75 protein-coding genes (2 of these 75 running past the window's edge) are annotated in these 115,343 nt (G+C 45.6%); 16 read left to right on the forward strand and 59 right to left on the reverse strand.

Annotated elements, in window-relative coordinates:
- The 15 genes from sov to WAE59_RS18840 form a co-directional block, all read right to left on the reverse strand.
- Window positions 1-2,815 carry the 5' portion of a T9SS outer membrane translocon Sov/SprA gene (gene sov, locus WAE59_RS18770; RefSeq protein WP_337857513.1) on the reverse strand. It extends 4,394 nt beyond the left edge of the window, so only the first 2,815 of its 7,209 coding nucleotides appear in the window; the start codon lies at window positions 2,813-2,815; the stop codon falls past the left edge of the window.
- A gap of 13 nt (window positions 2,816-2,828) precedes the next feature.
- Window positions 2,829-3,413: a Holliday junction branch migration protein RuvA gene (ruvA, locus tag WAE59_RS18775; RefSeq protein ID WP_337857514.1), complete on the reverse strand. Its 585-nt coding sequence runs from the start codon at window positions 3,411-3,413 to the stop codon at window positions 2,829-2,831.
- A gap of 3 nt (window positions 3,414-3,416) precedes the next feature.
- Window positions 3,417-5,732 carry an NADP-dependent malic enzyme gene (locus WAE59_RS18780; protein ID WP_337857515.1) on the reverse strand — a complete coding sequence of 772 codons (2,316 nt, stop codon included), beginning with the start codon at window positions 5,730-5,732 and terminating at the stop codon, window positions 3,417-3,419.
- A 137-nt stretch (window positions 5,733-5,869) separates the two neighbouring features.
- Window positions 5,870-7,090, reverse strand: coding sequence for a lytic transglycosylase domain-containing protein (locus WAE59_RS18785; RefSeq protein WP_337857516.1), 1,221 nt, complete (start codon window positions 7,088-7,090; stop codon window positions 5,870-5,872).
- 26 nt (window positions 7,091-7,116) lie between these two features.
- The gene (gatA, locus tag WAE59_RS18790) at window positions 7,117-8,541 is read right to left on the reverse strand and encodes an Asp-tRNA(Asn)/Glu-tRNA(Gln) amidotransferase subunit GatA (RefSeq protein ID WP_337857517.1); all 1,425 of its coding nucleotides are present in this window, start codon (window positions 8,539-8,541) and stop codon (window positions 7,117-7,119) included.
- Between the two features lie 42 nt (window positions 8,542-8,583).
- Window positions 8,584-8,793 carry a Sec-independent protein translocase subunit TatA/TatB gene (locus WAE59_RS18795; protein ID WP_337857518.1) on the reverse strand — a complete coding sequence of 70 codons (210 nt, stop codon included), beginning with the start codon at window positions 8,791-8,793 and terminating at the stop codon, window positions 8,584-8,586.
- A 10-nt stretch (window positions 8,794-8,803) separates the two neighbouring features.
- Window positions 8,804-9,247, reverse strand: coding sequence for a Sec-independent protein translocase subunit TatA/TatB (locus tag WAE59_RS18800; RefSeq protein WP_337857519.1), 444 nt, complete (start codon window positions 9,245-9,247; stop codon window positions 8,804-8,806).
- Between the two features lie 55 nt (window positions 9,248-9,302).
- Window positions 9,303-10,565, reverse strand: a complete 1,263-nt coding sequence (locus WAE59_RS18805; protein WP_337857520.1) for a murein hydrolase activator EnvC family protein — start codon at window positions 10,563-10,565, stop codon at window positions 9,303-9,305.
- Between the two features lie 23 nt (window positions 10,566-10,588).
- On the reverse strand, window positions 10,589-11,377 hold the full coding sequence (locus WAE59_RS18810) for a DUF4292 domain-containing protein (RefSeq protein WP_337857521.1): 789 nt from the start codon (window positions 11,375-11,377) through the stop codon (window positions 10,589-10,591).
- Window positions 11,355-12,434 carry a tetratricopeptide repeat protein gene (locus WAE59_RS18815; RefSeq protein WP_337857522.1) on the reverse strand — a complete coding sequence of 360 codons (1,080 nt, stop codon included), beginning with the start codon at window positions 12,432-12,434 and terminating at the stop codon, window positions 11,355-11,357. Before WAE59_RS18815 ends, WAE59_RS18810 begins: the two co-directional genes overlap by 23 nt.
- Before the next feature lie 4 nt (window positions 12,435-12,438).
- Window positions 12,439-12,870 carry a dUTP diphosphatase gene (gene dut / locus WAE59_RS18820; RefSeq protein WP_337857523.1) on the reverse strand — a complete coding sequence of 144 codons (432 nt, stop codon included), beginning with the start codon at window positions 12,868-12,870 and terminating at the stop codon, window positions 12,439-12,441.
- Between the two features lie 219 nt (window positions 12,871-13,089).
- Complete coding sequence (locus WAE59_RS18825; protein WP_337857524.1) at window positions 13,090-14,562, reverse strand: oligosaccharide flippase family protein; 1,473 nt, start codon at window positions 14,560-14,562, stop codon at window positions 13,090-13,092.
- Window position 14,563: 1 nt separating this feature from the next.
- Window positions 14,564-14,845 carry an acylphosphatase gene (locus WAE59_RS18830; RefSeq protein ID WP_337857525.1) on the reverse strand — a complete coding sequence of 94 codons (282 nt, stop codon included), beginning with the start codon at window positions 14,843-14,845 and terminating at the stop codon, window positions 14,564-14,566.
- 61 nt (window positions 14,846-14,906) lie between these two features.
- Complete coding sequence (locus WAE59_RS18835; RefSeq protein WP_337857526.1) at window positions 14,907-15,848, reverse strand: NAD(P)H-dependent flavin oxidoreductase; 942 nt, start codon at window positions 15,846-15,848, stop codon at window positions 14,907-14,909.
- A gap of 28 nt (window positions 15,849-15,876) precedes the next feature.
- Window positions 15,877-17,055 carry an amidohydrolase family protein gene (locus tag WAE59_RS18840; protein WP_337857527.1) on the reverse strand — a complete coding sequence of 393 codons (1,179 nt, stop codon included), beginning with the start codon at window positions 17,053-17,055 and terminating at the stop codon, window positions 15,877-15,879.
- Between the two features lie 46 nt (window positions 17,056-17,101).
- Between WAE59_RS18840 and WAE59_RS18845 the strand changes: the two genes are divergently transcribed.
- The 5 genes from WAE59_RS18845 (at window position 17,102) to WAE59_RS18865 (ending at window position 22,388) form a co-directional block, all read left to right on the forward strand.
- On the forward strand, window positions 17,102-17,794 hold the full coding sequence (locus WAE59_RS18845; protein WP_337857528.1) for a helix-turn-helix transcriptional regulator: 693 nt from the start codon (window positions 17,102-17,104) through the stop codon (window positions 17,792-17,794).
- A gap of 280 nt (window positions 17,795-18,074) precedes the next feature.
- Window positions 18,075-19,160, forward strand: coding sequence for a 23S rRNA pseudouridine(2604) synthase RluF (rluF, locus tag WAE59_RS18850; protein ID WP_337857529.1), 1,086 nt, complete (start codon window positions 18,075-18,077; stop codon window positions 19,158-19,160).
- Between the two features lie 25 nt (window positions 19,161-19,185).
- Complete coding sequence (gene rlmN / locus WAE59_RS18855; RefSeq protein ID WP_337857530.1) at window positions 19,186-20,235, forward strand: 23S rRNA (adenine(2503)-C(2))-methyltransferase RlmN; 1,050 nt, start codon at window positions 19,186-19,188, stop codon at window positions 20,233-20,235.
- Between the two features lie 47 nt (window positions 20,236-20,282).
- Window positions 20,283-20,990, forward strand: a complete 708-nt coding sequence (locus tag WAE59_RS18860; protein WP_337857531.1) for a ComF family protein — start codon at window positions 20,283-20,285, stop codon at window positions 20,988-20,990.
- Between the two features lie 45 nt (window positions 20,991-21,035).
- Window positions 21,036-22,388 carry a hypothetical protein gene (locus WAE59_RS18865; protein WP_337857532.1) on the forward strand — a complete coding sequence of 451 codons (1,353 nt, stop codon included), beginning with the start codon at window positions 21,036-21,038 and terminating at the stop codon, window positions 22,386-22,388.
- A gap of 371 nt (window positions 22,389-22,759) precedes the next feature.
- Here WAE59_RS18865 and WAE59_RS18870 read toward each other — a convergent pair whose 3' ends face one another.
- Together WAE59_RS18870 and glyA are read right to left on the reverse strand one after the other, a co-directional pair.
- Window positions 22,760-25,519: a PAS domain S-box protein gene (locus WAE59_RS18870; protein WP_337857533.1), complete on the reverse strand. Its 2,760-nt coding sequence runs from the start codon at window positions 25,517-25,519 to the stop codon at window positions 22,760-22,762.
- 21 nt (window positions 25,520-25,540) lie between these two features.
- Complete coding sequence (gene glyA / locus WAE59_RS18875; RefSeq protein ID WP_337857534.1) at window positions 25,541-26,812, reverse strand: serine hydroxymethyltransferase; 1,272 nt, start codon at window positions 26,810-26,812, stop codon at window positions 25,541-25,543.
- A 93-nt stretch (window positions 26,813-26,905) separates the two neighbouring features.
- Between glyA and dxs the strand changes: the two genes are divergently transcribed.
- Together dxs and WAE59_RS18885 are read left to right on the forward strand one after the other, a co-directional pair.
- Window positions 26,906-28,834 (forward strand): 1-deoxy-D-xylulose-5-phosphate synthase, encoded by a 1,929-nt coding sequence (gene dxs / locus WAE59_RS18880; protein WP_337857535.1) that lies wholly within the window; start codon window positions 26,906-26,908, stop codon window positions 28,832-28,834.
- Between the two features lie 15 nt (window positions 28,835-28,849).
- Window positions 28,850-29,944: an acyloxyacyl hydrolase gene (locus tag WAE59_RS18885; protein ID WP_337857536.1), complete on the forward strand. Its 1,095-nt coding sequence runs from the start codon at window positions 28,850-28,852 to the stop codon at window positions 29,942-29,944.
- Here the strand turns inward: WAE59_RS18885 and WAE59_RS18890 are convergent.
- Together WAE59_RS18890 and WAE59_RS18895 are read right to left on the reverse strand one after the other, a co-directional pair.
- Window positions 29,941-31,200 carry a prephenate dehydrogenase gene (locus WAE59_RS18890; RefSeq protein WP_337857537.1) on the reverse strand — a complete coding sequence of 420 codons (1,260 nt, stop codon included), beginning with the start codon at window positions 31,198-31,200 and terminating at the stop codon, window positions 29,941-29,943. The genes WAE59_RS18885 and WAE59_RS18890 overlap by 4 nt on opposite strands.
- Window positions 31,201-31,268: 68 nt before the next feature.
- Window positions 31,269-33,788: a beta-L-arabinofuranosidase domain-containing protein gene (locus tag WAE59_RS18895; RefSeq protein WP_337857538.1), complete on the reverse strand. Its 2,520-nt coding sequence runs from the start codon at window positions 33,786-33,788 to the stop codon at window positions 31,269-31,271.
- Window positions 33,789-34,016: 228 nt separating this feature from the next.
- Between WAE59_RS18895 and glmS the strand changes: the two genes are divergently transcribed.
- Window positions 34,017-35,855, forward strand: coding sequence for a glutamine--fructose-6-phosphate transaminase (isomerizing) (gene glmS / locus WAE59_RS18900; protein WP_337857539.1), 1,839 nt, complete (start codon window positions 34,017-34,019; stop codon window positions 35,853-35,855).
- 73 nt (window positions 35,856-35,928) lie between these two features.
- Here the strand turns inward: glmS and WAE59_RS18905 are convergent, their stop codons facing one another.
- The 6 genes from WAE59_RS18905 to WAE59_RS18930 all read right to left on the reverse strand — a co-directional run bounded on the left by WAE59_RS18905 (window position 35,929) and on the right by WAE59_RS18930 (window position 45,864).
- Window positions 35,929-36,084 carry a hypothetical protein gene (locus WAE59_RS18905; RefSeq protein WP_337857540.1) on the reverse strand — a complete coding sequence of 52 codons (156 nt, stop codon included), beginning with the start codon at window positions 36,082-36,084 and terminating at the stop codon, window positions 35,929-35,931.
- 46 nt (window positions 36,085-36,130) lie between these two features.
- Window positions 36,131-39,994, reverse strand: a complete 3,864-nt coding sequence (gene treY, locus WAE59_RS18910) for a malto-oligosyltrehalose synthase (RefSeq protein WP_337857541.1) — start codon at window positions 39,992-39,994, stop codon at window positions 36,131-36,133.
- Window positions 39,987-41,783, reverse strand: coding sequence for a malto-oligosyltrehalose trehalohydrolase (treZ, locus tag WAE59_RS18915; RefSeq protein ID WP_337857542.1), 1,797 nt, complete (start codon window positions 41,781-41,783; stop codon window positions 39,987-39,989). Before treZ ends, treY begins: the two co-directional genes overlap by 8 nt.
- A 2-nt stretch (window positions 41,784-41,785) precedes the next feature.
- Complete coding sequence (gene glgX / locus WAE59_RS18920; protein ID WP_337857543.1) at window positions 41,786-43,903, reverse strand: glycogen debranching protein GlgX; 2,118 nt, start codon at window positions 43,901-43,903, stop codon at window positions 41,786-41,788.
- Between the two features lie 7 nt (window positions 43,904-43,910).
- Window positions 43,911-44,309: a response regulator gene (locus WAE59_RS18925; RefSeq protein WP_337857544.1), complete on the reverse strand. Its 399-nt coding sequence runs from the start codon at window positions 44,307-44,309 to the stop codon at window positions 43,911-43,913.
- Between the two features lie 64 nt (window positions 44,310-44,373).
- Window positions 44,374-45,864: an alpha-amylase gene (locus WAE59_RS18930; protein ID WP_337857545.1), complete on the reverse strand. Its 1,491-nt coding sequence runs from the start codon at window positions 45,862-45,864 to the stop codon at window positions 44,374-44,376.
- Window positions 45,865-46,013: 149 nt separating this feature from the next.
- On the opposite strand from WAE59_RS18930, the gene WAE59_RS18935 reads away from it, so the two are divergent.
- Both WAE59_RS18935 and WAE59_RS18940 read left to right on the forward strand, forming a co-directional pair.
- Complete coding sequence (locus WAE59_RS18935; RefSeq protein WP_337857546.1) at window positions 46,014-47,852, forward strand: sensor histidine kinase; 1,839 nt, start codon at window positions 46,014-46,016, stop codon at window positions 47,850-47,852.
- 3 nt (window positions 47,853-47,855) lie between these two features.
- On the forward strand, window positions 47,856-48,251 hold the full coding sequence (locus WAE59_RS18940; RefSeq protein WP_337857547.1) for a response regulator: 396 nt from the start codon (window positions 47,856-47,858) through the stop codon (window positions 48,249-48,251).
- Between the two features lie 15 nt (window positions 48,252-48,266).
- On the opposite strand, the gene WAE59_RS18945 is transcribed toward WAE59_RS18940, so the two are convergent.
- The 13 genes from WAE59_RS18945 to WAE59_RS19005 form a co-directional block, all read right to left on the reverse strand.
- Window positions 48,267-49,100, reverse strand: a complete 834-nt coding sequence (locus tag WAE59_RS18945) for a PAS domain-containing protein (RefSeq protein WP_337857548.1) — start codon at window positions 49,098-49,100, stop codon at window positions 48,267-48,269.
- A gap of 37 nt (window positions 49,101-49,137) precedes the next feature.
- Window positions 49,138-50,286: a dienelactone hydrolase family protein gene (locus tag WAE59_RS18950; RefSeq protein WP_337857549.1), complete on the reverse strand. Its 1,149-nt coding sequence runs from the start codon at window positions 50,284-50,286 to the stop codon at window positions 49,138-49,140.
- Between the two features lie 68 nt (window positions 50,287-50,354).
- A complete protein-coding gene (locus tag WAE59_RS18955) occupies window positions 50,355-50,798 on the reverse strand; it encodes a hypothetical protein (RefSeq protein WP_337857550.1) in 444 nt (147 codons plus the stop codon).
- A gap of 225 nt (window positions 50,799-51,023) precedes the next feature.
- The gene (locus tag WAE59_RS18960) at window positions 51,024-52,967 is read right to left on the reverse strand and encodes an OmpA family protein (protein ID WP_337857551.1); all 1,944 of its coding nucleotides are present in this window, start codon (window positions 52,965-52,967) and stop codon (window positions 51,024-51,026) included.
- 10 nt (window positions 52,968-52,977) lie between these two features.
- Window positions 52,978-53,973 (reverse strand): PorP/SprF family type IX secretion system membrane protein, encoded by a 996-nt coding sequence (locus tag WAE59_RS18965; protein WP_337857552.1) that lies wholly within the window; start codon window positions 53,971-53,973, stop codon window positions 52,978-52,980.
- Window positions 53,970-55,442 carry a gliding motility-associated C-terminal domain-containing protein gene (locus WAE59_RS18970; protein ID WP_337857553.1) on the reverse strand — a complete coding sequence of 491 codons (1,473 nt, stop codon included), beginning with the start codon at window positions 55,440-55,442 and terminating at the stop codon, window positions 53,970-53,972. Before WAE59_RS18970 ends, WAE59_RS18965 begins: the two co-directional genes overlap by 4 nt.
- 202 nt (window positions 55,443-55,644) lie before the next feature.
- The gene (locus tag WAE59_RS18975; RefSeq protein WP_337857554.1) at window positions 55,645-57,273 is read right to left on the reverse strand and encodes a hypothetical protein; all 1,629 of its coding nucleotides are present in this window, start codon (window positions 57,271-57,273) and stop codon (window positions 55,645-55,647) included.
- 19 nt (window positions 57,274-57,292) lie between these two features.
- Window positions 57,293-58,012 carry a hypothetical protein gene (locus WAE59_RS18980; protein ID WP_337857555.1) on the reverse strand — a complete coding sequence of 240 codons (720 nt, stop codon included), beginning with the start codon at window positions 58,010-58,012 and terminating at the stop codon, window positions 57,293-57,295.
- Window positions 58,013-58,196: 184 nt separating this feature from the next.
- Window positions 58,197-59,678, reverse strand: a complete 1,482-nt coding sequence (locus tag WAE59_RS18985; protein ID WP_337857556.1) for an undecaprenyl-phosphate glucose phosphotransferase — start codon at window positions 59,676-59,678, stop codon at window positions 58,197-58,199.
- A gap of 175 nt (window positions 59,679-59,853) precedes the next feature.
- Window positions 59,854-61,245 carry an undecaprenyl-phosphate glucose phosphotransferase gene (locus tag WAE59_RS18990; protein WP_337857557.1) on the reverse strand — a complete coding sequence of 464 codons (1,392 nt, stop codon included), beginning with the start codon at window positions 61,243-61,245 and terminating at the stop codon, window positions 59,854-59,856.
- A gap of 469 nt (window positions 61,246-61,714) precedes the next feature.
- Entirely contained in the window at window positions 61,715-63,364 is a 1,650-nt protein-coding gene (locus WAE59_RS18995) for a 2,6-beta-D-fructofuranosidase (protein ID WP_337857558.1), read from the reverse strand.
- A gap of 9 nt (window positions 63,365-63,373) precedes the next feature.
- Window positions 63,374-64,273: a carbohydrate kinase family protein gene (locus WAE59_RS19000; RefSeq protein WP_337857559.1), complete on the reverse strand. Its 900-nt coding sequence runs from the start codon at window positions 64,271-64,273 to the stop codon at window positions 63,374-63,376.
- Between the two features lie 9 nt (window positions 64,274-64,282).
- Entirely contained in the window at window positions 64,283-65,614 is a 1,332-nt protein-coding gene (locus WAE59_RS19005) for a sugar porter family MFS transporter (RefSeq protein WP_337857560.1), read from the reverse strand.
- 270 nt (window positions 65,615-65,884) lie between these two features.
- On the opposite strand from WAE59_RS19005, the gene WAE59_RS19010 reads away from it, so the two are divergent.
- Window positions 65,885-68,611: a hybrid sensor histidine kinase/response regulator transcription factor gene (locus tag WAE59_RS19010; RefSeq protein WP_337857561.1), complete on the forward strand. Its 2,727-nt coding sequence runs from the start codon at window positions 65,885-65,887 to the stop codon at window positions 68,609-68,611.
- A 4-nt stretch (window positions 68,612-68,615) separates the two neighbouring features.
- On the opposite strand, the gene WAE59_RS19015 is transcribed toward WAE59_RS19010, so the two are convergent.
- From WAE59_RS19015 to WAE59_RS19080, 14 genes are all read right to left on the reverse strand, one after another.
- Window positions 68,616-70,886: a TIM-barrel domain-containing protein gene (locus WAE59_RS19015; protein WP_337857562.1), complete on the reverse strand. Its 2,271-nt coding sequence runs from the start codon at window positions 70,884-70,886 to the stop codon at window positions 68,616-68,618.
- A 35-nt stretch (window positions 70,887-70,921) separates the two neighbouring features.
- Complete coding sequence (locus WAE59_RS19020; protein WP_337857563.1) at window positions 70,922-72,676, reverse strand: RagB/SusD family nutrient uptake outer membrane protein; 1,755 nt, start codon at window positions 72,674-72,676, stop codon at window positions 70,922-70,924.
- 11 nt (window positions 72,677-72,687) lie between these two features.
- The gene (locus tag WAE59_RS19025) at window positions 72,688-75,792 is read right to left on the reverse strand and encodes a SusC/RagA family TonB-linked outer membrane protein (RefSeq protein ID WP_337857564.1); all 3,105 of its coding nucleotides are present in this window, start codon (window positions 75,790-75,792) and stop codon (window positions 72,688-72,690) included.
- 10 nt (window positions 75,793-75,802) lie between these two features.
- Window positions 75,803-77,494, reverse strand: a complete 1,692-nt coding sequence (locus WAE59_RS19030; protein ID WP_337857565.1) for a RagB/SusD family nutrient uptake outer membrane protein — start codon at window positions 77,492-77,494, stop codon at window positions 75,803-75,805.
- Between the two features lie 17 nt (window positions 77,495-77,511).
- Entirely contained in the window at window positions 77,512-80,343 is a 2,832-nt protein-coding gene (locus tag WAE59_RS19035; RefSeq protein WP_337857566.1) for a SusC/RagA family TonB-linked outer membrane protein, read from the reverse strand.
- A gap of 319 nt (window positions 80,344-80,662) precedes the next feature.
- Window positions 80,663-82,066 carry a sialate O-acetylesterase gene (locus tag WAE59_RS19040; protein ID WP_337857567.1) on the reverse strand — a complete coding sequence of 468 codons (1,404 nt, stop codon included), beginning with the start codon at window positions 82,064-82,066 and terminating at the stop codon, window positions 80,663-80,665.
- A 1-nt stretch (window position 82,067) separates the two neighbouring features.
- Complete coding sequence (locus WAE59_RS19045; protein WP_337857568.1) at window positions 82,068-83,744, reverse strand: sodium:solute symporter family protein; 1,677 nt, start codon at window positions 83,742-83,744, stop codon at window positions 82,068-82,070.
- Between the two features lie 38 nt (window positions 83,745-83,782).
- Window positions 83,783-86,068 (reverse strand): FAD-dependent oxidoreductase, encoded by a 2,286-nt coding sequence (locus tag WAE59_RS19050; RefSeq protein WP_337857569.1) that lies wholly within the window; start codon window positions 86,066-86,068, stop codon window positions 83,783-83,785.
- A gap of 164 nt (window positions 86,069-86,232) precedes the next feature.
- Complete coding sequence (locus WAE59_RS19055; RefSeq protein ID WP_337857570.1) at window positions 86,233-87,261, reverse strand: LacI family DNA-binding transcriptional regulator; 1,029 nt, start codon at window positions 87,259-87,261, stop codon at window positions 86,233-86,235.
- A gap of 167 nt (window positions 87,262-87,428) precedes the next feature.
- The gene (locus WAE59_RS19060) at window positions 87,429-88,853 is read right to left on the reverse strand and encodes an alpha-L-fucosidase (protein ID WP_337857571.1); all 1,425 of its coding nucleotides are present in this window, start codon (window positions 88,851-88,853) and stop codon (window positions 87,429-87,431) included.
- 30 nt (window positions 88,854-88,883) lie between these two features.
- A complete protein-coding gene (locus WAE59_RS19065) occupies window positions 88,884-90,068 on the reverse strand; it encodes a DUF4998 domain-containing protein (RefSeq protein ID WP_337857572.1) in 1,185 nt (394 codons plus the stop codon).
- A 26-nt stretch (window positions 90,069-90,094) separates the two neighbouring features.
- Window positions 90,095-91,336 carry a DUF4959 domain-containing protein gene (locus tag WAE59_RS19070; RefSeq protein WP_337857573.1) on the reverse strand — a complete coding sequence of 414 codons (1,242 nt, stop codon included), beginning with the start codon at window positions 91,334-91,336 and terminating at the stop codon, window positions 90,095-90,097.
- A 24-nt stretch (window positions 91,337-91,360) separates the two neighbouring features.
- On the reverse strand, window positions 91,361-93,286 hold the full coding sequence (locus WAE59_RS19075) for a RagB/SusD family nutrient uptake outer membrane protein (protein WP_337857574.1): 1,926 nt from the start codon (window positions 93,284-93,286) through the stop codon (window positions 91,361-91,363).
- A gap of 12 nt (window positions 93,287-93,298) precedes the next feature.
- Window positions 93,299-96,511 (reverse strand): SusC/RagA family TonB-linked outer membrane protein, encoded by a 3,213-nt coding sequence (locus WAE59_RS19080; protein WP_337857575.1) that lies wholly within the window; start codon window positions 96,509-96,511, stop codon window positions 93,299-93,301.
- 392 nt (window positions 96,512-96,903) lie between these two features.
- On the opposite strand from WAE59_RS19080, the gene WAE59_RS19085 reads away from it, so the two are divergent.
- Window positions 96,904-98,022, forward strand: coding sequence for a glycoside hydrolase family 130 protein (locus WAE59_RS19085; RefSeq protein WP_337857576.1), 1,119 nt, complete (start codon window positions 96,904-96,906; stop codon window positions 98,020-98,022).
- A gap of 16 nt (window positions 98,023-98,038) precedes the next feature.
- Here WAE59_RS19085 and WAE59_RS19090 read toward each other — a convergent pair whose 3' ends face one another.
- On the reverse strand, window positions 98,039-98,605 hold the full coding sequence (locus tag WAE59_RS19090) for a hypothetical protein (RefSeq protein ID WP_337857577.1): 567 nt from the start codon (window positions 98,603-98,605) through the stop codon (window positions 98,039-98,041).
- A gap of 154 nt (window positions 98,606-98,759) precedes the next feature.
- Between WAE59_RS19090 and WAE59_RS19095 the strand changes: the two genes are divergently transcribed.
- Window positions 98,760-99,098, forward strand: coding sequence for a helix-turn-helix domain-containing protein (locus WAE59_RS19095; protein WP_337857578.1), 339 nt, complete (start codon window positions 98,760-98,762; stop codon window positions 99,096-99,098).
- A 65-nt stretch (window positions 99,099-99,163) separates the two neighbouring features.
- On the opposite strand, the gene WAE59_RS19100 is transcribed toward WAE59_RS19095, so the two are convergent.
- Window positions 99,164-101,563 (reverse strand): hypothetical protein, encoded by a 2,400-nt coding sequence (locus WAE59_RS19100; protein WP_337857579.1) that lies wholly within the window; start codon window positions 101,561-101,563, stop codon window positions 99,164-99,166.
- Between the two features lie 372 nt (window positions 101,564-101,935).
- Complete coding sequence (locus WAE59_RS19105) at window positions 101,936-102,328, reverse strand: hypothetical protein (RefSeq protein ID WP_337857580.1); 393 nt, start codon at window positions 102,326-102,328, stop codon at window positions 101,936-101,938.
- Between the two features lie 136 nt (window positions 102,329-102,464).
- On the opposite strand from WAE59_RS19105, the gene WAE59_RS19110 reads away from it, so the two are divergent.
- Complete coding sequence (locus WAE59_RS19110; RefSeq protein ID WP_337857581.1) at window positions 102,465-104,303, forward strand: sensor histidine kinase; 1,839 nt, start codon at window positions 102,465-102,467, stop codon at window positions 104,301-104,303.
- Between the two features lie 63 nt (window positions 104,304-104,366).
- Here the strand turns inward: WAE59_RS19110 and WAE59_RS19115 are convergent, their stop codons facing one another.
- From WAE59_RS19115 to WAE59_RS19130, 4 genes are all read right to left on the reverse strand, one after another.
- Window positions 104,367-105,989, reverse strand: a complete 1,623-nt coding sequence (locus WAE59_RS19115) for a hypothetical protein (protein ID WP_337857582.1) — start codon at window positions 105,987-105,989, stop codon at window positions 104,367-104,369.
- Window positions 105,990-105,993: 4 nt separating this feature from the next.
- Entirely contained in the window at window positions 105,994-106,701 is a 708-nt protein-coding gene (locus WAE59_RS19120) for a hypothetical protein (protein ID WP_337857583.1), read from the reverse strand.
- 637 nt (window positions 106,702-107,338) lie between these two features.
- Complete coding sequence (locus WAE59_RS19125; protein ID WP_337857584.1) at window positions 107,339-108,244, reverse strand: PorP/SprF family type IX secretion system membrane protein; 906 nt, start codon at window positions 108,242-108,244, stop codon at window positions 107,339-107,341.
- 25 nt (window positions 108,245-108,269) lie between these two features.
- Complete coding sequence (locus WAE59_RS19130; RefSeq protein WP_337857585.1) at window positions 108,270-113,459, reverse strand: MBG domain-containing protein; 5,190 nt, start codon at window positions 113,457-113,459, stop codon at window positions 108,270-108,272.
- 180 nt (window positions 113,460-113,639) lie between these two features.
- Between WAE59_RS19130 and WAE59_RS19135 the strand changes: the two genes are divergently transcribed.
- On the forward strand, window positions 113,640-114,602 hold the full coding sequence (locus WAE59_RS19135; RefSeq protein WP_337857586.1) for a cyclic nucleotide-binding domain-containing protein: 963 nt from the start codon (window positions 113,640-113,642) through the stop codon (window positions 114,600-114,602).
- Window positions 114,603-115,054: 452 nt separating this feature from the next.
- Window positions 115,055-115,343, forward strand: partial view of an REP-associated tyrosine transposase gene (locus tag WAE59_RS19140; RefSeq protein ID WP_337857587.1) — the 5' portion only. 266 nt of this gene lie beyond the right edge of the window; 289 of the gene's 555 nt are visible here — the first part of the coding sequence; the start codon lies at window positions 115,055-115,057; its stop codon lies beyond the right edge, outside the window.

Here is a 115,343-nt window from a genome sequence, read left to right on the forward strand (position 1 = left end):
AACTCGCAGGGATATTGCTGTTATTCCTATTGTAGAAAGTAGGGTCAATATTATAGAAGGCAATCCTCGCACGGTTATAGCCATAACTGAGGTCGTTGATGTTTTGGGATTCCGGGAACAATTGTGGGGTTCCCGACAACTGCCAGGCGATAGCGCTTTTCAGGTCAATAACCGATCTGGAAGCTTCGAAATCGTCCAGGTAACTTACTCCTCCAGTCTTACCGGCAAAGTTCAGGGCTTTCGGATGACCAGGCAGCAATTGGGCAAATTCCCCGGAAAAGGTAATGGTCGATGGTGCCTTAGTAGAGATCAATGGCAACTTGTCTACCAGCTTCGTGAGGAAGCGGGAAGGCGAACTGTAATTCAGATCGACACCCCATATCGTATTGGAGATCGGCTCTTCACCGATATTCACTTTCGGTGTCAGCGGTTTCTCACTCAGGTTCATGAAGGTACCGCCCAGGTTCAGTTTATTGTTTACCTTATAATCCAAACGTGTTCCAAACAAAGAGCGCTGCTGCAAGCCAAACAGCTCATTGTTTTCTGTAGAGATCCGGATTGGCTGACCAGAGATCAGAATCCCGGTATTTAAAATCTTTACCCTTCCGCCCTGGTAATCGACCGTAAAGTCCACCCCCTCCTGCAAAGGAATGGTACCAGCAAAAACCTTGACAGATCCTTCAGGTACATTGATAGAGTTCAGGCTAAATTCAGAGGCAATTTCGGACTGGTAATTACCTTTGATGATGTAACGGTTTTGCTTGGTAAACAACTGCTGTGCGATCACCTTCGTGGAATCGTACAATGCCGTATAAGTATATTTGTCTATAAAAGCTTGTTCGGATGGCAAAAACTGATCGGCCAGGTCTTTACCAAAAGGTTCTACCAATGGAAAAATGATCCGCCCGTTCAAGGGGTCTATCGTAATATAGCCATTGCGGGTATTGGTCAGCACCACCGCATTCGCTGAACTTGAATTCAGCGTACTGTTTCCCCCGTTATTGAACTGGTTGGAAGTATTGTTTCCTCCGATCCCATTAGAATTAAAGGGATTATTTTCGGTTTCAAAATCAAAGATCCCATCCGGTTTCTGCTCATCCTGCTGATTCAGGCGATCAAGCCCAACTACCTGGATCCAGAGCTTGTCTTTCAAAGGTTTATTGAAAGCATCCAGCTTTTCTCCTTCTGTGATTACAGGCCTTTCGATCCCGGTCTTTTCATCTATCCTAAAGATGTCCAGCTTAAAGTTCTGCGGACTGATCTGATAACCTCCGATGGAGTAGATATTTTTCATCATCAGGTCCCAGGTCGGCAGATTCGTCTTTGTCGTTTCGTTTTTCAACAACTTGGCAAACAACACTTTTGGGGTACCCTGGTCAAAAGGCACATCAGTAGAAAATTCCCCTACCTGATATTCCTGTCCGTTATAGGTATACCGGTAAGCTACTGCCAGCACCTCATCTGTATTCAGCGCATTGTTCAGTGAAAGGTATCCAAGTTTGGGATGGAAGGTAAATTCTTTGTCTGCCAGTTTCCGCGCATAGGTCAGCTTCGCGAAATTGTCTGTGCCTTTGTTGGCCTGAAAGAAACTGATGGCCGCATTGGAATTGGTTTCCCTGGCTCCGGCCGGCAATTGCTCCAAAAGGTTGTTGGACTGCCGGGGAAACTGTGGATTGGAAAATCCGGAAGGCAATGCCGAATAACCTGCGCCACCGGTTACCTGTACGGTGTTGAAGGGGCTGTTTTCCCCCAGATCGATCAGGGCCAGTACATCCCTGGAATCCTGGGTATTGGCGGCCTTATTCGTGATCCAGACTTCGATTTTCGTAATGATGATGCCCGTGGTGATCGTAGGCGGATTCATCAGGTTTTTATTGTAGTTCTCGCGGAAATACTGAGCCAGGAAATAGTGTTTGTTGGCTTCGTAATTATCGCCACTGATCCTGAATTCATTCTGCTGCGCACCATTGCTGATCTGGATTTCCCTGGACTGCGATTTTTGTTGAGTAAATACCGTATTTACATTCAGCTTCCCGAATTGCAACTGGGTCTTGATCCCGAAAAGCGCCTGTGTACCGTTGATCAAAGTAGTATTCAAGGGCAAACTCACATTACCGGCTTCTATTTTCTTGATGATGTCATCTTCACCTCCGGTATAATCCAGTTTGATCTGATTTTCAAAATCGAACTGGGCTTCCGTATTGTAATTCATGTTGATCTTCAGCTTGGTACCGATATTACCGATCACATCCATCTGGATCCGCTGATTGAAATCGAAATTCCCCTGTACCCGCTGACGTTCATTGAACAATGGGTTTTCGTTCTTATTGATTCTGCCCAGGAATGTCAGCTCAGCTTCCCCACGTGGTTGTATATCTATGGTCGTGCCACCAAAGATCTTTTCAAATGCCTTACTGTTTACCGTCAGACTGGGAATGATCCCCGTCCTGCGCACATCTTCAATCTCTTCATTGGAAAGTATCCGCCAGTTGTCGCGTTTGATCTCTGTACTCAACAGGCGCTGGTACTCTTCCACACTCAGGTACTGTGGCTGCCCAAATACCCGGTCACCGATCATCTGCCTGATGACATAGCGTTTGTTCAGTGCGTCATAAGTGACCTCGCGCCTCACATTGTCGGGCAAGGGATAAAAAGGATTATTCAGCGAGCGGATGCCCAGCCGTTGTTTTTCTTTGATGCCAAAATTGTTCCTGGCCGTATCAACCGATTTCCTTTCGGGTCTCACCTGCGAAAAAGCTGGTTGTACACCCAAAGACAGGAAGAATAAGAGAATTAGCGCTAACTGGTTTTTCAAGAGTAAGGTTTGGTTATAGGTTCTTCAAGGCTAATTTGATCATTTGTTCCACAGACAAATCCTGTCCACCATTCTTCACCGCATTGTCTATTGCTTTTTCAGAAGCAGCTTTGGCAAAACCCAGCATGGTCAGGGCCGACAAAGCTTCTTCTCTCACTGTATTGTTCAATGGTGCAGCAATCAATGATCCTGTACCTTCTTTTTTAAGTTTATCCTGCAGCTCCAGCACCAGGCGCTGGGCTGATTTTGCCCCTATTCCTTTGATGCGCTGGATCAGGTTGAGGTCGCCACTCACAATTGCGTTCTGGATTTCCATTGGCGTGATTGAAGACAGCATCATCCTTCCAGTATTGGGTCCTATGCCCGACACCGAAATGAGGTGCAGGAACAACCTGCGCTCTCCTTCATCGGCAAAGCCGTAAAGTGTATGCGCGTCTTCTTTTACATGAAGCCATGTATACACTTTACAGCGTTCGGCATCTGCCAGGCTACTATAAGTATTCAGCGATATATTGATGTGATAGCCAACGCCGCCGGCCTCTACTACTATATAAGCCGGACATTTAAAAGTTAACCTACCATCGATATATGCAAACATCTTCTATTTTTTAGCAATTCTTTTCAAAATACTGCCGCGTTTAGGATTGGCATCTTCCTCTTTACCCTGCACGTCTAAAACGGCAATCGTCACCATATTCACAATCTCCCTCACTGAACTGCCCAACTGTACAATGTGTACCGGCTTTTTCAAGCCCAAAAGGATTGGACCTACAGCTTCCGCTTCTCCAAGCTCCTGCAATAACTTGTAGGCAATATTGCCAGATTCAAGATTTGGAAATACCAGTGTGTTTGCCGGGGCATCTACCAATGTACTGAAAGGAAAATTGTCTCGCAACAAGGCATTGTTGATGGCAAAATTACCCTGCATCTCTCCGTCTACCACGATATCCGGATGTTTTTCATGCAATATTTTCACCGCCTTGCGTACTTTCTCCGGAACAATGCCTTCATTCGATCCAAAATTGGAATAAGAAAGCAGGGCAATTCTCGGATGGATATTAAACTTGCTTACTGCACGCTCCAGCAACAGGGTCAGGTCTACCAATTCTTCTACTGTAGGATCTACGGTCACTGTCGTATCTCCAAAGAACACAGGCCCTTTCTTGGTCATCATCATATACATACCCGCCACACGATTCACACCAGGCTCGGTTCCGATTACCTGCAATGCTGGTTTTATCGTAGATGCATAGTTCTTAGTCAGACCGGAGATCATGGCGTCCGCCTCTCCAAATTCGACCATCGAAGAACCGAAATAGTTGCGGTCACGAAGCAATTTTGTCGCCTCGATCATCGTTACCCCTTTTCTCTGACGCTTGTTGAATAATGAAGTTGCATATTTATTCATACGTTCCCGCTCTTCAAAAGGATCCATGATCTCTACACCTTCCAGATCCAATGCATTCTCTTCAATAATGCGGTTGATGATCTCCCGGTTTCCCAATAAGATCGGAATGGCAATATTTTCATCCTTCACGATCTGCGCCGCTTTCAGAATTTTGTAATTGTCTGCTTCAGCAAAGACCACACGCTTAGGATCAGATTTCGCCTTATTGGTAATGGCACGCATAATCGCGTCATCACCTCCAAGCCGGCCTTTCAATTCTTCTGCATATGCATCCCAATCGGTAATGACCTTACGTGCTACACCAGATTCAATGGCCGCTTTGGCCACCGCCATCGACACATTGGTCATCAAACGCATGTCCATCGGTTTCGGAATGATATAGGTTTTACCGAATTTGATGTTCTTTTCATTATAGGCCATGTTTACAGCCTCAGGAACAGATTTCTTGGCCAGTTCAGCAATTGCTTTCACTGCTGCAATCTTCATTTCTTCATTGATGCTTGTTGACCTTACATCCAGTGCACCACGGAAAATATAAGGGAAACCCAACACATTGTTCACCTGGTTCGGATAATCCGAACGGCCTGTAGCCATGATGATGTCCTTACGTGAACTGACTGCCAGTTCATAGGCGATCTCTGGATTCGGATTCGCCATCGCAAATACAATCGGGTTTTTCGCCATCGATTTCAGCATGTCTTCCGTCACACAGTCGGCAGAAGAAAGTCCGATAAATACATCTGAATCTTTCATCGCTTCTGCCAGGGTACTCAGGTTCCTGGAAGTGGCAAATTCTGCTTTGATCGCATCCAGATTCTCCCGGTTGTCCCTGATTACGCCCGAACGGTCGCACATCACAATATTTTCTTTCTTAGCTCCGAGGGATACGTACAAACGTGAACAGGAAATGGCTGCTGCCCCTGCACCGTTTACCACGATTTTAACCTTGTCAATTTTCTTTTTCTGTAGTTCACAGGCATTTAGCAAGGCCGCTGCAGAGATGATGGCCGTACCGTGCTGGTCATCGTGCATCACCGGAATGTTCATCTCTTCTTTTAGCCGGCGCTCGATCTCGAAACATTCAGGTGCCTTTATATCCTCCAGGTTTACACCACCGAAAGTTGGTTCCAGCGCCTTTACGATCTTCACGAAATCATCAACATTTTTGGTGTCCAGCTCTAAATCAAACACATCAATATCAGCAAAAATCTTGAAAAGCAAACCTTTACCTTCCATCACTGGTTTACCTGCTTCCGGACCAATGTCACCCAATCCTAAAACCGCGGTTCCATTACTGATGACTGCCACCAGATTGCCCTTGGCCGTATATTTATAAACGTCTTCTGTGTTTTCTGCTATTTTTAAGCATGGCTCAGCCACGCCTGGGGAGTAAGCAAGTGCCAGATCTCTCTGCGAGTTGGTCGGCTTCGTTGGAATCACCTGAATTTTACCCGGGCGCCCCTGCGAATGGTAATCTAAAGCATCTTGCTTCCTGTTTAATTTACTCATAACGATCAATTGTAAAGGGCCAAAGTTACAATTCTTTTATTGAGCCTTAAAATAAAAAAAGGCATTCAAACCAAGTAATAAACTCTTGAAAATCGGGAAAATGAACAAAGTGAACAGCTAAAAATGAATGGGAAAATTTAGCTTTTTGCAGCCCTGAGGCCATTTTTTTCTGCCTGACTGTGGTAAACTTTTAATTTCTGACCCGGAACAATCGTCGTCCCGTTCAGTTTATTCCAAACCTTCAGGTCCTGTACTTCGACATGATATTTGTCGGCAATGAGCCCGAGGTTCTGGCCGGGTGATACTTTATGATAAAAATAGGCAGGCTGGTCCTGTACTGCTTTTTTCTTCTTCAGCACAAGTTTCCCCTCGTTGGCAGCCAATACGATGTTCATATCCGTGTCCATGTCATTGTTTAGCAATTCATAAACCTTCGTAAAGTCCGCAAGACTAACCTTTGGCAGGACCACACGCTTCGGCGACAATTCTGTGCCATTTACAATCTTTTTCTTATAACTAGGATTCAGACTGCACAATTCTTCTTCGTTCATATTCAAGACCTGTGCAAGCGTTGGAATAGAAATGAACTTATTCACCTGTATGGTATCAGTGATCCGGGCATATGAAGCCCGTTGCGATTTAATGTCGTGCTTATCTGAGCACTTCATCACATACACCGCAGCAATAAATGCAGGAACATAATTCCGGGTTTCCAGAGGCAAAAACCTTCGAACTTCCCAAAAATCATTGGAATTAGATTTTTCTACCGCTCTTTTTACGGCTCCCATGCCGCAGTTGTAAGCAGCAATGGCCAGTAGCCAGTCACCCAGTTCTTCGTAGGCATCTCTGAAATATGCAGCCGCAGCATAACTGGCCTGGATCGGATCCTTACGTTCATCCACGAAGTTGTCCATGTTCAGTCCATATCCTTTGGCTGTACCAAACATAAACTGCCACAGTCCTGTAGCACCTACCCTGGACACCGCGTAAGGATTCATAGAGGACTCGATAATTGGCAGGTATTTGATCTCATCAGGAATATTGAGACTCTTCAATGCTTTCTCAAAAATGGGAAAATAATAATCAGACAGGCCAAGCATGCGGCCCATCATATCCTTCCTCCCGCTGTAGACTTCGATGTACTTTTGTACATACTCATTGTAAGGCATCGGCACTACTTTTTCGATGGAGTCGAGCCTGTTTTTATAGATGTAATTGTAATTGGTAAATAAGGGGCTCTCTGATACCAGCGGCACCGCTGTAGTATCATTCAGTGGAATGGCCTGCTGTTGGGCAGATACAGATAAGCCGAGAAAAGCCAGGATGCAATACGATACGAATAGTACTTTTTTGTTCATAGGCATTTTTTGGATAAAAGCGGCTTCTACCGCTCATTTAAAAAATCATGTGACAAAGCCAGCAGCGTTTCTTCAGCGAAGTGCCTGGCCATTAATTGCATACTTAACGGCAATCCATCTGAATTATTGCCCAAAGGCACCGCAACTGCCGGAATACCAGTGAGTGAGGCCAAAACAGTGAAGATATCTGCCATGTACATCACCAATGGATCTTCCATATTTTCACCGATCTTAAAAGCCGGTGTAGGCGCTACCGGACTCAGCACCACATCAAAATTCTTCAGCAACTCTTCCATTTTTTCCCGGATCAAACGCCTTACCTGCTGCGCCTTCTGGTAATAAGCATCGTAATAACCAGCGCTGAGTACAAAGGTCCCCAACAGGATACGCTTCTTCACTTCTTCTCCAAATCCTTCTGAACGCGAATGCTTATATAAATCATTCAGATTGGCAGCTTCCAGGTTTCTGTAACCGTAGTGCACACCATCATAGCGGGAAAGATTGGAAGAAGCCTCTGCTGTAGTTAGTACGTAATAGGCCGGAACCAGGTAGTCCAGCAGGTCAAACGACACATATTCTACCGTATGTCCATGACGTTTAAATTTGTCGATAGCATTTAATATAGATTCCCGGATTTCGGGATCAAGGGCTTCGCTTTCTAATGTTTCTCTTAAAACAGCAATTTTCTTTTTTGCCGGGTTAGCCAACCCTGCAGTGTAATGGGGAACCGGCAACCTGCTGACAGTACTATCGTATTCATCTGCACCAGCCAACACTTCCAGCAACAACGCGGCATCGCCCACAGAAGAAGTAATGGTACCTACCTGATCAAAAGAGGATGCATAAGCAATAACTCCATACCTGGAAATTCTTCCGTAAGTCGGTTTAAGCCCGATCGCTCCGCAAAAAGCTGCGGGCTGTCTCACAGAGCCGCCCGTATCGGTACCCAGGGCAGAAAGGCAAAGATCGGCTTGTACCGCAACCGCGGAACCGCCGGATGAACCACCGGCCACACGCGTATCGTCAGCAGCATTCTTCACCACCCCGTAGTAAGAGGTTTCGTTAGAGCCGCCCATAGCAAATTCATCGCAGTTCAGACGGCCAATGATTACTGCATCTTCTGCAAGCAAACGCTCAACAACGGTAGCTGAATAAGGGGAAATAAATCCCTCCAGCATTTTTGAAGAGGCAGTTACCTCATGGTCCTTGTAGGAAATATTGTCCTTAATACCAATGACCATTCCCGCAAGCTTTCCGGCACTGCCATTCTCTATTTTCTGTTGTACAAGTTTAGCCTGTTCAGCAGCAGAATAAAAAAACACCTCATTGAATGCATTGAGGTGTTTATGAATTTCTATCTGCTCAAAATAATATTCCAGTAAACCGGGTACACTGATTTTTTTCTGACCAATAAGGCTTTGTATCTCTGTTAAGGAGCTATACTTCTTCAAAATTCAAGAATACGTTAAAAGATTTATAAAATGGTACTAAACCTATAAAGGTTTGTTCGTCGTATTAGTACGGTTCTGATCTACAGGATCGCCGTCAACGCCATCTTTTCCATCTTTAAATTCCTTTACGCCTTTACCCAGACCTCTCATCAATTCAGGAATTTTCTTACCACCAAAAAGCAATAGTACAATAACTAATATGATGGCAATCTCTGGTCCGCCTAGCAAGGCACCTAATGTTGTATTTAACATGATCTTTTACTTAAAGTTGTGTTTTATCTGTTTCTATTCTGCTGTGTGCTGTCTCTTCTTTATGCTCTGCGATCAGTTGATCTGTCGCTGCTGCTGCCTGCTCGTCCGTTTTTTTCACAAAGCTGATTGGCTCTGTATTGGCCACTACCGGAGCTTCCGGCTGAGGATACATCTGCTCTTCCAATTGAGATTCTGAAGGATGGTGACGACTGTTGTCATTGATGTCATTCACCATATCATTCACATCATCAACAATACCTACGGAATTAATGTTGCGGTGGATCTCTCTTTTTACGCCTTCAGAGGCATCCTTAAAATCCCTGATTCCTTTTCCCAGTCCGCGGGCAAGTTCAGGCAATTTTTTACCTCCAAACAACAAAAGTATGACCACCATAATGAGCATGATCTCCGGACCACCCATCCCTAAAAAATCCGCTAACGTCCCTGTATACATCTTCTTGCGTGTTTTTGTTTATTTATATACAAATATAACTATTTTGTTTGCCTTTTTACTTAGCACCCAGCCAGGCTTCCGGATTCTGAGGTGTAGATCCGCGCCAGATCTGGAATTTCAATTGTGGCCGGCCATCATCTGTGCCTACCACTCCGATGTTCTGCCTGGTGGTCACCGTTTCACCAGATGACACACTTGCCGATTTGAGGTTACTGTACACTGTAAAATATCCACCGTGCATGATCAGCACATAATATTTCCCATACGACTCTCCTACCTTACTCACTTTCCCGTTAAATACGGCCCGCACACCGGCATCCTCCTGCGTTTCTATATCTATACCATCACTCATACCAGAGGCCTGGTCTACCATGTACCGCCCAAACTTCTGAGTTACCGTTGCCATTGTTACCGGCCATGGCAATGAACCCCTGTTCCCTTCAAACTGCGAAGACAACTTTGCCGATTCCGGTGTCGCTGTCAGATAACCTCCGCTGGTTTTCGGTTTGGAGGTCGTTGCAGGTGCAGGTTTGTTTTCTGCCTTCGCTTTAGCAGCAGCAAGGCGTTCTTCCTCTTCTGCCTTTCGTTTCGCAATCTCTATCTCCCGGGCAATCGCCGAACGGATACTCCTGTCCAGCTGTGCAGATTGTTTCCGCTTCGCAACAATGTCATTTTTCAATTGCTTTTCCTGTTTGCTGTATTTGTTCAGCACTGCAGATTGCTCAGATTTGTTTTTACCCAGTTTATTCTTCTCCTGCTCCTGCTCCTGTAACAAATGGCTTTTCTCTTTCAGGTTCTTGTCCAGTACCACGATCTTGTAGTTCAGGTCTTTTTGCTTACCCTGAATGTAGTCTGCCTGCTTCTTCCGGTATTGTCCGAACTGCTGCAGGTATTTGATCCGCTTATAAGCCTGATTAAAATCCGAAGCCGCAAAAATGAACATCATCTTGTCGTAGGCATTCTTGTTGCGCTGGGCAAAACGGATCATGCTGGCGTACTCTTTTTTCAACTGGCCCAACTGGCCTTTTAAATTATGTACGGTATTGGTGTTCTCATGGATCTGATTGTCGAGGTTTTTGATCTCCGAATTGATCACTGAGATTTTGCTTTGCATCAGTCCGATCTTCGCATTCAGCGCCTTGATCTCACCCAAGGTTAGTTTCTTGCTGTTGGCTGCTTTGTTGGCATTCTTTTGCAACAAGTCGATTTCACGCTGTAAGGCTTCTTTTTTTCTTTTCAGTTCTGCACTGCTTTGTGCTACAGCTACAGAGGCGGATAATACAAAAAACAGGAATAAAAGGAATTTGCTCAACTTCATTGCTCCAAAAGTATTAAAAAAAATCAGTTTATCACCTCATACTTAGCTGGAACATTAAACGGAAATTCCAGAGGAACATTGCGTTCTATCTTGGAAAAGTCCAATGTTAAATTCACTTTCTGAGTTCCTGCTATGGAGCTGATCCTGATATTGGAAGGTACAGGGATATTGTCTATTTTCTGGTATTCGCCATAGACTACTTTCAAAGCCCTGCCGGATTTCACATCGTTCAGGTTATTCTCACCTATTTTCAACAGGGTGTTGAATAGCACACGATAAGCCAGATCACCTTGGTTCCCCGTCAACAGCCATACCCCATTCTGCTGTTCAAGCCCCGATTGCTCCACCATAAAATCTTTGATCGTATTTCCGGAAAAGATCGATTGCAGCAGTGCAAAGTTCACCTGGGGATTCGTATAGCGGTGTATGTAGCTGAACGGCTTTTTTAGGTACACGCCCTGAAAACTGTTCTTCACCTTGATACTGTCTGGCGTAATTAAGGCTCTGGCTACTTCTATCCCCGCTATGGCAGTGATGCTGACCCAAATCTTTTCATCCTTAACCATCCTGATGTTCATCGTCACATTGTTGCCATTACCATTGATCTCCAGATTGGCCTTTGCTTTCATCGACAGACTGGTATACACCAGGTCTTTATCGGCCAGCGTTTTCAGGTTTTCTGCTTTTTTATTAACTACCGTAGTATTTACCCCGGTCTCAGGCACTTTTACAATCACCTTTTTTGTCTTACAGGCTCCCGCCAGCATGACCAGCAGCAACAATACCAGCTTATTTAATGTACTTGCGTTCATCGATCTTCTTCTTTAATTTATCTGAACCCCCACCTACTGCTTTTACTTTTTTCCATTGTACCAGGGCCTGCTCCACGTTTCCTTTTAAAAAGAGGATATCGCCATAGCATTCCTGATATACCGGATTTTCGGCATCCAGGCTTAGTGCAGTCTTGATATTACCCAGGGCTTCCTCATATTTTGTTTCCTGTTGCTGAGCAAAGGCAATGAAATAATACAGGATGGCCTGATTGGGATATACAGATAAAGCTTCATCAGCAGTTGTGATTACTTCCTTATACAACCCCAGGATCGTTTGAATGTTTAAGGTTTGTTCCCATACACCATACAATTGATCTGTTTGCTTCAAAACCTTTCTGTACTGCTCCAGCGCGGCATTCAGTTCTCCTTTCTTATAGAGTTCTTCAGCCATACCGGCCATTACTTTGGGGTCATTGGGATCCAATGCTGGCTTTTGCGCTTCAGTCGCATTGCTTACAGCTGCCTCCTTTTTCGCCGGTTTGGCTCCGGAACGCCCTTGTTCTACCCTGGCCCTGGCCTGGTTCAGTTCTTCTGAAGGCCCAAACTTCTGTTCCAGCTCCGCATAGCCTTTCATCGCCAGCTCCTCCTTACCACTGAGCAGCCAGGCATTGGAACGGTCAAAATAATACGCATCATTATCCGGGGACAACCTGATCAGTTGATTAAAAACGCCGATCAGGGCATCCATATTTCCACTTCGCTTATACAGCTCTCCCATCAGCTTCCAGTACCATACATTATTGGCATCAATGGAAGTAGCTTTCTTAACCGCTTGTTCTGCTTCCTGAATCTTATTCTGACGGTAATTGAGCACCGCGATCTCATAATGTACCGCTGCATTGTCGGCATCTATAGCCAGGATCTTGTTGAAGTTTTCAGCCGCACGTGGATAGTTTTCATTCAGTTTATCCCGCAGTCCGGCATAAAAAAGTGTCTTTATGACATTACTGTCCAGCTTGCTCACTACAGGCTGCTGTGCCTTTGCGGACGCAATCGACAGAAAAAACAAACATAAAAACCACTTCAATTGCTTCATCTTTTTATTTACCTGTATGTCCGTAACCACCAGCACCACGGGCCGTATCACTCAATTCTTCTACCAGTTCCCAGCTCACTGTCTCATGCTTTGCGATCACCATTTGTGCGATCCTTTCCCCGTCATTGACCACAAATTCAGTGTCCGACAGGTTCACCAGCAATACTTTGATCTCCCCTCTGTAATCAGCATCTATTGTACCCGGTGAGTTCACAATGCTGATCCCGTGTTTGTAAGCCAGTCCGCTTCTCGGTCTGATCTGCGCTTCGTAGCCTACAGGAAGTTCTATATATAAACCAGTTGGAATCAATACACGCTGTAAAGGTTTAATCCTGATCTCAGTTTCTATGTTCGCCCTCATATCCATTCCTGCCGCATGAGCCGTTTCGTATTGCGGCAATGCATGCCCTGATTTATTGATAATATTGATTTTCATCTGTTTAAAATTGTCTTTAACTTATTTTATCCTACCGGAAATCTTCATCCCGTAATTTTGAGCTAATTTATAATAATTTGATTTGTGCTTAATGATGCAGTTATTTGTGCCCCACTCACTCCCATTACCATAAAAAAGGGATGGAAATAATTCATATGTATAGATTTTTGAAAAACCTATACAAAGATAACACCTTAGGTAAAGAAAATGCCATTTTCTTTACCTTTTCAAAAGCTTCATCAGCTCGTTTTTCTCGAAATAATAAGCCCCGGAAATGAAAGCCAGCAATAACGCATTACCAATATATAAATTCCTGTCAAATATCCAGAATGACAACACGACCAGCACTAGAGAGGCCAGCATATACAACACAATACGCCTTAAATTATAAGGGATTGGGTAATTGCGTTGACCCAAAACATAGGAAATCACCATCATGGTGAAATAAGCCAGCAGAGAAACCCAGGCCGAGCCCATGAAACCATACCGTGGCACCAATACAATATTGAGCACGATAGTGATTACGGCCCCCACTACCGAAATATAAAGTCCGTACCGTGTTTGGTCTGATAAACGGTACCAGATTGACAAGTTGCTGTAAATTCCCAGGCATACATAACCGAACAACAGAACCGGCACAGCACCAAGACCCACCCAGTATTCTTTATTGTTGATGAAATACTTCAGCAATTCAATATTCGCAACCAAACCCACAAAAATGATAGACAGGGCTATTACAAAGTAATTCAAGATCGTCGCATAAGTCTGCCGGGCATTTGCGCTTTTGGCATGACTAAAGAAGAATGGCTCCGCACCCAGGCGGAATGCGGTAATGAAGAGGCTTAAAAACACCGCAATCTTACATACCGCTCCATATACCCCAAGGTTATAAGCAGACACCCCCAAAGGCTCTAAAATCATCTTATCCAGATTCTCATTGATCACGAAGGACAAATTGGCGACCAGAACGGGCCAGGAATAGGCCAGCATCTTCCGGAACAGTTCCCCATCAAATTTCAGCTTCAGTTTGAGCAGTTCGGGCAACAGCAGCAGAAGCGTAAGTATACTGGCGATCAGGTTAGAAATAAATACATAACCAATCCAGCCTTCGCGGTACCATGAAGCAAACCAACTGCCTGTTGCGCCACCTGATTCGATCAGCGCCGGAACAGCCAATAAAAAGAAAAGGTTGAAACCAATGAAAGTCCCAATATTCAAAAACTTGATCAGGCTGAAACGCATTGGCCGTTCATCTGCCCGAAGCTTGGCAAAAGGGATCACACAGATCGCATCTATAAACAAAATCCATACAAAGTAATGCACGTATTGCAGGTAATCGGCTACTTCTTCCGGACCATTGGCGAAATGCAGTGCAATCGGTCTCGCAAATACCAACGCGCTGATCAGGAAAAGCAACGACAAAAATCCAATACTGAAAAAGGAATTGTTGTAAACTTCCTGCTTCTTGTCTTCATGCTTGTTCAGGTACCTGAAAAAGGTACTCTCCATCCCAAAAGCCAATATCGCGTTGATCAACGAAGCAGAAGCATACATTTTCGTAAAGATGGAATAGACACCCGGTTGGAAAACCCCTGTAAAAAACGGGGTCAGGATGAAATTAAACATCCGGGAAACTACGGTAGTCAGTCCGTAAATCGCTGTCTGTCCCAGAAACTTTTTAATTGCCGACATCCTACTTTTTTAAGACTACAAAATCTTTGAAACCCTTCAGTTCCGCTCCTTCGGTAACTTCACAATGCTCAACTTTAGCCCTGTCAGGCCCATCATTGCACCATTCCAGGAAAGATTCCAGTTCCCATTGCTCGGCCTCTGCTTCGATGTAAACTGAGCCATCAGCTTCGTTACGTACAAAGCCTTTGATGCCCGACTGATCTGCTACGTATTTGGTAGTTTCCCTAAAACCAACTCCCTGAACCTTACCTGTGATCCTGATATTCTGATGTATGATTTTCATCTATTGATAGCTTCTTTTAACGGTGATGAAGAATAATTATAAGCCTGCAAATATAGGCATGTTAAAGTTCTAAAAGGCGTCCTTTTGCGGCCAAAAATCCAGACCAGATTTCTTCCAGAATCTCCGCCGCCGGCTTGATTTCCCCAAGCATGGCCGATACCTGACCGATCTCCAGTTCCCCTTCTTCCATATTCCCTTCAAACATACCCAGTTTCGCACGTGCCCGGCCCAGCAAATTCATCAGCGCTTCCGTACTCGCGCCGGATGCTTCTGCCTGGGCCACCAAATCGGCAAATTCATTCTTCAACAAACGTACCGGCACCAACTTTTTCATCCGCAGTTTGGTATCCCCTTCCACAGCTGCAATGATCTTTTCCTTAAAATTGGGATGCGCGGAAGATTCTGCTGCTACTGCAAAAGCAGACCCGACCTGTACTGCATCTGCACCCAATGCCATCGCTGCCAGCATTTGGGCGCCGTTCCCGATCCCCCCTGCGGCAATTACGGGAATCTGCACAGCAGCACAGACCATTGGGATCAGGCACATGGTTGTGGTCTCTTCCCTTCCATTGTGCCCGCCGGCCTCAAAACCTTCTGCCACTACCGCATCTGCTCCCTCAGCTTCAGCTTTCCTTGCAAATTTGGTATTGGCAATAACATGCACTACGGTAATGCCTTTTTCTTTCAGGTATTTGGTCCAGGTCGCAGGATTACCTGCGGAAGTAAAGACGATTTTCAGGCCTTCATCTACAATGATATCCATAATCTCCTGTACATTGGGATAGAGCAGTGGTACGTTCACGCCAAAAGGCTTATCTGTAGCCGATTTGCATTTTTGCACATGCTCACGGAAAACTTCCGGATACATGGAGCCCGCGCCGATGACGCCCAGTCCACCTGCATTAGATACCGCCGAAGCGAGCTTCCAGCCACTACACCAAACCATTCCAGCCTGTATGATGGGGTATTCAATACCAAAAAGTTTGCTGATCTTCGTCTTCATTGCCATCTAAAATTTCATTACCTGCTGCCTAAAATAAACGTTTTACCCAAGTACCAAGTACTGTCTTCCCAGCCATTTCTACCGTATTCAGCAAATTGACGCCAGGCTGCTTACCTGGCTCGAAACTTCCATAACGATCTGTAATACCCAGGAATTCAGCTCCGTTCCAAGTGCCCCAACGAATCAGATCTGCTATTGGAATCTCGAAATGCGACTGTAGCCGGTTCATCTCCCTCAGGATGCTCAGCCCATCATTGCTGGCCAGACTATCTGTACCGAGCGTGATGCGCAGCCCTGCCTCCATGAACATAGGTACATCTGGCAGGCATCCTTCTATATATTGATTGGCTCCGGGACAGAGACACCAATACAAATTTGGATGTATGGAAGTTGCAAAATCTACATCTGCTCTTTTTGTAAATGTGTTGTGTACCAATAAGGTCTTCAGGTCCGGAGGCAGTAAGGGCAGGTAACTCTGTAAAGAGCTCTTGCCTGTAGATTTGTAAAAATCAATATCCAACCCCAGAAACTCATACAATTTTAAAAAATCCCCGGTTTTATTTTTAAAGAAATCATCTTCCTGTGCCGTCTCCTGATTGTGAATGCTCAATATCGAAGATTTCGAAGTTGCATGCTCCGCGATCGCTTCAAACAAAACTCTGGAGACCGAATATGGTGCATGTGGGACCAGGGAAATTGGAACATCACCAAATTCAGCTTCAAAACTCCGTGCCCGTTCCATAGACAAGTCTACTGTAGCCGGATTGAAACCCATCACTTCAAGGAAGGTATGGTAATACAAAGGGCTACCAGATTTGATAGACCGGGAAATGACCTGATTGGAAATATCACCCACTGCCACAATACCATTCTCACACATTTCCAGATCCGCTTTAAGCATCGCCAGCTCAATGCTGTAATCATCAGCTGCCCGGGTTTTCATCACCTGCTGCACAAAATCGACCAGGCCCTTCTTACCTTTCAGCTCGCCCTTCATATGGGAAAGCTCCAGATGACAATGGGTATTTACAAAACCAGGAACCAAAATCCCTTCGTAAACAGTAATATCGGCAATTCCCTTCGCTTGTGCTTCTTCTGCTGTCATCACAGCTGTGATCTTACCTTCCGGGTCTACACCCAGCACCCCATTTTCGATAACCGGAGCATTAACCGGATAGACACCTGAAGCAGATATATAAGAAATCATGGATACAAAGAAAATGTATTTCCGGATAATATCTTAATTTAGTTCCATGAATCGCATCGACCGGCTTTTTGGAATCCTGATCCTGTTACAGAGTAGAAAATATACCAGCGCCGATAAAATTGCGGAGCAGTTTGGAATGAGCGTGCGGACTGTATACCGCGACATCAAAGCCTTGCTGGAACAGGGCGTACCGATTAGTTTTGAACAGCCTAAGGGCTATTTCATTGTACAGGGCTATTTCTTGCCACCGGTATCTTTCAGCTCAGATGAAGCAAACGCCTTGCTGATCATGGAACGCCTGGTCTCCAGTTTTGCAGACAAGTCGATTTTGACCAATTATACTACCGCATTGAACAAAGTCAAAGCAGTATTAAAGAACTCGCAAAAAGAAAAACTGGAACTGCTGAATGAAAGCATCAAATTCCAACTGCGTCATGAAATGCTGAACGATGAATTCGACCATTTGTCTGCACTGCAAAATGCCATATCAATCCAATGCATGATAGAAATCGACTATCAAAATCATAATAGTGAAAGCAGTAAACGCGAGGTGGAACCGATCGGTCTGATCTTTTATGCCTTTAATTGGCACCTCATTGGCTGGTGCCACCTGCGTAATGAATACCGCGACTTCCGCGTATCGCGCATTATCGCAGTAAGGTGCCTGGATACTCCCTTCCGGAAAAAAGACCACATGAAAATGAGCGAATACATGAAATTTCTTCCTGTTGATTACTGAGCCCTACTCCTAAGCGGGCATAGGGTGAGTCTTACCCGAATCCGTCTCCGCTCCGTCTTTTCTCCGTCTCCTGTCCGACTTTTTACAAGCAAAAGACGTTGAAAGCACGGTTGAAAAATGCTGAATGAAGACAGTGCACTACAGCTCCGGGGCTACCAGGCTCAAGACCCCAGGGGCATGGACTGAAACAGACAATGCAGCGCTGCAAAAAGATTTTGATAGCATATGTGATTATAAATTGATTTCTTTGTAAATAATTTCAATTCATAAGCACAGCCCAATGGCAGATTCTACCACAAGATTAAATAAATACATTAGTGAAAGCGGTTTATGCTCAAGAAGAGCGGCCGACAGGTATATTGAGCAGGGAAATGTGTACATCAATGGTAAGAAAGCTAAGGTGGGCGACAAAGTCTTTTTTGGTGATCTCGTGACGGTGAACGGACAGAACATTGAACCGCAACAAGCCGAAAATACAGTATTGATTGCTTACAACAAACCAGTGGGCATCACCAGCACCACTGAAGCGGGGGTAAAAAGCAATATTGTAGACCATGTAAACCATAGCGAAAGGGTATTCCCGATCGGCCGCCTCGATAAGGATTCACAGGGACTGATCTTCCTGACCAACAACGGAGATCTGGTGAATAAGATCCTGAGGGCAGGTAATAACCATGAAAAAGAATATGTGGTGACGGTCAATAAACCCGTTACAGAGTCTTTCATTACCAACATGGGCAAAGGTGTACCAGTATTGGGTGTCATGACCAAGAAATGCAAAGTGACAAAAGAAGGGCCTTCGACTTTTAAAATCACACTGATCCAGGGACTCAACAGGCAGATCCGCCGCATGTGCGAGTACTTCGGCTTTGAAGTGGTCAAACTGGAGCGGGTACGTATCATGAATGTAAGTATAAAAGGTATCCCTGTAGGGGAATGGCGTGAATTGACTCCTGAAGAACAAACCGAAATATACAATATGGTGGCCAAGTCGAGCTCTGAAGCAGCATCGGCAGCACCCAAAAGGGTCAATAAAAAACCTAAAATAGCTAAAGAAGAAGATTTCATGGAGAATGTCACTCCGGGAAGGTCTTCCGGCAAATCAGCTGGACCTAAAGGTGGCAGGTCGGCAGGGCCGCGTTCAGCGGGGAAAAGCGCTTCGTTGAGCCGTGCAGATCGGCCTGCAGGAGGCAAAGGTAAGGCAGCACCTAAATCAGCTACTGGCGGCAGAGCGGCCGGAGGCAGCAAATCAGCTGGCAATACCAACGACTGGTTCAAAGCAGGCGGTCCAAGCAAAAGACCGGTAAAGCCAGGCAACGGAAGATCCGGCGCGCCGGGAGCTAAAGTGAAGAGCCCAAAAAGGTAAGATTTTTTTGTAACTTTGCAGCGAAATGCTTCCTACAAAGAAAACTGATATACGTTCACTGGATCTGGCGCAACTGCAACAGCACTTTACGGCCATGAAAGAACCATCTTACCGGGCCAAACAGGTCTACCAATGGCTATGGGAAAAATCTGCCCGCAGTTTTGAGGAGATGAGTAACCTTTCCAAAGACCTGAGGGCAAAATTGAACGAGAACTATTCCATCAATGTAGTCGAAGTCAACAATTCCCAGTTCAGCAATGACCATACGATCAAAAATACTTTCAGACTTTATGATGGCAACATTGTAGAGGGTGTGCTGATCCCTATGGATGAGCGCATGACGGCCTGTGTAAGTTCACAGGTGGGTTGTAGCCTGACCTGTAAATTCTGCGCGACAGGTTATATGGACCGCAAGCGGAACCTCAATGCCGACGAAATCTATGACCAGGTGGTCCTGATAGATCAGCAGGCCAAGGAAAACTACAAAGCACCGCTAACAAATATCGTATACATGGGCATGGGTGAACCTTTGCTGAATTATGCCAACGTATTGAAATCCATCGAACGCATTACAGCTCCGGATGGCTTGAATATGTCATACAAACGCATCACGGTATCTACTGCAGGAATTGCAAAGATGATCAAGAAGCTGGGTGATGATGGCGTGAAGTTTAATCTGGCCGTTTCACTCCATGCGGCCAATGACAAGAAGCGCAACGAGATCATGCCGATCAACGAACAAAACTCGCTAAAGGCACTGTCTGAAGCACTGAAATATTATTTTTCAAAAACGAAAAACCCGATCACGTACGAATACATCGTATTCAATCATTTCAATGACGAAATTGAAGATGCGATGGAACTGGCCAAGTTTTGCAAGCACGTGCCTTGCAAAGTGAACCTGATTGAGTACAATCCGATCCAGTTTGCTGATTTCGTCAATGCAGAAGGTGATAAGATCGATGCATTCTCCAACTACCTGAAAAGTCAGGGCATCAATACCAATATCAGACGCAGTCGCGGTAAAGATATTGATGCGGCTTGCGGACAATTGGCGGTAAAAGACCAAAATTAAAAAAACTCTTTTTACCAGTTGATGTGCTAAAGCGGCTACTTTAGCGCATGAAACTCCATCATTTCTTTTACGCTGCTGCCAGGGACCTGTTCAATTTGCTGTTTCCCGACCTTTGCTGTGCCTGCGGTTGCCTGCTCTACCGGGCCGAAAAAGCGGTATGTACCTTCTGCCTGTATGACCTGCCCTATACCGACCATCACCTTTACGCAGACAATAAAACAGCCAGAAAGCTCTGGGGAAGGATTCCCTTTCATGCGGCTATGGCTTTCCTGCACTTCAGAAAAGCCGGTCCGGTACAGGAACTCATCCATCAGCTGAAATACCGGAACCGTCAGGACCTTGGTCTGCTACTGGGCAGAATGCTCGGGGAAAGGCTCCTTGAAGCGCCGCTTTACCATGGACTGGACTGTATCCTACCGGTGCCATTGCACCGTAAAAAAGAAAAACTAAGGGGATACAACCAGAGCCTATGTATTGCAAAAGGCATCGCAGAAGTCCTTGGCATTCCGGTGTTGGAAAAGGATTTGATCCGCAACACTGCCACCTCTTCACAAACGCAGAAAAGCAGGTATAAAAGATATGAGAACATGAAAGACGTATTTGAGGTAAAACAGGAAGCGCAATTGCTGGGCCTGCATGTATTGCTTGTGGATGATGTGATTACGACTGGCGCAACGATAGAAGCCTGTGCGATCGTGCTTCAACAAGCCGGAATCAGCAGGCTGAGTATCGCCACACTGGCCTTTGCAGATTGACGGGTTTTTCTCTAAGTTTGCTAAATGCGGTTATCCTTGTGTCTTATGCTGATCTGTATGATTGCGCTTGCGGCTTGTCGTAAGTCGGAGGGTATCAGTGCAGACAAAAACGCCAGGCTCAGTTTTTCTACAGACACCGTATTGTTCGACACTGTTTTCACTGCGATAGGTTCTACCAATAAACGCATTAAGATATACAATGTGCAGCAAAAGGCGATCAACATCAGCAATATTCAGCTCGCCGGAGGCAATACCTCGAATTTCAGCCTGATCATCAACGGACAATCCCTCAACGAAAAGTCCAATCTGAAGATCGATGCCAGGGATTCCATCAGCATATTTATTAAGGTGCTGATCAATCCCAACACCCAGAGCCTTCCTTTTATTGTGCAGGATTCCATCCTGTTTAGCACCAATGGGAATCCGCAATCGGTGCAACTGGTCGCTTATGGGCAAAATGCCGTATTTGTAAACGAACAGCTCATCAGCACTAACACGAACTGGACCAGTAAGCTTCCTTACATCATTTATAAATCCGTGACTGTAGCTCCAAATACCACACTACGCATTCAGGCGGGCACCAGGGTATTTTTCCACAACCAGGCCGGAATGAGGATCAGGGGCTCGCTGCAGGTAGAAGGCAATGCTGACCAGCAGGTCTTGTTTGCGGGCGACCGGATGGAGAATTTTTATGCTGAAGAACCCGGACAATGGAATGGCATACACCTTTACCCCAGTAGTCAGGCTTCATCAATACAGTATGCCATGATTAAGAATGCAATTATAGGGATCAGGGCAGACTCACTCAGTGCCAATGGAAGTCCGAAATTACTGTTGAATAACACCGCACTAAAAAACATGAGCATTACTGCCATAGCGGGATATGCTACAAGGCTTCATGCCTTCAACAACCTGTTTTACAATTGCGGGCAATACCTCTTCTATGGTGTTGGCGGTGGCAGCTATAACCTTAAGCAGAATACTTTTGCCGGATACAACTATAGCTTTAGCCGGAAAACGCCTGCGGTATACCTTAGCGATACGGGTCCTGGGCTAGTCTTAGGTAACTTAAAAACAGAATTGCTGAACAACATCATTTGGGGTACACAGACAGAGGAGCTCCTCATTGAGCAAAAAGGATTGGGAACAGCAGAAAGCACTGTGAAGAATAACCTCATCCGCACTGCGCTCCAAACCCATGCAGGCAATGGGAACCTGCTAAATACCGATCCAATGTTCGTGAACAGCAGCAGGTATGAATTTAGCCTGGCACCGGCTAGTCCCGCACATAAAAAGGGAGCAGACCTCAGCAACGACCCTTACTTCCAGTTGTTCCTGAACAAAGATTTCGAAGGGGGATTGCGGACATTCCCGAGTTCGCTTGGTTGCTTTCAATAATTTTTTTCAAAAAAATGAACGTTGACAAAACATTTATTCCTCTGTTGCGTTTATATATCCGAGAGCGTTAATTTAGATGGTAAGGGTCGATATTTTCTACAAAGAGATATCGGCCCTTTACTTTTTTTCTATGGTTCCTTTATTTTTTTCAGACACAAAACTGCGATTAAAAGCGTCAAATCAACATTTTTAAAAAACGGCTGTTTTCTACACTAAAATAAACCCTGAATATTTTGGCAAATCAAATTATTTTATCACCTTTGTGACGAGAGCGTTAATTTAAGGGTCGATACTTCCACGCCCGTGGAACATCGGCCCTTTATGTTTTACAGGAATTTTCCTTAATCCCCCAAACTACAATCGAGATATTTTTAAGAGAAATAGGCCAGGATGATGTTCCTGATCTCATCTGGTTTGAAAGGTTTTAAAACATGTCCGTTCATTCCGGATGCTTTAAACTTGCTATTCTCATTTTGAAGTGTAGAAGCGGTCAGTGCGATGATCGGTACAGATTTAAAGTAATGTCCGGGAATTTCCCTGATGATTGTCGTGGTTTCAAAGCCGTCGATACCCGGCATTTTGATGTCCATAAAGATCAGGTCATATACATTCTCTTTTACCTTTGCAATGGCTTCCAGTCCACTGCTGGCAAAATCGAGGTAAAAGCCCCATTTGTGCAATACTCTTTTCGCTACAAGAAGATTGACATCGTTGTCGTCTACTACAAGGATTTTTTTGCCGGTAAATACATCCGGCTGATCGACTGTGGCAGATACATCTGACCTGGCCATATCTTTAGAAAAGCGCAACAGGAAGGAGAAGGTTGTGCCTTTTCCCTCTTCGCTCTGTACCTCAATATCGGATTGGTGTAGCTGCAGTAACCTTTTGGTGATGGCCAATCCAAGACCTGTGCCACCATATTTCCTGGAAATATCGGATTTAGCCTGCGTAAAGGTTTCGAAGATATAAGACTGTTTATCTTTCGGAATACCGATCCCTGTGTCACTGACTTCGAAGAATAAAGATAGCTCTTGTTCCCCTTCAGATGCCAGGCTTATCCTGAGCTCAATCTTTCCATGATCGGTAAACTTGATGGCATTGCCCAACAAGTTCATGAGGATTTGATACAATCTGGTCTTATCGCCCATAATGGTCTCCGGAATCCGCTGATCCAAATTGAGCACCAACTGATTTTCTTTCGTGGCAGCATTGATCTGGAGGGAATTGATGATATCGCCTGCGAGCGCGCTGATGCTTAGAGGAATGGACTCCAGCTCCAGATTTCCGGTTTCTATCTTGGTGAAATCAAGAATGTCATTGATGATGTTCAGCAAGTTCTCGGCACTGAACTTCAAGATGTTCAGATCATCGAGTTGCGAAGCTTTGGGATCATTATCAATGAGCAAATGAGTCATTCCGATCACTGCATTCAGCGGTGTACGAATTTCATGGCTCATCACTGAGAGGAACATTTCCTTGGCCTCACTGAGTTGAAGGGCTTGCTCTTTGGACTCCACCAGTTCCTTTTCGATCTGCTTGCGCTGTGTAATGTCGGTAATCAGGTCGATCTGACGTTCCAGCTTGCCTTTATCATTGAAGATTGGGGTATTGGATACCTGCAACCAAATGGGTTCCCCCGCCTTGGTACTGGCCTGCACTTCTATGAAATAGGATTCGTTTTTCTGTGCTCTTGCCCTGGATTCAACGATCAGTTCCATTTGTGCTTCATCTTTGGAAAGGATATTGCCCAACTGGTAACCTTTGAGTTCTTCCAGCGTATATCCTGTCAGCCTTTCCAGCGATTGGTTTACCCAGGTTGTATTGCCATCTTTATCGGAAATATTGACACCTGTATTGGTTTTACTGGCGACCAGCGACAATACCTGTACCTGCTCTTCCGCCTGTTTTTTATCGGTGATATCGATGATGATCTCGACTTCCATCTCCACTTCAGCCTTCTCGTTCCAAACTACCGTGTTGTGTACAGAGAGCCAGATCGGCTTTTTGTCTTTCCTGTAGGCCAGCATATCTACGGTAAAGGACTGGTTCTGCTGGGAAAGTTTTCTGGCCCGTTCGAGGAGGTCGAAATCGGTATCTGGTCCTGCGATCAGATCGCCAAGCCGTCTGCCCTTGAGGTCTTCCAATGTAAATCCCGTAATGTTCTCAAATGCCGCATTTACCCAGGTTACATGGTTATTGGCATCGTTGATGACTACAGCATTGTTGACTTTACTCGCCACAAAAGAAAGCTTTTTGAGTTCTTCCTCTACCCTTTTGTTCTCGGTGATATCCCGTCCGTAAGCATACCAGCGAAGGTTTTTGGCCACCATATTCCAGCTGAGCCAGCGCACTGTCCCACTTTTACTGACGATACGGCACTCTACATGAAACTGCTTTTGGCGTTTTTTTAGCCCTTTTTCTACCTGTTCAACGAGCGTACTGATGTCTTCCTTATCGCAAAAAGTCCAAACGCTAAGGCCAATGGCCTCCTCCACACTGTATTCCAGGATTTGGGTAACGGCATCATTGATGAACAGGATCTTGCCCTGCGCATCGAGTATACAATGGATTTCCGGAGATACGGTGGAGATATTCAGCATGTCTTCGAAACGCTGCGTTTTGGCTTCCAATTCGGCTGATCTGTGTTTCAGTGAAATGTGGGTAATGATCTCCCGGGAGAGCGTTTTGAGTCCCTCCTTCTGTTCCTGACTCAGCTGACGGACTACGGTATCAAATACACCGATCACGCCAAGCTTATATCCTTGATCGTCGATCAGCGGTGCACCAGCATAGAAACGGGCATAAGGCGGGCCAATTACACCGGGGTGCTGACTGAACCTACCGTCCAGCAGCACATCCTGGATCTCCAGTACATCATCGCCTTCGATGGTCAGCGAACTGAAAGAAAGTTCGCGGGGAATGGGGATGGGTGCTGTGCCCGTTATGGATTTAAAAAAAAGCCGGTCCTCATCCACCATGGTAATTAATGCGATGGAGGTGTTGCAGATTAAGTTGGCCAGTTTGGTGATGTTATCGAACTCATGCTCTTTCGGTGTGTCCAATATCCCATACTGATGCAATGCTTTCAGGCGCTCATCTTCACTAGGGGGTGATTTCCGGCTTTTTGACATTTATCTTATTATAAATGTAAGTTATTTATATAAAGGGAAACGGCTTACCAGTTCAACAACTTGTTTTTTCACATTTTTTAAGTTTTCCTCATCTTCAGGATTGCTGATTACCTGATCGATCAAGTCAACAATCGTAGCCATTTCTGTCTCTTTAAAACCTCTTGAGGTAATGGCAGCTGTTCCAACGCGGATACCAGAAGTTACAAACGGCGATTTATCGTCGAAAGGCACCATATTCTTATTTACGGTAATATCTGCTTTTTCCAGTGCATTTTCAGCTAATTTACCAGTTATATTTTTGTTGCGCAGGTCGATCAGCATCAGGTGGTTGTCTGTACCACCGGAGATGATTCCATATCCTTTAGCTACAAAAGCTTTTGCCATTGCCTGCGCATTGATCTGCAGTTGTTTTGCATAAGCCAGGTATTCGTCACTCAGTGCCTCGCCAAAAGCAATCGCTTTGGCTGCAATGATGTGCTCCAATGGCCCGCCTTGTGTACCAGGGAATACGGCCATGTCCAACACTGAAGACATCATTCTGATTTCTCCTTTAGGGGTTTTCAAGCCGAAAGGATTCTCGAAATCCTTGCCCATCATGATCATACCACCCCGTGGACCGCGAAGCGTTTTGTGAGTAGTGGTTGTTACGATGTGGCAGTGTGGAAGTGGGTTGTTTAAAAGACCACGCGCGATCAGACCTGCAGGGTGCGAAATATCTGCCATGACCAGTGCACCGATTTTATCAGCTACACTGCGTACAAAAGCATAATCCCACTCACGTGAATAAGCAGATGCACCTACGATGATCAATTTAGGCTTTTCCGCAAGCGCCAGTTCTTCCAGCTTCTCATAATCGATCAGGCCGGTATCTTTTTTAACTCCGTAAAACAAAGGGTGGTATAATTTTCCAGAAAAGTTTACAGGTGAACCATGAGTCAGGTGACCACCATGCGAAAGGTCAAAACCCAGGATCTTATCGCCTGGCTGGATCACTGCCAGCATCACTGCGGCATTGGCCTGGGCACCTGAGTGCGGTTGTACGTTTACCCATTCAGCACCAAAAAGTTGTTTTGCACGCTCAATAGCAATGGTTTCAATTTCATCTACAACCTGGCATCCGCCATAGTAACGCTTGCCCGGAAGGCCTTCAGCGTATTTGTTTGTCAAACAAGAACCTGCAGCTTCCATAACCTGCTTGCTTACAAAATTTTCTGAAGCTATCAGTTCAAGTCCATTCTCCTGACGGTCCAATTCCCTGTCAATCAAATCAAAAATTAAAGTATCTCTGTTCATTTATCGAAGTATATTTTTGTAAAATTAACGTTTTTCCTTCTTAGTTTGGCAACAAAATACCTTACTTTGTACTTCTATTCTATAAAATGCTGCATGGAAGATATTAACGGTCCATTATTACCCAACATAAATTATCCTGCTGATTTAAAGCAGTATAAAGAACAAGATCTTGAACAAATCTGTAAGGAATTGCGCCAGTACATCATTGATGTAGTGAGTGTTAACGGTGGACACTTTGCTGCCAGCCTTGGTGTTGTGGAGCTGACCGTAGCACTGCATTATGCCTTAAATACCCCTTACGACAAACTGGTTTGGGACGTGGGGCACCAGGCTTACGGGCATAAAATACTGACCGGAAGAAAATCGGTTTTCCATACCAACAGGATCTTAAACGGCATCAGTGGGTTCCCGAAGATCAGCGAAAGTGAATACGATACTTTTGGCGTAGGCCATTCTTCCACCTCTATATCTGCCGCTTTAGGTATGGCTGTGGCTTCTCATTACAAAGGAGAAACCGACCGCCAGCATGTGGCAGTGATCGGCGATGGTGCCATGACTGCGGGATTGGCTTTTGAAGGGCTGAACCATGCGGGAATTGAAAATTCCAACCTGCTTGTGGTGCTCAACGACAATTGCATGTCGATAGATCCCAATGTAGGTGCGCTAAAGGAATACCTGACCAGCATTACCACTTCCAAATCCTACAACAGGTTCCGTGACGACATCTCCGGAGTGTTGATCAAGCTTTCTGAGCTGGGCCCAAATGCCCATAAATTCGTTAAGAAAATAGAAAAAAGCATTAAAGGCACTTTGCTCAAGCAAAGTAATCTTTTTGAAGCTTTAAACTTCAGGTATTTTGGTCCGGTAGATGGCCATGATGTGGTACGCCTCGCGCAGATCATCAAAGACCTGAAAGATATACCCGGTCCTAAACTGTTGCATTGCGTTACTGTAAAAGGCAAGGGCTTTGCACTTGCTGAGAAAGACCAGACCAAATGGCATGCACCGGGTCTTTTCGATAAGATCACAGGTGAGATCAAAAAATCACCGGTTGAAAAACCTCAGCCTCCAAAATACCAGGATGTGTTTGGCCATACGCTGGTAGAACTGGCCGAAGCCAATCAGAAAATTGTAGGGATCACCCCTGCCATGCCTTCCGGTTCATCGATGAACATCATGATGAAAGCCATGCCCAACAGGGCATTTGATGTGGGCATCGCAGAACAACACGCGGTGACCTTTTCGGCGGGACTCGCGACCCAGGGACTGGTTCCATTTTGTAACATCTATTCTAGCTTCATGCAGCGGGCATATGACCAGGTAATTCATGATGTGGCCATACAAAACCTGAACGTGGTATTTTGCCTCGACAGGGCCGGACTTGCCGGTAGCGACGGCGCCACGCATCACGGGGCATATGACATTGCTTACATGCGGAGTATCCCAAATATGAAGGTGGCCGCCCCTATGAATGAAGAAGAACTGAGGAACTTGATGTTTACTGCGCAGCAGGAAAATGCAGGTCCCTTCTCTATCCGCTATCCGCGTGGAGCAGGAGTCATGGTCGACTGGAAACGCCCATTGAAAGCTTTGGAGGTCGGCAAAGGCCGCAAGATCTGCGATGGTGAAGATGTAGCGATACTGACCATAGGCCATGTCGGAAATTTTGCGGTAGAAGCCTGTCAGGAATTGAATAGTGAGGGCATCCACCCTGCACATTACGACCTGAGGTTCATTAAGCCACTCGACGAAGCTCTGCTCCATGATGTATTCAGCCGTTATAAAAACATTGTCACCGTTGAAGACGGTTGTCTTCAGGGCGGGATGGGCAGTGCTGTGCTCGAGTTTATGGCGGACTATAAATACCAGGCACAGGTGATCCGCCTGGGTATTCCGGATGAATTTATAGAACATGGGGAACAGTCAGAATTGTGGCAGCTTTGTGGCTATGACAGAAATGCGATCATCGCAACCGTAAGAAAAATCGCGGTGAGCAGAACGACAGCGACCATTGCTTCATAATACTTCTATTACGGAATGCTGAGACGCTTTTTGTTATTAAGTGGATTCATCCTTACTTTCTCCCGGCTACAGGCACAGGAGGAAAGCAGGAACAGTATTGAATTTAGCCCACAGACTTCTATAGCTGTATTTACCGCCCAGCAAAAACTGAGCGGGACTGCGTATGGAGGCGAGTTACTCTATCATTTCAATACAGAAAAAAACGCCAGCACCTGGATGCGCGGTATGGGATTAAAAAGTATAGACCTCGTGTTCAATTACAAGAACATGAGCAAGATCAAACTTGTCAGCGACCCAAAACCAGGTACATTTGGTGATTCCTATGCCCTGCTTGCGGGGCTGAACATCTCTTTATTGAAGTTGAATAGAACTGAAGTGCTGTTCTCCCCTGCCTTTGGCCTGGGCTATCTCGGAGAAACCTTTTTCAGCAATGGCAATCCGCTGGTGGGCAGCCATATTAACTTTGGTTCCAGACTCTCCTTAAAAATAGCGAGCCAGGTTGGCCCCAGTACACAAATAGCCGCCGGACTGGATGTACTGCACTTTTCTAATGCTGCTTTTCGGGTACCCAATAATGGCATCAATTCTTCAAACGTCAGTCTTGGCATCATACAAGCATTAAAATCCATCACAAAAAAAAGAGATAGTCTAAGCTTGGCTGGTTATAAAAAGCACAGCGTAGATCTGGGCATCAATATCGGCCGCAGAGGTGTGTACCAAAGCAAGGAAGCACGCTTCCGGACCGGTCTGTATGCTGGCTATAACTATAGACTGGGTCCGATCCTGGGACTGAGTTCCGGGATCGATGCAGTTTATTACCATTCCGTATACGATCCGAATGATAATGCGGGTACTTATCAATCTTTTGCGACCTCCTACGACCATTGGCGTGTGGGTGCTGCCCTGGGCCCGGATATCTGGATGGGTGAACTTGCATTGATGATTAAATATGGTTACTACCTGCATTACAACAGTCTGCGTGACAACCATACATACTGGACTGCAGGAATGAAATACCGGATATGGGACTGGGCCGCGGTACAGGCCAAGATCTATGTGCATAAAACGGAAGCCGATTTTGTTGGCTTCGGATTCTTGTTTACACCTTAATCGACTTTCAGCCTCTTCATCATTTCTGAACTGTGGCTCCGCGCTTCCTCAAGCCGGTCTGCGAAAAACAATTTGGTTTCTTCAAACAAAGACTTATACCCTTGCATGTCGCCATAACCAATGATGGAGGCCCATTCCTGCACCGCAGAATGAAACTCCAGATCATCAGAACGGATATCCTTTTTGTATAATGCCGTCTCTATGGATTCTTCCAGCAGTTCTTCATTTCTAAAAAGGTACTCCACGATGCCCAACCTCAAACGGAAGGGAGGAGTCTGACAGATGAGGTTTTGATAGGGATTGGTCTGGAGCTGATGCCAGGAACAAGCCATACTAAGCAGACTGAGGTGCGAATTGGGCAAAGGGCTTACAGTTTTTGAAGCCAGCGAAAACTCCTGCATCACCTGATCGTCGAGCAAAAGGGCTTGTTGGCCCGGCTGGAAGACAAAATCCCGGGCTGCATAAATGCGTTTCCTAAAGTCCCCGGCTTCCTCCATGATCATCATTTTGAACAATTCAGATTCTGCTCTTGCGTAACATTTCACCTGTTCAGCGGCATATGGATTGAGGATAGCCAGTCCGCCATAAATATGTGCTTTATAGCTAAAGATCCTCAGCGTGGTCAGGATCTTTACATTGTCGATACCACCATAGTAAGCCGCATTTTCCCAGGGATAGAAGCCTGCATTTTTCCAGGCGGTGCCCATGCTTTCAAAACCCACATGTGTAGCCGCCTGGGTATCTGCTACAATGCGGTCATGCTCATGGTAGTCGGCCATTTCCACCAGATCAGCACCCAGGGTAGCGAGCAAATCGGTCATGCGCCGATAAGCTTCATTTGTACAACGATGTGGTATGACAATCAGCTTTTGACCTGCAGGATCAAATGCAGGGCCATGCAGGGAATGGCAGGTAATGATATTGACATCTGTAGGCAGGTATTGCTCAAAAGCAAGGATTTCCGGGCGCTTTACTGAAGTTTGTCCCGCCACAATTGCACCGAATTTGGTGGCACTTCCACATTGGGCCACCACTTTAGCCATATGCTCTGCTTCCACGGAATAGAAGATTACATCACAACGGCGGGAAACCTCTGAACCTTCGTTCAGCAGTTGAATACCTGTGCCTTGCAGCTCCTCTCTCAAACGTTCCATGTGCTGGGGCAGGTCGGCACCGTATACCTGGTAACCCGCCTTAGCAAAAGCTTTCGCATATAATTTCCCCATGTCGCCGAGACCAATGATTCCAATGTCCATTATTCCTTTTTTTGAAAGACTAATGTCGGTATTGGGCTCGACAATAAAACTGACGACAATCAGTATTTTTAAATTCCTTTCGCTTTGATGCTTCCAATGCTTACCAGGCAGTCATAAGCCCTTACGCCAATGGTACCTACCGAATGTGAGTTGTCCTTTACAGCAATCACAGGATTAGTGCTGTTTTCAAAGTAGACATTGATAGATGCTCCTTTGGCCAGTATCCGGACTTTATAGGCTTTTCCCATGTCCAGCTTTTGAGTATGGCTTGCCAGCACTTCCCATTTACTACCGGAAGATTTGCCCAGTTGGATCATTCCCTTTTCAGCATCCAGTCCGAGATAATAACCTTTATAGGCATCAGCACCCAATGCCTGATCGGTAACGCGGAAGAGTAGTCCGCCATTACCTTTAGAGTCGATCCTCACTGTAGCTTCATAATCCAGATCGCCAAAGCGCTTGCCCGCAGCAATGGCTTTCATACCATGGATGCCATAGCCCCAGGATCCTTTATTGGAGGCTGCATGAATAGCTCCATCTTTGATGAACCAGCCACCTCCGTAATTGATCCAGCTGTGCATGGTGCTTTTGGAAAAATCTTCCACAAAAGTTTTGCTCAAAGCTGCGGGTGTCCCGATAACCGGAAAATTACTAACCCGGATATTTTCCGAACCGAAGGGACTAAGTGTCACTTCCTCTACAGGCTCCTCGGAAGACACCGGACTGTCCGGTACCTCGAAGGCATGCATCTGGTTATAGGCCAATGTCCAGGAAGGGATTTTCTTCGCCTTTAGTTTCAGTTTTACCGGTGTTACCGCCTGCTCAAATGGATTCTCTGGCATGCTGGTCTTTACGATCTGGATACCTTTCGCAGGGTCTTTGCGGTCCAAAACCAATCCGTAGTTCCATGGCGAAGCGGGATAAACCTCATAATCAAAGAAGCCCCTGACCGGGTGTTCTTTGCGAATGGTATATTTTGCAGCAATCTGAAGACCATATACCATAGGGCCTCGCTCTACGGTAACGGAATTGTTTACCTGTTCCGAAACAGCAATCTCCATAGGGAAACTCAGCTGTACTTCGTCATCCGCCTTCCAAAGCCTGCTGATCTTGAAAAATGCGGCCGTCTTCACTCCTGCCTGCAGCTGTCCGTTGACTTTTACCACCGGCTTTTTACACCATGCAGGGATTCTCAGACTGAGCGGAAATGGGGTAGCTTTTGCAGGATTGACTTTTATTTTGATCTCTTCTTCAAAAGGATAATTGGTCAGAACATCCAGCTTTACCTGAACGCCATCGCCCACCAGGGCAGTCAACTCTACCGGTGCATAGGCCATTACGGCCAGTCCCTTATCGGGAGTGGCGGCCCAACTATTTTTAACAAAATAAGGCCAGCCCATGTGCATATTGTAGCGGCAGCAACCCATGCCTGAATAAGGACTCAATAAAACACCACCTTCATAATCTTCGTCGAAACCCGAATGCCCATGTTTACACTGAATCTGATTCGGCTGCGTATAGTACAAGTGAGATTTGATATCGCGGCTAAACTGGGCAGGCAAAGTGTTGAAAGCTATCTTTTCCAGTCGGTCACCTATGCTGACGTCCTGAATGATCCGTGAAGCTGTTTCCAGGCTCTGCATCCATTCTACCACAGTACAGGTTTCGGTTCCCTGAAAGGAACTCCGGCCCGACAAAAACTCAGATCCTGAAGCGATACCTGTGGATTGTCCATGATCACTGATCAGGTGTTCGATGCCTTTAAACCAGGCATTCCGATAAGTTGGCCCCTGATCCAATTGTGCGTATACCGCAGGGAATTTAAGTGCCTGACCTACACTCACACTGTGTTTGGTATGAAAATCATCGCCAAAATGGTAAAATTGGTTGTTGGTGAAGATCGCTCCCCAAGGGTAAGCCTGTGATTTTAATTTTTCAGCAAGTGTGATCAGGAAAGAATCGCCGGTGCGATTATATAACCAAAGTACCAGTTCAATGTTATCAGCTGTGCGCGATTTGCTCCATTCGAACAAGGGTTTCTGATCGAGGTTTGCCAATTGATATTTAAAATATCTGGTAAAAAAAGGGATTACTTTCTGGTCGCCAGTAGCTTCATAATAGCTTTGAATGGCATACATCATTGGCATCCTTGGCCACCAGTCGTTCATTTTGGCATGGCCAAAGCATCCATCAGCCTGCTGGTTGTCCAATGTCCAGTTGATCCATTTCAATGCTTTCGTTTTCAATGCCGCATCATCGAGTGTATAGGCCAAAGCCACCAGACCTTTGACATAGTATGGTGCCCGCTCCCATCCAGATCCTTTTCCCCCGAGCCAGTCGGAGCCCGACCCCAGATTGTCGGCTTCAGGATACAATTCCTCTGCATGCCCGGTTGCCCCATCCCGCTGGAGCTCGAGCTGTTTCAACAACCATCCCTTTGCTTTGATACTGCCCAGGGGCAGTTGGACGTAACTTCCTGACGCCAGCGGTGCACGGTTGAACACATAAGCGGCATTGGGCTGTGCCGCAGCATCGACAGCGAAGCAAATCATGAAAAGAGAAAGGAAAAAGGAAAAACGTGTGTGCATATATCTGGTACTTTAACCCAAACTTATAAAAAACTACTTGAATTAAAGGATAATATATCGATTTAGCATTGAATTACAATTCAATGCACGCTGAATCTCAAGCCGGATAAAATCAGGCCTTTAAACATATTTTAAAACGTTTGCGTGACTCAAATAAATTGGTCGGGATAGGTTGATATTTGCAAACATTACTTATTTTCGTTGATTAAAATTTTATCTATCTAAAATATGTGTGGAATAGTTGGTTACATCGGCCATAGGGAAGCCTGGCCTATCGTGGTAAAAGGATTAAAAAGACTCGAATACCGTGGTTACGACAGTGCAGGAGTTGCGCTGATCAATGACAAAGGACTCAATATTTATAAAAAAGCAGGTAAGGTTTCTGAACTGGAAAATTTCAGTGAGGGCAAAGACAAATCCGGGAGCATAGGTATGGGTCATACCCGCTGGGCGACCCATGGTGAACCCTCCGACAGAAACTCTCATCCACATACCTCCAATGACGGACGCCTCTCCATTATCCACAACGGAATTATTGAAAACTATGCCACCATCAAAGAGGAACTGATTAGCAGGGGACATTCTTTCAACAGTGATACTGATACAGAAGTGCTCATTCACCTCGTTGAAGAGATTTATAAGGCAGACAATGTAGACCTGTTTGAAGCAGTAAGACTTGCCCTTCAGGAAGTAAACGGGGCTTATGCCATCGTGATCATGGATGAAGAACATCCGGACCAGCTGATTGCAGCGAGAAAAGGCAGCCCAATGGTTATCGGGGTAGGCGAAGGCGAATACTTCATAGCTTCTGATGCCACCCCAATCATTGAATATACTAAAAACGTGGTTTACCTGAACGACAATGAGATCGCATTGGTGAGCCGTGAGGAACTTCTGATCAAACGCCTGGACAATGTAGTTCAGACCCCATATATCCAGGAACTGGAGCTCAAACTGGAAGCCCTGGAAAAAGGCGGCTATGAGCATTTTATGCTGAAGGAAATCTTCGAACAGACCCGCTCTATTCGTGATTGCCTGAGGGGCCGCATCTATCCCAATGAAGGCCGTGTACAATTGGGCGGTATCAAAGAATATGCAGATAAACTGAAAAACATAGACCGCATCATCATTGTGGCATGCGGAACTTCATGGCATGCCGGACTGGTAGGTGAATACCTGATCGAAGAATATGCACGCATCCCCGTTGAGGTAGAATACGCCTCTGAGTTCAGGTACCGGAACCCGATCATTACTGAAAAAGATGTGGTGATCGCGATTTCACAATCGGGGGAGACTGCAGATACGATGGCAGCCATAGAAATGGCAAAAGAAAGAGGCGCAACCATCTTTGGAGTTTGCAACGTGGTAGGGGCTTCTATCCCGCGCCTGACCCATGCAGGTGTATATACTCATGCCGGACCTGAGATAGGGGTGGCTTCCACAAAAGCCTTTACTGCCCAGGTGACCGTACTGACGCTGATGGCATTTTATATGGCACAGCAGAAAGGTACCCTAACCCAGGCTAAATTGGTTGAATTGCTGACTGAACTGGATCATATCCCGGAGAAAATACAGCGTGCGCTTGAATCTAATGACATCATCAAAGAGATTTCCCATAAGTTCAAAGATTCCAGGAATTGCTTGTTCCTTGGTAGAGGAAGCGGCTTCCCTGTAGCATTAGAAGGTGCATTGAAACTGAAAGAAATCTCTTATATCCATGCAGAAGGCTATCCGGCTGCAGAGATGAAGCACGGACCAATTGCCCTGATCGATGAAGAAATGCCGGTAGTGGTGATTGCAACAAAAAATTCATCTTATGAAAAAGTGATCAGCAATATTCAGGAAGTAAAAGCCAGAAAAGGTGTAGTACTAGCGATCGTCACTGAGGGAGATACTGAAGTGCGTAAAATGGTTGACTATTGCATTGAGATCCCGGATGCGAGTGAGGCTTTTCTGCCATTGCTGGCTACGATCCCGCTTCAGTTGCTGTCTTATCACATCGCTCTGTTGAGAGGCTGTAATGTAGATCAACCAAGGAATCTGGCCAAATCTGTTACCGTAGAATAACATTCATAATAAAAACAAGAAGGGGATGTACGATAACAGTACATCCCCTTCTTGTTTTTATTTCCTTTAAAAGCTACAACAGTTTATAAAGGTGGTTTACCCTCTTATACTTGGTCTGTGCAGGTTTCTTTTCGATAGAAGCTACAGGACGTTCCGTATTCATCATCTTCACCAGGCCAGATGGTTCTGAAGCCCTGTTCTCTTTTCTGTTTATATGTTGCTTTTCCATAAGTTAGTTGTTGTAATTAGATAACACTGTCAACGATTTTTTGTTTTTACCGTCCAAATAATTTCAACATATTTTTAAAACGTTTTTTGCGGAGGACCTGCATTTCTTCCGGCTTCATCCTCCAGGTCCAATTTCCTGATACTGATGCGGGTGTATTCATTCGTCCCTTCGCTCCCTTCTTCAACAGGTCCTGCATCGGAATAATGGCCATTTTAGCGGATGAAGAATAAGCGAGTCGCAACATGGTTTTCAGGATATTGCGTTCTGTCACGTGATGCCCTACATATGTTTCCAGACGCTTTTTACTTTTAGCATCAAGCTCCTGGCGGTACCAGCCTAAAAGGGTGTTGTTGTCGTGGGTTCCCGTATATACCACACTATTCGCATCCTCAAAATTGTGTGCTGCGTGAATGGATTCTGCGATGTCTTCCCCAAAAGCAAATTGCAGTACCCGCATTCCAGGAAGTGCGTACTGATCCCTGAGTGCGTAGACATTTTCATCGATCTCGCCCAGATCCTCAGCAATAAAAGGGAGCACATCGAAATGTTTTTTTAAGGCCTCGAAAAGGTCTGCTCCAGGGCCGGGCCGCCATGCTCCGTTCTTTGCGGTTTCTGTACCTGCGGGCACCTCCCAATATGCAGAGAAGGCCCTAAAGTGATCCAGTCGAACCTGATGATACATTTCCAGGTTTTTGGCGATCCGTTCAATCCACCATCGGTAACCTTTTTTTGCCATCACCTCCCAATTGTAGACCGGCATTCCCCAGAGCTGTCCTTCTTCATTGAAATAATCCGGCGGTACACCGGCCATCCCCTTCACACGCCCATCTTTAGCAATACTGAACAAGTCAGGATTAGACCAGACATCAGCAGAATCCAGGGCGGTGTAAAAAGGAAGGTCGCCGATGAGACCTATGCCCAGTATCTCAGCGCTTTGCTTCAATTCCCTCCATTGTTTAAAAAAGATAAACTGCTGCCATTTGACCATTTCCAACGAGCCCGATTTTTCTTTAACAAACTGCGTCAGTGCCTTTTTATCGCGGTTCCGATAGGCACTGGGCCACTTGAACCACTCCCTTCCGTCCTGTTCAGATTTGATGGCTTCATAGCTGGCATAGTCGCCAAGCCAGGCTGACTCCTGTTCACAGAAATCTTCAAATTCTATTTGTAAAGCAGGGTTCCTGTACATTTTATAATTTTCAAAAGCCAGATTCAACAGCGCTGTTTTACTTTGCAAAACTTTTTTATAATGCAGCTTCCTTCCAGATTTCATGGTATATTTTTCCAGATCATCCTGTGTCAATAAGCCCATGTGCTGAAGCCCCTCCGGACTGATCAGCATAATGTTACCCGCCATAACTGAGGTGGCACTATAAGGAGAAAAAGATTGGGTCGCTGTGATCGGATTAAGGGGAAGCATCTGCCAGTAACGTTGTCCGGATTCTGCAAGCAACTCCAGGAAATGCTGCGCTGAGGGTCCGAAATCGCCTATTCCAAAATTTGACGGCAATGAAGAAAGAGGCAGGAGTACCCCGGCAGTCCTCGAACTGTTTTCCTTTTCAAAATAATGTAAGAGATAGGGCTTATCAGCACAAAGTGACTGCAAGCTGACCTCTCTGTCCGGCAGGGAAATCAGGGTATCTCCCCATTCAACCCTATGCCCCTTATCAATGATTGAAGGATCCAGAGGTACCGCAACCAACAGCAGTTCCTTCCCGTATTTTCTGGCAAAGGCAATCAGCTTCGTTGCGTACTTTCCCCTGAGTTCCAGCGGAAGGTAGAGGCCTGAAGTAAAAAGTAGCGGATGTGCTTTCCTCAATTGCAGGAGCTCCTGCATTAACGACAATTTAGCAGGGACTTCCGAAGTTCCGGAAAGATAAGCGCTTCGTCGCTGGTAATCTACCGCTCTCCTATTGTCGGGATCTACCATGCTCAGGTCCCAAAGTTCAGTACCCTGGTACACATCCGGCAGCCCAGGCACGCACATTTTGAGGATAAGGGAAGATAGTGACAACAATCGACCCGCAGCGCTCACTTTACGCTGTAAAGGTTTGAATGCTGACTGAAAATTACCTTTAGGCGCCAATAAACCACGTATAAATTTCTGAGTCGCGGCCTCATATTCCTGATCGGGATTCTCCCATTCAGAATTGCGCTTGGATTCCCTTAAGGCTTTCTGAAGGTATTCCTGTAATCTATCCGGATAGCTTTCCATCTCTTCCTGATCATCCGGGAAACTGGCTACCAAACTCTGATAGATGAAGTACTCATCGTTGGCATCTGGCATCTCAGCTGTCTTGAGTCCGGCATTCAATTCCCTCCAGTGCCGCACGGCAGTCAGCCAGTCCTCCTGGAGATAGGTCAGGGCATTCAGGCGTGCCCTGGCATCTTCAGCCCTTTTGGTATCGTGAGTTGCCGTAGCGTTCATGGACAGGGGCCAATCCCGCTGACGTTCCTGTATGGCCTGATGGAAAGCCGATGCAGAAATTCCAAAAACTCCTGGAGAATCCCCTACTTCATTATTACCGATAAACCGGTTATAGGTATACATTAGGGTATCTTCTACCCCTTTGGCCATCAGAGGACCGGTAAATTGCATTAGTCGCTGAAAAAAACTGATATTCCCTTCCATCAACATCCACCTGAGCTGCTCCAGGGCCTCTTCATATTCTTTTCCCAATTCAAGCGAAGAAAGCAGTTGCTTCAAAGCTTCTTTTTCTTCTTCCTGCAATGGGAACTGGTTCCCATAGAACCGGTAAACGGGACAATGTACCATCACTTCGGCGATCAGTGTCTTAAATACACCCAGATCCATAGCTACGTTACGGACGCCCTTTTCTGCATTGAGACGGCAAAAAAGCCGATACAGGTTATCCAGTTCACCTTGCATAAAAGCCAGCAGAAAATCTCTTTTCTTTTTCCTGATCTGTTGCTCCAGCGGACTATGCTGATCCTGAAGCCCGCGATAAAAGCTATTGAACTGTTTCACCGCCTCCTCATTGGTAAAGAGCTGATTGACTAGTCCCAGGTAATCATAGCCCGTAGTACCCTGAATGGGCCAGGATTTTGGCAGCGTTTCCCCAGGTTCCAGAATTTTCTCTACGACAATGTATGTTTCTGTACCGCAGAGGCTGCGCAGCCTCTGCAGATAACCTGCCGGATCATACAGACCGTCTACATGGTCAATCCTTAAGCCCTGAAATACCTCTGCAACGATAAGTTCTTTGATCAGTGAATGATAGTCCTGAAACACCTCTTCATGCTGCATGTTGAGGCAGATCAGGTTATTTACCGTAAAGAAACGGCGGTAGTTGATGCGCTCGTTAGTTTCCCGATAGGAACAGGGACGGTAAAACTGTCGGGACAAAATATCACTCAGGCTAAGGCTGGCATCTGTGCCCTCGCTCAAGGGCCATTCCTGATCGTGGTATTTGAAAAAATATGTATCCGATATTTTATGTAACTGCAGTTCTCCACTGGCAATGACTTCGTCGAGATCGGCGCCTAAAAAAGGCAGCATCAGTGGTTCTTTTTCCAAATCCCCCGAAACGATGTCAAAGTACTGCCTGTAGTTTGATTTTTCTCCCTTCCGCAGCACATCCATCAGCCAGGCGTTGGACGGATGGAAGGCCATATGGTTGGGTACAATATCCTGGATCCAATACATACCCCTCTTTTTCAGGGCTCTGGCTATCTGTTTCAGTTCCTGGAGTGTGCCGATCTCCGGATTGATGCGGTGTGGATTGGTCCCATCGTAACCATGCATGCTGCCGGGTACAGCATCAAATATCGGAGAAGCATAAATGGTCTTTATGCCAAGTTCATCCAAATAAGGAATGATGGCTTGAAAGTTTTGAAAAGTAAAGCCGGCATGGAACTGAATGCGGTAAGTAGCGATCGGATTAAACATAATATGCGGAATAAGCTAGGAAAGATTCTGGCTGAAAGGAAGTAAGTGTATTTCCATTTCCAACAGCAGAGTCTGCTATTTTTTCAATTAAAGTCATATGAGCAGGAACGGCCAGTTGCTGCCGGGTATTGGAAAAGTTGAACAGGCAACAGATAAATGCTTTACTGCCCGACAGACCGCGTTCTATAAGCAGGCACTTTTGCTCTTCAAAGACCTGGCAGCGAACTGCACTAAGCTCAGGCCTGCGTAGCAATTCTTCATGCTTGCGCAGCGCGATTAGTTGCTTATACCACTTGAAGAGCTGCTGTTGCTGCTGCCCTTCCAGTTCTTCCCAGTTGAGTTTCGAATCCAGGAAAGTCTGTTCGTCCTGAGGATCCGGAGCAGTACCGTTCAGGTGCATGGCTGCAAATTCAGCCTTCCTCCCTTCCCTTACTTTTGCAATCAACTCCTCCTCTGTATGGCTCACAAAATAGAGAAATGGACTACCTGCGCCCCATTCTTCTCCCATGAACAGTAAAGGTATAAAGGGGGAAAGCAGTACCGCTGCTGCCAGCAACTTCTGCATTTCAAAACTATATAAGGCACTGCTGCGCTCAGCCAGCATGCGGTTACCTATTTGATCATGATTTTGGGAAAATACAACAAACTGCTTCGCGGGATGCGCTGTCGCCGCTCGGCCAAAACGCTTTTGGCGTTCTTCTGAATAAGCACCCGTGTATACATAAGCATCCTGAAAAGATTTGGCCAATTGAGCAAGGCCTGAGAAATCAGCATAATATCCTTTTCTGGGTTCACCTGCGCTCACACGCAGGGCGTGATGAAACTCATCCACCCATTGTGCATCCATGCCCATGCCATTTTTGCTGAGATCCGAGATGTATCTTGGATCATTCAGATCGCACTCTGCAATGAGGTAATATACACGTCCGGTCTGCTTCATCAGTTCATCTGTCTGCAACCTGATCTCCTGAAGAATATGTCGGGCACTAAAATCCCTGATGGCATGAACCGCGTCCAAGCGTAGCGCATCGATGTGAAAATCCCTGAACCACATCAGCACGTTCTCTACCACAAAATCCCTTACCCCATCGCAACCTGCATCGTCAAAATTGATGGCCTCACCCCAGGGCGTCTGGTATTTACTGGTAAAAAAGGGGCCAAACTCGTTTAAATAATTCCCTTCCGGTCCCATGTGGTTATAGACCACATCCAGGATCACCGCCAAGCCTTTGGCATGACAGAGGTCAACCAGTTGTTGCAGTCCTGCCGCTCCGCCGTAGCTATGCTGTACAGCAAAAGGGAATACCCCATCGTATCCCCAGTTCCTCTCGCCAGGAAAACTAGCAATAGGCATCACTTCAATGGCAGTGATCCCCAACTCCAGCAAATGATCGAGCCTTGCAGCAATACCATTAAAATCCCCTTCCGGAGAAAAAGTTCCGGTATGCAGTTCATAAATGAGGTAATCTTCCAGTGCCGGGTTGCACCAGTCCGCATCTGTCCAGGCGTACCCTAGGCTCAGCGCCATAGAGGGCCCATGTACGCCCCGAGGCTGGGAGAGGGCAGTGGGATCTGGAAGCAATTGCTCGTCCAGCAGCAACCAGTACTCTTCTCCTTCAGAGAGTTCATTGCTGGTCGCGCCCCAGTAACCATGAGGCTGCTGCTGCAATACGACAATCGATGAAGCTGTTTTTACACTTAATCGCTTTGCATTGGGCGCCCAGATATTGATGACCGCCTGCTGATGTTCGTTGAAATTTAAACCTATTGTTCTTCTTAAACCCTGCATATTTATTCGCTGTCCGTAGTCTTTAATAAAATCACTGTTCGCCCTTCGACTGCGATCTGTTCTCCCGGATTATACTTGCCGGTCGCTTTATCCGGATTTCCACTGTTGAGCATCACTTTCCATTCCCCACCATACTTTTCTGATGGAAGCTGATAACTCAGTCCCTCATGATAGGCATTAAAAATCAGGTAAAAACTATGATCTATCACTTTATTGCCTTGCTCATCTACACTCCTCAATCCCTTTCCGTTGAGAAAAACAGCCAGTGACTTTGCATAATCCTCCTCCCAGTTGTGTGCTTCCATTTGCTCCCCTTCGGGAAGGAACCATGCGATGTCTTCCAATCCGGAATCTTTAATTTTCAGTCCCTGGAACCAGCGCTTTCTGGAAAAAACCGGATGTTTCAGTTTAATCGCAATCAACTTTCTGGTGAAATCCAGGAGTTCTATATCCTGATCGGCCCAATTGAACCAGGAAATTTCATTATCTTGGCAATAGGCATTGTTATTCCCTTTCTGCGTACGTCCCGATTCATCACCAGCAAGCAACATCGGCACACCTTCTGAGAGAAACAGGGTAGCCAGCATGTTGCGTTTCTGTCGGGAACGTAAAGCCTGAATATTCTCATTATCGGTTTCTCCTTCTACTCCATAATTACAGGAGCGATTGTAGTCTTCGCCATCCTTATTGTCCTCGCCATTCGCTTCGTTGTGTTTCTGTTCATAACATACCAAATCCTGCAAAGTGAAACCATCGTGGGCGGTAATGAAGTTGATGCTTGCAGTTGGACTACGGTCGTCATTCTGATAAAGATCCGGGCTTCCCGTAAACCTTGATGCAAATTCTGCCAGCATACTGTCTTCCCCTCTCCAATAGTCACGGATGCAATCGCGGAATTTACCGTTCCACTCTGCCCATCCGGGAGGAAAGTTACCTACCTGATACCCCCCTTCTCCAATGTCCCAGGGTTCTGCAATGAGTTTGACCTGTGAGATTACAGGATCCTGATGGATGATGCTGAAAAAAGCACCCAGCATGTTTACTTCCTCCAGTTCACGGGCCAGGGCCGATGCAAGATCGAAACGGAATCCATCTACATGCATTTCGGTAATCCAATAGCGGAGGCTGTCCATCATCAACCGCAGGACACTGGGAAAATGCGCGTTTAGCGTATTCCCGGTCCCTGTATAGTCCATATAGTAACGCTTATCATCTGTGAGCCTGTAGTACTCCTCGTTATCGATTCCTTTAAAAGATAAAGTAGGCCCCATATGATTGCCTTCGGCAGTATGGTTGTACACCACATCCAGGATCAGCTCTATCCCCGCACGATGCAAGGCTTTCACCATGTCCTTGAATTCTTTTACCTGTCCACCCAATGTACCTTGAGAAGAATAACGGGTATCCGGCGCAAAAAAGCCAATTGTATTGTAGCCCCAGTAGTTATTGAGGCCGCGTTCTATCAGGTGCCTGTCGTTGATAAACTGGTGGACTGGCATCAGCTCCAGGGTAGTAATCCCTAACGATTTCAGGTAATCGATCATCACCGGATGAGCTATTGCCGAATAAGTGCCCCTGATTGCATCTGGAATTTCTGGATGCAATTGCGTCAGTCCCTTGACATGGGCTTCATAAATGATGCTTTTATGGTAACTGATCTTTGGCGGCTTTACACCTTCCCAATCGTAATGCTGGTCGACCACGACCGATTTGGGAATGAACTTAGCGCTATCGCTCTTGCTGAAACTGAGGTCGCCTTTACTCAGTTGATAACCAAATAAGGAATCATGCCAGTCAATTTTGCCAGAAATGGCCTTTGCGTATGGATCGATGAGCAATTTATGTGGATTGTAACGCTGCCCCTTCTCCGGCTTATAAGGTCCATTGACACGATACCCATAACATTGTCCCGGCATCAGACCTGGAATATAAATATGCCAGATGTGGCGGCTGCGTTCCTGCAGACGAACATCTACATGCATTTCCCCGCAATGCTCCTCAAACAGACAGAGCGTAACCTCGGTTGCATTCTTGGCAAAGAGGGCGAAATTCACACCTTTTCCATCCCAGGTTGCCCCAAGGGGATAGGGATTTCCGGGATAAACCTTTAAATCGCCCATGACCTGATCAGTGGATGGAAATTTTATGTCCCCGCAGTGCTTTTTCGATCAGCCTAACCAGTTCTTCCAATTCAAAAGGTTTCGAAAGAAAGGAATCACCGCCATAGTCTGCTACTGCAACCTGCTCACTGGAAAGCCCTGAGGAAATAATTACAGGAATGGACTGCAGTTGCTCGTTTTGTTTAATCTGACGACAAAGTTCACCGCCATTACTCTGTGGTAACAGATAATCCATAAGTACCACATTGGGCTGTACCTCCTTCACAAGTTTCACAATATCTTCCACTTCAGCCACTGTAATCACTTCATAGCCTACATCATTGAATACATCTTTAATGAGACTGGTGAGGTCCAAGTCATCCTCCACCACTAAAATTTTTGCTTTTTGCTGTATATTTGGTTTCATATTTTGTATAAAGGATTTAGGATTGATGCTTAAACAAAACAGGCAAAAGGAAGTTTTAGTTTTATCATTCAGCAAGTGGCACCCATACAGAGACTGAGCCACCTGAAACCTTGAAATTCCCCCAACCTTCCTCATTGATCTGTACCTGTTCCTGCACATGGCCCAATTTGTCGACAAAAAAACGTCCGGAAAATTGCTTACCCACTTCCATATTTTTTTCTCTTTCTGCAGTATTACTCAGCAACACCGCGATTCCGGAACCCGGATGTTCATCATCCCCTTCCCTAGTCCAGCCAATACAATTTGGGTCGTCAAAATAGTCCCGCTGCAAACCGTAAGCAGCATGTCTTCTCAATTCCAGTAAAGATTCGATGGATTCCAATTTCTCAAGGGTTACCTCATGTTCCAAACCGTCCTCCCCGCTATCGATGTAGCTGGCGCCATACAGGTCCGTGTAAAAGACACAGGGATAGCCGCTTTCGCGCAACAGGATCAGTGCATAGGCAAGCGGCCTGAACCAAGCCTCTACGGTTTGTTCCAGAGACTGTAAGGGTTGTGTATCATGGTTTTCTACCAGGGTCACTGCAAGTTCAGGACGCAGTTGTACCAATGTATTGTCGAATACTGTACGGAGGTCATAACCCTCTCCCTGTTTGGAGGCATTAAAAAAATTGGCTTGAAGTGGCGCGTCGAACAGAGACATCCTCCCTTCAGTGACCTCTATATATTTGAGCAAAGCCGCAAGATCCCCGGGAGCCCAATATTCTGCCACGGTATAAAATTCCTGTTTAAATTCCCCCCTCATATAATCCAGCCATTCGTTAAAGAACAAGGGATCCATGTGTTTTACGGCATCCAGCCGGAAGCCATTGAAGCCGGCAGTCTCATAAAACCATTTCCCCCAGCGCTTCAGTTCTTCCCGGACAAACGGATTCCGGCAATCGATATCGGAAAGCATCAGATAATCATAATTGCCATTTTCTTCATCCAGTACATCCTGCCAGCCTTCCCCATATTGGTTTTGAATACTAAAAATCGCCGTTTCTTCAGTTTTGGCATCAAAATCGACACCGGAAAAGCACTGGAAATCCCAGACAAATTCCGAGTGTTTTCCATTCCGTCCCGGGAAAGTAAATTTGGTATAAGCCTCTATCTCATAGGGCTCACTGATGAACTCATTTCTGTTTTCGGGATTTACCTTCCTGGCGAGTACTGTTTCTTTTTCCTCGGCTCCGCCCATGTGGTTCAGAACAATGTCCACATAAACCTGCAAACCTGCATCCCGTCCGGCTTTCACTGCATCAAGAAACTCCTGTTTCGTTCCATATTTGGTGGCAACCGTCCCCCGCTGATCAAATTCACCAAGATCGTAGATGTCGTAAACATCATAGCCTGTGGAGGCGGTCCCCTCCATCCCTTTATGGGCCGGAGGCAGCCACACCGAATCTATACCAATTTGTTTCAGCCTTTTTGCTTCGGCTTTAAAATGATTCCATAAACTTCCATCTGCAGGATAATACCATTCGAAGAACTGCAGCATCGTAAAATTTTCCAAGGTGTAGGGTTTTAGTGATCCGTATGAACAACATAACCGCAATTCAGCAGAGATGTTTTCCCTGACTTAAATAATCTTCATAAAAGATAGCTGAAACCAGGAATAAGCTTCGTATTTTGTTTGACATTTCAAAGCACCGGTAATTATACATGCAAAACAGACTTGAACTTTACCAAAAAGCTGTTCCTTTAGCCAAACTAGGAATTTGGGAGAGAAATTTGGTGACAGGAGACATCTATTGGAATAAAGTGATGAAGGAAATTTATGAGGTGTCTGATGACTTCCGCCCTGACCTGGACAAGTCGCTCTCATTTTATGTGGATGCAGAACGGATGGCAACAACTATGGACCGTGCCATCGAAACTGGCAAAGAAGAAAGCAGTAAATTCCGGATATTTACGGCTAAGGCAAAATTGAAATGGGTAAAAGTCAGGATCCAGGCCAACTTCGAGAATGGAATTTGTAATTCCCTGTTCGGTACCCTGGAAGACGTTACAGAAAAAGAAAACATGCAGAGCATACTGGAAGAACGCGAAAAGCGCTTTTTCCAAGCATTTGATCATGCTCCGATTGGAATGGCCCTGCTTTCTCTCAAAGGTGAATGGCTCAAAGTGAACAGCACATTATGCTTTTTGCTCGGTTATGAGGAACCTGAATTTTCACAATTCAATATTCAGGAATTGGCCCATACCGAAGACCTGGATCATGTGGTCGCGGCTATGGAAAAACTGCTCGCATCGGAAAGCAGCTCTTTTAATTTGGAATTGCGCTTGTTTCACAAAAACGGAACTTCAGTCTGGGTGATGCTCAGCCAGTCGCTTGTTCGCGGACAATACCAGGACGCCCGGTACTTCATCGCTCATATCAAGGACATTTCAGAAAGCCGGAAACATACGGAAATCCTGCTCAGAGAGCGGCTTAGGCTAGACAATATCATCAAAGCAACCGGTGTAGGAACCTGGGAATGGGATCTGAAGACAGATCAATTGCTGTCTAATCATCGAACTGCTAAATTATTGGGCTATGACCCCCATGAACTGAAAATAGACTACATGCGCGACTGGCAGTTGCTCATCCATCCTGATGACAGAGAAAACAACCTACTGATGTTGCAGGACTGCTTCCAGCGAAAGACAAAGTTTTACTGTTGTGAATGCAGGATGCAGCACAAAGACAGGGAATACATCTGGATGGAGATCAGAGGAAAAGTAATTGAATGGTCTGAAACGGGCGAACCGATGTTTATGCTAGGCACCTGCGCAAATATCCATGAACGAAAAAGCATGGTCGAGCGACAGAACAAAGCCATCCGGATCATTAGTGAGCAGAACCGCAGACTATTGGATTTTGCGCACATTGTTTCACATAACTTACGTTCTCATGCCGGCAATATCCAGATGCTGGTGGAAGTGATGGCCAACGAAAGCGACCCCAATGAACACCGCGAACTAATGGATATGCTCGGGATCAATGTGACTAACCTGCAACAAACCTTGTCGCACCTCAATGAAGCAGTAAAAGTACAAGACCGTGGAAAGACCAACAGCAAAAAGCTTAACTTGCTGAGTGAGATCCACAAAACACTGCACACCCTATCGGAATCGATTAAAAGATCCGCTGCCGTCATCCAGATTTTAGTGGATGAAAACACAAATATTACCTTCGATCCTGCATATTTGGAGAGTATTTTGTTAAATTTGCTGAGCAACTGCATCAAGTATCGTCATCCCGAACGACAGCTTAAAATTGATATCATTGCCCGGGGTGAAAATCCAACTGTATTGAAAGTGACCGACAATGGAATTGGCATAGACCTCAAAATGCATGGTCACAAGCTGTTCGGTATGTACAAGACCTTTCATGGAAATGCAGACGCGAGAGGTATAGGTTTGTTCCTGGTAAAAAACCAGGTAGAGGCTATGGAGGGAAATATAAAGGCGCAAAGTAAAGTTGGTGCAGGAACAACATTTACGTTAGAATTGAATTAGAAAATGAAGAAGCCGAACACTGTCTATGTTATTGATGATGATAAAATATATACCTACCTACTCTCCCGGCAAATAAAATCCGTAGATTTTTGCGACAACACGCTTATTTTCAATAATGGACAAGAAGCCATAAACCATCTAAGTCCTCTCCAGGACTCCCATGATGAACTTCCTGATGTAATTCTCCTGGACCTCAATATGCCTGTAATGGACGGATGGCAGTTCCTAGATGTTTTTGATACTTTCAAACTGGCAAAAAAGATAAAAGTCTATATCGTGAGTTCTTCTATCGATGAAGCGGACCATCAAAAGGCAGCAGGCTATGATATCTGCAACTTTTATGTAAAACCCATATCCAAAGAAAACCTTGCTGAAATCAAGAGAGATATTCTTTCCTGAACAAGTTTGCTGAGATCATGCTTCGGTCTGCTCATTGATCCGTTTTAATGCCTCATCCAATTCGGTTGAGGAGCTGGAGAGCATCTCGATCAACGATTGAAGCTCTGGGAATTGTCCGGCACTTTCATTAATTAGCGCAACCAGTCCAATGATGTTGGACAATGGCCGCCTGACCTCATGTGAGTTGATCCAGGCGATTTCCCTAAGTTGTTTATTTTGATTGAGCAATTGTTCCTCATATTTTCGCTGCTGATCTACGTCTTGCATGGCTCCGATCATACGAATGGGCTCCCCTTGTTCATTGAAAACAACGTGCCCACGGTCACGCACGTATTTCAATGTACCATTAGCACATATATACCGATATTCTATCAACCACGCTGGATGTCGTTCAGCAATCGTGCTTCTTAAGGTTTGCTGCACCTTTGGTCTATCTTCCTGGAAAACCTGGCTCATCGCCCAAAAATCGTCTGGATAATCTTCTCTACTATAACCATAGGTCTCCTCGAAACCAGGCATCCAGTTTAGCTTATTGGACTGAAGGTCGTAATCCCAGATGACATCATAAGTTGCCTTATTGACAAACTCATAGAGATAAATGAGTTCATCCAGTTTATTTTTATCCTCCAGTATCTTTTGGATATATCTGGACCGCTGGTTCCAAAGACGCTTCAGGTAAAACCGAACTGACAGGAGAATGAGTAAGAGGAAACCAATTATAAGTAACAATGTGCCTTCCGGGGAAATTACATGAAGAAACCCATAAGCCAAAATACTGAGCATGAGCAACACTCCTATAGTAAACAGGAAGATCATCTGATTAGAGATGGATTGTTTAGGGCTTAGCATTACCTAATTTACAAAAAACACTTGAAATCCCATGCTTTCAAAGAGAAGATACTTTTTCAGCAATCAGACTTAAGCCCGCAGAGAAAACAAGATCCCTGTCCATTCGCGAAGCGGTTGCTTTAATGATTGCTACATTTCGTTTAATTTTCGAATTAAAAAGCACCTTGCCTTTGTACACCACCCTTATTTTTCTATCCAGATCCATCATGTGATCATTTAAGTAGATATACAGCACAGGATGTTGATTTTCTTGAATGCTGATGGTATTTCCGGAGAACGAAGCCCTGACCTCTGCATGGGCAATGCGTCCTTCATCAGGCAATCCTAGCCAGTAGAATCGTGAACGCAGGCGATCGTCCTGATGCCAGGAGACCTGTTTTGGCAATGGATTTCTGATAAAAGATGCCATCCATGGCATAGCTATCGTATCCTTTCTGCCCATCCAATGCGGCATGCCGGGATAAATGTGCAGATCGTGAATGTAATGACCGGGAGCGTCAGCCTGAAGACTATCCAGTTTCCTGCCCCATACCGCAGCCAGTTGATTTCTATTATAAGCCGCGTCGGCTCCTCCCATGTAAATGGCAAAGGGAAGATTTTTCAGACTCAGGGCACTGGCATCACCCGGATGCCCCGCCATCATCGCAGCAGCAGCCCAATGATCGGCCATGCGCGGAGCCAGTTGGAAGGTGCCGTCACCACCAGCAGAATATCCCATAATATATACTTTATTGGGGTTCACACCTTCCATGATGATGGCGTCCTTTATCAATTGCTCCATCAGGTCGTCAATGTGGTCTTCATGCCATAGGTTCCAGGTATTTGTAGGTGCTCTGGGCGCTACATATACTCCTTCTTTGGGCGTATACAACTTGATCTGGTTACTCCATTGCTGATCATTCATTGCTGCCGGGCCATTTCCTCCACCATGCATAGAAATATAAAGACTTCTCCCTTCGGGGGGCATACTGCCACTAATCTTGTACATAAATTTCATGGTTTTGTCCTGAATAGTAATTTCCTTTTTCTCCCAGTCGGCAGCTGCCCTGGTATGCTGCAATTCTTTTTGCCTGGCAATTTCAGCCTCGGCCAACTTTTCAGCCCCAGCTTTGGTTAATCCGGATTGTGCATTCAAGGACCAGCTATTACTCATCAGCAATGTAAAAAGGAGGATAAATCTGTTCATGTATCAGCTATTTATAAGAATGGCGAGTATACATTTTATTTCAATACCAAGCAACATCCCATACCTAACTACTTTGAAGAGCCACCAACTGCGTGAAGCAAAGCTTCTACCTGATGTTTTTTCAGTATAAAACAAGCGCGGTCTTCATCAGCAGTCACATGCTTAAATTCTACGAAAGTCGCTTCTTTAAAACAATTGCAACTTAACAAAGTGCCATCATCCAGTTCAAATTCGATGTGTTCAATTACTTTTATTGGCAAGCCTTCGGGATCCAATTCACAAATTTCTGACCGCCTCATACTGCCTTCTGCGTATTCTGCTAACGTGTTTAAGGTGTACTTTGAAAAATGAAAGTTTAAGGAAGCAAATCCAAAAAACCTTTTCAGGGTGGTTATACTTACCGTTTTGCGAACTGCATGGTAAATGTCTTCGGACAGATGTTTACAATCGGCCGGATTAAGATGCGTTATACCTGCCCTTTTCAGGACATTGGTTTTTAACCTGTCATACATAGGGGATGCGTCTATTGTACAATTGATTATACTACTAAGATAACATTTTTTTTGAAATGCAGGTTCACAATTAAAGATCTGGACTGAAATCAAGATGTTGGTAGTCTGGATGCAAACCTAGATGAAAACGGAATGTGCGACAAACTCGAGAGCATTCTCAAATAAACAATAGCAAATCAGTGGTCAAGCCTGTCAAATAAAATTGACAGGCTTTTTGCATTGTACCTACTCAATACCGACCACTTTAAATTCAGTACGTCTGTTTAACCTGCGTCCTTCCTTGTTATCTCCACCTACGGCTAAACTATTTGGTGCTATTGGCCTCGATTCCCCATATCCTTTGGCAGTGATCCGACCCGGCGATATTCCTTTCAAAATAATATAATCTACGCAAGACTGAGCTCGCTGCTGGGAAAGTCTGTTGTTGTACCAATCAGGACCAATAGAATCGGTATGTGCGCTAAGTTCTATTCTGATCTTCGGATTGCTGGTCAATAATCCAACAAGCTCATCTAGAACGATTAGCGACTGCGGTTTTAAGATCGCTTTATTAAAATCATACAGAATGTTTTCTATCACTATAGGCTTATCTATTTCAAACATTTGCAGACAGAGTACATGATTTAAAGTATCCTTATCCAGCTTTGCCTGGGCAGGCAAACTGACCTGCCGCGCAAAATAATCCTTCTTTTCAAAACGCAGCTCATAAGCCTTTTTCCGTTCGATTTTGAAGTTATAATGCCCTCGTTCGTCTGTGAAATAAACTGTTGTGTTGTTTAATGCGCCTTCTCGAACTGAGACTTTTACCCCTGCCAAAGCTAAACCAGTCGCACAGTCATTGACGGTCCCGGCAAATAAAGTAAATTCCCGTTCTGTAGGTTGTGCTTTTACCTTGAATAAATTCAAACAGCATTCGGAATCCCTGTCGGAACTCAAAAAAGCTGTATAGGGTTCACCTTCACAATAATAGAGGTCATCCTTGGTCGAATTGTAAGGAGCACCCAGATTCCTCGGTTTTGTCCAGGATGCATTTTCCTCTGCATAGCTCTCATACAAATCGAAATTACCCATCCCTACAAAGCCTTTGGAACTGAAAACCAGCTTTCGCGTATGCGTATTAAAATATGGACAGCCTTCATCATCGGGGGTATTGATCACATTACCCAGGTTTTGTGCATTGACGGGCATGCCCTGAGCATCCAGTTCACTTCTCCAAATGTCATTTCCTCCTATCCCACCTCTTCTGTCGGATACAAAATATAAATGCCGCCCATCTGGCGTCACAAATGGTTGCATGGCATTATAGCCTCCTGAATTTACATAGCTGTTTAGTTTCTTAGGAATAGACCAGTGTCCCCCCTCGTACTTACTGAAGTAAACACTTGCAGCATTCTTTCCTTCATTTTTCACCCAGCCTGTGAGATACATCCTTAATCCACTGGAATCTAATGAGGGGGTACCAAAATGCATCGCTGATTTCAAGTCTGAATTGAAATCAATCGCTGTCTTTTTGGACAGACTATTCCTGTCACTAACAAAGATCTGATTTAGCTGACCATTGCCAAATATTTCGGAAGTTGCTGTAAACCAGTATTTTTCGCCGCTAATACTGAGAGAAAAATCGTTTTCCTCCGTACTGAAGCTACTTTCGAGTTTCACAATATCTGCAGATGGCTTCCGCTGATATTGCTCTGACGCAAATAAGGCATTTTTTAATTCCTTGGTTGCCAAAGCGTGATCGTCCTCATTGCCTATACTCGCTTCGCTGAATAAACTCAATTCCGCAACCGCCGCCTCCAGCTGATTATTACTGCGCAAACATATACCATACCAAAAGCGGACGTAACGAAAACTGGACTCATCGCTTTCCAATACCTCTTTGTACCACCCCTCTGCCTGTTGGTAATTGTTTGATAAGCGATAAGATTCAGCCAGCCGGTAGCTATCATAGGTGCGCTTACTCAAATCCCTCCGTTGCTTGATCGAAAAATAGGGTATCTTTTCCTCCAGAGCGGATTGTCCTTCTCCCATTAGTTTACCATAATAGTAAGCTGAAGTAGCATAATCTTTTTTATCAAAAGCCTGGTCTGCGCGTTTCCTCCAAGAACTATTTTGGGCATTTACATCCCTCACTAAAAAAATGAAGAGTATAAGTAGGTATTTTTTCATGAGCGGTGATTTAGAGCCTCGGACATTTTTCTTTTTTAGCAAATAAAGCGGGTTTGAATATATAGCTGATTGAGAACTCATATCCAGCCCCGGCACCGCCACTCCGTAACGGAGAGGTAGTATAATCATAGCTCAGTCCGACAACCAGATCCTTAATATATAAACCTACATTTGCTACAGCAGCATCATTTAAACGGTACATTCCCCCTATCATTAAACTATAATCTGCTTTTAGGTTAAGTTCAAAATTCAATCCGGCAGCCTGTACTTTGCTTTCGCGTTGTTTGATGTAGATGACATGCGGAGTAATATCGAGGAAATCCGCCGCATAGAGCCTGATCCCTCCATGGAGCGTATAACGTCTCGGAATCGTACTGTTGAGCTGCTGGTTCCCAAATGAATCTTCTCCAGAACTTAAGTGCGCAACGCTGAATCCAGCAAAAAGATTCGCTCTGGCATCAGGAGTTCCATCATAATAGAATATGCCAGAACTCGCATCAAAAACAGAAGCTGAGCTTTCTGTAAAATTATCAGCACTGACAATAGAAGGATCAAACCCTGTAGCTGGATTGTATTGATCGTCCATTTGTAGTCGGGATGCATCAAAACTACGGTTGATCAAACCTGCCTGTACACCCATACTCAACTTATGATAGCTGTCCGAAGAGAGGGACAACTTATAAGCGAAAGAGGCCTGGGCGCTAAGGTAGTTGTATCCTGCAGTGCCTACCTTTTGACTCAGCACGTTGAGGCCCAGCGCTACCTTATCTGAATGACGGAAATCGCCTGAAATTGCAACAGATTTAAATCCGTTGCCAATGCCCGTCCACTGGTCACGAAAATTTCCGGTTATCCTGGCATCAGCATCAATTACTCCTGTAAGTCCGGGATTAAGCCATAGCGGATAAGCATAGTATTGTGAAAAATGCGGGTCCATCTGTGCCTTCGCCACCTGCGCCATCAAGCATAAGACCGCGATTTTGATATATAACGATAGTACTTTCATCTGATTAAAGTGATTGTTCCTTTTCTTTTCAATTCTTCTCCGTTGTTCATCACAGCTTTTAAATAATAGACATATCCACCGACGGGAACCATTTTTCCTTTATAAGTGCCGTCCCAGCCCAGAGCTGGGTCGGCACTATAAAAGATTTGCTCGCCCCATTGGTTATAGATGTAAAAGCGGAGGGCCCTTATGGTCTCACCCCGCACGTAAATTATATCATTTTTCCCATCCTGATTAGGACTGAAAGCATTGGGTACATAAATGCCATCAAACTCCTTCAAAGTCATTGAAACAAAATCTTTTATTTCATCTTGTTCCTGACAGCTCAATTGACCCATCGCCTTCACCAATATCCTTACCTCCGCAGCAGCTTTAAGTCCGCTAATGGAATGGCTCAGTCCATTTGCACCGGAACTCGGAGCGGAATAGGTTCTTCCTGCATCGGTACTCACCATATAACCTCTCGCACCTGGAACAGCATCCCAGGAGAAAGTAATACCATCTCGGCCGATGCTTTCTGCACGAACCACAACTGCTGCCAGCTTTGGAAGTACTTCGAAACCTACAACATTACTTAGCGAAACGTCGCAGGAGCCGGATTTACTTAGCCTGCGGAAATGGGTGCTTACCAAAAGAACCGGTGGATCATAATCCTTCGCTGTTGCTCCCGGAATATCACTAAAGTTAACCCCATCTGTAGAGTGCTGCCAAGTGTAAGCATAACCTCCGTTACCTCCCGAGGGCAGACTTCCTGAAATCACTGACGGATCAGTGTCCTTACATATTTGACTGAGTAAAGCACCCGAAATCGAATTATTACTCAAAACCGGATAAACAGTAAGCTGTATGATGTTACTAAACGTCGCCAAACCACAGCCTCCGGTCATGGCCACACGCTGTAAATATACAGACTCCTGTTGCGGCCCAGGAGCGTAATCTTTGGAGTTGGCCCCCAAAATATTGCTAAAGCTTATTCCGTCACTGGATACCCTCCACTGATACAAAATTACGGCATTTCCAGCTAAGGCTACGCTCCCTGTTATCGTCCCCGGATTTCCGGAACCACAAAAATTGCTATTTACTGGTTCATTGATGGAATTATTTTGTATGGCCACAATCGGCTGTACAGTAACCAGATAATAAGAATCATAGACCGAAACACCTAGCACCGTTGTTTTTCGCCTAAGGGTAAAAACAACATCGCTTTCTCCCATATTCAAGAGTGACGCTGCCAGATAGTCCTGTTCTGTATATGTACCAGACGCAGGATGCCAGGAACCACTATAATAGAGTTCCCAAAGGTATGTGCTGGTTAATGCCGTCGGTTGGTCCCCCTTGATGATGATGCTTGCACCAGAACAAATGGTTACCGGACGGGGAACAGGATCAGCAATGGAAGCAGGTTTCGCTGAGAAACAAATAAAAAGCAACCCAAGAAAGGTTACTAAGAGGCGCAATTTTTTGTTCATTTTTGCTTTAGTCTACATTATGCTCCAAAAAAAATGTGGAGAAAAGATTGTATTCTATAATCTCTGGAATACAGACACAAACTTCTATAGAAAAACGAAAATAAAGCTGCCGTATCGATTAACAAAACTGCCATTATGAGCCACTGTTAACAAAAAAAAGGCGTCCGATTTGGACGCCTTTTGTATTATGATAAGTTTTTGATTAGAAACCTTTACAAGCTTCAATTAATAATGATTTATTGAATGCAGGACTCTTATCTCCTAAGAAGTCATTTTCACCTACCACAGTTGACATATCTGCGCTAGTAATCGTACGACCTTTAACTTCTTTAATCTGGTTATTCCATGTTGCACGGAAATCATAACTAGCACCAATGGTTAACAATGTTGTCCTCAATACACCCTGAGAAGTTGTACCCAACAATGTATAAGCAGATGCTGGTGCACCAGCTGGCTTATAGAACAAATCAAAGTTCGGAACTATGATGAACCCTTTGTTAGGACATTTCACGTTCAGGATCAATGAGATACTTTGAACATTAGAACCTGGATTATCTACCGTTACGTTGATGTTACCACCAGCACAAGGATCAGTGATGTTACCAGATGCCAATACTTTACCTGCATTGTTGATTAATTTGAACTTCACAGCGAATGAAGGAAGACCAGTTAATACTTCAACTTTACCATTAGAAACAATCGTCGGACCTGTAGCCAATAATTTATCAGAGGTATCGTAAATCTCTAACGTCATAGGCTCGGTAGCGCCATTAGTCATCCAAGGGGCTGAGAAAGTCAATGAAGGATCAAGGCAGCTTGCTGGTTTAACCACAACATCTCCAACAATGAACACAGTTAAGTGATTGGTACTAAATGTTACCGTTAATTTACCGTTTACCAATGCAACAGTACCTTCACCTTCATAAGTAAATTGTCCAACTTCAGTACGATAAGCATAAATACCTAATTTATCTCCAACTGCTAATGGAAGACCAGTTGCTTGTGGTCTAAAATCAGGATCTAAACCGATTGAAATGCTGATTGGGTTGGTAAAGTTTTTCACTTCAACACCGCCTACAAACATTTGGATATCAGTAAAACCAGCAGGCAGGAAGAAAGCCTCACCAGTCTGACCATTTGGCAATACTACATTTGAAGAACTCAATGAACCAGCGGGGAACAATTCAACCGACAGTGGGTCAGATGGATCAAAGTTAATTGCTTGGGCTGTAACTGCAGAACCTACAATTACATTACCTGCAGCATCCTTGAACTGAGTACCAGTAGGAACAGTGATTGAGGTAGATTGTTCAACATCTCCATTTACTGGAGTAACAATACTAATTGGAGCTGTAGTTGCTCCAGTTGGAGAAAGTGCAGCCTCTACGATTTTCACAACACTAGCTTCTGTCGGCAATACCGTCTTCAGCATAGTTACTTCAATTACCTGGCTGAATTGATTTTCAGCGATAGTCATCTCGATATTTTTGTCTTCGTAGCCAGGTGCAGTAATCTTGACATTAAAAGCTAAAGTCTTAGACGCAGTAGGAATGTCTTTAGGCGTTACTCCTAAAGTGATCACACCGGCAGGAGCATAGATTTTTTTAGTACCTGAAAAATCATAGATACTTGCAGCATCCTGACCTGCGGCCTCAACTGTAATGTTAGCAGGCAGAGTTTCTCCTGCCGCACCTTTAAGGATTAGCGTAGCTTTATATTTGATCACATCTGCGTCAAACAATACGTTCATTTCATACGCCGGGTTCCTGCAGCTATTTAGCAGTACTGTGGCAAACAGCATGAAAGTGAATAATGATAATAATTTCTTCATGATAAGTGTTATTTAAATGTTAAAGTCCAAAGTTAAAGTTAACCTGCAGCACAGGCAGGAAGCGGTAGTATGACATGTTTTTCTTTAATTGCGCTTCGTTGCTGGTGTTTGCACTCAGGAACTTTGTACCCACCAATGTTGCGTCTGGTGCTCCCATATAGTAAGTACCAACGGCAAAACCCAAATTGAACTTGTTGCGTGGAAATACGTTTTCAAATCCAAAACCCAGGTAAGGCGCTACTTTATGCCATTCAACATTACCAGTCAATTGACCAAGGTCTTCACTTGGAATCAGGATATCTCCATATTTGTAAGTTCCACGGTAAGAAACTACTACGTTACCTTCACGTTTCCAGAAATAACCAGCACCTGCGGTTACAACAACTTTAGGAGACAGACCTTTTTCTTTCAAAAATGGATGCCAGTCAAATAATAAATGTGCATTAGCGAAATCAACGTCAAAATCTACATCTGTAGGCTCCTGACGAATACTATATACAGATTGGCCACTGATTGGCAACACACTCGCACCAACACGTACACCAAATACCGGGGTAGGAGCATATTTAATATCAAGACCTACTCCCTGAGTAGATACATGAGCGCTAAGGATTACTTTGCTGCGAGCGGCGCTATCAACTGGAGCCTTAGTGGAAGTTGTGGCCACTTCCTGGGCATTCATCCGCGTAACAACCAGCATCAGCATACTTACGCATAAAATAGTAAGTTTTTTTTTCATAAGTTAATTTAAATAGAGGGTATATGTTTGTATTGTATTATTATTTCCATGTTTTGCTCAAAAATCACTTCGACTTATTGTATCAAATACACTAGCTAAATATGCCGCTAATGTAATCATTATCATCGTATTAGAGGGTAGAAATTTTCAAATAATTTATTTTTAGTCTCATTGTTCATAATAGTTAATATGCATTCTTATGCCCTAACAAAACTTGCCATACAGTTAAAAAAGTAATCTTTAAATCCAACCACATGGACCAGTTTTCGAGATACCAGATATCCGCCTCCACCCGCTTCTCCATCGCGCCATCTTCATTAGTTTCTCCACGGTGCCCACTTACCTGCGCCCAACCCGTAATTCCCGGTAGTACAAAATGTCTGACCATAAATTGGTCAATCAACTCAGAGTAATCATTCGTATGCTGTAGCATATGCGGACGCGGCCCCACTACCGACATATCGCCCATCAGTACATTAAAGAATTGAGGAAGCTCGTCGATGCTGGTTTTACGCATAAAAGCACCCAGGCGCGTAATCCGCTTGTCATTCTTCGTTGCCTGCATAGAATCTGAATCTGCATTTACCGTCATACTTCTGAATTTCAGACACCAGAACGGCGCGTTATCTTTCCCGGAACGTTGCTGCCTAAAAAAAACAGGGCCTTTCGATTCCAATTTGATCCATATCGCCAGGATCGGCAATAGCCAGCTCATCACAAAAACAATGGCAAATAACGAAAATACAATATCAAAAAGACGCTTAAAAACTTTGTTGGATATACTCTCCAGCGGCTCTGCCCGCGGACTGATGACCGGAAAATGCCCGAGCATCTTAACATTTACATTCTTTTTGAAATAATCTTTCACATCAGGCACAAGTTTAAATCGGATCATCTCCCGATCTGCTTCCCGCATCAATGTATTGATCTTATTTAACGCCCTGTCCGGCAAAGCACAAAATACCTCCTTAATGTTGTTCATCTTAACATACTCGATACAATCCGCTACAGAACCCAATATATTGACTTCAGCTACCCGCAGATCCGGCTTATCGTCAAAAAAACCGACCACTTGGTAGCCCATTGAAGATTTACTCTCCATAATCCTGGCCAGCTCTGTTCCAATCGGACCTGCCCCCACAATCACAATTCGGGTATATTCAATCAGATTTGCCCTGTGTGTCCTGCGCAACAATAGAAATGCAATCTTCCCGGCAAATAACATCGGTGCAAATAGGCAAAGCGTATACAAGGCCAGGTGATTGGAAACCTTAAACTCCGGTACCAGATAAATTAAAAGGCTAATAGATATGGCAAAAAGGCTGAAGGCGAAAATAGATTGCTTAACAGTCGGAATGGCATCTTTCGCGAAGATGTCCTGATACAATTGGGCAATCTGAGCAGCATAAATCCATATAAAATTGATCAAAAGAATGTGAATGGAATTGATGTGATGGAAGTCTATACTTTCCAAAGGCCACTTGGTCAAGAGATAGGCAATATAACCTGCCAGATTGACCAGGGCTAAGTCAGCCAATATACTAATGATTCTGTAATACGTCCCATATTTTTCTGTCATGGAGCTGGTCATGTGGTTTTTCGCAGCTACCTTGCCTTCGTGGCGGGCAATTTCCTTAGTAACATTCCAAAGATAATCCAGAGGCATAACAATAAATTTATATTTGATTCGTTTTTCAGACAACCATAGTTAATCCGCGACAAAAGTGATAAAAAAAGCTGAAAAAAAACTATCTGAGCGGTTATATTTCTAAAATTGTTTCTTAGAACACAACAACTTAACTCAAAAACGGGGATTGCCTGCGAAAAAACACAGGCAAAAATCAGTAGGCGTTGTCTTCGCCCTTCATCACATTGATCACGGTCATAAATATGATTTTCACATCCAGCATCCCTGTCCAGTTTTCCAGGTACCAGATGTCGTGCCTGACTCTTTTTTCCATCGCCCCATCCTCCTTCGTTTCTCCTCTAAATCCATTTACCTGGGCCCATCCGGTAATACCTGGCTTCATAAAGTGACGCACCATAAACTGGCTGATGATGGCTTTATATTCCTCCGTATGACTGAGCATATGAGGCCTTGGCCCCACCACACTCATGCTTCCAAAAAACACATTAAAAAATTGTGGTAACTCATCAAGGCTCGACTTCCTCAAAAACTTACCAATCGCAGTGATGCGGTCATCATCTTTAGTCGCCTGTTTCTTATCACTGTCTTTATTCATCTTCATACTCCTGAATTTCAGACACCAGAATGGCTCATCATTCCGGCCACTACGCAGTTGCTTGAACAATACCGGACCAGGACTTTGTAATTTGATCAGTATCGCAATAATCGGATAAAGCCAACTCATGATAAACAATATGACCAAACCGCTAAATACAATATCAAATAACCGTTTCTTGAAACGGTTACCCATTTTCTCTAAAGGTTCGTAACGCAAAGTGATCACTGGAAATTCCCCTCCCATATAGCTTATTGTATAAGGGGTAGAAAGTGATCCCGCAATATCGGGTATGAACTTCAAGCGAAGGCACTGTTTATCAGCTTCCGCTACCAGGGTATGGATCTTAGACATCCGTTCCGGCGGAACAGAAACGTAAAGATCTTTCACACCGTTTGCCGCCGCGAGTTTCATGTCATCTACTGCAACATCAGACAATAAGCCAGTATTGTAATTAAAACCATTGTCATTACTCCCAATAAAACCATAGAAACTGACATTGTATTGCTTCTTCAGATATTCAGCCAAACGGTAACCGGTATCATTTAATCCCATTACTGCTACTTTCTTGGTCGCATTGAACCTGTTTATAAGCGTATATTGTAATGCTGTACCAATAAACCTGTTGAGCGCAAAAAAGATAGCCAGGAGCACGTAAAATATCACTAAAAAAGTCCTGGAAAATTCTACATCCTTTTCAAACAGCAGATAAATGGAGAAAAGGAAAAAATGACTAAGCACACTCCTGAAAGTACCCCTGTAAATCCGCTCCAGTTTACGCGAGCCATATTCCGAGTACAGACCAAAAAGGAGAGCGTTGAACATCCAGATCAGGTTGCATACCACAACATAGTGCTGAATGAGTTCATAAGGAACGTATTTTCCGAAATAAATGGTGGCATGATAGGCTAAAAAATAGATCGCATTGAGCATGATCACATCAGTAACCGGTAAAATGTAGCGCAGAAGGTAGAGGTATCGTGTTTGCATAGAACGTACTAAAACATTTTAAAATCCAACCGTCCGTTCATCGATATTTGGCATGCACGAATTTAGACATTTTTTTCGTCATTTAAGTTAAAATAATTTTTAAAAAGGAAGTAAGTACCTCGTTTTATCAATGATTTAAAGCAAAAATAACATAAAATTGTTTTTGAGCTTTAACTTTAACTTCATATCTTTACAAATACCAACGTATTAGTAAGCGAGCCGTATTTATTCATCTGCCTAGGAAAAGAATATAGGGATTTTTAGATTTTAAATTACTAATTGTGGAGAATACAGAGAACAAATGGCTTAGGGAGGCCGCACCAATTATTAAATGTCCAAAATGCAATGCAGGTAATCTGGATACCAGAGTACCAAGGGGATTCATTGTAAAACATATACTCAGACTCAACGTGAAAAGGTTCAAATGTTTTTCATGCGGAGCCAAAGTATATGTGAAAGCTTAATTCATTTATTTCCAGATCGATTTTACCGTAAATACTTCCAGGTTTTTGATATCAATGTTATTGCCCCAGAAGTGAAACCCTTCTTTGTTATTACGATCAGGTTTACGCTCCATTGAATACGAATAGGCACCTCCATCGATAAAAACCTCTATTGAAGTCTTATCAATATAAATATCTGCACTGATTTCCATACTCGTCATGTCTTCCGGCGAATAAAACATACCATTCAGCATATTAAAGTTCATGTCGTAACCAACCATCCGCTGGGCAAAAAGATTGAAACCCGCTTCCGTAGCGTGTGACAACTTAAATGTTGTTTTGATCCTGAGGCGGTCTGCATCATAAAATGCCTTCAACTTTTCGTTGGCCTCACCAGATTTTAAGTTGCTCCATTGCTGAGTACGTTCGAAAAGCTGTGCTGTTTCCTTTACGGGCTCACTAAACAACCTGACACCATTCTTAGTACTCCGCAATATCAGTTCTGTCGGAAGCAGCATCATGTTATTGAAAGGCATACCAGGCTGGGCCACCCTGCCCCAGCCGATCTGGATCCTCCGTCCATCGTTCTCCGGAATATTGTTATAGGTCTGTGCCGCGTAGATCGTACCCGCAGAAAAGTAGTGTTTCCCACTTTCAGGCTTGAAAACTTTGCCATCAAATGAGCCGATCATATAGGTATTGGATGCACCGTACATCACCCATTTGGTTTTACCATTATCGCCATCTACCGGCAGTTCAAAAAGATCCGGACATTCCCAGAACCCTGCAGTATGACTTTCATATTTCCATTCCTTCAGGTCAGCCGAGGTATAAATAGAATGGCCGTCCCGCTCATTGAGCACCATTACCCAGTGCTTACCGGGCTTATACCAGAATACACGTGGATCGCGCGTATCTCTGCTGTTCCATTTCTCCTTTGAGTCAATCACCGGGTTTTTACTGTATTTTGTCCAGGTACGGCCTTTATCCAGACTATAAGCTATACATTGAATCTCCCTATCCGGATTATCTACAGTATAGGCTGCCACCATTGCTGGTTTTCCAGGCTTCCCAAAGCCGGAGGTATTGTCGTAATCAATTACCGCCGAACCTGAGAACATCGTTCCGAGTTTATCGGGACTTAAGGCGACAGGCAATTCATCCCAATGGACCAGGTCTTTACTCACCGCATGGCCCCATGACATATTTTCCCACTCCCGCTCGTAAGGGTTATGCTGGTAAAACAAGTGGTACTCTCCCTCGTAAAATACAAGTCCGTTAGGGTCATTGATCCAGCCACGGCGACTCGTAAAATGAAACTGGGGGCGATTGTATTCCTGATATAAGGAATCCTGCCCTGCAATCTTGTCATCCTGATAGATCTTGCTCAAACCGGCCACATCTCCGTCATAGCTGATCTTTATGGTTTTCCCCTTCAGGGCAGATACGTCACTAAATACCCAATACTGTGGTTGGTCCTTCGCTAGGCGGATTTTGAAATAGCGTTCCTGCTGCCCATTCACTGTAAACTGCATGTTGCCCCGGTTCTCCCGCTGCGAAATTGGAAAATTCAGGTATTTTTTGGTGATTTTAATGGAAAGCTCCTGTGCATAGAGCAGACTACAAAAGCAACAAAGGATGAATTGAATGGTGGTAATTTTTAAAATTGATTTCATGTTTCTTTATTATTTGCGTTTAAACTGATCATATTCTGCGATTTCGTAGTACGGACAACCGCCTTTTTTTGTAGCAATGAAAGCCCCCAGATCCATTGCATTGCTCAGCATTTCTTCCGGAGGCAGCCCCAAATGATGACCGGCAACAAAAGCTGCCAGAAAAGCATCACCACTACCGATGGTGTCTTCCACTTTCACCTCCTGACCATACCCTCGAAAAACCTGACTATTGTTATAATAGGATGCGCCTGACGCACCTTTTGTAATGATGACCTCGGCTATCTGAAACCGGTCCTGGATAAATTGAACCTGAGCTTCCTCACCAGTCGACACCCCCTGGAACAGCACCTGCATTTGTGCCAGCTCTGCTTCATTTAGTTTAACGATATCTGCTTTCAACAGCAAGGGCTCCAATGCCTCGGCATTCACAAATGGTGGTCTGAAATTTACATCCAATACTTTAATTGCCTCAGTATGTTCAAGCAGGTCAAGCAAAGTGCCGCATGATTTCTGATACCTTGAGGCCAGACTGCCGTAAATGAAGTATTTTGCAGCAGCTACAGCCGACTGTGGCTCCGTTCCCGATTGAATGAAATCCCAGGCTACCGGAAAAAGGATTTCATATTTGACCTCATTTGCATCGGTTAAACTGGCAATGACTTCGCTCGTCGCATGCTGGGGATCTATCTGGAGCAATTGGGTGCCAATAGCCCATTTTTCCAGGAGGCTTTTGAGTGCCATTCCTTTTTCGTCGGCGCCAATGCGACTGATCATCTGTGTTTTCAATCCGAGTTTGTTAAGCTGGTAAGCCACATTTAAAGGTGCACCTCCGGGTTGTGGTCCATCAGGCAACATGTCCCATAAAACCTCACCAAAGCAAATTGCCTGTGTTATACTTTCTGTACTCATATCTTAAAATTAATGAAGGACGATATTCGTCCCGATTTGTTCAAGTGATTTACCCTTAGTTTCCGGCATCCACCGCCAAACAAACAGTAGCTGCAGTACCATCATCACACCGAAGAATGTAAAGGTCACAGCACCTCCAAACGTTTCTGCAAGATAGGGAAAACAGAAGGCAATGATGGCTGCCATCACCCAATGTGTAGAGCTACCCAGAGTCTGCCCTTTTGCACGAACAGCATTGGGAAAGATTTCGGCGATAAACACCCAGATTACCGCTCCCTGAGAAAAAGCAAAGAAGGCGATAAACAGCATCACATAGGCCGGAATGGCAAATCCACCATAAGCTTGCTGATGAAAAGTCCAGGCAACCAGAAATAAGGAGGCGATAAGGCCAAATGAGCCGACCACCATCAGCAGTCTCCGTCCTACCTTATCGATGCAATTGATTGCTATTAATGTAAAAATGAAATTGACTGCACCGATTCCTACCGTAGATAACAGTGAGGAATGCGCTCCCAAACCCGCCATCTCAAAAATCCGCGGTGCATAGTATATAATGGCATTGATGCCGGAAACCTGATTAAAGAATGCAAAGAGCATGGCCAGCATCACCGGCTTTTTGTATTTCGCTGAAAACAAACGTTCATTACCGGAAGCACCAGCAGCCACTGATCCGGAGCTTTTGATCGCTGCCAGTTCCTGTTCACAATTGCTGGGGTCAATGATCCGCAAAATACGCAAAGCTGCATCCATTGCTCCTTTTTTAAGGATCAGCCAGCGCGGACTCTCCGGAACGAATTTAATCAGAACCAGGAACAACAATGAAGGAAATGCTTGAACGCCCAACATCCAGCGCCATGAAGATGCTCCACCCTGACTGATCAGGTAATTGGAAAGGTAAGAAACCAGGATTCCCAAAACGACATTGAACTGGAATAACCCCACCAACCGGCCGCGCTGAGCAGCGGGGCTCACTTCGGAGATATAAATTGGAGCAACCACTGAGGAAACGCCTACACCAAGCCCGCCCAAAAACCTGAACACCAGGAAAACAGACCAATCTTCCGCAAGGGCAGTACCCACTGAAGAAAACAGATAAGCCAATGCCACAAAGTACAAGGTATTTTTCCGGCCAAAACGGTCCGAGGGTAGTGAACCGATCAAAGAGCCAATCACTGTGCCGATCAGGGCTATGGAAATAGTCAGCCCATGTTCAAAGACAGTAAGCTGCCAATAATGTTGAATGGATTTCTCCGCGCCGGAAATGACCGCGGTATCAAACCCAAATAAAAAGCCGCCGAGGGCTACGACCACAGACCAGGCCAGTACGGAATGTTTGCTCATATTGGTTATACTATAAATGGTTAATGAAAATGCAAAGTACCACAATAGGGAGAATGGCAACCTCAATATCATTTCAAATACTTACAAAATGGAAACAATCCATCAAAAACATAATAATCAACAACTTAACAAAACAAGAACATACCCAAAGCCGATAAATCTGTTGTTTTAATACATAAACTTACATTTTTGATACCTAAGTTTCAGCTCTGCGCTGTGAGGCTTCGGGACAGCATTTGGACGCACTCTACATTTTTTCTACATTTAACCGTGCACAAGCTCTACCAAATCATTTTTAAACTTGTACTGCTATGGCTCTTACCGGTCACAGGCCTGCTCAGTTGTAAACCCGAAAAACCACAACAGAAAAATTATACCATTGGCTTCTCCCAATGCACAGGTTCCGACCTCTGGCGGAAGACCATGCTCGAAGAAATGAAAATGGAGCTTTCTCTTCATCCCGGCACCTCATTTCAATACACCGATGCTGAAGGCAGCAGCGCCAGGCAGATCGAACAGGTACAGGATATGCTGACCAAACCTATTGATCTGCTTATCATCTCTCCTAATGAAGCTCAACCGCTTACCCCTGTAGTGGAGCAAGCCTATCAGCGGGGAATCCCCGTAATCATCATCGACCGGAAAATTGCTTCCAGTCAGTATACCGCCTATGTAGGAGCTGATAATTTCCAGGTCGGGCAACTTGCCGCAGAATACATTGGAAATATATGGAAAGCTAAAGGGGCTGTACTGGAGATCATGGGACTGCCCGGGTCTTCCCCCACCATTGAGCGGCAACGCGGATTTGCAGATGGCATTTCCCGCTTTCCCAGACTACAGATCAGTCAGCAGGTTTATGGCGACTGGCTGGCCAGGGATGCTGAAGCTGCGCTGCTGAAAGCACCAGAAGAACTGAAAAAGGCAGCCATTGTTTTTGCACACAATGATGTCATGGCAGCAGCCGCCACCAAGGTCATCACTCAGTTGAAGATCAATACCGGTATTAAAGTAGTCGGCGTAGATGCCCTGCCCGGTAGTGGCGCAGGATTGGAAATGGTCAGCAAGGGTCGCATAGATGCAAGCATTCTATACCCCACGGGAGGTAAAGAGGCCATCAGCACGGCCTTTAAAATCCTAAACAAGGTTCCATTCTCCAAAGAAAATATCCTGCCATCCCTGGTGATTGATTCCAGCAATGTAGCACTCATGAAACTGCAATGGGACAAAATCCGCAACCAGCAGAAGGACATCGAACGTCAACAGGCCTTATTACGGGAACAACAGGTGCTTTTCAAGGATCAACAACTGATCCTCAATGTGACTACCATCAGCCTTGTACTGGCTGTGATCCTTGGTGGACTGGCTTTCTACGCCTTGCTGGAAAACCGCAAGGTCAACAAAAAACTAATGGAGATGTCGGCGACGGCGAAACTGGCTAATGAAGCGAAACTGAACTTCTTTACCAACATGTCCCATGAATTCAGAACGCCACTCACGCTTATCCTTTCCCCTTTGGAAGACTTGATGCTTGATCAGACAATCAAAGGTACCGCAGCCAGCAACCTCAAACTCATCCATAAGAATGCCTTTAGGTTACTGAAACTGATCAATCAGCTGATCAGCTATCGGAAACTGGAGCACAAGAGCATGAAAATCAGGGTCTCTGAAAACAACTTGTCTGAATTCACCAAAGAAATTGTCGGGAGCTTCCGGCACAATGCAGAAAAACAACACATCGAGCTCAGGTTCAGCCCGGCATCAGGGAAAATCATGGCCTGGTTTGATGCCAATATGCTCGACAAAGTCATATTCAATTTGTTATCGAACGCCTTGAAATTCACACCCTCCGGAGGACGGATCCTGGTCACGATCGCCGAGGATGATAGCCATATCCGCATTGCGGTAAGCGACAATGGCCAGGGCCTCAGTGAAGAAGAGGCAAAACGCGTATTTGAGCATTTCTATCAGGGCGACCCGGCCTCGAGCAAAGGCTTTGGACTGGGCTTATCGCTTTCCAAAGAACTGATGCTGCTTCATCATGGCGATATTAGTCTTCATAGCAGAAAAGAGGAAGGAAGTACTTTTACCATCCATTTACCGAAAGGCAATCTTCACTTTAGCCCCACTGAAATTGCTCAGGAAACAATTGATCAATCTGAGTTGTATGAAAATGCGAGAATTTATACTACCAGCCTGGATGAACTTCCTAAAGCACAAATACCGGAAACGGGACATCAACTGAAGGCCCAGTCAATTTTGATCATCGAGGACAATCCGGATCTACTCAACTATCTCCTGCAAAAATTAAGTGAGGAATATGAAATCTTCATTGCCGGCACTGCCGAACAGGGCATGCAGCTGGCTTTTGAACAGGTGCCCGACCTTATTTTATCGGATGTAGTGCTGCCGGGAAGTTCAGGGACCGTGCTTGTCAAAAACTTGAAATCTGATTTCCGCACCTCGCATATCCCGGCTATCCTCTTAACCGCACAGGATAGCGTAGAGCAACAGATCCTCGGCATGGAGCATCAGGCAGATGCCTACATGATCAAACCATTCAATTACAGCTACCTGCTCGCGACCATCCGTAACTTACTCAAAACACGGGAATTGCTAAAAATCCACTACAGTTCGGATATCAGCAGCTCCGGAAAACCACAGATGGCAAGGAATCTCGACAAAAAATTCCTCAATGATTTTGCGGCTATCGTAGAAGCCAACCTCGACAATGAACGCTTCAGCGTAGAAGACATCAGCAGGTCCATCGGCATTTCCAGGGTACAGCTATACCGTAAAGTAAAGGCCATGCTGGACTGCAGCATTACCGATTACATCCTGAACCGCCGTCTTAAGAAAGCGAGTTACCTTTTACTCCATGAGCAGCATTCCATTGCAGAGATTACTTACATGGTAGGGTTCTCCACGCCAAATTATTTCGCCACAGTCTTCAAGACCCGCTATGGTTGCACGCCAAGCGAATTCCGCAAAAATCAATAGTCTTCTATTTGTTGCGCAGTACATAGTCATGGCCAGGTACAATAGGGAAAGTGTAGGATTTGAATTTTTTTGTATAAACCGCTTTAATGACTTTCCTGCTTTTGGCATCCCTGACCACCAGTCCAGGTTTGTCCCAGTTCAGATTCGCATTCCTGATCTCAGAACTGGAAATACCGTCCGGATAATGGAAAGTATAACTGGAGTTACTGCTGCTTAAAGGATATACTGTGGCTTCAAATGTCTTACCGGATGCTTTTACCAATACAGCCTTGCCCCCAATGAAGACCGGAATTTTTGAATCGGGGAAAGCATAGTTTTTCAATGTCCTCGATCCGCTGAAAACCTCAGCACTTTCATAGTCCATCCATTTTCCTGCCGGTAGATACACATCCCTGGAAAGGGCGGTAGCATAATCTTCTCCATAGGCCGGACAAGCGAGTAAAGATGGCCCAAGCATCCAGGAATATTGCCTTCTGGTCTTATTGGCCAGTTCATATGTAGCAGAATCTGCCGGATACGCGATTGGCAAAGGTGTCATCGTCACCGGATAGCCACTATAATAACTCTCCAATGCTGCACTATAGATATAAGGGGCAAACTCATGGTGCCAATCGGCAGCCCGCTTCACCGCCTGTTCATAGCCTGGATTTTCCAGATGCCAGGGTCCAAGGCCCAACGACATCGCAGGACATACTGCGGCAAATAGTGCATTTCTCACAAAATACCGCTTCACGTCTTCCTTAAGTGGAAGTACATGGTATTTACCCCCCACAATATCGGGATAAGTATTCGGTGCCGCACTGGCAGCAAAGTTCAATACATTGATCAGCGGACGGTCCTGCCCATGTCCATATTGAGTGTCTTCTATCCTCAGGATTTCTCCCGGAACTGAGTAGGCAGAATTACGGACCATGACATAATAGCCATTATTCATCAGGATCTCATTCGCCTTATTGGCTTTGGCATCATCCATTACCAACCTCCCATCCTTCATCATTGTGTCTTCTTTCCAACCCATAGCTTCCCATTTCTTAGCCCCTTCATAAAACCATTGTGCCGCGGCGGGGTTGTAGCCATCAAGTATATATACATTCCCCTTGGGAAAAACGGCCGAAAATAATTTGGGTTGTTGCTGCTGATCCTTTACAAAATAAGCTTTCCGGGTGCCTTCTTCTGTATACACACCATCATTCAGCGGTTCATTGAATCCCCCCCTTGCTGTACTGGCTTTAAAATTAACGCGAATTCCAAGGATCAGGTTGATACCTTGGTCACGGAAGAATTTTTTAAAAGCCGGTACATCAGGATATCTTGGATTGGCCAGGTCATCTTTCCTGCCTTCCTGGTAGGTATCATCCCAAATGCCAAAGCTATTGGTTGAGCCCTCTGTCGGTGATTTACGGTCACCTTTCCAGAATCCGGAACCAACCACCGCCCATTTCAGGGGGTAGCCTCTTTGCAGGTATGCCCGCAGGTCTTTCTCTACCGTAACCTGAGCGGTATTCCAGCCCAGGGAACCAAAGGCTTCATAGCCTACATCAAAGAAATCATATTTAGGTTTGAATTCCGGGTAACCTTCCCGAGTCCTTACTTTAGCATAGCTTGCGTAGATGTGCTGTGGCATGCCAAAAAAATAGTAGATATTGATGTCCTGCACTTTATTTGCGCCCAACTTGTTCTCTTTGGAATTAATACCTACCCGCTTGCTTGCTTTTTCAAAGACCACTTGTGCAAAACCTTGCCTGGGAAAGATCGCAAAACTGGATATGAAGCGCGAACCATCCGTCGTATTCATGAAATTATCGTTGCTATAGCCAAAGACATTAGTACTTTGGCCATAGCCACCATGGTCACCCAGGCCATAGGCCGGACCAAATCCCGCTGTCCTTGCCTCTATGCTATAACCTGCATCTGTTTTTTGCGGGGCCTGTACTTTTAGGTTCAGCAGATCAGGACCGAGCTTAAAATCAACCTTCAACTTCAGGTCTTCATCGGTGCTTAGCCAGGCTGAAAACAGCGTATCATTGTGCGTAATGATCTGGATCAGGCGTGTAGCCGGCCTCAGTTCTTTCCCACTCCACCCTGCATTCAATCCCGATATCTCATGAAAATCCGCAATCTGCTTACCTTGCACATCCTGGAAAGCAAAGGCAAAGGGCTGCTTACGGATCAGCAACCTGTAATTTTTCTTTTGAATCCGGATCATGGCTTCCCCTTCCTGCCCGAAAGTAAGCGGACATAGTCCCAGGACCAGCCATAGAACCAGTACAATCATTTGACCTATTTTTATAATACGCATTGTGTTGTTCATCAGTAACCTGGGTTTTGTCTCATCTTTGGCATCTTTTGGATTTCCGAAAGCGGAAGGGGCAGAAGATACATCGCATCTCTAAAGTTAAGCGGCCTTACCGCATTCGCCACAGCATAGTTATAAGTACTTGTACCTGTCCTCGTCACCAACTGCACGGTATTGAATCCTTTGAGCACTGTAGCGGCAATCTTCCACCTCCTGATGTCATTCCATCGCTGATCTTCAAAAGCCATTTCAATCCTTCGTTCATTACGGATCACTTCCCGCATCTCGTCTGCATTCATATTAGCTTTCAACCCGTATAGGTTATCGGTTCCAGGAAGGATGCCTGCCCTGCTCCTCAGTTCAACCAGTTTAGGATAGGCTTTTGCAGGTTCACCGGCTTCGTTAATGGCTTCCGCATAATTTAGCAGAATTTCAGCATAACGGATCAACGGCCAGGCCCTTTCGGTATTTCCGGAAGTCGCATTGGTCAGATTTTCATCCAGCATCTTTCTGGAATAATAACCTGTCGATTTATTGGTCCCGGTATACACATCGGCAGTAGTATTGGCAATGCTAGAGCCTACTGAACTATAGGTCAGGACCTGCGTCTTCGTACCGTTATTGCTCATGTAGCTCAGCCCATTGTAAATAAAGGAATTGTCGAAGCGCGGATCACGGTTGAGGTAAGGATTAGCCGCACTGTACAACGGACTTTCCGTGCTGGGCTTTCCGTCTTTCATTGGAAATGCCGCAGCCAGGCTTTGGGTAGGTTTCATTGTCGCAGCCCCCGATCGGCTTGGTGGCAGGAAATAAGCCTCAAATTCTTTTTGTGCCGCACGGTTATAGGCAAAGATGTATTCCGAATTCACGCGTTTCAAGAAAACCGCATAAAATCCGTAACCTGCCCGCGTGGCATTGTCTACATTCAGGGAATAGCGATTCAAATTGATGACCGCCTCCGCAGCATCTGCCGCCAATTGCCAGCGGTTCTTATCGGCAGTAGGATAACTTACCAGGCTGGCCAATCCAGGATCACTGGTTAAAGCACCACCATTGAATAGCGGACTGGCGGCATATAGCAGTATCCTGGACTTCAGCGCCAAACAGGCACCATGTGTCACTCTTCCATAATCAGCGTCTTTATAAATCACCCCATTGAGCTCAGCCGCAGCGCCATTCAGCTCCCCTACAAGATAGGTTACACAGTCAGCATAGCTACTCCTGGGCAGGTCAATGATGTCATTGATTCCATATACTTTGTCTTCTATGAGCGGAACTCCACCAAAGGCCACCAGCATATAATGGTAGTACCAAACCCGCAGGAAGTGGAGTTCTCCCCTGATCCGCTTTTTTGTTTCTTCTGCAAACGGGATTTGCGGTAGCTTCGACAACATCAGGTTCACACGCCTGATGTTCTTATAAGGTCCATTCCAGAAATCTTTGTCGGCACCAAATCCAGTGGTTACATTACTCGGACTTATGATCCCCTGCACATAGGCATCACTAAACACAGAAAGATTGTTGATGCCCTCCGCATTGTCGGTGGCTGCTTCTGTATTTCCCGTACCTCCCGCAGCGGAGAAACGTGATGGTCCGAAACTGAAACCTGCATCTACATAGATCCTGTTCAGGAAATTGATGCTTTGGATGCTGTCTGTAAAGACAGCTTCTTCGGTCAGCGCGTTGGTCTTATCTTCCAGGAAGTCGGATTTTTTACAGGCTACAACAATCAGGGAAAGCAGGAGTAAGATAATGATATTTCTTTTCATGTCTCTAAGTATTAAAAGGTAACATTCATCCCAAAATTGATAATACGGGTCGGCGGATAAGGCAAGGTACCGGCCGACTCCACGATTTCGGGATCCAGGTCATAAAGCCTGTCCATTTTGGTCCAGGTCAGGAGGTTATAGCCGTTGGTATACAACCTCAATCCCTTCAGGTGTATTTTATTCAGCAGTTTCGGACCAGCGGTATAGCTCAGTTCTGCGGTCTTCAGACGGAGATAATCAGCCGGAATGGCCCAGAAATCGGAATAAAAATCCCGCGGACTCTGGCTCAGGGCCGAAGTGTACAGCTGTGGATATTTGGCATTGTTGCCGAGTTCAGGTGTCCAGTGCTGCTGATGGATCTTCAGGGGATTACTTGCGTTGTGGTGGATTACCGCACCCTGTGCGCTGGCTACTACATTGGTCACACCCTGGAACAGGAGTGTGATTGCAAAGTTTTTATACCCGGCGCCAAGCGTGAGTCCGTAAATGGTATTTGGCAGGTTGGTATAGCCGTAATAAGACCTGTCCCCGGCATCGATCAGCCCATCTCCATTTAGGTCAAGATATTTCGGATCACCCGGCCTGCCCCCAATTGTCGGCTTAGGTATCGTAGGATCTGCAATCTCTTCGGCAGTATAAAATTCCTTGGTCCAGGTATATTTGAGTACCGATCCTATCGGTTGCCCCGTAGCCGCCTGGTAAGGAAAATCTGTCTGTGCTTCATCGCGGAATATGATCTTGTTTTTCGCTACAGAATAGGTTCCTTTAAAGCTATAACTCCAGTCTTTACCAATCTGGTCATTGAACCCTAGCTCAAGTTCAAAGCCCTTATTTTGCGTCTTCCCAAGGTTTACCAGGGGGAGTGTTTGGCCAAATACGGCCGAGACGGTTCCACGGCTGGTAGAAATGTCATATCTGTGGTTATTGAAATAGCCCAAAGTCGCAGTGATTTTATTACCAAATGCTGCCAGATCAAGTCCGACGTCCAGTTTCTTTTCTTTTTCCCAGGTCACCTCGTCATTCCCCAACCCACCTTCTGTAGCTGTCCCGTAGCCATTATTCGTAGCCAGGCCAAAGAGACCAGTTCCGGAACCAGCGGTATAGACTTGCTTATAGGCATAAACACCATTCGTGTTGTCTACGCCAACCAGACCATAGGAACCCCTGACTTTCAGCAGGTCTATAAATTTGATTCTATCTTTGAAAAAGGCCTCATTAGAGATGTTCCAGCCTGCTGATGCCGAAGGGAAAAATCCCATACGCTTTTTCTCAGAGAAACGGTCAATTCCGTTATAGGCACCTCCTACCTCCAGTAGATACCGCTGCGCATAGTCATAAGAAAAACGGCCGGTATAACCCCGGAAATTTTCGGGAATAAAATTATAATCGGTATTTGTCGTATTCGGACCCGTTTTACTGCTCTGGTTATACAAGGCCAGACCAGTGATGCGATGCTGTCCAAAGCTGCGGTTATAGTTCAATATGGCTTGTATGGTAACCGCCCGGTTTGTGCTTCCCGGACTATAAGTTAACGTTGGGGTACTGATCCGGTAGATGTTGTCGCGCTGTCCAAATGAATAGGTATCGGTCTTAGGATCGTAAATGTAAGATACGAAGCCATTTCCATTTGTTGGCCGTTGCAAATTCCTGTTGTAGCTGTAAAGGTTTCTGTAGGCTACCGTTCCTTTGATTGAAAGGCCTTTAGTCAGGAAATCCAGCTTCTGCGTAGCCGAGGTCGACAGGTTTAGGTTGTTTCCAAAGTTCCGGGTATATCCATTGTACATCAAACGCCCGATCATATTGTTGTTATTGCGGTCTGTTCCACGCTGCACCATGCTGTAGCCAAGGCTCCCATCCGGATTGTAAATGGGATAATTGTAAGGCGAAGTTTCATTTGCCCTGCCCAAATCTGCGAACAGTACACCACTATTATCGCCACTGGCATTGTTCTGATTGGTTTCGTCCAGGTTCCCAAACAGGTCAAAGCGCAGGTCCAGATTGTCATTTACTTTTACATCTACATTTGAACGGTAGTTGTAGCGCTTGTAATAGTATTTACTGTTCAGGTCTACGCTATAGTCCTTCAACTGGCCACCCTGGTTCAGGTAACCTACCGACACAAAATATTTTGCCTTTTCGGTTCCTCCGTTAATGTCGAAATTGCTGCGCAGTTGACCGGCAAATTTCTTAAAGAGGAGGTCGGTCCAGTTGTTATTCGGATGACCATAGGGATCGCTTCCGTTTCTGAACAGCTCCAGGTCTTCATCAGAAAAAGTACGGGTAAAATTCGGATTGGGATTCAATGCATTGGTATTGATCTGGGATTCGGTAAGCACCGTGGCAGCCCCAAAAGCATCCAGGTATTGAGGGATCCGTGTCAATTGGTTCAGTCCATATTCTGTCAGGAAGGAAATCTTTGGCTTGCCTACTTTACCCCTGATGGTGGTCACCAGCACCACACCATTCGCTCCTTTAACCCCATAGATGGAAGTCGTAGAAGCATCTTTCAGGATACTTACACTTTCTACTTCATTGGCATTGAGGGCTGCAAACTCTGCATAGGTAAACTCTATGTCGTCTACAATGATCAGGGGGTTATTACTCCCTGAATAAGTACTTACCCCACGGATGTTGAAACTGGCCCCATCTTTTCCGGGCTGACCGCCACGCTGTTGACTGGTGAAACCTGTCAACCTTCCGGCAAGGGTGTTTTGCAAACTCGGTGAAGGGCTCTGGCGGATTTCCTTGCCGCTCACCGAACTTACCGCACCGGTAAGCGTCACTTTCTTGGTCGTACCAAAACCCACAACGACCACCTCATTCAGGCCTTCTTCTGATTCTTTCATCAGCACGTTGATTGTGGTTCCGGTAACGGTCAGCTCCTGCTGCACATAACCAACAGATCTGAATACAAGTACGTTGTCACTAATGGTTAAACTAAACTTCCCTTCACTATCGGTACTGGTTACATGACCAGGTTTTCCTTTTTCGGTTACCGCTACTCCTGGAAGCGGCCCATTATTGTCCCTTACTGTACCTCTTACCACTTTGCTTTGCGCCATGGCTCCCACACTGTACAGCAGAAAAACGATGAATATATAGATATATCTTTTCATGAGTATTCTTTTAATAATAGCCTTCATTTTGTACCAGCTTCCTGTTCTTGATGATCTCCGCATATGGGATAGGCAGGTGGTAGTATTTCTCCCTGAAAGTCAGCGTTGCCACATCCTGACTCACAAAACCGATCGTCGAACCATTCAGGTTAAGCTGCAGACCGCTCAGGTTACCAGACAAAAAGGTGTTGCCCAGTTTCCACCTCCTCAGGTCCCAGAACCGGTGTTCTTCAAAAGAAAGCTCTATCCTCCGCTCATTGCGGATCAGCGTTTGGAGTTCAGTTTGAGTGATACCTGCTCTGATGCCATAACGGGAATTGCTGCCGGCAGTAATGCCTGCCCGGGCACGGATGGGAATGATTTGCTTTACCGCATCTTCCATGCGTCCACGTTCATTCAGTGCCTCCGCATAGTTTAGCAGCACTTCCGCATAACGGAAGTAAGGGAAATTGTGGCTCTGGTTGGAATACGAGGTGGAGGTAGAGAAGTCGGCCATGAACTTACGCAGGTAATACGAAGTCCTGGTCTGAACCCTCAGCGAAAGGTTGGGTTTATCCAGTCCGCCTTCATAGGTCTGTATAGGTCTGTTCAGCCAAAGTACGCCATTGTAAAAGATCGTTGCCCGAAGACGGGGATCGCGGTTATCGTATTGTGCCGGATTTGTCGAACTTCCGGCATAGGCCGTACCATCGAGATTAGGGAAGGCATTCAGGAAATTCTGGGTCGGACTGGTCCTTCCATTACTGGCAGCAGGGGCCACATAGCCCACAGGGGCATTCGTAGTCTCTATACTGGTAGAATTTCCAGACTGCCTGGAAAGAATGATATCGGTATTGATCTTCGTGGTAAACACCGCAGCGTAGGCAGCACTTCCCGTACCTGCAGGCAGCTTATAATAGCCTACCGCAATCAGTGCTTCCGCCGCCGCAATCGCTTTGTCCCAGCGAGCCGGATCTGCATTGGTATAACCGGTCAGTACCTTGAGTTCCGGATTGCTTTCGAAACCTTCTCCATTGAACAATGGACTCGCAGCATAAACAAACAGCCGGCATTTTAATGCCATTGCGGCCTCAGCAGGAACGCGGCCAAATTCTCCCGCGGCAATCGTTGATCCTTTCGGCAGATCCGCACTGGCCAGATCACATTGGGCTGCAATATAGTCGACACATTCCGCATAGGTATTACGGGGCAGATCCAAATTATCTTCCAGACCAAAGACCTGCTCTCCGATCAAAGGGATACCTCCATATCTTTTCAAGAGTTCGAAATACGCAAAAGCGCGCAGAAATCTGGCTTCCGCCACCTGGCGCTTCATCATCTCGGGTACCAGCGGTACTACACCGATGTTCTGCAGGAACACATTACATTTGCGAATGATGGTATAACTTGTGGCCCAGTTATTTTCCGGCGAATTTTGCGAAGTAAGCTGCCCATTATTGAACAGCGTAATGCCAGAACCATAAAAGGACGATACGGCGTCGTCAGTCGCCGCATCCAGAAAATCACCGTCTACACGGTTGAATCCTGATGGCAATAAGGAATAGATAGCCATTAAATAGGCGGTAGACTGTACACCGTTGACATCTTTCGGATCGAACACCTCCGATTCAAAAATGCGCTCTTCTGGGTACTGCTCAAATTTTTTGCAGGATGATGTGCCAATCACCATGACGCTGAGTAAAATATAAATTGCTCTTTTCATATTGTTCATGATCAAGACTACAGTTGAATGTTTAAACCAAGGGTGTAGACCTTCTGTATGGGGTAACTCCCCCCATAGTTTTCCGGGTCTGCACCATCAAATGTTTTGGAGGCCACCGTAAACAGGTTGTGCCCGTTCAGGTAGAGGCGCAACGAGTGCATCCCCACCCTGGATGTCAGGGCTTTCGGCAGGGTATAACCGAGTTCTATAGTCCGCAACCTCATAAAATCTCCCTTGCGAAGCCAATAAGAAGAACTCAACCAGTTGTTCACTGAGCCGTCTCTCGGCCCCATACCCGTACTCAGCCGGGGATAGCTTGCAGTTTCAGCAGTGGCCGGCGTCCACCTGTCCAGGTGGTGCTCCAGGGCCTGTCCTCTTCCATTGTTCTGAAATTCCCAAAAACTTGTACCGGACAAATAGACCTCCCGGTTGGCCCTTCCCTGCAGCAGCGCAGAAAAATCAAGGCCTCTCAAATTGAAGCCCAGCAGTAGGCCAAACAGAATGTTAGGCTTTTTCGAACCGATCATGGTCTGGTCATATTGATTGATCAGCCCATCAGCATTCAGATCCTTGTACTTGATGTCTCCCGGCTGCGGCTGATAACCCTCTATCGTCGCATGACCCTGAATTTCTTGCTGATTCCTGAACAGACCTTCAGCCACATAGCCAAACTGTTTGCCCAGGGGATTTCCTGTCCTTTGCATCCAGATGTAGCGCTGGTTCGCCTCTGCCGAATACAGCAGTTCAGATTGCTGGACACTGGCATTCAAACCCAGCCTAAATCCAAAATTCTTCTTTTGTTCTGCCCAGTTCAGTTCTCCCTCCCATCCTTTATAACGTTCCCTTCCTATATTTTCACTAGGATAGGCAATGCCAAGCAGACCGCTATTGGTACCGCGTACGATACTCAGGTCGGTAAAAAGGTTGTTGTAGTATTCAATCGAAGCCGACAATTTGTTTTGCCATATTGCAGCAGCAATACCTACATTTAGTTTCTCTGCCTTCTCCCAGGTTACATTCGGATTAGCCAGCGAAGCTTCGCCCAAACCGGTCACCCCCGCTGCACTGGAACCAAAAATAGCACTGGCTGAGGAACTATAGACCTGCTGATAAGTATAATAAGCACCATTGTCCTGTCCTGTTTTTCCATAGGAGCCGTACAGTTTCAACTGATTCAGCCAGCTTGCCGATTTCAAAAAGCTTTCCTCATTGATGTTCCAGCCCAGACCTACAGCCGGGAAAAAGCCGTATTTAAAACCGCCATTATCCGGATAGCGGTTGGCTCCGCTATAGGCAAAAGAAATTTCAGCCAGGTATTTTTGCTGGTAAGCATAAGACGCGTGTCCAGATATGCCCTGGATGGTATAGGCCAAATTGGATCCGTTGATCAAATTGTCCCTGTTGGCGAGCAGCCTCACATCCAGGTCATGCACAGCATCGAAGATCCTGGAGTAGCCCAGCGAAAATTCCTGAAAATCTGAGCGGTTCTGAAAATCAATGCCATTAGCATTCGCCTGGGTACCGTTTGTTCCATACTGCCGGTATTGGGCCTGACCACCGCTGGAAGTTCCGACCTGTTCAAACACGGCAAAAGATTTATTCCGGGTGATGCTCTCACTCAGGTTGCTAAAAAAAGACACCCTTGCCTTCATCCACAATCCATCTAATATTTCATTAAAAGTTCTTTTGAGGTAAAAATCAGATAAGATCGTCCTGGTATTGTTCAGGGAATAACCGGAACCTATATTCTGCGCGACAATGTTGTTCTGAAATTGAGAGGTTCCTCCATAGCTTCCATCTTCATTGTATACAGGGTAAGCTGCACTGGGTGTGCTCAATAAGGAACCAAAAAGACTGGCGGTCCCATTGTTCCCGGGACTGTTGGTATTGATCAGTCTGCCCTGGATATAGATTCCAGCACTCAGCTCCTCGGTCAGGTTCAGATCGATATTTGAACGCACAAAATAGGCCTTCAAACCGGAATTGGTATCGTATTTATTGAGATCACTGGTCTTCAGCATACCGTCCTGACTCATATGCTCTACATTAACAAAGTACCGTACATACTGGTTTCCGCCCCTTGTATTCAGGTTATAACGGGCAAAGCCTGCCCTGTTCTTCAGCACCTGATCATTCCAGTTCACATCCGGATAACGGAGTGGATCTGTTCCATTCTGATAGGCAAGCAAGGCCGCATCGGGATAACCGCTGGCCGCTACTGGCAAACCGTCATTGCTCAGGGCTTCATTGTAGAGTAAGGCATAGCGATAGGCATCAAGTGGACGCGAAATCAGGTTATCCGTAGGCTTTTGAAAGCCGGTCTGCAGACTGAAATTGATCTGTTGTTTACCCGAGATCCCCTTTTTCGTGACTACCGAAATGGCACCTCCAGAACCCCGGATACCAAGCATGGCAGTAGCTACTGCATCTTTCAAAACAGTGATGGATTCAATTTCCTCCATACTGATCTGGGTCACAGAACGGGGAATCCCGTCTATAAAAATGAGGGGCGACTGGTTTCTCAGGCTAATCCCGAATCCCTCATTGAGCGGTTCACCCCCGGATTGAGTAATGTTTAGCCCAGCAAAACGCCCGGCCAGTGCCATTGGATAAGATACTACTGGTGTATGGGAAAATTCCGTTCCCTGCACCATTGCAGAAGAGCTCGTGCTCGTTTTTGCGGCCCTGTCAAAATAAATAAGCTGTTTCAGTTTCCTGAGCGAATCTGTTTTTAAGGCATGCTGCTTCAGTTCCTTTTTCAGGTCAACTGTATCCTGTGCCCGGGTCACATGGGCAGACAGCGCCATAAAGCAAATCACAGCCAATATCGGTTTGGTATAAATGGTCATTGATGCGAATTTAATGTGATGGATTGGTAAAGAATCTCGGAATGTTAATTATTGGTCATCATCAGGCTGCGGTTACCTTGGTTGCGAATCTCCTTAAAACGATAGCAGGGCATCGCTTGAAAACTTAATTTTCTCATTTCAATTTGGTTTATTGGTTATCTGGTTAGATTTTCTGAATTGAAGATATTCAGCTTTTAAAGAAATACGCAGATAAATTGGGACTAATTTCTTTGAGAACGTTCCCATTTTTTGGGAACGTTCTCAAAAAACAGGCCTTTTATGCTACCATTAAGGATATGTGGAAGGGGAACAGGAATTGCTACCATGAATCAGTGCGGAAAGAAGAAGCCGGAAGACCTTCTACATTATAAAGTTCGCCTGTCGCCCAGTCCTTGAAGGCATAGCGAATGGCAACCGGAACAGGTACACGCTTGCTGCAAACCAACACCGCACTGCCTTTAATTACTGCATTTGCGGGATAAAACACCCGATCCGTTCCAGCCACTTCAAATTGCGTCAGGGTCTTCCCAAAGCTGGTTAGCCCAAGAGGCACATTCCTGAATTTCAAACTGACCGTATCGTGGCTCAGTTTCATCGATTCATATTCGGGACCACGGACAGCAAATGCTTTTTTGCCATAGGTGTTCGATAGCGCCCAAAAAGCCAATCGCTGGCCGATAATGGTCTTGTCCGGCGGATGAATGTTATGGGCTTCTCCTCCATCTATCGATACCACCATACCTGAATTGGGCTGCAGGTCCATCAGTTTCAACTGCACTTCCCGGAAGCGGGGAGCCAACACAGCCTGTTGCCCCGGATATTGCATCGGGGCAATCTGTACATAGTAAAAAGGCCATTCCCCTATCCCCCAGTGCTCGCGCCAGGATTTCAGCATAGCCGGCTGCAGACGCAGGTAATCCTCATAGTTATACCGGTTCTGCTCACCCTGGTACCAAAGAACTCCGGCCATTCCATAACCGCATAAAGGTGCAATCATCCCATTAAACAGGCTTCCTGGCACCTGGTGCACAGCCTTACCAATAGCCCTGTCATTTTTCAATTGCTCAGCAGTCATGGCTTCCTTCAAAGCACTTTCATCCATCCAGGCTTCGATCGGTGAACCGCCCCAGGTCGACTGGATCAGACCTACCGGCACCTTCAGATGTTCAGACAGAAAGCTGGCGAACTGATAACCTGCAGCACTGAACTCGCTCACCGAAGCCGCATCAGCTTCCTGCCATTTGCCCTTGACCTCAGTCATGGCCTTTGCTGCATATTGTCTTTCTACATGGAAAAGCCTAATCCTGGGATTCGGCGATTTTAGCAGCAGTTCCGCAGCATCCCGGATCGGCGAATTGGCATAACCTTTTACAGGCATGTCCATGTTCGATTGGCCAGAACAGAGCCAGACCTCTCCAATCAGGATGTTACTGAGCTGCAATTGGTTTTGCTGACTGATCCGGATGGTATACGGACCACCTGCTGCGGGGGTAGGCAATTGCAATAACCAGCGGCCCGACGTATCGGCTGTCACACGGTACCTTTTCCCATCCCAGGAAGTCTGCACATTTATCGCCTTTCTACCCTGCGCCTTCCCCCAAAGCTTTACATTGCTCTTTTGCTGGAGCACCATCCCATCTGAAAAAAAGGAAGGCAACGTGACCTGCGCAGTGGCAGTCAGAACAGCGAATAAACAGAGGAGCAGCAGGGAAGGATATTTCATGTTATTTCTTTTTAAAAGTCAGTTTACCAATTACAAGTGAAGATACCAGGATCACCAGGCCCACAACCACCACAACCGTCGAAAAACGTTCAGCCAGCATGCCCAACCATGCGATACCAAGCCCCACCACACCCATAGAGAGTGCGATAACGCGGATTCCGAAAATATTCTGCTGCTCGGCATCCTGATGTAATGCCACATGCTCCACCGGCCGCAATGCTTCCGCCTTCCTATGCGCTTCCATCTCCTCTACTTTCTCTGAAACCTGGCCTTTCGAGCGGTACCAAAGCTCATATAAAGCCAGGATCAGTATGGGAATTCCCATGCCCAGAACGGTTTCCATGGTGCGGTTCAGCTTCAGGCCCAGCAGTGCCGGACTCAGCACTTTAAAGAACAGATTGATGAGCAGCGACAACAATGTTGCACTCACCACAGATGTACCTGTTTGTCTTTTAGAAAACAAAGTCCAAATGATCGGTGCGAACAAAGCACCCCCTGCTATGGAGGCGGTACTGAGTACCACTTCTACAATACCACCTGCACTCGGTATCCAAATGGCCACGCCAATGGTTGCCACGCCAAACAGCAAGGTAAAAAAGCGGGCCATGAGAATCACTTCCCTTTCCTGCGCGGCGGGCCTAAACAGGTTTTTATAAATGTCCTGCGCAAATACAGTCGCCGCCATATTGATCGTCGTATTCGCCTTGCTCGAAGTGGCGGAAACCATTCCGGCAAGTACCAGGCCGATCAGTCCTGCCGGCATCACCTTTTGGATCAGCATCATATACGCATCCTCTGCTTCCAGTCCCTGCAGGTTGGGATTGATGATCCGGTAGATCATCGGCGGGATCATCCAGATCACCGGACTTACAAAATAGAGTATGGTAAAAATCCCCGCTACTTTTTTGGAATCTTTCTGGTTGGCTACACTGGTGTAACGCTGTACGTAAGCCCAGTTCCCACCTATGTAGAACGTCTGGTAAACCACAAAGGCCAGCATAAAGCCAAAGGTATAATCATCATTAAAGGGCTCAAAAAATCCGGAAGGTGCTTTGTCTATCAGGTTATGCACTCCCCCAATCTCCGCAAAGGAAATCGGGATCACGATCAGCACTGCTGCCGATAGGATCACAAATTGCACCACATCGGTCACCAATACCGCCCATAGCCCGCCCGCAGCTGTATACAACACAATGATCAGCCCAATGATCAGGATACACCAGTTGACGGGCAATGCGGTCGCCACATGCACCATTTTGCCTACGGGATACAATACTGCAGCTGTCGTAAATAAACTGAGCAGCAAGGTCATATAGGTATAGAACTGCTTTTCCTTCGCTCCAAAACGTTTCCCGATATATTCTGCGGCAGTGGCCACCCCGGTCTTCTTCCATTTAGCAGCAATGAAGATCGTAACGATCAGGCCGCTGATGGCCATGGTCAACTGGATGGCATTGGCCACCAGGCCATGCTTATAGGCAATGGAGCCCCAGACTACGAAGGTTCCGGCAGAGAAATAGCTGATGAACAGGGAAAGACCATTGATCCACCAGGGGGTTTCGCCCCCGGCTTCAAAAAATGCCTGCCCGTTCTTGCTGCCCACCCGGGTAAAGGTCAGCCCTATAGCAAAGATCAGCAGGGCAAAGACCCCCATTACTATAAAATCAAGTTGTACCATATTTGGTTGTTATTTGTGGTTTAAATGGTCAATTTCGCCTATGCCTTGTAACAGCGTACTGCAAAAATAGCTGCGGGAACATGAACCGAAGGATGTTTCAGTTGAATTGTTACTTTACGCGTCTGCAAGGGGCGCGCGAAGCTGATCCTGTTCCTGCTTTGGTAATTTCCTTTCTTGCTGTACACTTCGTTCCCAAACTCATCCAGTATGCGGTATTCCTGCACACAAAATGGCATCGCGCGCTCAGGGTGCCCCATCAGCACAGATTCCATCGGATGGTCAAAATCAGTATCAAACCAGAGGTCGATATGCGAAATATATTGCATATTGTCCCATTCCAGTTGCAGTTCCGGTGCAGGATCACCTGGATCAGCTACCCAGGCATTTGGTGCTACAACAGGCCGATCTGTTCCGTTTCTGATGTTTGTTGCAGCAAATAAACCTGCGGTGACCTCCTCGGTCTGAACACAAAGGTTTTGACCATTTGGTCTGCGCTGCGGGCACCAGAACTCAAAAGCATCTACACCGGAATCTTCCGTTGGCGACTGCTTCCCATAATTGGATACTGCCTTATTGATGGTATTGAAAACTGACAGAATACCTGTCACGCGTTTTTCTGTAATCCCCAGTTGTATTTGCGCATTGGATTCAAACTGAAGGAAGACGTAAGCGGCCTCGCTGAGCGAAGTACTGAAATCCAGCCGCAAGGTTTGCTGTCCTTTTTTCAACGAAAACTGCTGCTCACCAAGCTCCAAGTCCGGTGTAAAATTCCCGGCCCTTTGCGTTCCACGTAAGCGAACGGTCAGCACTGTATCTTCCAATAGATTGACTTCCGCCTGAAAAACAGGAACAGTCCCAGCTTGCAAAGGGAACAGTTGCGCAGAGGGAATGTCCAGTGTTTTCCAGTTTCCTTCATGAGAAAATCCCCGAAACTGCAGTTCGGTTGATGCAGAGATCCGGGCCTGCACCACCAGGTCATCATTACCAGTTACTTTTAAGCCCGGTATGTAATGCCCGTTTTCCAGCAATTGCTGCTGTAAGGCAGCAATCTGAGCTTTGGAAATGATCTCCTCAGGTAATAGCCTTTTAGCAGTACACAGTGCGGCAGCCATTCCTGCTGCCTGCCCCACGTAAGCACTTGTCGCCATCACCCGGGTGGCACCAAATGCCACATGGCTCACGCTGATGATCCTGCCGGTCAGGAATAAGTTCCGGATGTTTTTACTGTATAGAGAACGGTAAGGGATCTGGAAAATCCCCTTACTATGCCATTGGTTACAGCCTGGCCGCTCACTGTACACCCCGTCTGCCGGATGCAGGTCTATCGACCAGCCTCCATAAGCTACCGCATCTTCATGCTCACGCTGCTCGATCAGGTCTTGCTGCCGCATCATATAATCGCCTTCAAAACGGCGACTCTCCCGCTTTCCGGGGATAGTACCCACCCATTCCAGGGTCAGGTTTTCAGCCTCCGGAAATTCTCCGGAGTTCTTGATGTGGTTCCAGATGCCATACACCACCTTCCAGAGTTCCCATTTTATTTTCTCGGTATCGTGAACAGTATCCAGCCTCCCGCCATATTCTACCCACCAGAGTTTACAACCAAATTCTTTGGCATTGAAACTCCGGTAACGGGGAATTTCTTTGATGTCCTGCAGGGCAAAGGAAGGAGCTATGAACTCTACCGGTTTACCGGCATCCTTACTGTAAAAATAAAGGGAATGCCCCAACAAGGAACCATATTCTTCGCTTGGCGCCATTTTCTCTCCAAATTCTTCCTGGCGTTCTGCACCCATGCGGAAAGCGGCACCCGACAAAAAACCAACAATACCATCCCCTGAAGCATCACAAAATAATGGCGCTGTAAGTTCGTAACTGGTAGAGTTCTGACTGCAAAATGCAGAGATGGAACTGATCGTGTCCGCATCCTTTTTCTTCAGGTCGTATACCGCAGTATTGAGCAGCAACTGAATATTGGTTTCCAGCTTCACCTTGTCCAGCAGGATCAGGTCGAAGATCATGGGATTCCCCTCCGGATTGCGATAAGTATTTTCCACCAGGAGCTCATCAATGACCCCTCCCTCGCGGGACCAGCGGTTGTTGTTGCCCATATGGGAAGTGGCACCAAGCACCCATAGCCTCACCTCGCTGGAGGCATTACCACCCAGTACAGGCCTGTCTTGTACCAATAACACTTTGATACCTTGTCTGGCCGCCGTAATCGCGCAGCAAACGCCGGAGAGTCCTCCGCCTACAACAACCAGGTCGGCGCGCAGCTTGATTTGATTTAAAACTCTTTTTTCTGAAAACTCTTCTCGTTTCATGGATATCTGAATACAGGATAATAGATTCGGGCACCTATTTGGTAAAATGTCCGATTGATTGATCCAAAGATATTCAGGGACTGCCTAGTCCAAGGGCAACAAAACAAATAAATTGCACTGAAACCGTTCCCAAGAATTGGGAACGCTCCCGAAAACTCCCAATATCAACTTTCTTCCCGGACGGTCGATGTCCTCACGATCAGCTCAGCATCCAGCGTCCTGATAATGGGCTTCCATTGCGCCACATCCTTGTCCATAAGGCCCAGCAGCAGTTGCATTGCCGTTCGCCCGATCTCCTTTACCGGCTGTGAAACCGTCGTCAGACCAGGTTCTATAAAATTCGAACCATAGTTGTTGCTAAAGCCCACCACCGCAATGTCTTCCGGAATGCGTTTCCCCAGCTTCTTGATCACTTGTATGGCTTCTATAGCAGCAGGGTCATTGATGGCAAAAAGTGCATCTGCAGGGTTTTCGAGTTCCAGCAGGTATTTGATGTAAATTTTCACCTTACTCAAGCTCAGGTCGTAATAAATGATCAGGTCTTCGTCTATCGCGATGTTGTGCTTTTTCAGTGCATCTTTATAACCGTTGAGCCGCTTCCTGCTGATCAGCAATGAGGGCGGACCCGCCAGGTGTGCTATCCTTTTCTTGCCAATGTTGATCAGGTGCTCTACGGCCATGAAAGCGGCCTCATAGTCATTCACCACGACCTTGGGTACCATCATCTCTTCACACACCCGGTTGAAGAACACGATCGGAATTCCTTTACGCTGAAAAACCTTCCAGTGGTCGAAGTTCATGGTTTCCTTACACAGTGAAACCATCACACCGTCTACCCTGTTGGCCAGCATTACCTTGGAATTGGCTACTTCAGTTTCATAACTTTCATTACACTGGGAAACCAGCACACTATAGCCTTCCTTCACCGCTTCCTCCTGTGCGCCTACGACTACCTGTGGAAAAAAAGAGGTGATGAATTCCGGGAGAACGATGCCGATGGTCTTCGTCTTATTGGTCATCAAACTGATAGAAAGCATGTTCCGCTGGTAGTCCAGTTTTTCTGCAAGTGCCAGCACCTTTTCCCGGGTTTCCCTCTTTACATTCGGATGCCCGGTCAGGACACGTGAGACGGTAGACTTGGAAATGTTCAGCTCATTGGCGATGTCAACGATGGTGGTTTGGTTACTTTTCATGGCTATCTGAATATCAAAGTAACAAATTTACTTTAAAAACAGCAGTACTTTCATCCGAAAGCACTGCTGCTACCTAATAGAACCATTTTTAAAATGTTTCGCCAAATCCTGGCAACCAACCAGGATCAGTTTCTTAAATACTGCCTTTTCATCACCCCCATTCAAAATTATTTCCGCTCGTTAAACACCCCAAATTCGGCAATGGACGGTGTGTTCCGGAACTGTAGGAATTTAATCCGCAACTTCTCCCCCCATTTACGGTCAAAACGTTGTGTAATCATTCTTTCTGTATTTTTTGCCTGAACCAATGGATACCATTTGTTGTTGGCGTAATATTCCAGCTCATACGTAATCGCATTGGCTTTCGCCATGGTAATCACCACCGTGTTGAAAGCTTTCTCCTTACCCAGGTCCACTTCAAACCATGGGCTCTTCACAGAAGGGTGCGAGTACCAGTTGGTCCCAAAATTGTCATCAGTAGCAAAATCCATGATCGACATATCATAACTCCAGCTGGAATTGGCCGCTGCCCTTTTAGCAATATTGGAGGAAATCACAGGCGGTTGAGCTTTCGGAAATTTGGGCAGCGAAGCTTGCGGCTTGTACAATTTCCCAATCTCCTTCAGCGCCAGAAGCGCATTCTCATCAATCAGTCCGTCACGGTTGGGTGCCACATTCAGAATGAAATTACAATAAATCTGGTTATAAGGCACAGCATTGTCGTTCACCATCGACTCTGGTGTTTTCACCGCTGTCGATGGAAAAGAGGATTTCCAGAACCAATTGGCCTGCAAAGGAAGACAAGCCAATGCCGGCAGTTTATTGTTTTCTTTAGAAATGTGCTGTCCGGCACCTTGCTCATAAGATTTGATATCGGTATAAAACAAGGTCTCTGATGGATATTTCGCCGCATTAAGGTCCATCACCAGGCAGTTGGGCTGGATCGATTTAATCAGGTTATATATTTCCTCAAAAGGCACATCATCATAGGAAATTCTGGACCATGGGGCATCCCATCCATCGATGATCAGCGCCGATACATCTCCATAATTCGTGAGAAGCTCAGTCAACTGGGCCTTCACCATTTTAATATGTTCCGGCGTAATCTGTCCCGGGCGCAGTTTGTGGTGGGTATCCAAAATGGAATAGTATAGCATCACTTTCAATCCCGCCTTACGGAAAGAGTTCACATATTCCTTTACTACATCGCGCTTCAGCGGACTGTTCATCACGTTGTAAGGGGTTGTCTTGGTGTCCCATATCGCGAACCCGCTATGGTGCTTGGTCGTCAAACAACCGTAAGTCATATTGGCCGACTTCGCAGCCTGGGCCCACTGATCGGTATTTAGTTTTTTTGGATTAAAAATAGCAGGGTCGGCATCCGGGTCTGCCCAGTCATCTTCCATATAGGTAGGGATATTATAATGAATAAACATCCCAAAACCCAGGTCGACGAACTGTTGCTGAAGTTGTTCCAACGGCAATTGTGTACCCTTTGGCACCTGGGCCGACACCGACTCCGGAGCAAGCGTAATGCCCGCAGATAATGTGATTACGGTCATCAATAAATAACCTAACTTTTTTGTTTTCATTTTGTATGTGGTTTTATGAGTGTTCAAGTCTTATTGCCTCCAAAAGGTGATTTCGCTAAAATTACTGGTATTGCTGCTGTTACTTGCAACTTTTATGATTTTTAGCCTGATATATCTGATGTTCGCATTAGTTGGATCCAGCTCAACCCGGTATGGCGCAATACCATCACCTGTCCTTACCACACGCTTCAACAGCGTCCAGTTTTTGCCACTTCCTGTATAGGGCAATACAAGAGGCGCAGCAGCCAGGTCATCTATACCCCAGATCTCAAATTCTATCGGATTATGGTATCCGCTAGACCTTCCCATGATTTCAAAATCTGACAGACCAGTGTAGGTCTGACCCAGATCAATGGTCATATAATGCGGAAGGTTCATCGTATTGCTATGAAAGATACTTGGATAGTCCGTCGGCGCCGTATTACCATTCCAAAGCTGACTTACCGAAGTCTCTCCAGTATAGGTTCCCACATCATTGCTGAGTTTCACTTCCCTGAACAAGGCTTTGTTCAACGGTGCTTTGATATTGGCCAATACACTAAAATCAGTGGGATGAAAAGTATCAATTGCACCACGAACCGGGATATAGCTCGATTGGTAACGAACAGTAGTGCCGGTTTTATAGCCCTCCAACTTAATGCTCTCCTGTTCTGGCAGCAACTTCAGCATCTTTTCTGTTCCGTTTACCTGGGTATAGAATACCTGGGTTTCGGTATTAATGGTATCAGGCTCCATAAAATTTAAGGTCAGATCGTTCCCCTCCAACACGTAAGGCGTAGTAGTATTCAAAAACCGGTTGGTTAAACTGGCTTTATAACTGTCTCCATATACCTTAATGTTGTTCAGGTTTACGGGCACTGAGCGGTTCCCTTTCTGATCGTAGGAATACACAGTAAAAGAATAACTGTATTCCACCAAATTCGTAATCACTACTTCCACCTTGCCTGATGAAACTTGAGGGGCTGCAATTTCCAGCGAATCTGCTCCATTATTCCAGAAAATCCGGTACTTTTCTACTGTAGGGTCCGGACTCGGTGTCCAGCTTAGCTTTACCCTGTAGTTGCCCGGTGCTGCTCCCATTGCGTTGGGAAAACCGGGGTAGACCTTTTCTTTGTTACCCAGATAATCCTGGTAACTGGTCGCGTCCTTACTGCAACTATCTATGAGCAGCATCAGGCCGAAAACTGCGGTTAAACTATATATATTGAATTTCATTTCCAATCTCATTTAAAGGTTAAAGACTAATTGTTGGTGTTTCCCCAAAAGGACAATTCTGTCACATGCGCAAAATCTGCATTTCCCCAGGTACTGTTTACGGCAAGCCTGATGAACCTGACCCGAGGTGCCTGAAGAGAGATGTTGAACTCAAATCCTGCATTGACTGCAGCAAGGTCTAATGGTGTGGTCTGCCCGGGCAAATTGCCTGAAGGCGGTGGTGGACAGTTGAAGTTACCCAGGTTTACCCAGTCACCCACTACATCACCCACGTTAGACACCACAGGAAGTTCTGCATCTCTAGGTGCAGCCAGGGCCGAACCCCAAAGTGTCCAGGCTTTTGGATTTCCATGACCATAGGAGTAGTCATTGCCATAGGCTTCTCCGCGCTGCCACATTTTATAACGGCTCAGTTTAACCAATGCACCCATACTGAACGTACAGATCTGCAAAGGTTTGCCCTGACCTGCTTCTGTATGCCATCCCGGGTCCAGATGGTTATCATCCCACAATCTGGTGGTATTCCAACCTAAACCTGTAGCTCCTAAAGGAGAGTCCGTGGCCAGCCTATACTCAGAAAATCTGTTCTTTGGGACCAGGATCTCATAGATTGGATTGATCTTTTTGATCAGGGTATCAGAAATGTTGCCCCAGCGATCTGTGATGTAAACCCCAAAATCTCTGGCAAGGGTATCGAAACCCCGCACACTGAAATTGATATTTTCCGCCTGCGTGTAATATTGTTCCACCGGCAGCATTCTTCCACTGGTCTTATCGGTACTGATCACAATCACACCAATCGCCTGTTTGTTCGGATTCCTTGCCGATATGTTGACACCCCCAAAGTCGCGTTCCATCGTCACTGTCGGATAGGAAAGCAGGTAGGCCGGCGTTTCAGGATGTACTTTGACAGTCACCGGATCCGATTTCACATCAGCTCTGGATACTGCGTACAAGGTCACCTCATACTCGGCACTGATCCTGAATCCTTCTACACGAATAGTGTCCTTATAATAAGAGGCTTTAGATTGACGCATGACCTGGTCGTTGATCTTATATTCTGCCAATACATAGAGCAGGTTTTCAGTCTTCGGAAGGGAATACGAAATCACTGCCCCTCCTGAAAAGTTGGCTACTTTAACATTGGAGACCGCTGTAGGTTTGGTCTTATCGCCAGAGACAATGTCATTGAAACCCTCGCTTTCCTTACAGCCCGCCAACAAGAGCAGTACTGCAAAGCACATTAGTATATAATTCTGTAATTTCATGATATGAGCTATTTTATTTCAATTCTACCAATAAGGGTTCTGCACCAGATTCGGGTTCACGATGAGGTCATCGTACTTGATCGGCCATAAATAGTCTTTTAGACCAAACACCGGAATGGCCATCGTACGCTGACGATAATAGCCTTCCGCTGAAGCTTCCTGGATACTCCAGCCTTGTAAGGGGCTGCTCAATACCTGCTGCATGATCTTCCAACGCCGTAAGTCCCAGCCTGCCCTTCCTTCAAAACAAAGTTCTATACGCCGCTCTTGCTGGATGATTTGCCTCAGGCCTTCTTTGGAATTCGCCTTACCTGGATTGGAAGAAAAACCAGCCCATGAGGCCTGCACGCCCGGAATACCTGCGCGCTCCCGCACCTTGTCTATATACTTGTACACCTCTGTCCCAGGCCCATTGACTTCATTCATCGTTTCAGCATACATCAGGTATAAACCAGCCAAACGGATCAATGGCATACGAAATGCAGACTGGGTGACTTCGGCAGCAAATACAGACTGATATTTAACGAGTTTTTGTGGCCAGTAACCGGATACGTTTACACGGATATTATCCTTCGGACCGGCAATTGATGTCCCTCCTCTGGCCTGTACATACAAAAGGTTTTCTGGCGTGGTCTGGCCATTTCCAAAATAGTTACTTCCATCAAAGGCAAGGTCGGCATAAAAACGCGGCTCTCTGCCCATATGCATTTTGATGGTCTGGTAATCTTTTTTAAGGTAATATTGATCTGCATCTCCTGCGGCTTCTATGCTATACCGCCCACGGTAATCAAATGTTCTGTCTTCGTTGATGGGTACTCCATTTTTAGAGTAAAACAATTCGGCCATTACAATCGGAACAGCAAAATTACCTGGTGCCCCACCCAGGTTTTGCACCATGGCCGCAGTGAGCCTCGGCATTGCCATACTTTGATATCCGAAGGTGGAGTTCAGTGCCCAGATTACTTCTGGGTTTTGTTCCCAGTTTTCTGTGATGCTCTGCTTAATGTCCATCACAGTCTTCAAACGGCCTGGTAAAGCAGGCAGGTTTCCAGGTGCAATGAATTTATAAAGCGCAAAATTATTTACTTCCGCGGCTTCCACGGCTACCTTACAGGCCTGCATGGCTTTATTCCATTTCTCTGCACTGTAGGTCTGGGGAAATAAAAGCTCCCCATCAGGATTTTTAAAAGCTGCATAATCTGTATTGCCATTGAAAAACGGGCTGGCCTGGGTGGTCAGCACCTCTGCTTTCACAGCAAGGGCGATCACCTTTGTAATCCTTCCGAGACTCTGCGCCGGGTCTTCTATCGTTGTGGGTAAATCCACTGCAGCTTCATCCAACAGGCTCACGATGTAGTCAAAACCTGCATCTACCGGGTCGCGCTTTACCCTTACCTGTTCAGTATTGGCATCGATAGCGAGATTTTCTTTAATCAGGGGAATCGGTCCATACATCCTTAGTAAATAAAAATGGTAATAGGCTTTAAGGAATTTGACTTCAGCGATCCACCTGTTCCGTTCAAACTGAGGAAGGTCTTTGGGCTTATTGATGTTTTCTAAGAATATGTTGCACCTGCGTATGGCCTTAAAAATCGGCTGTCCCAATTGTTCTCCGTTCCAATAGTTCAATGCCGGACGGTCTGTCGTCTGTGTTCCTCTGATCAGGTGAAAGCCCTGCTCTGCATCCCGGCTGCCCAATGTAGGCTCAGTTAGCGTCGAAGGGAAAAAGAGTTCTCCGGATGAGGTAAAGGCAGCATCGCCCACACCAATATTGAGGTTCTGAAGGGTGGAGTAACAAGTGTAAAGGTAGTTTTCTGTCTCATTACGGTTCCTGAATGCGTAATCAATTGTGGCCACATTATCCGGCGTGACGTCCAGGTATTTTTTACAGGATGACAACAAGCTCAGTAACCCGGTCAATCCTATAAGGATGCGTATGGAAAATTTCATGTACATGATCTGTTAAAGGTTAACGTTGATGCCTATGTTGTAAACTTTTTGTATCGGATAGCTAAAACCATTGGAGGCCAGTTCCGGATCCCAGTCTTTATAGCGGCTCCAGGTCAATGGATTCATCGTGCTCAGGTAAATCCTGCAGTTCGACATGAACATTCGCTTCGCCGTCTTTTGAGGTAACGAATAGCCTACTTCCAGCGACTTTAAACGGATAAATGCACCGTCTCTCATCCACCATGAACTGGTCTGAAGGTTGTTGTTCAGATCAGTCGATGACACGCCCAACCTTGGGTATTTGGCATACATGTTCTGGTTTTCTTCTGTCCAGTGACTGTCTGCGAATGCCTGAAGCACCTGTCTGTTGTTCAAAAATGGACTAGTTTGCGAGGGATCGATAAAGAAAGAGGTACGACCTACACCCTGGAAGAAAGCGGAAAGGTCAAACTGTCTGAATGACATCGACAAGCCCATCCCATACACAATTTCCGGTGTTGAAGGCAGACCTAAAAATACCTGATCTGCTTCGCTGATCTTCCCATCATTGTTCATATCACGGTACTTAATGTCACCACCTTTTGGTGCTGCTGAACCGGCACCGAAAAGCTGGCTAGGTGAAGCTGCTGCCTCTGCATCATCTACAAAAAGACGCTCGGCAATGTAACCCCACCTTACACCTATCTTTTGTCCCGAAAGGATTCTCCACGGTTCTTTATAAGCAGGCTGCTCATAGGTTCCATATTTATTTTGCGAAAAAGTAAAGTTCGCACGTCCGGTGATGGAGAAATCTCTGCCCAGACTTTTGCTGTAATCTGCAGAAAGGTCCATACCACGTGAATCTGCAGTACCCAGATTTGCACTTACACCTGACTCAAGCCCCATGGTGGCCGGTACAGATGCCCTGCTCATCAGAATGTTGTAACGGTGCTGTTTGTATACCTCCGCAATTACATTAACACTGTTGAACAGGCTGAGCTCTAATCCAAGGTTGGTTTGCCTGGACGTTTCCCAGGTTACCGCATCATTAGCATAATTGGTAATGCTGACTCCAGGTCTGCTTACTCCGTTATTTTGCCCGAAATAGGCAGGATTACCCCCTGACAGGTTCACGTCCGAAAGGTAAAAGAAGCGTTGTGCGCCAATGGCATCATTTCCTACCAAACCATAGCTGGCCCGCAATTTCAACTTGTTCAGCACCTTGCTCAAACCTTCATTCCAGAATTTCTCGCGCGATACGATCCAGGATCCGCCAATGGTTGGGAAAAACCCAAACCGGTTTTGCGCGGCAAAACGTTCGGAACCGTTATAACCAAAGTTAAACTCCAGGAAATAACGCTGAGCATAAGAATAAGTCGCACGTCCGGAAACACCAAGGTTACGGAAGGGGAGCGACGATTGAAGCGTGGTCCCATTTGCATATAATCGTTGTTGACGTGTACCGATTAAGGTCGCGGCTATGTTGTGGTTTTTACCTAGGTCTTTCGTATAATCCAATACCCCCTGCAAGTATAAAAAAGTATCGATATCCTTGGCGCCGGGTTGAAAGTTAAGGTACTCCGCCGCCTGCCCCGGCTGGTTGTTGATCCAGTTCAGCGTATAGGAATTATTGAAACGGTCATAACCTGATACATTATAGAAGAAGGGATTGTATTGCCTCGATAAATCAAAATAGGAATACCTGTTGGTATTGAAAATTCCTCTGAAGTTGAGTCCCTTTGTCAGGAAATCCAGTTTCTGGTTCAGCTCCAACTGTGCCGACATCCTCGACCTCGAATAGCTCTTGAAACCTTTCATCAGGTCTGCATACGGATTGGAATATCCCGGAGTATTACCAGAACCGCCAAGCGGGGCATTACCAAATAGAATGTGTGTATCTATACCCAGTGCATTGTTATATGGATAAGAGGCAGGAAATAAAACCGGACTCGTATGTAAGGCTTTATAATACAGGTCAGAAGCAAATGAACCATCTGCCGTAATCGGCCCATTGTACTCATCAAAATTTCCCGAAAGCCTCAGCACCACCTCAGTTGTCGGCGTCACATTGATGTTTACGTTAGAACGCAACTGGTAATTTTCCAGTTTCACATTGTTGTTAAAGTTATTGATCGGACTTACTTTTAGGATACCGTTATCCAGATTATAGGACGTAGCAATATAATATCGCGCAATCTTACCTCCTCCGCTTACACTCCCATTCAGTCGCTGATTGCTCGTGCTTTTCTTGAAGAGTTCATCCAGCCAGTCTACGGCAGGGTATACGTATTTATTACTACCCGGCGCATTGTCAAGCGTCTGCTGTCTGTTGAAGATATCGTTTTGGGTATACGTTGGTACGCCGAGGGGATTTCTGGTCGTAATCGCCTCGTTATACATCTTCATGAAAGTAATGGGATCTGCCACTTCCAGACTTTGAGTGGCTTGCGAGATGGAATTCTCAAAACGCACATTTATTTTTGCCGGACCTTCGGCACCTTCTTTCGTAGTCACCAAAATCACTCCGTTCGCACCGCGTGCGCCATATAATGCAGTAGCACTGGCATCTTTCAGAATGGAGAAACTTGCGATATCATCGACTTGTAGCCTGGCCAGGTCATTGGCTGTCAACTCAATGTTGTCTACCAAAATCAAGGGGTCTTGTTTGTATCCAAAGGTCGTGACACCACGAATGAAGAAACTTGCATTGTCCATCCCAGGCTGTCCGCTTCTCTGATAGGCCACTATACCTGCGATTTGACCTGCCAGTGCGGTAGTCAGGTTACTGGAAGGGATCTTCAACTTTTGTGGATTGATACTCGTCACAGAACCTACAACGGCCTCTTTCTGCTCTTTCTTACCAAAAGCGGTGACCACCACCTCAGATAAGCTGGAATCATCGGACTTAAGTACTACTGTGATGGACAGATTCCTGGGATCCAGTGTGACTTGCCTGGATATAAACCCCACGGAACTGAAGATCAGCTTGGCATCAGGACCTACTGCAATGGCGAATTTACCATCTACATCTGTAACTGTTCCGATTTTCGTGTTTTGAGCCAGAACTACACTTACACCCGGAATTCCCACTCCAGTGGTGTCCGTGACTATTCCGGAAACTTTAATACTGTTTTGTTGTGCACTTGCTGGCAAGGCATAGGCCAGACAAAATAACATCAGACATAGGATCGCTTGTCCAATAAGATGAGGTCGCCACCGCATCCGGCTTTTGTAGAGTTTTATCATAATGTTTGGTTTAGGTTGTTGGTCGTCAGCGTAGACCAAATAGATTAAGCACTGATCATTTCAAAGCTAAAACGTTTTTTTCTGGGCTAAAATAAACGATCCATCAATACTGATGCATTATCCGATGATTTTTAATCAAAATGGCATTTAACTAAAGCGCCTCATTTATATATTTAAACAAAATAAAATCTCCTATAAAATGCTTTTATTTCCTAAAATACGCTTCATTTGATTAAAGAATAATACATGCGCCAAAATCGCTGAACGATCGGTAAAAAGCACTGAATACGAATCAGTTGATCGAGTATATTGAAATCCAGTCCGCCCCATTTTAAAATATTTTGTAGCTTAGCGAAAAGCCATCCGTTAGTTAAGATGGATCAAAAACCAATATGAACAGATTAGAACGCTACTACCTATTACTCTGCTTAGTCCTGCCATTTACTACCAGCAGCCTCTTCGCGCAAGAACCTACTCAACTTCCATCCTGGGCGCTTGGCCCCTTCATCAGGCCTGCCGGAGTCAACCCCATCATTTCACCAAAAGAGAATACGAGCTTTCTCGATCCCATGTCGGGCAAAAAAGTATTCTGGGAATCTAATGATACTTTCAATCCGGCTGCTACAGTCAAGGGCAACAAAGTTGTGATTTTGTACCGCGCCGAAGACAAGTCCGGGGTAGCCATTGGTCAGCGGACATCAAGGCTGGGCTATGCGGAAAGCAGCGACGGACTCCATTTCAAGCGGGAGTCAAAGCCGGTATTTTACCCGGGAAAAGATGCACAGGAAATTCATGAAGTACCTGGCGGATGTGAAGATCCCAGAATAGCGGTCACAGAGGATGGACTATATGTCATGCTCTATACACAATGGAATAAAAAGATTGCCCGCCTTGGCGTAGCCACTTCAAGAGACCTTAAAAAATGGACCAAACATGGCCCCGCATTTCAAAAAGCGCATGGTGGGAAGTTTTATAACCTATTTCACAAATCTGGCTCTATTGTCACCAAACTGGTAAATGGCAAACAGGTCATCGCTAAGGTCAATGGAAAATACCTGATGTACTGGGGAGAAAGGTTCCTCAACCTCGCGACCTCGGAGGATTTGGTCAACTGGACGCCCACACTGGATGAAAATGGAAAAATTAAGGAACTCATCAAACCCCGTGCACAGCATTTCGATAGCGACCTTACCGAAGCCGGACCTCCAGCTATACTTACTGAAAAAGGCATCCTGGTGCTTTACAATGGAAAGAATGCCTCTGGTGAAAAGCGTGATAAACGTTATACAGCAAACACTTACGCTGCCGGACAGGTGCTGTTTGACCTCAACGATCCGCAGAAAGTAATCGGACGACTTGATCAGCCTTTCTTTGTACCTACAGAAGCATTCGAGAAAAGCGGACAATACCCTGCAGGCACTGTATTTGTCGAGGGCTTGGTGTACTTTAACGCAAAATGGTTCTTATATTATGGCTGTGCGGATTCCAGGGTTGGTGTAGCAGTACTTTAAAACTGGCACATCAACCTTAAAACAGCAAGCCTGCTTTTAGGGCAAATGTAGAGATCCGGTTAGTCCGTATACTGGGGTAACCGTTGATCTCCTGCTGATTATATCCAAGACTGGTCACAAAACCTGTACGCCTGGCCAGTTTTAGTTTATAACCCAGCCCTAGATTAAACATAAGCCCCTTTTCAAAATCGGAATCAATCGCAATTGAACTGCCCAGATCGCCATATGCAAAAAAAGTGCTGGCCGCATACTTAAAATAATACCTGGCATCTGCAAATAGCAGGAAGGTATTGTTATAGTCGAAAGTGTTTTTCGGATTGTGATAACCATCCAATCCGACGCCCGCACCGATGGAAAACTGCTTGCTAACAAACCAACCATTGATATTGCGGAGGCTAAATGCATATTTATTTGTCCTATATACCGCCTCTCCAAACTGCGGTTCTAGTTTCTGCACCTGTTGTCCGGTAAAAAAGCCGAGCTCAGTAAGGTTAAAGTACCCTTGTTCCTGCTTGGTGATTTCCTGTGCCTTCGCAATAACTGCAAATAGTAAAAGGCAAATTAAGGTACTGCTCTTTTTCATGTTAATGAACGCTGATTGATTATTTAGTGGCTTTTCATGCGAATATATGAATATATTGGCATTTTATTTGCCAAGGTAAGCCTCGTACCCACACGCTCAACTCTCCAACTATCTTCATTATAGTGGGTACACCGAGGGATAATTATAGATGGGTATGTACATGGGACAGGTGCTCGAAGGGGCAATCAGGAAAAAAGGACAAAATATTAGTGAATTAGCGAGGCTATTAGAGGTAAATCGCCGGACAGTTTACCATTGGTTTAAACAAGAAGAACTTAGCCAGCAGACCGTAGAAAAATTGGGTGCGGTGCTTAAACACGATTTCTCAAAGGAATTTCCTGACCTTTTTAAGGAAAATTCCCAGGCACGCAGCAATTCGGAAGACTTAAACATAGAAGACCTAAAGGAAAAAGAAGAATATTGGAAAAACAAATACATTGCATTACTGGAGCGGTATGCGGACCTGCTTGCACAGGAGCACCCATGTCCATAAGGACAATCCAATTGCGTGAAGTACTTGTAGCACTTAGCGTCATGGATTGCCCATATGGGGGATTACTATCTCCTGTTCATAATCAGCGCCCTGTTTCTTAGGCTACCAGAAATTTTTTCTGAACTGGAAGATGTTTCAGATTTCGGATCTGAGCTAAGTCCATTATAAGTACTGCTTTCTGTCCGCGTCCTGTATTTTTCCTTACGGCCTTTCCATCCGATATTGTAAGTCAGGCTGGCAGCCGCAAAACCACTACCGGCAAATGTATTCTTCATTAAATGCCGGATCCACTCCGCTTTACTTTCACCGTAGGCTTCAATCGCATGATGGTTGTACAAACCAGCAGTTAATTTCAACTGAAAGGCCTCTCGTTGGATGCCTATATGTGCGGCTGCATAGTTGGCGGAAGGATAAGCAGCTTTCACATCCCCATTCAATATCATCTGCGTAGCAATAGCCTGGTTGTACACACCATTAGGCCTTGCACGGTCATAAGCCCGCTGCCATTCTTTTCCCTCAATTTGGGTTCCCCCGTCCTGGGTATGCGTGCGTGCGAGTGTTCCTTCATTATTAGTTTCACCAGCCATTTCTACATCAAGCGAAAGAAACCATGGTCTCGGCGCTGAAGTTTTACCAATCCCAAGGTTCAATACCCTCGCCAAAAAACTATAGCGATAATAGGTCATGGACTGGGAGAGGTCAAAGAAACGCTGATAAGGATCTCCTGCGTTAGGTGTCGAGAGTATTGTGGCGTCTATCGATACCAGTACAGGCCCCACATTCAGCCCGGCATGTCCACCCCAATTGAGGTAATTTTGTTTAAATCTGGGCACGGTGCCATGAGGTCCTTTATAAGGCTGTTCTTCATACCCTACCCTGCGTTTACCACTTCCAAAAATGATCCCAAATTCAGGGTAAATAAAAGGTTTGACACCTTTATCCAACAACTTTGCCGGATTGCTGAAATAAAGGTCAGATTCCAGCCGGAGCTCAAAACCGTCCTGACTGACAGGCGAATCGTTCGCAAACCTGACCGGATCATAAGCGGCTACATATTCCGTATGCCTGCTGCCCAGACTCAATCTCGGGCCGAATAAAAAAACATTTTTTGTTTCTGTCGTCTCAGTCTTACTATAAGATGCTAATATTGTCTGGCCAACTTTCATTAAAGTAATCGAAGCAGCGGGACTGGATGTCTGCGGAAGTTCAGGAGCCGCTACGGCTACCAATACCAGATCTGCAATCCGCATACCGGAAGTTTTATCGGGTCCAAAACCCAGCGACTTGATTTTTTCTACACCGTGATACCTCAATTCGGCTAACCGCTTAGGGCTAAAATCGCCCGTTTCCGCGGCCGGCAACGCAGCCTGTCCGTCTAATATCCGATTGTAAAGTTTCAGGGCATCACGCTCGCCATAATGGAGCGCGGTAAGGCTGAGCAATTCCATAGCCTTAGCCTCAGCACCCTTTGCAATCGCAATCGGATCTGCCAGACGGTCTTCGGTCAGCAACACCGGACCAAGGTTACCCGGTACATTAGCGTCAAAAAAACTGCTGTTTTTTATGGCATTCAGGATTGCGCTATTCTCCCCTAAGCTCAGATCTCTCTTCATGCGGACTATCAGCTGTTGAGTCGCAATGTGCTGCTGAAAGTCCGATTCCTGCAGGTCAATCAACGCAAGCAATGCCCTTCTGTAATTTTCATTTGCAACACCCCTGCTGATCCTGCTATTTGGGTAGGTCAGCATCCGGAATGCCTGAACAGCAGCTTGCTCCGCCTTAGCTCCGTTTAGCCCCTTGGCTTTCTGTTGCTGGAGCAATTTTCCAAGGTTGGTTACCGAACCATCTGCCAAAAGAACTTCCAGATCTGGACGCTCCCGCATTTCACGTGTAGCAGATGTGATCGTAATGGTGTTTTCCAATTTCGTACCGTAGTCTCTGGCCATATAGGCCAGGTAAACATTTTCCTTCCATTGTTGCCGGTTTACGTCTATCTGTGCAGGCTGAGCAGAGATTTTCATCCTTAGGCTATCCAACACCAGTGGATTGGCTGCATTAGTTACTTGCGCTGATGAATCCGTCACAAAAGCAATTTTGCGGTTTTGGGGCAACTGTTTATTGACCTGCTCGAATAAAGCAACTACAGATGGCATTCCCCTGCCGGCGACGTACTGTAGATCAGCCTCACTAAACAGGTTTGTGATCAGCACACCTTTAGCAGCATTATAGTTCATGGTATCCTTAAGGATCCGGGCAGCATTCACAGCCGCGCCCAACAATCTGGTATCGGTATTCATTTGCACTTTTGTATTGCTGTACCGATTCAGCGAACTTGCAGGTTGAAGTCTCTTGCTGACGGTGTCCTGCGGAGCTATATACACCAGCTTGCTCTGGGCCTGGAGCTTCTCCGCAATAATTAGTGAACTTACACAGCAAAGTGCCGTGGTCAAGATTGTCATTTTCATAGGGTAGCTATTGTTTAATGAAACCACGACTAACCACTAATCGAGCCGCCAATAACCCGCTGCGCCCAGCTGTGCAGGAAATACGCGCATCTACACAAAACTCAACCAAACTGAGATACAAGGGTTTAAAAAAGCAGATGCCACACATTTGCTCAGCAATTTCACAATCAACGAACAAATTGCTGCACAGTAAATTCAAGAAACTGACCCAGATTGAAAATGTCCTAATAGATAAGCATTTCACATGCTCAGGAGCTGGATTAATAAGAAAATAGCGCGCTAATGTATTTTTGTGAATGCTGAGGCGCCATAAATTGTAAAAAAAAATCCCCGGGCTCTCGCCCGGGGACTGCAATTGAATTCATGTGTAGCTTATTTAAAGGAATAGGTAGCAGAAGAACTCAATACCGTTCCGGTCGATTTTCCTTCAGCCTTTTTCACCCCGTCTACCCAGATCTCGCTCACCAGCGTAGAGGATGCCTCAGGTCCTACACCATTTGCGCCGAAACTAACTACCATTGCAGATGCAGGTATCGTGTATTCTGCGCTGGTCCAGGTTGAACCGGTCAGGCTGGTAAAACTCTCATTTTTACCTGTACCGTCGGTATACACCGCAGTGGAAATACCCACCCCGCTAGATCCAATGGCTTTGAATACGACCTTATGGGAGCCAGAAGGAGCATCATTATCGTCCTTTTTGCAGGAAAATAAAACCGTTAAGCTGAGAATCAGCGCCATTGAAAGGAATTTTGTCATTTTGTTCATAGTGATGAATTTAAATTTATAGATGGCCAGCAATATTCAAACACTATGCCATCCCAGCCTGTGCAAATAATATGATCTGATGCCCAACTATTTTGCAACGACGTTGTTAACCTAGAACACGCTTTATATCAATATTATGCAAACCCAACTCGATCTGTATCAAAAAGCAGTTCCTCTAGCTCAATTAGGGATCTGGGAAAGAAATCTGCTAACCGGCGAAATGTATTGGAATCAGGTCGTCTACGAGATTTTTGAAGTCCCGCTCAGCTTCCATCCTTCTGTTTACGAATCCCTGGCCTTTTATACAGATCCGCATCTGGTCGGTTCCATGATTGAAGACGCTATGAATACACGTCTTCCACAGCAGGGTAAAATGCAACTACTGACCGCCACAGGTAAAACTAAATGGGTCAGGATTAATGTGCTCGCTAGCTTCGAGGGCAAAATATGCAGTTCCATCTGCGGCACCATTGAAGATATCAGCAATTACCAGCATATGTACAATATCCTGGAGGAGAGAGAACAGCGCTTTCAACAAGCATTCGATAACGCTCCAATAGGTATGGCAATGCTTTCGCCTTCAGCAGAATTGCTAAAGCTCAACGAATCACTGCTTAGCAACCTGGAATATGTTGAAGGAGAGCTGGAAGGACGGCAGCTGCAGGAAATCGTCCATGAAGAAGACCGGGAAAATCTGGATGAGATGCTGGAAAAATTAATCAGCGGCGCCATCAACTCCTTTACCCTGGAAATGCGTTTGTTTGCCAAAACAGGAAAGCCGGTATGGGTCATGTTCAGCCAGTCTGCCGTCAGCAACAAGGCGGCTGAAGTTTTATACCTGATCAGCCACATCAAAGACATCTCCGAACGACGAAAACATAGCGAAATCCTCCTCAAAGAGCGTAAGCGACTCGACAACATCATCAAAGGTACGGGTGTAGGCACATGGGAATGGGATATTCCTTCCGATCAACTGCTGTACAACCGGCGTGCGGCAGAATTGCTGGGCTTCGATAAACATCTGGTCGAACTCGACCAGATGCAGGACTGGCAGCAGCTCATCCATCCCGATGACAGGGAACGAAATCTGAATCAACTCCGGGACTGCTTTGAAAAAAAATCCAAATTCTACTGTTGCGAGTGCCGCATGCTGCACCATTCCGGCAACTGGATCTGGATGGAAATTCGCGGTAAAGTGATCAAATGGTCTGCAGATGATCAACCTTTACTTATGCTGGGTACTTTTGCCGACATCCATGCCCGCAAAAGCCTCGAAGAGCAGCAGACTGTTGCACTGAAACACATCAGTGCCCAGAACAGACGCCTTTTAGACTTTGCACACATCGTCTCACACAACCTCCGTTCGCATACCGGCAATATTGAGATGATCGCAGATGCCCTTGCAGAGGAAAAAGATGAGGTAGAAACCAGTACCATGATAGACATGTTACGCACCAATGTGGGCAACCTCCAGGAGACACTATCCAATCTGAATGAGGTCATCAAGATCCAGGAGAAGAAAGATTTGCACCTGATGGAACTCAATCTACTCCAGGAAGTCAATAAAAGCATTGCTGCATTGGCCGAACCTATCCGGGAGTCAAAGGCTAGCCTGCAAATCAATGTAGCCTCCGAATTAAAGGTAAACTTTGATCCGGCCTACCTGCAGAGCATATTGCAAAACCTCATCAGCAATTGCCTGAAATACCATGAGCCACAACGGCAACTCCAGATCGACATTACAGCAAGCAACACTGAACCACTGGTACTGAAAGTCTGCGATAACGGACTGGGCCTCGACATGAAGATGCATGGGCATAAGCTATTTGGGATGTACAAAACTTTTCATGGCAATGCAGATGCTAAGGGGATCGGCCTATTCCTGGTCAAGAATCAGGTGGAAGCCATGGGCGGAAAGATCTCCGCGGAGAGCGAACTCGGAAAAGGCAGTACTTTTACCCTACAGTTCATCTAAAAAGAAACGCCAGCCATTTGGCCGGCGTTTCGCAACTATTTAACCTGTAAAAAAAAATGCTTGTTAATTACAGTCCGGCAATCTGAACTGAGCCAGTACATTTACCGTATTGGTTCCCTGATCATAAGTTGCCGTACCGCTCACCGTACCCGGGAAGCTAAAGTCCTGCTTTTTAAAGGCAATGTTTGCAGTCTTCCATGCGTCACCATACTGGGCTTCCACCACATATTCAGTGTTATTTTTCAATTGCAGATTGAGCTTACCCAATTTCACATATACTGTTGTACCCTGTGAACGGGGCTTCCCTTTTTCATATACCAATGCATGGGAGTCAATATTGGTATTCAATGGTTTGTTAGGGCATGTTCCCTGCAAGTTAATGGCCACATTTACAATATCAAGATCATTTTTCGCCGGGAAGTTAACCGTCACATTACCACCACAACCATTGAAACTTGGCGTTTCTACAATGATTACATTATTTATAGGGTTCCTGACCACGATCTTGAAATTACCTGTAGGCAAACGTTGTACATATTTCGCTCCGTCGGTCAATGTAGGATAAGAATAGCTCACATAACCATTTGAACTCACCAGTTCAACCTGGTATTGCTCGGTCACATAGCCTGGCATACTGTAAGTAATCGTAGTAGTATTCGGGCAGAAAGTACTGTACCAGTCCAGGTTCCAGTAGGATAAGTGGGTAGCACTAAAACTCGCAGTTAGATTGCCCTGGGCGTCTTTTACAATTGTCGCCTCCGATTCGTATTTCCATTGTCCCGTTTTATCATCCAGACTCCAAACAGGAACCTGGTCACCTGCTTTCACAACAGTACCAGTTTCAGGGTTGGTCACTTCCGGACTCACACCCATACTCACTTCGATAGGCTTCGAGAAATTCTTCACTTCAGTACCACCGGCATACATATCCATGGCAATAAAGCCAGCAGTAATGAAGGCAACACCGCCTTCAATAGGCTGACCATTTTCACCGGTTATATTTGCTACGTCAAAACCACCGGGAAAAGCAGCAAGTGCCTCGGGAGAATCTGTACCAAATTGAACTACCCTGCTTTCCAGGCTGGTCGCATTGATCAGGTTACCCGCAGCATCACGAAATTCAGTACCTGCAGGGATGGTGATGGTTGCCTGCTCTTCCATGCCCGGGTTAGTTGGGGTTTCAATGGTGATCACCGTTGGCGTTACACCGCCTACTATGGGATTGTTTTCTACTACAGCTGTAGTCCCAGGAACCGGGTTCGCATACTCGATCAAAGGCACAACAGTAGCCGAAGGCGCTTCAGAAGTAATGCGGAAAGTCTTAGTTGCCGGTGTAAAACCAGCTACTTCTGCCGCTACTGTAAACACAACCGGATTGGCTTCCGAAGGTACCACGCCTTTTTTGAGGGCCAGGAAAATCCTGCCATCTACGGCATTAAATTGCGTTTTATTGGTAATCGTAACGACCTTATCTGCATCCTTGCCACCTATCGTAACCGGAAAATCGTCGGGCTGGTTTGGGGCATTTTTCACTGCGTTCACAAACTGAACTGCAGTTGGAGATTTCAATACATTGGTATTGATGTTAATGGTTACCCCTTCACCAGGGTTTTTGCAGGCATAAAAGACAACTGCGAAGGTCAGTAGCGCCGCTACTGCCAGTAAAATATCTTTAGTCTTCATCATGATATTAAGATTTAGAAAGTTTGAAACTTAAGTTGAGTTGCAATACCGGAAGCCATCTGTAGTCCCTCATATTGCGTTCCAGAATCGGCCCGTTATGGCTGTTGTCTTCCAGGTATTCCGTACCGGTCATGGTCACATGCGGACTGGACAAGTAATAAGTACCGATGTCAAAATTAACATTGAACCTGTGCTTAGGGATACCTCTTCCCAAACCCAGTCCGAAATAAGGCGCAAATTTTTTGTAGCTTACTTCTGTCGTCAGGCTCCCGATTTCCTCTGGCTCCAGCGTGATGCCATCCTGGGTAATGGATTCATTGGGAACAGTGACCGCTTTCGCTTTCAATTTAAAGAAATAACCCGCACCGGCATTAATTCTCAGCCAGCTCAGCGGACTGAATTCTGCCCATAAATGCAGGTTGGACAACTCCGCTTTTAAGGTATTGTCAGAAGAAAGGTTATCAAATTCGATTCCTTCACTGATTTTTACGGAACCAAATGAGCCACCAAGTCTTCCGGAAAGCATCGGCAAAAAGGCATAACGTGCAGAAATACCAAAGCCCTGGGTTCCTCCGTGTAACTGAATACTGGATTTTTCCAGATAACTCAGGGAATCTGACACAGATTTTTTAGTGGAATCCGCAGGAAGATCCTGCGCGAATAACAATCCGCCGCTAAATAGCAGCAGAAACATAGAGAGTAGGCGTTTTCTCATAGATTTTAGATTGATTTTTTAACGTTTTACAATAAAAGGATAATTAATGCAAAAATACAGCAAAAATAATGGCGAACCAATACCTGCAACTGGGTATATTACAAATATAACGCAGAGATTATGGCGAGTTAACCCACTGTATTCCAAATGAAAAACTAAATGCACTCAAGGGTAAAATATTCCCAAAAGGAGTAAAGATTTTTTTTGATTTACCACAAATAAATTTTAGTTTAACAATCTGTTAACCTAACCAAACTATTAAACGAAGCACAATGGAAATCATCCTTACTTTCACAGCCCTTTATACCGCACTATGCGTATGGCTTTACCTGGACAGCAAAAAAGCATTTATCCTTGATGAAGATAGCCCCTTTTAACCCTATATTCACCAATACCGAAAAGCATTAAAACCAAACAAAAAAATCCCCCTGAAGAATTCTTCAGGGGGATTTTTTTTCATAATATGAGTTACATTGTCAAGCTAAGTCTTGTTATTTCAGCTAAGTCTGAAGACTTAGCCTAAGAAAAGCGGTTTTAGTATAGGCTAAGTCTTCAGACTTAGCTTATATTATCTCTCTTAGGCTAAGTCTTCAGACTTAACCTATATTATCAGACTTAGCCTATATAAAAACCGCTTTTATTTCCCTATCGACATCCGCACATTGATTTCAAAATTACCATTGCTGTATCCCGTAAGCGGCGAGGTCTGCGTAGTATACATACCACTAATCAGGTATTTACGTTTATAATCCATCCCGATCCCGAATGTCGCACTTTCCGTACTGTGGTAAAGTGCCATTAGCATTACCTGCTCATTTGCCAGCGTCATTTGCGCACCTGCGTCCCAGATGTTGTCAAAACCTTTTACACCCCTATAAGCTACTTTGGGCTCCAGACCAATCCCGTCCCCACCTTCAGAAATACTGAATTTATAGCTTGCGGCCGTGTAGAAAGTCGCCACATCCGCCACGCGGATCCGGTCATTCGTAAAGAGGTTCTTCAAATTGGGCAATGCAGCCTGAATATTCAATCCACGACTGGTGAAGGCTGCGCCGAAATCCCCATCCACATAAGTCTTCCGGTCATTATAGCGCCCCACCAGGATATCGTCACGATCGCCATAGAGCTCATTTTGATCGACGCGCTGATTCATAAAACCTACAGACACCCCGAAGTGCAACTGGTTGGTTTCATTTATTGGCAGGTGATAGGCATAAGTACCCACCACGCGGCTCTGCCTTTGCAGACCAGTTTTATCATTTAAAATATTGAGGCCCAAACCCACTTTATTAAAACCATAGTCCAGTGTCACATTCTGCAGTTCCGGAGATCCCGGAATTTTGCTCCATTGCTGCCGGTAGCCGGCATTGATCTTTAGTCCCTGTCCATAACCCGCCAGTGCCGGGTTGCCCAGGTACTGATTGTTGAAATATTGTGCCCCCAAGGGGTCCAGCTGTGCGCTGGCAGGTATGCACCAACCTGCCAACAACGCTACTGTTAAAATTGCTTTACAAACTGTATATTTTGTGCTTTTCGATTTCATTTCTTTTCTTTTTGAGGTCCCCTGATTAATCTTCCCTTACGATAGTAATGTATCCTTTCTTCACCCTGCTTCCGTTACCGAAATCCAGGATATAGAAGTAAGTGCCTTCAGCCAGCGGACTGCCATTCAGCATCGCATCCCAACTGTTGTCGTACGATTTTTTGCTGTACAACACACGTCCGGCACGGTCAAAGATCTTCACCGAGTTGTTCGGGTACATGTCTATGTTCTCTACGATCCATTTGTCGTTCTTTCCATCACCGTTAGGGGTCATGATGTTCGTTGCCAATACCACTTCATAATCGGCCGCCACATTCACTGTAAAGCTTTCTGTGCTTACGCAACCGCTCGCATTGGTCACCGTCACCGTATAAGTTGTCGTCTCCGATGGCCGTACGGTCAATGCTGCGGTATTCTGACCGCTCAGGATTCCCGATGCGTTAGACCAGGTGTAAGTTGTGCCTCCCGTTGCTGTAAGCAGGGCGGTCTGACCTTTCGACAGGTTAGCACCTTTATCGCTGCTGATGGCCACTACCGGCAGTGCATTGATGGCGATGGTGAAGCTGCGGGTATACGTATCCACGCCACCATTGGCTACACCACCATTGTCTTTTACCGTTACAGTCACCGTTGCTGTACCGTTCGCGCCATTAGCCGCACGGTAGGTTAGCACACCTGTACTGTTATTCGTTTTACTCACGCTCAGGTTGCTGAACAGTGCAGGATTGGTACTGCTTACCGACAGCGTGGTGGTCTGGGCGTTTTCCGGACCAGCGGAGATGCCAGTGAGGTTCAGACTTTGCTGTGCAGAAGTAAAACAGATCACCTGGTTGCCGATTGCCGCAAGTGTTGGGATTTCATTCACATCGCTGATCGTAATCGTCAGTTGTTTTTCCAGCGTTTGTGCATATTGTGTCGTACTTCTCACACGGATGCTGTAGCTGGCTTTATTTTCAAAATCAAGGCTTGCCGTTGTACTTACTGCCGTGCCGCTGATGCTGAACAAACTGTTGTCAGTATCGCCTGCTCCACTCACCAAAGTATAACTGAAGGTAGCGCTCGGATCATCAGCAGTACTGCTCAGTGTACCCGCAGATGTTCCGGCTGGCCTGTTTTCATATAAGGTTGATGCTGCGAGGACAATATTGGTCGGTGCACCAGGCTTTATGGTCAGCGTACCTTTACGGTAAGTGATGCTGTAATTGGCAGCGCTTGCCCCACTGATGTTGATGTCATAAGTGCCGATCGCAGAACTCGTTGTCGCAGCTGTACTCAAAGTCGGTTGTGCCGTCAGGACGCTGCGGTCCTGACTGTTCACGAAACCTTCGAAGCGCGCAGTTAGAGCCGGATTGGCCGTTCCCGCAAATTTCTCTTTATCCTCAGCAATGGCCAGCAAAGCTTTGGCACCTACCGACAATGTTCCATTTTGATACGTGATGGTATAATTTTCCAATCCTGTTCCGGTAGCGCCCGTAGCATTGATCGCATAAGGACTACCCGCTACCGCCGCAGTTGCAGGTGTACCTGTACTGCTTAATGCCACAGCCAATATGGTATTGCCATTGATCAGGCCAGTACTGCTAAAGGCAGTGCCGGAAAGTGTTTTGGTCTCTCCATAAATCTTGCTGTCGTTATTCGCTGTAATGGTCAGTGCTTTCGGCGTTACTGTTAATGTACCGTTTGCATTACTCAGCGTATAGTTCGCCAACTTGCTGCCCGGATCGGCCAGGGTCGCGACAATCGGGTAAGTACTGCCGGTTACCGCAGTTGCCGCTGCACCTGTACTGTTGCGGCTCGCGGTGATGTTGTCGTTGTTCACCAAACCAGAGATGCTGCCTGCAAAATCGGCGTTGGTCAGCACCTCGCCATACACTTTCGAACGGTTGGTATTGCTTACCGTTAGTGCTTTTTTGCCTACCGACAGTTCAGCTGAAGTGTAGGTAATCGTGTAGTTATCCAATCCAGTTCCTGTAGCATCAGCTGCAGTAATCACGTATGGACTGCCTGCTACGGTTGCTGTAGCTACTGAACCTGTACTGCTCAGTGAAACACCAGTCACCGTATTGCCATTGATCAGGCCTGTACTGCTGAATGCTGTACCGGCAAATGTCTTCGTCTCACCATAAGTTTTAGTGTCGTTATTCGCAGTGATCGCCAAAGCCTTTTTGCCTACGCTCAAAGTACCAGCTGTATAGGAAATGCTGTAGTTGTCCAATCCTGTTCCTACCGCATCAGCTGCATTGATGGCATAAGGACTGCCTGCCACTGTAGCCGTAGCCACTGTACCGGTACTGCTCAGTGAAACACCAGTAATGGTATTACCATTGATCAGGCCTGTACTGCTAAAGGCTGTGCCCACAAGTGTTTTGGTTTCACCATAAGTTTTAGTGTCATTATTCGCCGTGATCGCCAAAGCTTTTTTCGTCACCGTCAAAGTACCATTGGTATTCGTCAGCGTATAATTACCCAGCTTGCTGTTCGGATCTGATAGTGTGGCTACGATCGGATAGGTACTGCCTACTTCTGCAGTGATTACTGCCCCTGTACTATTTCTGCTGGCCGTTATATTATCACCATTTACCAGACCGGTAATCGTACCTGCAAAATCCGCTGCACTCAGCACATCACCGTACACCTTACTCCGGTTGGTATTGGTCACGGCCAGGGCTTTCTGACTTACTGTTAGTGAACCTGCATTGTAGCTAATAATATAGTTATTTAGTCCCGTACCTACTGCTGCCGAAGCATCAATGGCATATGGACCACCGGAAACCGTTGCAGTTGCCACAGAGCCTGTGCTGCTTAGGGTCACACCCGTTACGGTATTGCCATTGATCAAACCTGTACTGCTGAAAGCAGTACCTGCAAGGGTTTTTGTATCACCATATACTTTGCTATCATTATTTGCAGTAATGGTCAATGCTTTCGGTGTCACTGTCAGCGTAGCATTTGCATTCGTGACCGTATAGTTCGCCAGTTTGCTACCTGGATCGGCTAGTGTTGCCACAATCGGGTAGCTTGCACCCACCACTGCAATTGCTACTGCTCCGGTACTGTTTCTACTGGCTGTAATGTTGTCATTGTTTACCAAACCAGTTATGGAGCCGGCGAAGTCGGCATTGGCCAGCACCTCACCGTATACTTTACTGCGGTCGGTATTGTTTACCGTCAGGGCTTTTTTACCTACGTTCAACGTACCCGCCGTATAGGAAATGGTATAATTATCCAAACCACTTCCTACCGCATCAGCAGCAGTGATGGCATAAGGATTTCCTGCTACTGCAGCAGTCGCCACTGTACCCGTACTGCTTAGTGAAACATCAGTAATTGTATTGCCATTGATCAGACCTGCACTGCTAAACGCTGTAGCAGCAAGTGTTTTGGTTTCACCATATACTTTAGTGTCGTTGTTCGCAGTGATCGCCAAAGCTTTTTTAGTCACCGTCAAAGTACCATTGGTATTCGTCAGCGTATAATTGCCCAGCTTGCTGTTAGGATCTGATAGTGTAGCTACGATCGGATAGGTACCCGCTACTTCTGCAGTGATTACTGCCCCCGTACTATTCCTGCTGGCCGTTATATTATCACCATTTACCAGACCGGTAATCGTACCTGCAAAATCCGCTGTACTCAGCACATCACCGTACACCTTACTCCGGTTGGTATTGGTCACTGTCAGGGCTTTCTGACTTACTGTTAGTGAACCTGCATTGTAGCTGATCGTATAGTTATTTAGTCCCGTACCTACTGCCGCCGAAGCATCAATGGCATATGGACCACCGGAAACCGTTGCAGTTGCCACAGAGCCTGTGCTGCTTAGGGTCACACCCGTTACGGTATTGCCATTGATCAAACCTGTACTGCTGAAAGCGGTGCCAGAAAATGTCTTCGTTTCGCCATAGATCTTGCTGTCGTTGTTAGCGGTAATGCTCAGGGCTTTCTTGCCTACGATCAGGTCGGCCGTGATCGTTCCACTGTTGTAAGTACTGCTTGCAGCCTGCGTCGCAGTGATGGTTGTAGTACCCGCTTTTAATATCGTCACGGTTTTGCCGCTAACGCTCGCTACCGTAGGATCACTGCTGGTATATGTAAAAGCTCCTGTACTGTTACTTACAGGATCCGTAAGGGAGAAAGTACCATCACCATAGGTCTTGCCGGCAATAGTAAAGCTACTTAGCGTTGGGTCTAGTTTAGCAGTGGTGAAAGTCAGTTCATTACCGTAGGAGATACCGATGGAATTTTGTGCATATGCTCTTACATAATATAAGGTTCCAGGTAAAAGCCCGGTTAAGTTACTGGTAAATGTACCTGTTCCTGTTCCATCAGTAGTATGAGAACCGGAGCTAGTCGGATTAGTGGTTGTAGCCCAGCAAACTCCACGAGCCGTCACCGGCGCTCCGCCATCATTGGTCACATTACCGCCAGAAGTTGCGGAATTGGCTGTAATACTGGTTATCGCGGTAGTGCTCAGTCCTGCAGAAGAAAGTGCGGCAGCATACTTTAGTGCACCCGGAATAGCCCCCTGTACCCAAGCACTAGTATACTGTGTACAGCTCGGTCCAGCGTCGTAAAAATCAAATCCCATGTAGATCACATAACCGCCACCGTACTTGATTACAGCAACGGCAGCATTGTCATCTGTACCATACATCGCTTTAAAATCAGCAACTGTATTCCTTTTGATACCGTCAGTAGCGCTAAGCACTGGCAAGCTGGTAGCAGCGATCGTCTCGAAGGGTGTCCCAACCGTATTTGCGGTATTCTTACTGGCGACTTGGCCAGACACATTCCCCAAATCCCATCCGAATATCATATTCAGGAAATTTACATCTTTCGCACCAGATGTTCCGGTCATGACCATAACCCCACCTCCAGATACCCAGTTTTTGAATACCGTCTGGGAAGCAACAGGGAAAAAACTCACATTTGCTGGATCCTGAGATTCCATATCTGTCATAAAAAAGAATTCACTGGCTTCTAGCTGGGTTTTCAACAAGGCTGCATCACTAAAGCTTTTAATTGATACATCAACTGTGTATTGAGGAAGCGCTGCAATAATTCCTTCCAAATTAGCATTTTCTGTCCCACATCCTGTCCCACTACCATTAAGTCCAGGATAAGCGAACACGGAAACCCGGGTCGTTTGTGCATCACCAATTAAAGGCTGCAGCAAAAAAATAAATAAAATAAAAAGATAATGTAGTGATCTATTCATACGCGTTTAAGATGACTGGTTAGATATTGAACTATAAAACAGTTGTTTCTGCAAAAGTAAATGAATCTACAAGTAGTGAATGGCCGGGCAAACTCAAAAAACTCCGGTATTATAATGCCGTACAACTTGCAGGAATATTTTTTTTTGTTACTTTAGGGCAACCAAATACAAACCAACCCTATGTCATCTAATACTGCTCCTCTCCCGCTTCTGGAAGCTATCCTCCATAAGATCGATCAAATTCAGCCACTGTGTACAGCGGTCAAGGAAAGCCTCATTCAATGTGCTTTCTTAACTGAACTCAAAAAGGGCGACTTCCTGCTTCGTCAGGGTGAATACAGCAAATACATTTACTTTATCGTGAAAGGTATGGTGTCCGGACAAGCGCATTTTGGCGGCAAGCAACTGACCACATTTATTACTGTTGACGGCAATTTCGTAGGGGCTATAGAAGGTCTGCATGGCGAAGCTGCCTCAGCAGAAGACATCCGTGCAGAAGAAGACAGCGTATTACTCGGTCTTCCTACACAGGCACTTCAGGGACTTTTCGAAAAGCATATTGACATCAACATCTTGATGCGCAAAATCCTGGAACGCTACTATCAACTGGCCCATCACCGTTCAGTATTTGTGAGGATGGCCAGCGCATCCGAAAAATATCAATATTTACTACAGGCCTATCCTACGCATTCCAATCGCATCCCGCTTGAAGTGGCGGCATCCTTCCTCAACCTCAAAATCACCACGCTGCAAAGAATCATGCGCGAGGAAGAACAACGTGCAAAAGGAAGTATCAGCGAGGCCCCACTTTCCAAAGCAGAGATTTCAAGACTGATGGAGGAAGTAAAGCCCCACCTCCAAAAAAAGATCACCCTCACCGATCTGGCGCGGCAGTTTCAGACCAGCACACACCAGCTATCGCAACTGCTCAACGTTCATTTTAAAGAAAACTTCAACCATTTCATCAACCGACATCGCATCAATTATGTAGTGCATGGACTCCAGGATGAGAAAACCCTTGCGCAATACAACCTTGAAGGATTGGGCAAAATGGCCGGCTTCTCCTCCAAAACCACATTTTTTTCAGAATTTAAGCGGCATACCGGTCATACACCATCTTCGTACTTAAAAATGAAGGCATAAGTTAAGTTTCCAAGGCTTAGGCTAAGTCTGAAGACTTAACCCAGTGAAACGTGAAGGTCTTCAGAATTAGGTTAACCAAGGCTTGGGTTAAGTCTTCAGACTTAACCCAGTGGAACGCGAAGGTCTTCAGAATTAGGTTAACCAAGGCTTAAGTTAAGTCTTCAGACTTAACCCAGTGGAACGCGAAGGTCTTCAGAATTAGGTTAACCAAGGCTTGGGTTAAGTCTTCAGACTTAACCTAATTACCGTACCACAAAGCTTAAGTTAAGTCTTCAGACTTAACCTAATTACCGTACCACAAAGCTTAAGTTAAGTCTTCAGACTTAACCTAATTACCGTACCACAAAGCTTAAGTTAAGTCTTCAGAATTAACCCAATAAATGAAGACTTAACCCAATAAAAAAATTCCCGCTACAATTGGTCATTCAATTCAAATCTGCCTAGTTTAGCACATGAGTAAATACAAATTCCACAACCCAGATGGCCTATATTTCATCACTTTCTCAGTGGTAAACTGGATCGATGTTTTCACAAGGCAGCTCTATCGTGACTATTTGCTGGAAATCTTCGATTTCTGTTCCAGGAATAAAGGCCTTGTCATCCATGCCTATGTAATCATGAGCAATCACGTGCACATGATCATTAGTAGAAGAAACGAAGGGAAATTATTAGCTGACACCATGAGAGATATGAAAAAATTCTCTTCTTACAAACTGACCAAAGCCATTCAGGAAAACATAC

The sequence above is a fragment of the Pedobacter sp. GR22-6 genome (assembly GCF_037402555.1).
In the GTDB taxonomy this organism is placed as follows: Bacteria; Bacteroidota; Bacteroidia; order Sphingobacteriales; family Sphingobacteriaceae; genus Pedobacter.

Excerpts from the sequence above, each read along its gene's own strand:
- WAE59_RS19065 (WP_337857572.1), bottom strand. The coding sequence starts at position 90,068 with ATGAAATTCAATATATATAGTTTAACCGCAGTTTTCGGCCTGATGCTG.
- WAE59_RS18825 (WP_337857524.1), bottom strand. The coding sequence starts at position 14,562 with ATGTCGGCAATTAAAAAGTTTCTGGGACAGACAGCGATTTACGGACTG.
- WAE59_RS18805 (WP_337857520.1), bottom strand. The coding sequence starts at position 10,565 with ATGAAGTTGAGCAAATTCCTTTTATTCCTGTTTTTTGTATTATCCGCC.
- WAE59_RS18890 (WP_337857537.1), bottom strand. The coding sequence starts at position 31,200 with ATGGACATTGGAATCATTGGTCTCGGCGACATGGGGAAATTATATGCG.
- rlmN (WP_337857530.1), top strand. The coding sequence starts at position 19,186 with ATGCTTCCTACAAAGAAAACTGATATACGTTCACTGGATCTGGCGCAA.
- glgX (WP_337857543.1), bottom strand. The coding sequence starts at position 43,903 with ATGGGCGATTTAAAGGTTTATCCCGGAAATCCCTATCCCCTTGGGGCA.
- WAE59_RS18965 (WP_337857552.1), bottom strand. The coding sequence starts at position 53,973 with ATGAAAGTACTATCGTTATATATCAAAATCGCGGTCTTATGCTTGATG.
- WAE59_RS19125 (WP_337857584.1), bottom strand. The coding sequence starts at position 108,244 with ATGAAATCGAAAAGCACAAAATATACAGTTTGTAAAGCAATTTTAACA.
- treY (WP_337857541.1), bottom strand. The coding sequence starts at position 39,994 with ATGTTTAATCCGATCGCTACTTACCGCATTCAGTTCCATGCCGGCTTT.
- WAE59_RS19045 (WP_337857568.1), bottom strand. The coding sequence starts at position 83,744 with ATGGTACAACTTGATTTTATAGTAATGGGGGTCTTTGCCCTGCTGATC.
- glmS (WP_337857539.1), top strand. The coding sequence starts at position 34,017 with ATGTGTGGAATAGTTGGTTACATCGGCCATAGGGAAGCCTGGCCTATC.
- WAE59_RS19005 (WP_337857560.1), bottom strand. The coding sequence starts at position 65,614 with ATGAGCAAACATTCCGTACTGGCCTGGTCTGTGGTCGTAGCCCTCGGC.
- WAE59_RS18845 (WP_337857528.1), top strand. The coding sequence starts at position 17,102 with ATGAATCGCATCGACCGGCTTTTTGGAATCCTGATCCTGTTACAGAGT.
- WAE59_RS19015 (WP_337857562.1), bottom strand. The coding sequence starts at position 70,886 with ATGATTGTACTGGTTCTATGGCTGGTCCTGGGACTATGTCCGCTTACT.
- WAE59_RS18835 (WP_337857526.1), bottom strand. The coding sequence starts at position 15,848 with ATGAAGACGAAGATCAGCAAACTTTTTGGTATTGAATACCCCATCATA.
- WAE59_RS19070 (WP_337857573.1), bottom strand. The coding sequence starts at position 91,336 with ATGAAATTACAGAATTATATACTAATGTGCTTTGCAGTACTGCTCTTG.
- ruvA (WP_337857514.1), bottom strand. The coding sequence starts at position 3,413 with ATGTTTGCATATATCGATGGTAGGTTAACTTTTAAATGTCCGGCTTAT.
- WAE59_RS19030 (WP_337857565.1), bottom strand. The coding sequence starts at position 77,494 with ATGAAAAGAGCAATTTATATTTTACTCAGCGTCATGGTGATTGGCACA.
- WAE59_RS18780 (WP_337857515.1), bottom strand. The coding sequence starts at position 5,732 with ATGAGTAAATTAAACAGGAAGCAAGATGCTTTAGATTACCATTCGCAG.
- WAE59_RS18955 (WP_337857550.1), bottom strand. The coding sequence starts at position 50,798 with ATGTATGACAGGTTAAAAACCAATGTCCTGAAAAGGGCAGGTATAACG.
- WAE59_RS19060 (WP_337857571.1), bottom strand. The coding sequence starts at position 88,853 with ATGAAAACAAAAAAGTTAGGTTATTTATTGATGACCGTAATCACATTA.
- WAE59_RS18895 (WP_337857538.1), bottom strand. The coding sequence starts at position 33,788 with ATGCACACACGTTTTTCCTTTTTCCTTTCTCTTTTCATGATTTGCTTC.
- WAE59_RS19020 (WP_337857563.1), bottom strand. The coding sequence starts at position 72,676 with ATGAAAAGAAATATCATTATCTTACTCCTGCTTTCCCTGATTGTTGTA.
- WAE59_RS18960 (WP_337857551.1), bottom strand. The coding sequence starts at position 52,967 with ATGAAAAAATACCTACTTATACTCTTCATTTTTTTAGTGAGGGATGTA.
- WAE59_RS19055 (WP_337857570.1), bottom strand. The coding sequence starts at position 87,261 with ATGAAAAGTAACCAAACCACCATCGTTGACATCGCCAATGAGCTGAAC.
- WAE59_RS18975 (WP_337857554.1), bottom strand. The coding sequence starts at position 57,273 with ATGAAGAAATTATTATCATTATTCACTTTCATGCTGTTTGCCACAGTA.
- WAE59_RS18925 (WP_337857544.1), bottom strand. The coding sequence starts at position 44,309 with ATGAAACCAAATATACAGCAAAAAGCAAAAATTTTAGTGGTGGAGGAT.
- WAE59_RS18795 (WP_337857518.1), bottom strand. The coding sequence starts at position 8,793 with ATGTTAAATACAACATTAGGTGCCTTGCTAGGCGGACCAGAGATTGCC.
- WAE59_RS19035 (WP_337857566.1), bottom strand. The coding sequence starts at position 80,343 with ATGACCATTTATACCAAACCGATATTGGCTGTGATTTGCTTTATGGCG.
- WAE59_RS18830 (WP_337857525.1), bottom strand. The coding sequence starts at position 14,845 with ATGAAAATCATACATCAGAATATCAGGATCACAGGTAAGGTTCAGGGA.
- WAE59_RS18815 (WP_337857522.1), bottom strand. The coding sequence starts at position 12,434 with ATGAAGCAATTGAAGTGGTTTTTATGTTTGTTTTTTCTGTCGATTGCG.
- WAE59_RS18865 (WP_337857532.1), top strand. The coding sequence starts at position 21,036 with ATGCTGATCTGTATGATTGCGCTTGCGGCTTGTCGTAAGTCGGAGGGT.
- WAE59_RS18940 (WP_337857547.1), top strand. The coding sequence starts at position 47,856 with ATGAAGAAGCCGAACACTGTCTATGTTATTGATGATGATAAAATATAT.
- WAE59_RS18990 (WP_337857557.1), bottom strand. The coding sequence starts at position 61,245 with ATGCAAACACGATACCTCTACCTTCTGCGCTACATTTTACCGGTTACT.
- WAE59_RS19135 (WP_337857586.1), top strand. The coding sequence starts at position 113,640 with ATGTCATCTAATACTGCTCCTCTCCCGCTTCTGGAAGCTATCCTCCAT.
- WAE59_RS18935 (WP_337857546.1), top strand. The coding sequence starts at position 46,014 with ATGCAAAACAGACTTGAACTTTACCAAAAAGCTGTTCCTTTAGCCAAA.
- WAE59_RS18905 (WP_337857540.1), bottom strand. The coding sequence starts at position 36,084 with ATGGAAAAGCAACATATAAACAGAAAAGAGAACAGGGCTTCAGAACCA.
- WAE59_RS19085 (WP_337857576.1), top strand. The coding sequence starts at position 96,904 with ATGAACAGATTAGAACGCTACTACCTATTACTCTGCTTAGTCCTGCCA.
- WAE59_RS19105 (WP_337857580.1), bottom strand. The coding sequence starts at position 102,328 with ATGAACAAAATGACAAAATTCCTTTCAATGGCGCTGATTCTCAGCTTA.
- WAE59_RS18985 (WP_337857556.1), bottom strand. The coding sequence starts at position 59,678 with ATGCCTCTGGATTATCTTTGGAATGTTACTAAGGAAATTGCCCGCCAC.
- WAE59_RS18800 (WP_337857519.1), bottom strand. The coding sequence starts at position 9,247 with ATGTATACAGGGACGTTAGCGGATTTTTTAGGGATGGGTGGTCCGGAG.
- WAE59_RS19000 (WP_337857559.1), bottom strand. The coding sequence starts at position 64,273 with ATGAGTACAGAAAGTATAACACAGGCAATTTGCTTTGGTGAGGTTTTA.
- treZ (WP_337857542.1), bottom strand. The coding sequence starts at position 41,783 with ATGCAGGGTTTAAGAAGAACAATAGGTTTAAATTTCAACGAACATCAG.
- WAE59_RS19130 (WP_337857585.1), bottom strand. The coding sequence starts at position 113,459 with ATGAATAGATCACTACATTATCTTTTTATTTTATTTATTTTTTTGCTG.
- WAE59_RS18885 (WP_337857536.1), top strand. The coding sequence starts at position 28,850 with ATGCTGAGACGCTTTTTGTTATTAAGTGGATTCATCCTTACTTTCTCC.
- dxs (WP_337857535.1), top strand. The coding sequence starts at position 26,906 with ATGGAAGATATTAACGGTCCATTATTACCCAACATAAATTATCCTGCT.
- WAE59_RS19040 (WP_337857567.1), bottom strand. The coding sequence starts at position 82,066 with ATGAAATATCCTTCCCTGCTGCTCCTCTGTTTATTCGCTGTTCTGACT.
- WAE59_RS19115 (WP_337857582.1), bottom strand. The coding sequence starts at position 105,989 with ATGATGAAGACTAAAGATATTTTACTGGCAGTAGCGGCGCTACTGACC.
- WAE59_RS19110 (WP_337857581.1), top strand. The coding sequence starts at position 102,465 with ATGCAAACCCAACTCGATCTGTATCAAAAAGCAGTTCCTCTAGCTCAA.
- WAE59_RS18860 (WP_337857531.1), top strand. The coding sequence starts at position 20,283 with ATGAAACTCCATCATTTCTTTTACGCTGCTGCCAGGGACCTGTTCAAT.
- WAE59_RS19100 (WP_337857579.1), bottom strand. The coding sequence starts at position 101,563 with ATGAAAATGACAATCTTGACCACGGCACTTTGCTGTGTAAGTTCACTA.
- WAE59_RS18980 (WP_337857555.1), bottom strand. The coding sequence starts at position 58,012 with ATGAAAAAAAAACTTACTATTTTATGCGTAAGTATGCTGATGCTGGTT.
- WAE59_RS18970 (WP_337857553.1), bottom strand. The coding sequence starts at position 55,442 with ATGAACAAAAAATTGCGCCTCTTAGTAACCTTTCTTGGGTTGCTTTTT.
- WAE59_RS18785 (WP_337857516.1), bottom strand. The coding sequence starts at position 7,090 with ATGAACAAAAAAGTACTATTCGTATCGTATTGCATCCTGGCTTTTCTC.
- WAE59_RS18840 (WP_337857527.1), bottom strand. The coding sequence starts at position 17,055 with ATGATTTCTTATATATCTGCTTCAGGTGTCTATCCGGTTAATGCTCCG.
- WAE59_RS18810 (WP_337857521.1), bottom strand. The coding sequence starts at position 11,377 with ATGAACGCAAGTACATTAAATAAGCTGGTATTGTTGCTGCTGGTCATG.
- WAE59_RS19075 (WP_337857574.1), bottom strand. The coding sequence starts at position 93,286 with ATGAAATTTTCCATACGCATCCTTATAGGATTGACCGGGTTACTGAGC.
- WAE59_RS19025 (WP_337857564.1), bottom strand. The coding sequence starts at position 75,792 with ATGAAAAGATATATCTATATATTCATCGTTTTTCTGCTGTACAGTGTG.
- dut (WP_337857523.1), bottom strand. The coding sequence starts at position 12,870 with ATGAAAATCAATATTATCAATAAATCAGGGCATGCATTGCCGCAATAC.
- WAE59_RS19090 (WP_337857577.1), bottom strand. The coding sequence starts at position 98,605 with ATGAAAAAGAGCAGTACCTTAATTTGCCTTTTACTATTTGCAGTTATT.
- WAE59_RS18870 (WP_337857533.1), bottom strand. The coding sequence starts at position 25,519 with ATGTCAAAAAGCCGGAAATCACCCCCTAGTGAAGATGAGCGCCTGAAA.
- WAE59_RS18945 (WP_337857548.1), bottom strand. The coding sequence starts at position 49,100 with ATGCTAAGCCCTAAACAATCCATCTCTAATCAGATGATCTTCCTGTTT.
- WAE59_RS19120 (WP_337857583.1), bottom strand. The coding sequence starts at position 106,701 with ATGAGAAAACGCCTACTCTCTATGTTTCTGCTGCTATTTAGCGGCGGA.
- WAE59_RS18950 (WP_337857549.1), bottom strand. The coding sequence starts at position 50,286 with ATGAACAGATTTATCCTCCTTTTTACATTGCTGATGAGTAATAGCTGG.
- WAE59_RS19050 (WP_337857569.1), bottom strand. The coding sequence starts at position 86,068 with ATGAAACGAGAAGAGTTTTCAGAAAAAAGAGTTTTAAATCAAATCAAG.
- WAE59_RS19095 (WP_337857578.1), top strand. The coding sequence starts at position 98,760 with ATGTACATGGGACAGGTGCTCGAAGGGGCAATCAGGAAAAAAGGACAA.
- WAE59_RS19080 (WP_337857575.1), bottom strand. The coding sequence starts at position 96,511 with ATGATAAAACTCTACAAAAGCCGGATGCGGTGGCGACCTCATCTTATT.
- rluF (WP_337857529.1), top strand. The coding sequence starts at position 18,075 with ATGGCAGATTCTACCACAAGATTAAATAAATACATTAGTGAAAGCGGT.
- WAE59_RS18995 (WP_337857558.1), bottom strand. The coding sequence starts at position 63,364 with ATGAAATCAATTTTAAAAATTACCACCATTCAATTCATCCTTTGTTGC.
- glyA (WP_337857534.1), bottom strand. The coding sequence starts at position 26,812 with ATGAACAGAGATACTTTAATTTTTGATTTGATTGACAGGGAATTGGAC.